The organism is Acetobacter sp. ESL1128 (assembly GCF_058505085.1).
Genome location: NZ_CP196369.1, coordinates 2674869 through 2790211 on the forward strand (window position 1 = coordinate 2674869; position 115343 = coordinate 2790211).

A 115343-nucleotide genomic window follows, 5' to 3' on the forward strand; every position below is an offset into this window, starting at 1 on the left:
CTAAGCCAGAGCAGCGAAGCGACATGATATCAGCGAGACATCATGTTCATGGACGTGTTCGCCATGACAAAGACCGTGCCGACAATAAGGATGGACACGAAAGCAACGGTGAAAACAAACGCAATGTTGTTCCAACGTGCTTCAGAACCACCACCCATGTGCAGGAAGTAGTGCAGGTGCACCAGAACCTGAACAAGTGCCAGAACAGAAAGCACCGCCAGCGTGCCGGTTGGCGCAAGGCTGTGGCTCATGACCACACCAAACGACAGAACCGTCAGGATAACAGCAAGAACAAAGCCGATAAGGTACGAAGATACGCTACCGTGGCTCTCGCCCGAGGAGGATGTGTTCGGATTGCTCATCAGATCATGCTCGCCAGATAGACATAGGTGAAAACACAGATCCAGACGATATCCAGGAAGTGCCAGAACAGGCTCAGGCAGGTGAGCTTGTTCATCATGCGTTCCGGAATTTCAGTTGTCCCCATCAGCTGAACCATCAGGGTAACAATCCAGATCAGACCACACGTCACGTGCAGACCGTGGGTGGAAACCAGCGTGAAGAACGCAGACAGGAATGCACTGCGATCGGGGCCGGCACCATCCGCGATCATGTGCGCGAATTCACGCACTTCCAGACCAACGAACCCAAGACCCAGCAGGAATGTGACGCCAAGCCACATGATAACCGAGCTGATCTGGGTCTTATGGGCGGCAATCATGCCAAACCCATAAGTAATGGAAGAGAGAAGCAGGAGGGCTGTTTCCAGCCCAAGCCCACCAAACTCGAACAGTTCGTGCGGGGTTGGCCCACCGTTGAACTGGTTACGCAGGACTGCAAACGTGGCAAACAGGGAGCCAAAGATAATGCAGTCCGTCATCAGATAGACCCAGAACCCGAACACCACCGTATTTTCGTGGTGATGTTCGTCGTGGCCTGCGGTCGGAACAGTTGTGTTCTGTGCCATTATTCTGCTGCCTGTGCCATCAGTTTACGGGTGTGCTCGTTTTCGATCCGGGCAACCTCTTCGGCAGGGATATAGTAGTCAATATCCTTGTTAGCGCTGCGTGCAATGATCGTAGCGATCACACCCACAAGGCCAATGGCTGCCAGCCACCAGATGTACCACACGGCGGCGAAACCGAAGATCAGGGCAAAAGCACCAGCCGAAATACCAGCTGCCGTGTTTTTCGGCATATGGATTGCTTCGTACTGACCGCCAGCCTGACGGGTATCAATGCCGTTTTCCTTGTCGTGCATATAAGCGTCAAGCGAGCTGACATGCGGGACAATGGCGTAGTTATACACCGGCGGAGGAGAGGAAGTGGACCATTCCAGCGTACGGCCGTTCCAGGGATCGCCCGTGAAGTCACGGTTTTCAGGCTTGTTGCAGTCGCGGATGGAGACAAAAATCTGCATCAGCTGGCAAACAACACCGAACAGGATGAGCACTGCGCCAACTTCAGCGATCAGCATCCAGGGATGCCAGGCCGGGTTGTCATAGTGGTTCATACGGCGGGTCATGCCTTCGAAGCCGAGAACATACAGCGGCATAAAGGCAAAGAAGAAGCCAACGAGCCAGAACCAGAAGGCGCGGATGCCCCAAGCTTCGTTCATTTTGAAGCCAAGAACCTTCGGAGCCCAGAAGTTCATGCCGCAGACGTAACCGAAGTACACACCACCGATAATCACGTTATGGAAGTGAGCAATCAGGAACAGACTGTTGTGCAGCACAAAGTCGGAACCGGGGATGGCCATCATAACACCGGTCATACCACCGATGGTGAACACCACCATGAAGCCAACAGCCCAATACATGCAAGCATGGTACTGGATGCGACCTTTATACATGGTGAACAGCCAGTTGAAGAGCTTAACACCGGTCGGGATGGAGATGATCATGGTTGCGATGCCGAAGAAGGCATTCACGTCCGGACCAGCGCCCATGGTGAAGAAGTGATGCACCCACACAAGGAAGGACAGCACCATGATGGAGCAGGTTGCATAGACCATGGTCTTGTAACCGAAGAGCGGCTTGCCGGAGAAGGCAGGCACAACTTCGGAGAACACACCAAAGGCAGGCAGAACAAGAATGTAAACTTCCGGATGGCCCCAAGCCCAGATCAGGTTCAGGTACAGCATCTGGTTGCCGCCACCATCATTGGTGAAGAAGTGCATACCGAAGTAACGGTCCAGACCCAGCAGGGCGACAGCAACCGTCAGCACGGGGAAGGTTGCCATGATCAGGATGGAAGAGCAGAAAGCCGTCCACGTGAACACGGGCATCTTCAGCCAGGTCATGCCTGGAGCGCGCATCTTAACAATGGTGACAAAGAAGTTCACACCGGTCAGCAGCGTGCCAACACCAGAGATCTGGATTGCCCAGATATAGTAGTCAACACCCACGCCAGGGCTGAACTGCATTTCGGACAGCGGGGGATAAGCCAGCCAGCCGCACTGCGAGAACTCACCAATGAACAGGGATATGTTCACCAGCATGAACGCAACAGCCGTCATCCAGAAGCTCAGGTTGTTCAGGAACGGGTAAGCCACGTCACGTGCGCCAATCTGCAGCGGCACAATGAAGTTGAACAGACCGGTCATGAACGCCATGGCCAGGAAGAAGATCATGATCGTCCCGTGAGCGGAGAAGATCTGGTCATAGTGATGCGGGGGCAGATAACCGGGGTTACCCGCATAAGCCAGCGCAAGCTGGGTACGCATCATGATGGCGTCCGCAAAACCGCGGGCCAGAGCAACCAGCGCCAGTACAATGTACATGACAGCCAGACGCTTGTGATCGACAGAGGTAAACCACTCTTTCCAGAGGTAGCCCCACTTGCCGTAATAGGTAATCAGTCCCAGTACCGCGACACCGACAATGAGAACGCCGATGAACGTACCTACTAGGATCGGCACATCCAACGGGATGGCCGAAAGCGATAGTCTCCCTAGCATAGATCCTATTCCTTCATATTCATGTCGGACATCGCGGACTGCTGCACCTGAATCATTTTGCCAGTGCTTTTGTCCATGACCATGCCGTTGTTGTATTTGGCAACGATCGTGTTGAACATGCCGGGTTCAACATGCGCGAAATATTCGACGGGGTTCGCTTCGCTCGGTGCAGCCAGTTTAGGATAGGTCTGGCTATCCAGCTGTTCGGAAGATGCACGCACCTTTTCGACCCAAGCATTGAACTCGTCATTGCTCATGGCCAGGGCATGGAAGTGCATGTCCGAGAAACCACGCCCACTGTAGTTGGCGGATTCACCCATGTAATCGCCCGGCTCGCTTGCCAGCAGATGAAGCTGGGTCTGCATGCCTGCCATTGCATAAATCATGGAACCAAGACGCGGGATGAAGAACGAGTTCATCACGGAATCAGAGGTGATGTCGAAATCAACAGGCGTATTGACCGGCATAGCCAGCTGATTAACTGTTGCAATTCCCTGTTCGGGGTAAATGAACAGCCATTTCCAATCCTGCGCCACAACCTGAACATGCAGCGGCTTGGTATTGGCTTCTGCCTCAAGCGGCTTGTAGGGGTCCAGAGAATGACAGGTCTGGTAGGTGATCACTGCCAGAAACAGAATAATCAGAGACGGAACGCCCCAGATCACCACTTCAATCTTGTTGGAATGGCTCCATTTCGGCAGATATTCGGCACTCGTGTTGGACTGGCGATACTGCCAGGCAAACCAGAGTGTCAGAATAATGGTCGGAACCACTACGATCAGCATTGCGATCACAGAGGTGGTAATAAGAGTTTTAACCCCCTCTCCCACCGGGCCTTTCGGGTCCAGAACGTCTAGTTCGCACCCGGCAAGCAGCAACGCTGACGATAGGCCGCCCAATCGCGCCGTTCTCGCCAGTAACTTGTTTTTCATCGCACGCCTCTTGGTTCTGACATCAACTTAGCCTCACAAAGACTTTTGCCCTGCTGCCACAGAAGCCTGACAACAGCAAGAAAAACCGCGTCCCGGCATGGGGAGCCCTTTCTGTTCCGCACCAGCAACACATTCTGGCCATCCAAGATGAATACCCCGAATATGTTGCTTACGGCGCAGCCCCCCATGCACGGCGGAAACGCATTGCGCCTACTTTATTCCTTACGCGGGGATTCTCAAACGTCAGAAAAGTTCCATCTGCCTTTCGTCACAATCAGTTAGCCGCTGTGAGCATGGCTTTTGCCTACTTTTGAGGCGGCTGGATGACCCAAACAGCATATCACGGAATGTTTCATAATATTTCAAAAAATTCAATAATGGCAAAATTTAGTCTGAAATTTCATATTGTTAGAGAGCACACAAAATCTCACATCCCTGTTACAACTTAAAGAATTGAAATCAGGACCATTTTTGCACCCATTCTTGATTTTCATGCCATCATTCGGACCAAGCATAACTGCCCATACAAAAAAACCCGGCCATAACTGGCCGGGCTTTCCTCTGGCAGGACCAGAAGTGCTGCTCTGGAGCTCTCAGTCGCTGGAATTGCGGACACCCATGAACTGCAGCAGGAACTGAAAGAGGTTGATGAAGTTCAGGTACAGGCTCAGCGCATCATAAACACTGCGCTTGGCGGTCATTTCCGGGCCTTCGTATGCGGCAAACTGCGGGTAGGTAACCCGAATCCGCTGGGCATCAAACGCGCTGAACGCCGTGAAAACGAGCACACCCGCAATGCTGTAGAGGTAATACACAGTCGGGCTTTTGAGGAAGAGGTTGACCAGAGCGGCAATGACCAGCCCGAACAGCCCCATCATCAGGAACGACCCGAACTGCATAAGGTTAGCCTTGGTCACGTAACCCCAGAGGGAGGTCGCGCCAAACATGCACGCCGTTACCAGAAACACGCGGACAATGGAGGTCCCGGTATAGATAACGAACACACTGGCCAGACTGGCCCCCATAGCCGTACAGAACGCCCAGAACAGCGCCTGCGCCCCCTGAAGAGACAGCCGGTTGATCCCGAACGACATGACCAGCACAAACGCCAGCGGGGAGAGCATGGCCAGATCACCCAGCAGAGTAGGGCGCGGCAATGGACCCGCAGCAGTCAGGTAGATCTGAAAAAACAGGTCGCTCAGACCGGTATTGGCAATGACGTACGCCACAATCCCGGTCAGCAGAAGGCCAGATGCCATCCAGTTATAAACACGCAGCATATAGCTACGCAGACCAGCGTCCAGACTGGCCTGATCGTTCCAGCCTGACGCTGATGCGGGGGAACGGTAGTCGTTACTAAACGACATGGTTTTCTACACTCCTTACCCAGACAAGCTGGCTTTGCTTTATACTTGTGGCTGCCCTGCCTTTCCGTCAAGGGTATCACACGTCATATAATATAAGGCCGGCCGACAATCTGTTCGGGTCACGGCCTGCTTCCTCCCGCACCCTGTCACAAGGCCCGGATATGCACCTTATTGCCGGTCTTCCGCTCCCGGTGGAGATGCGCCTTTTCCTCCATGGTTTTCAGGACTTCTTTCCCTCACGGGAATGGAAGGCCATGCCACTGCTTTACCTGCCCCTTGTGTCCTTCGGGCGCATGCAACCGCAGGTCTGGGAGGAACTGGACCAGACCCTGTACACGCTCCACCTGCCTGCCCCGGCAACGCTCCGGCATACGGGTTTTGACGTGAGTCTGAAACGGAACCGAATCATGCTGGAGGCCACAGTAGAAGCCTCTGTTATAGATCACCTTTCCGTGAAAATCAGGAACCAGGCGCGGCTGGCTGGCGTCTCCTCGACACACTCCCTCCTCCCCTCGGGCGTTGCCCTGGCAGACATTACCGATGTGGACCCGAATGTGTGCAATTTATGGCTTGCAACCCACCGCCATCTCTTTGCCCAGACAGAAGAAGTTTGCGAATTCACCGTGTTCAAGACTGGAAAAAACCGTGAAAACCCTTTTTGGGAGGTGATGGCGGAATACCAGTTTGCTGATGGCTTCCCACACACCTCCAATTTGTTATAACATGATCTTTCCGCAGTTCCGTTCCCGCTCCTGCATGCGCCGGAACCGACCTTTTGCACCCCTGATCTCTACAAGGAACGAATACGTGGGGATGCAGCTATTCTCTTGGCGTGATTGACATACAGCGCCCGCCTTGGCTGATGTGTGAGAAACCGGATTTCCGGCTCTATTTTTCCTCATCTTGATACACAGTCGAGGACATGAACGCATGACCCGCCCCGCCTCCGCCAAGAGACGTTCGCTGCTAGGAATTCTCGCGGCTGGAACAATCTGTGCCGCTGCCCTACCTTACGCAGCAGCCCCTGCCCGCGCCGATAGTCAGGGTGACACGGGACAAGCCATCATCCATGCCGATGAGCACCCCGAAAACTGGCTGTCCTATGGACGCACCTACTCTGAACAGCGCTACAGCCCGCTGGATCAGATCAACCGCTCCAACGTTGGTAACCTGAAGCTGGCCTGGTACTACAATCTGGACAGCAACCGCGGTCAGGAAGGCACGCCTCTGATTGTGGACGGCATTATGTATGCCACGACCAACTGGTCCAAAATGAAAGCCCTTGATGCGGCAACCGGCAAGCTGCTGTGGGAATACGACCCCAAGGTGCCCGGCAACATTGCCGACAAGGGCTGCTGTGACACGGTTAACCGTGGCGCTGGCTACTGGAACGGCAAGGTCTATTTTGGCACGTTCGATGGCCGCCTGATCGCGCTGGATGCCAAAACCGGCAAAAAAGCCTGGGAAATCAACACCATTCCTGCCGATGCCTCTCTGGGCAAGCAGCGCTCCTATACGGTTGACGGCGCTGTGCGCATTGCCAAGGGCCTTGTCCTTATCGGCAACGGTGGCGCAGAATTTGGTGCCCGCGGCTTTGTCTCCGCTTTTGATGCGGAAACCGGCAAGCTGAAATGGCGCTTCTACACGGTTCCGAACAACAAGAACGAACCCGACCACGCTGCGTCGGATAATGTTCTGATGACCAAAGCCTACCGGACATGGGGCCCCAACGGGGCATGGGTCCGTCAGGGCGGTGGTGGCACTGTGTGGGACTCCATTGTGTATGACCCCGTGTCCGATCTGGTCTATCTGGCTGTCGGTAACGGTTCCCCCTGGAACTACAAATACCGCTCCGAAGGCGTTGGCAACAACCTGTTCCTTGGCAGCATTGTCGCCGTCAAGCCAGAAACGGGTGAATATGTCTGGCACTTCCAGGCCACCACCATGGACCAGTGGGACTACACCTCTGTCCAGCAGGTCATGACCCTTGATGTGCCGATCAATGGTGAAATGCGCCACGTTGTGGTGCAGGCTCCCAAAAACGGCTTCTTCTACATGCTCGATGCCAAGACGGGTGAATTCCTGGCTGGCAAGAACTACGTGTACGAAAACTGGGCCAGTGGTCTGGACCCGCTGACGGGCCGCCCGATCTACAAGCCTGAAGGCCTGTGGACCCTGAACGGCAACTTCTGGTACGGTATTCCCGGCCCGCTGGGTGCCCATAACTTCATGGCCATGGCGTACAGCCCCAAGACCCACCTGGTCTATCTGCCTGCACACCAGATTCCATTTGGTTACCAGAACCAGGCTGGCGGCTTCAAACCCCACCCCGATGCCTGGAACCTTGGCCTGGACATGACCAAAACCGGTCTGCCTGACTCGGCCGATGCCCGCTCCGCTTACCTGAAGGACCTCAAGGGCGAGCTGCTGGCATGGGATCCCGTGAAAATGGAAACCGTGTGGAAGATCGACCACAAAGGCCCATGGAACGGTGGTGTTCTGGCAACGGGCGGTGATCTGCTGTTCCAGGGCCTGGCCAACGGTGAATTCCACGCCTACGACGCAACCAACGGTGCCGACCTTTACAAGTTTGACGCACAGAGCGGCATTATTGCTCCGCCCGTGACCTACAGCGTAAACGGCAAGCAGTATGTTGCAGTTGAAGTGGGCTGGGGTGGCATCTACCCGATCTCCATGGGTGCCATGGGCCGTACATCGGGCTGGACCGTCAACCACTCCTACGTGGCCGTGTTCTCGCTCGATGGCAAAGCCCAGCTGCCTGCCATGAACGAACTGGGCTTCCTGCCCGTCAAGCCGCCTGCGGAATATGACACCAAGGAAGCTGCCAAGGGCTACTTCCAGTACCAGACCTACTGCCAGACCTGCCACGGCGACAACGGCGAAGGTTCGGGCGTGCTCCCTGACCTGCGTTGGTCCGGTGCCATCCGCCATGACGATGCGTTCTACAACGTTGTGGGCCGTGGTGCGCTGACCGCTTACGGCATGGACCGTTTTGACACGAGCATGAAGCCTGAAGAAATCGAATCCATTCGTCAGTACCTCATCAAGAGGGCGAACGAGACCTATCAGCGCGAAGTGGATGCCCGAAAGAACGCTCAGGGAGTTCCTCAGACCCCTGTCGTGGGCATTACGCCCCAATAAAGCGGCAGTCATAACGTCATTCGGTACACAAGCGATACAGTGGTAAAAATGATGATGAACAGACTAAAAGCCGCTCTTGGAGCGGTCACTGTCGGGCTTCTGGCAGGAACCTCCCTGGCACACGCGCAGGGAGCGGATGAAGACCTGATCAAAAAGGGCGAATATGTCGCCCGTCTTGGTGACTGTGTGGCTTGCCACACAGCACTGAATGGTCAGAAATTTGCAGGTGGGCTGGCAATCAAAACCCCCATCGGCATGATCTACTCGACCAACATCACGCCAGACCCCACCTACGGGATTGGCACCTACACGTTGCAGGAGTTCGATGAAGCCGTGCGCCATGGCATCCGCAAGGATGGCAGCACGCTTTATCCGGCCATGCCTTACCCGGCCTTCTCCCGCATGACGCAGGACGATGTGAAGTCGCTCTACGCCTACTTCATGCACGGCGTGCAGCCTGTTGCCCAGAAGAACCGTGAGGCAGGCATTAGCTGGCCTCTGTCCATGCGCTGGCCGCTGGCCATCTGGCGCTCCATGTTTGCCCCCACACCCAAGGACTTTACGCCTGCTCCGGGCACGGATGCAGACATCGCCCGTGGTGAATACCTGGTAACGGGTGCCGGGCATTGCGGCATGTGCCATACGCCGCGTGGCTTTGCCATGCAGGAAAAGGCTCTGGATGCCTCCGGTGGTCCGGACTTCCTTGGCGGTGGCGCTCCGATCGACAACTGGATTGCGCCTACACTGCGCAACGACCCGGTTGTGGGTCTGGGCCGCTGGTCTGAAGAGGACATCTTCCAGTTCCTCAAATCCGGCCGTACCGACCACTCCGCAGTCTTTGGCGGCATGGCCGACGTGGTTGGCTGGAGCACCCAGTACTTCACGGACTCCGACCTGCACGCCATTGCAAAATACCTGAAGGCCCTGCCTCCGGTTCCGCCGTCACGGGGGGATTACACGTACGATCCGTCCACGGCTCAGGCTCTGGATTCTGGCAACACGGCCAACAACCCGGGTGCACGGGTTTATGTTGAGCAGTGCGCAGCCTGCCATCGTAACGATGGTGGTGGTGTAGCCCGGATGTTCCCGCCGCTGGCTGGCAACCCGGTTGTTGTTGGGGATGACCCGACCTCCATTGCCCATATTGTTATGGCTGGTGGTGTTCTGCCGCCCACCAACTGGGCACCTTCCGCCGTTGCCATGCCGGACTACAAGAGCGTTCTGTCCGACCAGCAGATGGCTGATGTGGTCAACTTTGTCCGCTCCGCCTGGGGCAACAAGGCTCCGGCTAACGTGACGGCTGCTGATGTTCAGAAACTCCGTCTGGACCACGCTCCGATCCCGACCACCGGCTGGGCTGACCCCACGTCCGCTACGGCAACCTGGGGCCTGTTCATGCCGCAGCCCTACGGCGCTGGCTGGACCTTTGCTCCGCAAACCCATAACGGGGTGGACGCAGAACAGTAAGGTCTAACCAACCTTATCTCTGCCCCTCACCAGATGGGCTGGATTACAAAAAACACCGCAGTGGCAACGCTGCGGTGTTTTTTTATGGCGTGAAGCCAACATTACCAAACTGCCCGTAAGCCACCTGCCACAACATACGGCAGAACGGCTTGCCTCTTTCTCCTATGCCCTTGCAGGTCTGCCGTCAGATGTACGGAGTACAGCACCAGCCCCAAGCAGGATTGCTACAGCCACACTGGCACTGGCACTGTTCAGACCTATCTCGTGGTTCTGCCCAGCATTTATACAAACAACCATAAAGCAACAGACTTCCGTTCTACCCCTTATGGCATCGCCTATATCCAGCAGAACTACACACACCTCTGTTTACCAGACATCCAAACGGGCGGGTTAAAGCCAGCACAAACACGCTGGAGCAAAGGAAAAGAGAATGGGAGAAGGAGGTTCAAGACCATCCTGCATCAGATACATGCTGTACTGTACAGCATGTATCTGGATAAGGAATCTCGTCACCCACCCTGCATGAGGCGCGACAATGCCATAAAGATCTGAAATATAAAAACACAGGGATGATCACCTTATATGAAGATCATTACCCCAGCCCGAAGGATCCAGACATCCTCCTTCGCGCAACTATTCTTATGGCTTCCCCACATCAGGAAGACCATAGATACTCCACGCATGGAGTGAATAAAAAAATATTCCTAAAAACCATTATTTTATCAAAGGGTTTTTCCGCCCACTCCAGGAGTGTTACACACCTGGAGTGGGCCAGAAAAAACTCCAAGTATTCTTTTAACCAGCTTTATCCTGCTTGAAATGCGACGGGAAAACCAGAGGGTCCTGATGCAGGACATGCTTGCCAATTACGCGGCGGGCCAACACTTCCGGGTCATGGGAAGACAGGGTTCTGACATCCCGCCAGTACTGGTCAAAATCTGCTTCCCGTGCGGTTGAACGTCCCCCCAGCAACTCAAAAACACGCGGTGTAATATGCAAAGCCGTGCGTGCAGCAAAAGTGCGGAGCGAGAGCGTTTCCAGCGCAATAGCGCCATAATCTTCTTCCGTCAGGGAGGAGCGCCGGTCCCATTGTTCCTGCACAAAAGCAATGGTTCTCTCAAAATACGCCTGAGCCGCCTGAACCTGCACCCAGTATTCAGCAAATTCAGCCTGAATGAACGGGTCATCCGCCGAAATACTGACACCCCCAAAGCTGCCCTGCCTGCGCCCCTGCAGCACCCACTTGCGCGCATGCTCCAAAGCCCCCAGCGTGCGGCCGATGAACACAGCCGTATAAAAAATGGCACCAAAGCTGGCCCACAAGGGCAAGGGGCCGGTCTGGGCCGGGCTGTGGCCCCAATGCAGGACATCTTCTGGCAAAATCCGCACATTATGGAAGGTAATGGTGCCTGAATCCGTGCCGCGCAAACCAATCGGGTCCCAGTCATTATGGAACTCCAGCCCCTCACGCGCTGTGGGAATTACAGCGTAAATGTAGTGATCTCGGTCGGGGTGAATGGCCAGCACTGTTGTAATTTCTGCCAGTGGCGCACCCGTGTTCCACTTTTTGGTCCCGGTAATTGTAAATCCGCCATCCGGGTGGTGTTCGGCCACAAACTCCTTGTTCACATACTGTGTGACATTACCCCAGAAAAACCGGTTATTCGCGGCATGGCGCACAACATCATCATTCGCACCGGTGTAGTCCGTTAGCAGCGGCACAAGGGAGTTATAGTAATTAAACCCAAGCAGCGCTGCGGTGGAGCCATCCACCTTGGCAATTTCCAGCACACTTTGCGCAGCATCGCGGAGCGAACCTCCACCGCCCCCAAGATTTTTGGGGTATAGCAGGCTGACAAGCCCGCTTTCGCGCAGGCGGCGGATCTGCTCAACGGGCCTTGCGCCATCCAGATCACGCTGAACAGCACCTTCGGCAAATTCATGCGCAAGTTTTTGCGCAGCATCGACCCAGTCCTGTGGGTAAGGCGCCACTGCCTGCGGGCGCGTGGCACGCACAAGATCATTACGAGGAGCAGGAAAGCTTGTGTTTTTTTCGATGAAAGTCATGAGATCAATCTTTCTTTGAGTCGTTTTTGGCGTGAACTGCCAGCCAGATCCAGAAGATGGATGATGCTGCATAAAAAGCCGGTCCAATAAGAATGGCCTGTGCCAGACCCGCATGATCGGAAATCAGACCCAGAAGCCATGGGGCAAAAAGCCCTGATGCTCCACCAGCAACCATCGCGCCAAACGAACCGGAAATAGTGCGCAAAGCCGGAGGCACAGTTTCAACCAGCAGCGTGGTCAGGCTCCCTGCCGTGGCACCAAAAGATGCAATGGCCAGCAGGGAAAAAACCTCGCAGACGCGTAGGGAAGATGCCGTAAAACCAATGGTGAACAAAACCGAAGCCAAGAGCGCGCTTACAGCAAGAGATGCGGCAATGGCCCCCGTGCGCCCGGCCAGATAACGCCCCGTCAACCACCCACCCACCGGCCCCGCCGGAAGGGTGAGCATAAGGGCTGAGAACGCAAAGCCCGTGGCATGCAGGTTATCCAGACCATGCACCCGGTGCAAAAACGCGGGAAGCCACATCTGCGCGGTAATTGTGCCGGAAAAAAACAGGCTTAGAGCGATCAGATGTGTGGTGTAGGGAACAATACGAAAAACAGAAAACTGTTGTTTCCAGCTGACCTTGTTCTCCACCGCGGGTACATGACCATCAGACTGGCCCGGAACCGGCTCAGGCACAAACAGTAACAGAAAACCCAGAACAAGACCCGGCAGACCGGTGAGAAAAAATGCCTGATGCCAGTTGGAGTGGGCTGCAATCCACCCCCCAACACCAAAAGCCAGCGCAGACCCGAGCTTGTTACGCAACATGAAAAGAGAAAAAACGAAGTTCCGCTCTTTCCTGTTATAAAGGTCGGCCAGCCAGCCCGGCACAATGCCCTGATAGGCCGCCATGCCAAAACTGGTAAGTGTGCGCCACAAAACCAGTGTTGCCAGACCAGTAGAAAGCGCACTACCCGCCGATGCCAGACTCCACAGCACAATAGACCCGACCAGCACGGAACGGCGACTGAACCGTGCTGCCAGCACTGCAAAAAGTGGTGCACCCAGAATACCCGCCAGTGTGGAGGCGGAGGATACACTCCCAAAAGCAGCATCCGAAAGATGGAGATCCGCCTTGATTGGTGTCAGCAATCCGGAAAGAACCATATTATCCATGGCGCAAACCGTACCCGTTGCCAGCAGCAGCACCAGCGCTGGATGGCGTGACAATGCCGTGCCGGTCACAGCGGGCTGATTTGTCACGTGCGGGGTAACTGAAGAGAGTGTGGTTGCAGTGGAAGACATGGCTGTATCCTCATACCGGTTGAGGGTGCGTCTGTTCGAAAACTGCAGCATTTTGGGGGGCTCGCAGCGCAAGGGCCGTGGCATCTGCCAGAATTGAGCGGTCAATCCAGCTTTCCAGATCAAAATCTTTTTTGATCAGCCCCTGACGCAGCAAAAAGGTTTTTTGTGCATCCAGCGTCGCGACATAATCATCATTCAGGTCCAGCCGGATACCCTGTGCGATGTTCTCATACACTGCGGCAAGGTTTTCTGGTGCCTGCCCCAGATCGGTCGCCAGAGCCCGCAGGGCATCCAGCGGCTGGGTTGCCGCCCGCTCTGCCGTGCGCACAAGCGTTGCCACAATGCGCACCAGCAGGTCTCGCTGCTCTTCAATCAACGCCGTGCTGACCACCAGACCACGCAGCACGGAAGGATGCACGCGCGAGATAAGGTCCGGGGCAAGCCGGGTGTCGTACACCACATTCAGGCGTGGGTAGAGGCCACCATCGGGGGGGATGGATGCGGCCACCGCATCCACAATACCCTCCTCCAATGCTGCCAGAGCTGACTGAAAACCCGCGAGCAGAAAGCTCTGCCGCTCCCCGCGTGGTGGAAAAGTGCGTGGAATACGCACCAGTTCCACATCATCAAGACCCAGCCCGACAGTGGCCAGAGTGGTCTGATAAATCTTGAGCTGTTGTGCAATCATCAGGTCAAACGGGCTATCGGGGTTGTAAAACACCGCAAGCCGCTTGCCTTTAAGGGCCGCGGGCTGTGCAAGCCCGGAAGAATGGAGGCTCAACACCGGGTAGCGACCATCCAGAAAAGCAAGACCCACAACCTTGCAGTCCACGCCATGGCTTTTTTTCCATATGGCTGGTGCATGCCCGGCATTACGAAGCCAGAACCGATCTTTGTGATCGTATTCCGTTTTGGGTGAAAACCCTACGGACTGAAAAACAATGTCAACATCGTGCTCTTCTGCAAACTCAGCCCGCAGCGTGCCCCAAGCTTCTGCCAGTGCGCTAATGGTCGGCACAGACGGGCAACGGGTGTAATGAATAACCGGACGGGTCATGGCTTTTTACTCCTGTGGGGCAACCTGCACGCCATGGCGTGCCAAAAGCTGCTGTGCATTCCAAAAAAGAACTGATTTCTGTCCATCGGGGTCGGTTGCCGTTGCCGCGCGCACACGCTCAAGCGTAGGCCTAATATCGGGCACCGGGGCATAGTCCGAGCCAAAGACAACGCGTTCAGACCCCAGAACCCGCACGGCTGCAGCAACAGCAGCCGTTCCACTGCCTGCTGCCCCCGTATCCAGCCATATCTGCTTAAAGTGCTCACGCAGCGGGCCAGCCTGCACGCGGGGGGAGACTACGGCCTGTTCGGCCGCCAGCGCCCCCAGTGCCGTACCGCCCAGCATGGCTATCTGGATTGTCACATCGGGGAATGGGGCCAGAAAATCCGTAAACGCCAGCGTTGCAACGGCAGATGCAAAGCAGAACCCGTTGTCTATGACCCAGCGCAGGGCTTCGTTGTCATCATGTAGAATATCGGGGGGCTGGCCATGAACCTTGGGGCTGGCAAACCCCGTATGCAGGTAAATATGGCTGCGATGTGCCTGAGCCACTTCGAATATTCCCCGAAAAGCCTCTGCCGAGCGACGGGAGAAAAACCCGTTAACAGGTAATACACCCCCGATCAGGCCCAGTTTTTCATGCCCGCGTTCCAGCTCTTTGGCAGACCAGGCCAGATTATCCGTGCTGAGCGCCGCCACGGCGCTAAAGCGGTCCGGGTGCTGGGCCACAAGAGCGGCGGTATCGTTATTCCACTGCGTCCACAGGTCCTGCGTATCCGCAAAGGGGAGTGCGGCATCTACCCCCAGTGTTGTTGGCCAGGATAAAAGCTGGTGCGCAATCCCTACATGATCCAGATGAGTCAGTCGGGTTTGCAAATCGTACCATTGCGCACCAAGGGGGAATGCTCCCCCCTTGCCTACCCCCGCCCCCGTGCGCCAGATGGCAAGTTCATCTCCCTGACGGCCAATACGCGGTGCCTCCGCACGGCGCCCAAGAATATCCAGTGTGGAAGGTGCAAACCAGTGGGAGTGCAGGTCGATTACAGTCTTATGGATTGTCATGACGCGCTCTCCTCAGAAAAAGTCCACGCGGGCCGAAAGCAGGAACATGCGGGGATTGCTGTACTGGTAAGTAAATGTCTGGCTTGTTGCGGAATACGGCAGCACCTGCACCAGATAACGGTTACCGGTAATATTGTTGACAATCCCGCTGATTTCCCACCGGCTGTTCCCCGGACGGAAGGAGGCATGAACATCCCCCAGCCAGACAGATGATTGCTGAAGGGCAGATGCTTTTTCGTTGGAAACGAGGTAATAATAATGCCCGGTATAGTTCCAGTGCGTGCCAACGCTGCCGTTGCCAATACCGGTACGGAAGTTCCAGTCCACCGAAATATTGGCTGTCTGGTGCGGCGCACGGGCGAACTCGTTACCCTTCAGGCTGGTTGCACCGGTGGGGGCGGTAAAGTCCGTAAACTTTGTTCTGAGAACACCCACATTCCCAGATATTGTCAGGTCATCAATCGGGCGGGCCTGAAAGGAGAACTCCCCCCCCAAAGTGCGCCCGGATGCGGCATTGGTAAGAGAAATAATGGTTGATTTTGTTGCGGCATCCGTTGCGGTCCAGGAGGTCTGGATATTGTCGTATTTTGAGTAAAAACCATCGGCACTCAGGGTCAGGCGGTGGTTAAACCAGCTTCCTTTGTAACCGGCTTCGTAGGATGTCAGGGTTTCGGGGTTAACCGGCCGTGCTGTCTGCAACGGCGTGCCCCCCCTGTTAACCGGGTTGGGAGTAATCTGGGTATTGAACACGCCTGAACGATAACCATCGGCAATACGCACGTAGAGCATCTGATTTTTTCCAATCAGGAACTGTGGCTCCACATCAAAGCTGACATTCGACCAGCTTTTGCCTCCATGGTAACTATCAATCCCCGTTATGGGTGAAAGAACGTTCTGGGCATTCCACCAGTTTGTCGCATTCCCCGCGAACGAAACCGGAGACCTTGCCTGAACACTGTCCAGATCAAGGCGCAGGTGGTCGTGCGTCCACCTTACCCCACCAGCAACCTGAAACCACGGCACAACATGGATGGTTGTATTACCAAAAATAGCAAAACTATCTGTGGTTTGCCGGTATTGTGTGGATGTAAAGGCAGGCTGGCCAATAATGGCGGGCGTTGTAGGCGCACCGGGGGGGAGCGTTGCAGTCGCGTAGTGGTCGTTCAGGGTTTCATGAAAATAATAAGCGCCTGCAATCCACGCGATCCGCTGGTGTGGGTCTGATGCAAGACGAAACTCCTGACTGACCTGCACAGGGTGCAGTTTGTCATAAGACCTGCTGTATTCAAGGGGCGTGTAATCTCCATCCCCAGTCTGGCGGCGCTGTGCGTTTTCAAACGCGGTAATGGAGGTAAAGGTCAGCCCATGCCCCGGATGCCACGTTGTGTGCAGGGATACCCCCTCCGACACAAGAGCCTGACGCCCGTTGACGTTGGAATTGGTCCAGTCCCTGCTTGATGTTTTAAGCGGTGAATATACCGACGTGCCCGAAGCGCTATAATAAGGCACGTTGGAACTCTGCATGTCACGCACATGCGTATTCAGCAGAAACTCCAGATCATCCGATGGCCGCCAGAGCGTTTGAAAGCGGGCGGCAAAGTCACCAAAATTACCGACATCCTTGCCTGTGCTGGCATTTTTTGCCCAGCCATCCGAATTTTCCTGCCGAACAGACAGGCGGGTGGTCAACGTATTGGCGGTAATGGGGGTGTTGATAACAAACTCACCCCGTTTTTGACCATAATCGCCAAAATCGACCTGTGCGTGACCCTCTTTTTTAAATTCGGGACGGCGGGAGGTAAACTGTATGGCCCCTGCCGTTGCATTCTTGCCCCACAGGGTGCCCTGCGGACCGTTAAGAATAGCAACCTGCGCCTGATCAAACAGCGGGAAGCCCTGAAAGCTCAGGCTGTTCAGATACACATCATCCGCATAAACCGCCACCGCACCAATGGCGTTATTGGCCACATTCCCGTTGCCAACACCACGGATGTAATACCGGGGGCGCAAGCGACCATCAAAATTATACCCCAGCACGTTAGGGGCAAAAGCGGCCACATCGGCTGCACTATCCAGATGCTGCCGGGCAATGGTGGTTGCACTGATTGCCGTAACGGTGGCCGCAACCTTTTGAATATCCTGCGTGCGCCGGTTGGCTGTGACCATAACGGTCTCCAGCCCGCCTGATGCCGCAGGAGAAGCCACCTTGCCCACTTTGCTGGCCTTGCCGCCCTTGGCAGGAGCAGGGGCGGTTTTGGCACCTGAAGGTTTGCCCTGTGTTTCGGCTTTGGCGGAAGATGTGGCGGACGCCACAAGACCCGATGCAAGGATCAGGGATGGCAAAGCGGCGCAAGCAAGCCGGTTCCGCCTGGACAGGCAGGCCATAGCCCGCCCCGAAAGGGAGAGGAAGGACCGGGGAGCCGAGAGTGAGGAAGGGTAAATCATGTTCCACGCCGCGTTGTTTTTAACCATTTACTATTTTGATTAGTATTAATTCGTTGCATTTTACGACAGTGACGGCTTTTATAATTTTTATGGGTACGGTTTAAACGATATTAAATAGTGCAATATGTGCATGAAAGTAGGCCCGCATGTTTGTGCCCCAGCTTGACCGCAATGCCCGCGAAGGGCTGCAAAAACAGATTATGCGGCAGATTATTGCCGCTATTGCCTCTGGCATGCTGCGCCCCAACACCCCTCTGCCGGGCATAAGGGAGGCATCCGTACGCTGGGGCGTATCGCGCAATACGGTCGTGCTTGTTTTTGAACATCTGGAAACGGAAGGGTATTTGCAGACGCGCCCCTCACGCGGGACATTCATCCACCCCACACCACCATGCAGCACCAGCTCCGTTGCGCAGTTGGGGAACGAACGCGGTGCCGCGGCCGCATCCCTTGGGGAGCCATCATGGCCCGGTCAGGCTTTTATTGGAGACCCGGCACAGGAACGCCAAACACCCGATGGAGTCTTTAACCTCGGTTTTGGCAGCAACATGCCGCTTTATCGTTTTCCCGCATGGCAAAAAACCATCGAACGCCTGCTGCTGCGCGATAACTGGAAACGGGGGGGCGAGTTCCAACCCAATGCCGGGCTCCCCTTCCTGCGTTCAACACTGGCCCGGTGGCTGCATTTACGCCACGGCGTCACCATTGACCCGCAGCAGATCATTATTGTTACGGGGCTACAGCAAGCGCATTCCATTATTGCACATGCCCTGCTTAAAACCGGCGACCATGTGATTCTTGAAGACCCATGCTACCCGGGAAAACGCCAGTTATACGAAAAACTGGGCATGCACGTGATTAACGGCGCAATTGACCGCAAGGGGATCAAGCTGGCTGATCTGGCCCCCGAGCAGGCACGCCTTTTATGCGTTAATCCGGGGTGCCACATCCCGACCAATGTCACGCTTTCGCTGCCCCGTCGCAAACATATTGCAGCACTGGCCATGCAGGACCGCTGCCTTGTGTTTGAAGAAGCGATGTATGACCTGCTCTCGTTTGAAAAAAAACCGATCCCCTCCCTTCTCTCCCTTACAGGGGGGCGCAACCTGCTCCATGCGGGCCTGTTTGCTCCCTGCCTTGGTGGCGGGCTGATGCTTGGGTATCTGGTCGTCCCCTGGTCCTTCCTGCCAGCCGTGCTGGAGGCCAAGCTGCTTACGGGGAACGGTCTGCCCTGGCTGGAGCAGGAAGCTCTGGCCCGCATGCTGGACTCGGGCGAGCTGGACAATGCCCTGCGCCGTACACGGGTGGTTATGATGCGCCGCAGAGAGGTTTTTATGGCCGCATTGGAACGGTTTTTTGGCCGTATGGAATTCTGCGGCACAGAGCATGCCCCCCGCCTGAGCTGGTTCCTGCCCGGTGGGTTCGGCAAGGTGCAGCCTTTCCTGACCGAGGCGGAAAAAGCAGGAATCCGCTTCCCCGGTAATTATGCCGCAGCCAGCAGCCGCTCCCACCCGGGCCTGCCGGACCTGCCTAACCTTGTGTCCCATGGTTATGGAGAAATATCGGAAGAAGACATTCCAGCCCTTTTTTCCAGACTTTCCAACCACACATAAAAAGCACCCACCCATTCCGGGACAAAGGGATACCCCACCCCGGAACCAGCAGGAGCCCAGATTCTGGCGCACACAGAAACGGACCACCAGTTACACGCACTGCTCCAGCAGGTCCGCGCCTGCTCGGCCTGTGCCCATGCCCTGCCACTTGGGCCACGCCCGGTACTCCATATCTCCCCCCGCGCACGGTTGCTGATTGCGGGGCAGGCTCCCGGCACCAAGGTCCATGAAACGGGGATCCCCTTTAACGATGCCTCGGGCGATCGCCTGCGGGCGTGGCTGGGCATGGACCGCAGCCTTTTTTACGATACGGAAAAAATCGCCATTGTACCCATGGGGCTATGCTACCCCGGCGTGCTGCCAAAAGGGGGAGACCGCCCCCCAAGGCCGGAATGTGCGCCTTTATGGCGCAAACGCATTCTGGAACATCTGCCCAATATCCGGCTGACCCTGCTGGTAGGCTCCTATGCGCAGAATTATGTGCTGGGCAAAGGCGGGGTGTTCGACCGGGTTATGCGGTTTGAAGAGTTTTTGCCTACCTACTTCCCCCTCCCCCATCCATCATGGCGCACAGGGGCGTGGGAACGGCGCACACCCGCATTCGGGGCAACCGTTCTTCCCGCCCTGCGCCGCGAGGTCGCCCGCGCATTGCAGGACTAAGCCCGGCTTTTTCAGGTAATCAGGAGCAGGCGGATGTCATTGACATTGGTCAGCGTTGGCCCGGTCATGAGCAGATCATCCACCGCCTTGAAAAAACTGTAGCTGTCATGGTTCCGCAGGAATGGCTCAGGCATGCAGCCCGCCTGCGCTGCACGGGCCAGTGTATCGGGGGCAAAAATGGCACCGGCGGCATCTTCCGTGCCGTCTATGCCATCACTATCGCCTGCCAGCCCCCAGATACCACTCTCCCCACCCAGAAAATGCGCGCAGGAGAGCAGGAACTCCGTATTCCGCCCGCCTTTACCAGCCCCTTCCCCCGCACGGATGGTCACGGTTGTTTCCCCCCCGCTTAACAACACCGCAGGCGAGGGAACGGGCAGACCATGCGCATGCACGGAACGCGCCATGCCACCCAGCAGAATACCGGCAACCTGACTTTCCCCCTCCAGTGCATCACCCAGCATAAGCGGTGTCACGCCCTGCTGCCGCGCAACATCTGCTGCGGCCATAAGCGCCATAAGCGGGGTGGCAATCAGCACCACACGGTTGCGCGGGTCCGCTACGGGTTTATGGTCCTGCTGGTTTGCCACAGCCTGCTCCAGCACCCCCCGCACAGTGGGGGAAAGGTCCAGCCCATACCGTTCCACAATCTGCAGCGCATCCGCTGCCGTGCCTGATGGCGGCACGGTTGGCCCGCTGGCAATCACCGATGGATCATCCCCCGGCACGTCACTGATCACCAGTGTCAGCACCTGTGCAGGACTGGCAGCCTGCGCCAGCCGCCCCCCTTTGATGGCGGACAGGTAGCGCCGCACGGTGTTCATTTCCGTAATGGTCGCGCCAGAATGCAGCAGTTGCCGCCCGACAAGGCGCTTATCTTCCAGCGTCAGCCCCGGCGCGGGCAACGCCAGAAGGGACGACCCCCCGCCTGATACAAGGGCAATCACCAGATCATCCGGCCCAAGCCCCGTTACGGCATGCATAATGGCGCGGGCGGCTGCCTCGCTCCGGGCATCGGGGACAGGGTGGGAGGCTTCCAGAATACGCACATGCCGGGTCGGGGCGGCATGCCCGTCACGCGTGACCACCACACCCTCAAGCGGCACATCGGGCCAAGCAGCTTCCAGGGCTGCGGCCATTGCCGCCGAGGCCTTGCCAGCCCCCACCACAATGCAGCGCCCTTTGGGTTTGGGGGGCAGGTGTTTGGCCAGCACCACAAACGGGTCTGCGCTGGCTACGGCGGCATCAAACATGGAGCGCAACAGGGTTCTGGCCCGCGCGTTATCCCATGCAACTCCTGCATCTGGCATGATGTTTCTCCCTTATGACCGACTCTGCCGTAACTGGCCTACCTTGCGTTCAGGTAAACGCCTTGTCCAGATAAGGGGAGGATGCGTCAAAGAACGCCTGATTTTCTTTAAGTTCCGTTGCAATCACATGCAGGCTGGCAAGCACACGCAGCATTTCCTCGCGCACGGACAGGTTGGTTTCGGCCTGCTCCATGCGCGAGAGGTATTCCACCGCCAAAGCGGCCGCCCGTGCTGTGCGGCCATACTGCCCACCATACCGGCCAGAAAACTGCTGCATGCGGTTCATCATGGCCTGTGTGGCGTGCCGGGCATCAGCTGGCAGAATATTGCGCCCCAGAATAACGCGCAGACGCAAAAGGTTAAGCTCTATGGTCATGCCCGAGAGCACACCGCTTACATACCGGTCACGCACGTAGGTGTTGCCATCATCTGTTGTCATGGATGCCAGCCGGACAAAGCCATCCACCCCGCGGCCGATCACTTCGGTCATGGGGGGGGCGGCACGGTGCTGGGCCAGCCTGCGCAGGCGGCGCAGAATACTCACGCGCAGGTCCCACCGCAGGCCATCCGGGTCAAACGGCAGGAAGAGCCGGTACATCCACATGGAAAAAACCATGGCCAGAAACAGCGGCAGCGCGGTGTTGAAAAACAGGATTTCGTCCATCCGGCCCTGATTCATCGGGCCGATAAGAATGGGCAGGAACAGGTTATACGCAACTGCCGCCAGTATGAGCGGGGGCCACGCAAAGGCCAGCCCCCCCACCAGCATGGGCACGGCCAGACACAGGGCCAGTGTTTCGTATATTGTTGGCTGGGCTATGACCCACAGATCAAGCAGCCCGCTCATGCCCACAACAAAAATCGTGCCGTGCAAAAACGCCTGCGTGGCCAGTGCAGGCTGCTCCAGCGTGGAGAACAGGGCACAGACAATGGAGACAAACATCATGAATGTCAGCCCATCGGTCCAGCCCGTTGTAATCCAGATCAGCCCCGAAGCAAAAATAGTGACTGATGCCCGCAGGCTGTTGGTAAAGGCCATGCGCCAGTCCCGGTAACTGCGCATGGGGTACCTGAAGTGGTCATGCGGCGTCGGGTTGCGGCTCATCTCGAACTGTTCAATGGCCTGTTGCAACTCATCCAGAATGGCACCCAGCTTGTGGAGCAACTGCCCCTCACGCGAGAGGCTACTCTCCTGTGCCACATCAATAGGCGGGTTGGTGGCCGCTATCATCTCCTGCTCAAGGCAGGTCGCCGCAAGCTGGGTGCAGGTGGCGCGCAGGGCGGTCAGATCCCGCAGGACCGGGGCCACAGGCGACTCATCCGTCAGGCGCTGGGGAATGGTCTTTAAAAACCCGGCCACCTGCTGTGCAACCTGCAAATACTCCTTACCCTGACTTTCAGGCATGGAGAGCAGGGCACCAAGGTCCAACCCACGGGACATAAGCACGGCTATGGCGGCAAGGGCGGCACGGGCATGGTCGCCCTCGTGCTGGTGCTCGCCCATTTCCACTTCCGCAAACTCGACCTGATCGCTCAGGCCAACAATGGTGGTGAACACGTCGGGGGAATTGGCAACCGCGCGGCGGTCCCCCCCAAGCAGGCGCACAAGTGCTGGCACGGCACCATCAAGTGCCTGCACAAAATTGGTGGCAAGCCTGTTTCTGGCCCGCAGGCCAAGCCGGTACTGGAACAGGGAGGATATGGTGGTTTCCACCACAATGCCCAGCGTAATATACGTGGCGCGCGCCATGGCGATATGGAAAATCTGGTCCGGGGCGGCAGCCCCATCAAGCGCGATAATGGCGTAGGTAAAACCCGAGGCCCGCATGCCATGAATACGGTAATTGGTCATGCTGGCAGGGCCGGGCAGCAGGGTGCCCACAAAGCAGAACCCGCCAATACCCACCGCAAGCCAGAAAATATAGAGCAGCGGGGACTGCGGCATGCTCCCGACAAGGATAAGCGCACACAATGTGCCCACCACCATGCCAAACATATGCCACCGCGCCTTGGCAATGGACTTGCCGCGCGTGCCCTGTGCCACCATCCACACGGTCAGGGCGGCCCATTGCGGGCTCCCCAACTCCCACCACAGGGCAATGCCAAGGGCTATAAGGGACGATATGGTGGTCCGGAGTGCATACCCGAAAGACAGCAGGTTAGGGGCAAACAGCCAGCGCAGCCTGCTCAGGTCACGCGGGGGGCCTCCCCCCTCGAGCGCCTGCCGGACAATGGTTTTGAAGGCCTGACAGAACTGGCCAAATGAAAACGCCGCAGCCTTCATGCCGCGTTCTGCCGGTCAGGACTGATCAGAGAGACTGCCATCTGCTTCTTCTTACCCCAAAGAAGCCCAAAAGCGTATTCACACCTCGTATGCCCTGTCCTGCACCCAGCGTTACGCACAGGACATGGCATACAAAAAAACGTCGTCCGCTTTTAGTCTTCGTAGGACAGCAGGCTTGTTACAGTCGTGTCCAGCTTGTCGCGGCCGCCAAGGCCTGTCAGTTCAACCAGCACGGATGCGCCAACAACCTCGGCCCCGGCTTTACGCAGCAGGTCGATGGAGGCAGCGAGCGTGCCACCGGTTGCCAGCAGGTCATCCATGACCACAACGCGCTGACCGGGCTTGACGGCATCAGCCTGAATTTCAAGCGTGTCGGAGCCATATTCCAGCTCATAGGTGTGCGAGATTGTCTTGCCCGGCAGTTTGCCGCTTTTACGCAGCATGAGCATGCCGCAGCCCATGCGATCGGCAATCGGGGCGGCGGTCAGGAACCCGCGGGATTCCACTGCGGCCAGCAGGTCGGGCTGCAAGGGAGCGATCTGGCGCGTCAGGCGGCCCATGGCAATCTGCCATGCATCGGGGTTCCGCATCAGGGTTGAAATATCGTAGAATAAAATACCCGGCTTGGGAAAATCGGGAATGTGACGGATGTAATCCTTAAGGTCGATATCCTGACGTCCCGTCATGGTATTTGACAATCCTTCATCCATGCGCCCAGCGTTGTGGAAGCGCGTTTTCCATCCTGCCTTATTCCCATAGGTCAAGCACCGCCGGCGAACAGTTCTGAGGCAACCGGCCCCGCTCTATCCCGCACGGGAGCGTTCCGCAAGGAAATATCCGGCTGGTCAGACCCCCGCGCGCGCACCCAGTGCCGCGGTTACGGCTTCCATCAGCCCATCGCGGCGGAAAGGTTTGGCCAGCAGGCGCACATTGGGCACGCTCCCCTCCGGCGGGGGGGAATCGGCTGTCAGGTCGCCCGACATATACACCACGGCCAGAGCAGGGTAGCGCTCCACCAGCACGCGCGAGAGGGTAACCCCGTCAAGCGGGCCGGGGAGCTGAATATCGGTCACCAGCAGGTCAAGCGTACCTTCCACCCCGGCGGCTGTATCAAACGCCTGTTCGCCATCCCCCGCCTCCAGCACCTTGTGGCCTGCCATGCTCAGAATGGTCACGACAATATCGCGTATGGCGGCATCATCCTCCACCACAAGCACCTGCAGGCTGCGTGCCTGCGCCTGCGGGGCCGGGCTGGCGGGTCTGGCCAAAGCGGGCACGGCCTCGGCTGACGTGGCCTCCGCCCCGGCGCTGGCCGTTATGGCGCGTGGCAGCCACAGCGAAACCTCGGTCCCGCTGCCACGCCCCGTTGCCACCACAACCCGGCCATTCACCTGCTGGGAAAAAGCCAGAACCATGGCCATGCCAAGGCCGGTACCCGCTCCCTCGCGCTTGGTGGTAAAGAACGGTTCGAACAGGCGGTCCATGACCTCCCGCGTCATGCCAAAACCGCTATCCACCACATCCAGCCGGACCCAGTCCCCTGCAGGCAGGGGGGAGGCATCAGAAACAACACGGATACTGCGCCCTTCCTCCACCGGCAGGCCCATCAGGTCAGCATTGACCGAGAACGTGACATTCCGCGCCGTAATGCGCAGCCGCCCGCCAGAAGGCATGGCATCCCGCGCATTGATGGCCAGATTAAGCACGGCACTTTCCAACTGCGCGGGGTCTGCGCGGACAGGCCACACATCGGCCACAACACCGCACTCCACCACAATGCGCGGGCCGATGACACGCCCAAGCAACCCACCCAGAAAGGAGAACAGGTCCGATAGCCGCAACGAATCCGGTGCCCCACGCTGCCTACGCATGAAGGAGAGGAGCTGCCCGGTCAGCGCTTCGGAACGATGCCCGGCATGTGTGGCCGCGGACAGGTATTCCTGCCGCTGCTCCACCTGATCCGGCTGATCATATTCCGCCGCGAGTTCCAGATTACCCAGAATAACCGTGAGCAGGTTTTTAAAGTCGTGGGCAATGCCTGCGGTCAACTGACCAAGGGCACGCAGCTTCTGTGCCTCGCCCAGAGCGCGCTCACTGCGCAGGCGCATGGTAATATCTGCCGCAGTCAGCACAAACCCGCGCCGCTCGGCTGCACCATCGGGGGCAAAGAACAGCGTGCGGCACAGTTCCAGATCCGCGCCATTGCCGCCCTTGCATTCCACCACAACCGGCGGTGCCAGCTCCCCTTTGGACAGGCTGCTCTCAATATGTTCAAACGGTTCCAGCAGGGGCACGCCATCCACAACCAGCATGCCGCTCAGGGCATTGTAGGACAGGCCCGTGCGCAAAAAATCCTTGCCCAGACCAAGCACCGTGGCCAGTTGCTCGTTCCAGTGCCATAGCCGCCCATCCGCACCAAACACCGCAACACCAAGGCTCAGACTGTCCAGCGTGGCGCGCAGCCGCAACGCCAGATCACGCGAGGATGCCTCGGCCCGTGCGGCAGCAAGGGAAGAACGGTCCAGCACCCAGCCTGCCGAGATCATGCTCAGCACACCAGTCAGAATACCCAGAACAGCCAGCCTGCGCTGCCAGCTTGTATTGCGCAGCATATTGGCAACCCGGTCCGCCTGATCAAGCGTACTGGCGCGGCTGAGCACAGACAGGTTCTGGTCCAGTGTGGCCAGCAGGGCAGCCCCGCCCTGCGGCATGGCCTCGGCCGATCGGGGCCATGCGCTAATGGTCTGGAGCTGTTTTTCCACCACCCCCAGCACTTCCTTGCGCCCGCTTCCTTCACGCAGCTGCACGGAGCGGAAGCCGTCAAACCCTGCACGGGCATCGGAAAGCTGGGTAATGGCCTGTAGGTAACATTCGCCATCAGCCGGGTTATGTTCGGCCTCAAAGGCATAATGGCAGATACGGGCATTGCTGGTGGCGTGGTGCACGCCGCGCAAATAACTACCTGCGGCCGTGCTCTGGCGGTCCAGGTTGCCATGGCGGGCCATGTCGTTCCCGAGTTCTATGCCAATGCCACCAAAGGTCACAATCAGCACACCAGCCCCGATAAGAGCCAGAATATGAGCCCGTCTTGCTGGATGCCGTAGCATGTCAGGCATGCCCCCCATTATTTGTGTCCTGCCATCCCCGTGGGCATGACAGCTTGATCTTAACCGGGCAAGGCATGGCTGCCCATGCAGGATCAGGCAACATCATGCAAAGCGGGGCGGAATGTATGCATACACAGCATCATAAGCGCACCAAAGCCCATACAGCCAGCCATTGGTAACGAAGATGTGGCGGCAAACTGACCCACCAGCACCCCGGCCAGTGCGCCAAGCACGTACTGCAACGTGCCTGCAAGGGCGGATGCCGCCCCCGCCTGAGCCGGATGGTCGGCCAGAGCCATCATCATCGCATTGGGGAAAATAATACCCGTTGGTGCAAGGGCTATGACCATGGTCCCAATAACCAGCCACACCTCATACGGCCTGTACGCCACTGGCGCGTACCAACAACCCCACACGCTAACGCCCACCATCAGCACCGTACCCAGAACCGACAGGGCCACAGCACCATGCAAAAGACGGGCCGGGTCCACCCGCCCGACCAGCAGGCCATTCACCTGTGATGCCCCGATCATGAACACGGACATGACCCCGAACAGCATGGAAAAATGCAATGGCGAAAAGTGGAAAAGCTGCACAAAAACAAACGGTGCTGCGGTCAGGTAACTGAAGGTCATAAACGTCGAGAACGCCGTGATCAGGGCGTAAATGCTGTAGCCCCTATCCCCCAGCAGGCCCACGTAGCGGGTCAGCAGGGTCATGGGGGAAAGGCTCTGGCGCTTCTGGTAAGGCAGTGTTTCAGGCAGAACCCACAGCACAAGCCCCACACAGACCAACCCGTACACCGCCGAAGCCCAGAAAATAATCCGCCACGACACAAACTCCACCACCAGACCACCCAGCATGGGCGCCAGAATAGGCACCACCCCCATGACCATGATCAGGCGGGACATCATGCGTGCCCCCGCCGCCCGGTCGGACACCACATCACGCACACATGCGGTGGGCACAACCAGACTGGCCGACGCCCCAATAGACGCCACAAACCGGGCAGCGGAAAACAGCGTAATATCCGGTGCAAATGCACAAACGGCAGACGCCACCGCATACAGCACGTTCCCCACCAGCAGGGGCATGCGCCGGCCATACCGGTCTGCCAGCGGCCCTACGCTCAACTGCCCTATGGCAAGCCCCACAAACCAGATGGCCAGCGTAAACTGCACATTGCCCGCACTGGTATGAAAACTCTGCTCCATGGCCGGGAAGGCGGGCAGATAAATATCGGTAGAAATAGGCCCAACAGCGGTCAGGAACCCAAGCAGAAGGGACAGCCAGCCCGGCACACCCTGTGCAAAAGCCGGCCCCGGCGTACCCTGCGCCGTGGGGGATGAGGAAGAAGACGTCATACCCGGCCCTCCGGGTGTGCCGAATGAGATAAGTGCCGCAAAAAATTCATCCCATAATGGAAAAACTATTGAGGAACAGGGCCGTGTTCATAACAGGCAGATGCTGGTGGCCTGCCTGCACACAACGCTCCGGGCCTAGCCCTGCGCACTGGCCCGGGCAATACGGGCGTGCCGCCACAGCCACCAGCCCAGCACGGCAGAAAAGGCAAACAGACCGGCCCCCGCACCATACTGCCAGGCCGCCCCCACCTGCACACCAGCCCCAAGCAGCACCGCAACGGCGTTCTGGGGCAGCGCACCCAGCAGGGTTGCCGCAAAGAATGGCCATACAGCCATACCGGACACACCTCCGAGCAGGTTGAGCAGCAGGGCCGACCCAACAGGCAGCAGGCGCAATGTCAGAATACTCAGGAAGGGCTTATGGGTTAAAAACGCGTCCAGCTTTTCAAACCGTGGTCCAAGGCGAGCCTGCGCCCATGAACGACCACCCCAGCGGGCCCATAAAAAACCGGCCACACACCCTAATGTAGAAGCTATGGTGATCATGGCAAGCCCTTCGGCCACACCATAGGTCAGCCCTGCGGCAAAGCCGGCAACCTGCCGGGGCAGCCCAAAAGCACACCAGACCGTTGCCCCCGCCACAAACACCAGCCGGCCGCCCACGCCCGCGCGCAGCATATCCGTACTGCCCAGCACCTGCTCCAGGGCAGGCACATGCCGCAACCCGATTGCCCCCACCACCAGAATAAGCAGCATTAGCAAAGGTTTGAACACGACCCTGGCGGGCTGCTCCGGTGCAGGAGTGGCTGGTTCCATCCCTTGGGCGCTAGCATCTTCTTGCCGCGGCCCGCAAGCTGGCTGTAAACCCTAGCCATAAAGTTTAACCCAAGCGCAAAAGAGTGCCATGCCCACCACGCCCCAGCGCCAGCAAGACATGACGCCTGCCCACCGCCGCCTGATTTCGGGCTGGCTGTTCCTTCTGTGTTTCATGTTGCTGGGCATGATCGCCATTGGCGGCGTGACCCGCCTGACCGGCTCTGGCCTGTCCATTATGGACTGGCAGCCCGTGAGCGGCATGATCCCGCCCCTGTCCCACGCAGAGTGGGAACGGCTGTTTGCACTGTACCAGACCATTCCCCAGTACCACCTCCAGCATGAAGGGTTCGGTCTGGAAGGATTCCAGAAAATATTCTGGGCCGAATGGATCCACCGCTTCTGGGGGCGCCTTATGGGGCTGGTGCTGCTGGCACCACTGGTCTGGTTTGTTATCCGGGGCATGATCACCCGCCGCCTTGCCGTGCGCCTGTTCGTGTTTTTCATTCTCGGAGCGCTTCAGGGCGCCATTGGCTGGTTTATGGTGGCCTCGGGCTTCCGGGCCAACAGCACGGCGGTTGAGCCGGTACGACTCGTGCTGCATCTGAGTGCCGCTCTACTGCTGTATGGGGCCATTCTGTGGACTGCGTTTTCCATCCGCTGGCCCCAGCCTGAACCCACGCCCTTTACGCCCGGTGTCAAACTCACCCGGCGTCTGGCGTGCCTGAGCATCGGGCTGCTGTGCATCACCATTATTGCGGGCGGCTTTACGGCGGGCACCCATGCGGGCTTTTTGTTCAACACCTTCCCGCTCATGGACGGGCACCTTGTTCCGGCTGACTACGCCCAGCTTTCCCCCCTGTGGATGAACTGGATCGTCAACAAGGCCGCCATCCAGTTTGACCACCGCCTGCTGGCCACCCTGACCGCGCTGAGCATTGGCGCAGTGCTGCTGGCCGGGCTGCGGCGGGGTGCGGGGCTTGGCCCACAGGCGCAAAACGGCATTATTCTGCTCGGCTGGGCCGTGCTGGTGCAGTATGCGCTGGGGGTTACCACCCTGCTGCTGGTTGTGCCGGTATGGGCCGGGGCCGTACACCAGACCTTTGCCGCCGTGCTGCTGGGGGTCATGCTGTATGTGCTGCACACCCTGCGCCGTGGCAGGCCGCAGGGCTGAAGCAGAGCCCAATGATTTCCCACGCCGGTCATTTTCCTGTTGCGCTGACAAAACAGGACGGTATTCTACCGGGCATGATCTCCGACCGGTTCATGTCCGATTCCCTCAAGACCCGCGTAACAGCGGCTCAGGGCGGCGTGGCTTTTCGTCTGGACCTTCTCCTTCGACTTATCAGCCCCTGAGCGATCCGGGTGGCCATGTGCTGCCGCGCCCAGGGGATTTTGCAAGTGAGAGCGCCTGTGTGCAGCACAGGCAAACATAAGGCGTGACAAGCCTTTGGCAGCGCCAGACCAAAGTCAATTCAGGAATATTTTTCATGTCTGCTGATCAGTCCAGCTTCAATCACCCATCCTTTGGCCGCATGACGGCTGAGCGTGTCATTATTTTTGACACCACCTTGCGTGACGGCGAACAGTCCCCCGGTTTTTCCATGAACCTGGCCGAAAAGCTGCGCATGGCCGAAGCTCTGGCAACATTGGGTGTGGATGTGATCGAGGCGGGTTTTCCCGTTGCCTCCAAGGGTGACTTTGAATCCGTGAACGAAATTGCCCGCCACACCAAGGGGGCCGTTATCTGCGCGCTCGCACGCAGTGGGGGAGCAAAGGATATTGCTGCGGCAGGCGAGGCACTGGCACCGGCAGAGCGCAAGCGTATCCACAACTTTATTTCCACCTCCCCGCTGCACATGAAGTACAAGCTGCGCATGGAGCCGGAAACCGTTCTGGACCTGATTACCACCGGCAACACCGCCGCACGTAACCTGACAGATGACGTGGAATGGTCCGCCGAGGATGGCTCCCGCACCGACCCGGATTTTCTGTGCCGCTGTGTGGAAGCCGCGATCAAGGCCGGGGCCACCACCATCAACGTGCCCGATACGGTCGGATACGCGACCCCCGAAGACATGGAAAAAATCTTTTCCATGCTGCGCGAACGTGTGCCGGGTGCGGATCAGGTCATTTTTTCTGCCCATAACCATAACGACCTGGGCTTGGGCGTTGCCAATACGCTGGCCTCCCTGCGCGGTGGCGCACGGCAGGTGGAATGCACCATTAACGGCATTGGGGAACGCGCAGGGAACGCCGCACTGGAAGAAATTGTGATGGCGCTGCGCACACGCCACGACCAGTACCCCTACACCACCAACATCCAGACCACCGACCTGCTCAAGGTCTCCCGCATGCTGGCCACCATTACCAGCTTTGACGTGCAGCCCAACAAGGCCATTGTGGGCCGCAACGCCTTTGCGCATGAAAGTGGCATTCATCAGGACGGGGTGCTGAAAAACGCCGCGACCTATGAAATCATGACCCCCGAAAGCGTGGGCTGGAGCCGCTCTTCTCTGGTTATGGGCAAGCATTCGGGCCGTGCCGCCTTCCGCGACAAGCTCAAGGCGCTGGGCTATGCGGACATGGATGATACCCGCCTGAACGAAGCGTTCTCCCGCTTCAAGGATCTGGCTGACCGCAAGAAGGTCGTTTACGACGATGACATTGTCGCACTGGTTGATGATGAAGCCCGTGACCACGACCATATCCGCTTTGCAGCCCTGAGCCTGACATCCACCTCGGGCAAACCTTCCGAAGTGGACCTGACCATTCAGGTCGATGGCAAGGACGTGCAGACCAATGCCACGGGCAACGGGCCGGTGGACGCCGCCTTTAACGCGCTGCGTCTGGCCTTCCCGCATGAGGCCCGTCTGGCGCTGTTCAGCGTTGGTGCGGTAACGGAAGGCACGGATGCACAGGCCCGCACCACAGTCCGGCTGGAAGAAGACGGCAAGCTGGTTGATGGCCAGGGCGCGGATGCAGATACCGTTGTGTCCGCCGTGCGCGCCTACGTGCACGCCCTGAACAAGCTGCTGGTCAAACGTGCGCGCACCGCGCCCGAAGCCCTGACCGCCTGAGCAGCGCCCATTGGGGGCCTGCGCCCCCATATAACGAGGCAGATACCCCGCCGCATAAGAAAATTATGCGGAAGTTTATGAACTGAGGGCTTGTCTGCCTCGCTATGCCCCGTTAATCCGTGCAAATATATTGACCAAAGCGACCGTTGGGGTCCCTTTTGTTTGCCTGCCCCTTCCGCACAGTCGCGTAGTGCCGCCTCAACCAGGAGTCCTGGATGTTCTCTCGTCTGCTCGGTCTTATGTCTGCGGACATGGCCATTGATCTCGGTACTGCCAATACCCTTGTGTATGTCAAAGGGCGTGGCATTGTACTGAACGAACCCTCGGTCGTGGCGATTGCAGACATACGTGGCAAAAAGCAGCTTCTGGCTGTGGGGGAAGAAGCCAAGCAGATGGTCGGGCGCACGCCGGGCAACATTGCCGCCATCCGCCCCATGCGCGACGGGGTGATTGCCGACTTTGATGTTGCGGAAGAAATGATCAAACATTTCATTCGCAAGGTGCATAACCGCCGGGCCTTTGCCAGCCCGCAGATTATTGTATGCGTGCCCTCCGGCTCCACAGCCGTTGAGCGCCGCGCCATTCAGGAAAGTGCCGAAAGCGCCGGCGCACGCCGGGTCTTCCTGATTGAGGAACCCATGGCCGCCGCCATTGGTGCGGGCCTGCCCGTAACCGAGCCTTCTGGCAGCATGATTGTGGATATTGGCGGTGGCACTACGGAAGTGGCCGTTATATCCCTTGGCGGCATTGTCTATGCCCGCTCGGTCCGCGTTGGCGGGGATAAAATGGATGAAGCCATTATCTCCTACATCCGCCGGGCCTATAACCTGCTGATCGGTGAAAGCTCGGCAGAGCGGATTAAAATCAACCTTGGTGCGGCCCTCCCCCCCGATGACCCGGACGACAGCGGCCCTTGGCTGGACGTAAAGGGCCGGGACCTGATCAACGGTGTCCCGCGCGAGGTTCAGGTCTCTCAGGCCCAGATTGCCGAAAGCCTGATGGAGCCGATCAGCCAGATTGTGGATGCGGTCAAGACCGCGCTGGAAAACACCCCGCCCGAACTGGCGGCAGATATTGTGGACAAGGGCATTGTCCTGACCGGTGGCGGCGCATTGCTGTACCGCATGGCCGATGTGCTGCGTCTGGCAACCGGGCTGCCGGTCACCGTGGCAGAAGACGCCCTTTCCTGCGTGGCGCTGGGTACGGGCCGTGCACTGGAAGAAATGAAGCGTCTGCGCAATGTGCTGACCACCATGTACTAACGCCCCGGTTCAGCCACCCCGGCCACTTTGCGGTGCGTGGCTGAATCTGGTTCTTTATGCCGTCAGATATAAGGGCATCCGGTTTTCCATGGTCCCGGTTTCCATTCAGGTAAGGCAGGCATTGAGCAAACTGGTTCTGCCAGTTCTGCTGCTCATGTCTGTCGGGATCATTATTGCCGGGCAGGCCGACCGCCCTTTGGCAGACAAGGCACGCATGCGTGTGGCCGACGTGCTGGCCCCCCTGTGGAGCCTGCTCTCACGCACCCAGACCGACAGCGAACGCTTTGTGCACGGGATACAGGAAGCCCGTAATCTGGCGGAAGAAAACCACCGCCTGAGCGCTGAAAACACCAACCTGCGGCGCTGGTACGAAGTTGCCGTCTCCCTCGCACGGGAGAATGATACCCTCAAAACCGAACTGCACTGGGTGCCCGAACCCACACCCGCATTTGTAACCGGCCGGGTAGTGGCCGACAGCGGAGGGATTTACGCCCGCGCCGTACTGCTGGTGGCAGGGACAACCAGTGGCGTACAGGTTGGCAACATAGCACTGGCCTCCAGCGGACTGGCCGGGCGGGTTACAGAAGTTGGCGCGCATGCCGCACGCATCCTGCTGATTACCGACATTGCCAGCCGCCTGCCGGTGGAGCTGGAATCCAGCCATGCCGCAGCCATTATGGTGGGAGACAACTCCCCCCTGCCCCGCCTGCTCTATTATTCGCAGGATACCCGCCCCATAGAGGGTGAGCGGGTTGTAACCTCCGATCAGGCTGGGGCTTTTCCCTCTGGCATTCCCATTGGCAGCGTGCATTACCTGCACCCCGGCCAGCCCGTGGTGCAGCCTTTTGCCCGGCTGGACAGGCTGACCATGCTGCGCGTGTTTGACTTCGGGCAATCCGAGATAGAACCGCCCGAAGCCCCCGGCCATGTGCCACTAACCCGCCCGCACCGCGCCCTTACGCTGCCATTTAAAACCCTGCTTGGTCCGGGGCAGGAGGGATAACGGCATGTCTGACCCCCACCAGCCCCGCTGGGAACATGATACCGAAACCCAGCTGACATCCCGCCAGCGACTCGACCGTACGGCGCGGCATCTTCTGCCGTCCGTTTTTACGGCGCTGGTCATTATTTTTTTCTCGGCCCCCCTGACTGTTCCCGGAGCGGCTGAGTTGCTCCCGGCCATTGTTATCAACACGATTTTTTTCTGGTCCGTGTGGCGGCCCTCCGGCATGCCCTCGCTGGCCGTGTTCCTGCTTGGGCTTTTTATGGACCTTGTGGGGTTTACACCGCTGGGGGTGAGCGCCTTTATTCTATTACTGGTGCATGGCATTGGCAGTTATGCCCGTTTTGGTCTCATGCGGATGAATTTTTTAGTGGTGTGGTGCCTGTTTGGACTGGTAGGAGCGGCTGCAGCGGCATTGCAGTGGGCGCTGGCCTGCCTGTTCCGGCTCCATCTGCTTGATCCCGCACCCGCCTTTTTTGAAGCCTTGCTCTGCATAGGGGTCTATCCGTTGCTTTCCGCCACTTTCTCGTGGTTCCTGCATATTCTGGACGAGAAGGACACGCCATGACCGCATGGGAGGTGCTCCCATGTGGCTAAAGCGGCGTAAACGCGAGAACCGCCGCTTGATGCCGATCCGGGATCAGAAGGACCCGGCACGCGGCGTATTTACCCGCCGCGCCCTGCTGTGTATGGCGGTACAGGCCGGGGCCATGGGCGAGCTGGCGCGCCGCCTGTACCATATCCAGATCAATGATGGTGACCACTATGCCCGCATGGCGGCCAACAACCGCGTAAGCAAGCGCCTGCTGGCCCCACCGCGCGGACGCATTGTGGACCGCTACGGCATTGCCCTTGCCAACAACAAGGAAAACTGGCGCGCACTCCTGATGCCGGAGGAAACAACTGACGTTGCCGGCACCATAGAGCGCTTTTCCACCCTGATCCCGCTTGATGAGCGTGACCGCAACCGCATTGCGCGCGAGATGCGCCACCAGCGCCGGTTTGTGCCCGTGATGCTGCGGGACTTCCTCTCCTGGGATGAAATGGCGCGGATCGAGCTCAACGCGCCCTCTCTGCCGGGTGTGCTGATAGATGTGGGCACACGCCGCGTGTACCCCGAAGGGGAACTGCTGGCCCATATTATCGGCTATGTTGCCCCCCCTAACGAGAACGACGTGGCACATTCCACCCTGCTGGCCCTACCGGGCATGCGGGTTGGCCGCGCGGGCATAGAACAGAATCAGGACGAGAAACTGCGCGGCACCGCAGGTTCGGTGGAAATGGAGGTTAACGCCATTGGCCGCGTAATTTCCGAGCTGAACCGCGAAGAAGGCGTGCCGGGGGAAGAAATTTCCCTGACCATAGACCGCGGACTGCAACAAAGGGTACTCAACCACATAGGGGACCAGACCGCCTCCGCCGTGGTGCTGGACTGCCATAATGGCGAGGTGTTGGCCATGGTCAGCACGCCCTCGTTCGATCCATCCCTGTTTGATAGCGGTGTCAGCCACGCGCAGTGGATTGAATGGACCAACAACCAGCACACTCCACTTATTAACAAGGCTGTGGCGGGCGTTTACCCACCGGGTTCCACCTTCAAACCCGCTGTAGCCATGGCCGCACTGGAATCGGGGCTGATCTCCCCCACCGATCGGGTTTTCTGCCCCGGTCATCTGGACGTAGGGGGCACGCGCTTCCACTGCTGGTCACGCTGGGGGCATGGGTCGGTTGACCTGCATCTGGCGCTCAAATACTCCTGCGACGTCTATTTTTACGAAATTGCCCGCCGGATTGGCATGGACCGTATTGCCGAAACCGCACACCGCATGGGCCTTGGCGTACCGCTGGATATTGAACTCCCCCATACCCGCACGGGCCTCATCCCCACCCCCGCATGGCGTCAGGCCCACCACCACCACTGGAATGGGGGGGATACCATTGTCAGCGGGATCGGGCAGGGGTTCATACAGGTTACTCCCCTGCAACTGGCCACCTACACCGCCCGCATGGCCACCGGCCGGGCCGTGCAGCCCCACCTGATGCGCGCCATTAATGGCGAGATCAGCCCGATGGCCAGCCCCGAGCACTGGCCCAGCCTGAACATGCCCGAAAAATATCTGGAAGCCCTGCGGGCAGGCATGTTTGCCGTGGTAAACGAGCCCCACGGCACGGCCCCCAAGGCCCAGCTTGACCTGCCGGGTATTACCATGGCGGGTAAAACGGGTTCGGCCCAGGTGCGCCACGTCTCCCGCGCATTGCGTGAGAGCGGGCATTTCAACTCCGCCAACCTGCCGTGGGAATACCGGCCCCACGCGCTGTTCATCTGCTTTGCCCCGTATGATGCACCCCGCTACGCCGTATCGGTCGTGATTGAGCACGGCAACGCAGGGGCAGACGCCGCCGCACCACTGGCGCGCAACATCATGCGCGACACGCTCCTGCGTGACCCTTCCAACCACACCACACCCCCGCCAGAAAGCGTGGCCGCTGTGGATGACAGCTTTGAATAACCCCATCCGATTCCACAAACGCCTGTTGCGGGCCGAGCCCAGCTTCCGCCTGATGGCCAAGCTGTGGCGGATAAGCTGGCTTTATGTTCTGCTGATCTGTGCACTGGCCGGTGTTGGCTACGTTACCCTCTACTCTGCCGCAGGCGGTGTGCCTTACCCGTTTGCAGCCCCGCAGGCCGCACGTTTTGCCGTGGGCCTTGTGCTGATGGTGACCATTGCCATGCTGCCCCCCCGCCTGCTCATGCGGGCATCATGGGGGATGTATGCGCTCTCGCTCGTGCTGCTGGCGGCGGTCCTGCACATGGGCCATGTTGGCAAAGGGGCCGAACGCTGGCTCATGATCGGGGGGCTTCAGGTTCAGCCGTCCGAATTTGCCAAGATCGCCCTTGTGGCGGTGCTGGCCACATGGTTTTCGCGCATGGATTATGCCCGCATGGGCAACCCGCTCTGGCTTATTCCGCCTGCCTTTATGGTGCTGGTACCAGTTGGGCTGGTGCTCAAGGAACCCAATCTGGGCACGGCGGTCATTATCGGGGGTATTGGCGCATCCCTGTTTTTTACGGCTGGCATGCGGCTCTGGCAGATTATTCTGCTTGTTCTGCCACTGCCCTCCCTTGTGCAGTTTGCCTATGGGCACCTGCATGATTACCAGAAGGCGCGCATTACCACCTTCCTCCACCCCGAAAATGACCCGCTTGGAGCAGGCTACAACATTATCCAGTCCAAGATTGCCCTTGGGTCAGGGGGCATGTGGGGGCAGGGTTACCTGCACGGCTCGCAGGGGCAACTGAACTTTCTGCCCGAAAAGCAGACAGACTTCATTTTCACCATGATTGCCGAAGAATGGGGCTTTATCGGTGCGGCCACCGTCATTGCCCTGCTGGTGCTGCTGATTATGGGCGGCATGATCATGGCCATACGCTGCCGCAACCGTTTTGGCCGGCTGATTGCGCTTGGCATCAGCATGAACTTTTTCTTTTACTGTCTGGTCAACCTCTCCATGGTCATGGGGGCAATTCCGGTTGGGGGGGTGCCTCTGCCGCTGGTTTCCTACGGTGGATCGGCCATGCTGAATGTTATGCTGGGGTTTGGGCTTCTGCTTTCAACATGGGTCCATCGGGACACACGGCTGGACGAAAGCAACGGCCGCACAGCCTGACACCCGCAATAAAGCTTGTGTTTTTGGTTTGATCTGCTCTTGACTTGGTAGGGTTGCACTTTTAGCTTGCACGTTAAAGGTAACACTTAGTACTGTTTTTTCACCTTCATTTGTCCACTCTGTTTTCTCCACAAAGCGGCCTGCGGCTCAAGCTCCCATCAGGGCAGGAAATGGCTTATTTCCCGGCTCCTGCACTGCCTGACCAAGCCTGAAATGTGCGGAAAACCTTTCAACACACAGGGCCACACCAAAGTGACAACACACACTTTTTCTCTTCGTCCGGTCCTGCTCTGCACGGTTGCCCTGCTTGCGCTGGAAGGCTGTAAACGCCAGCAGAGCGCACCGCAGGTGCCACCGCAGGCGGTGGGCGTTGTAACCATGCAACCCCAGCCCGTAAGTGTGCATACCAGCCTGCCCGGCCGTACGGATGCGTTTGAAATTGCCCAGGTCCGCCCTCAGGTCACGGGCGTTGTGCTCAAACGCCTGTTTATTGAAGGCTCGGACGTTGTCGCTGGCCAGCAGCTCTACCAGATTGACCCCGCCCGCTACAAAGCCGTGTACGACACCGCCCGTGGCCAGCTGGCTCAGGCCATGGCGCTGGATGGCACAGCCAAGGCCAAGGTCCGCCGCTACAAGAAGCTGGTACGTGAGCACGCCGTAAGCCAGCAGGATTATGATGACGCCGTAGCCGCCGAAAAACAGGCGCAGGGCCAGATACAGAGCGCTCAGGGGCAGGTGGAAAGTGCTCAGGTCAACCTTGGTTACACCAAGATGTATGCCCCGATCTCCGGGCGGATCGGCCGCACACTGATTACGGTGGGCGCGCTTGTTACTGCCGAGCAGACCTCCAACACAGCCATTATCACCCGGCTGGACCCCATTTATGTGGACGTTAACCTGCCCGCCATTACCCTTTTGCGCCTCAAGCGTGAACTGGCGGAAGGCCGTATCAAACGTCAGGCCAATGGCGAGGTCCCCGTGGTTCTGACACTCGAAGACGGCTCACCCTACGAGTTCAAGGGCCACATGGCGCTGGCCGAAGTGAACGTGGATACAACAACCTCCACCGTTATCGTGCGTGCGATCATGCCCAACCCGCAAAAGCTGCTGCTGCCGGGCATGTATGTCCACGCCCAGCTTGACGAGGGGATTGACCCCAACGCCCTGCTGGTCCCCCAGGAAGCCGTCAGCCGCAACACCCACGGCGACCCACAGGTATGGATTGTGCAGCCCGACAACACCGTGGCCCTGCGCCAGATCCAGATCGGCATGGCCATAGGCACCAACTGGCTGGTGACAGACGGGCTCAAGGCCGGTGAGCGCGTGGTGGTCAGCGGCACGCAAAAAATAACCCCCGGAGCCAAGGTCTCGGTGCAGGAAAGCAAGCCCAAGACCGACACCGCACCCGGTGCTGCGGCACAGCCTGCACAAAAAGGGCAGTAAATCCATGTCGCTTTCGCGGTTCTTTATCAACCGACCCATTTTTGCGTGGGTGATCAGCCTGATCATCATGCTGTTTGGCGGCCTGTCCATCCTGCGGCTGCCTGTTGCCCAGTACCCCAGCATTGCCCCGCCCCAGATCGCCATTACCGTAACCTACCCCGGCGCCTCCGCCGATACGGTGAACGATACGGTCGTGCGCCCCATCCTCCAGCAGATGTTCGGGCTGGATCATCTGGAATACATCTCTGCCCAGTCCTACGCTTCGGGGCAGATGGAAATTGACCTCACCTTTGAGCAGGGCACCAACCCCGACATTGCTCAGGTGCAGGTGCAGAACAAGCTCCAGCTTGCCCAGCCCAAACTGCCACAGGAAGTGACCGCCCAGGGGCTGAGCATTACCAAGGCCGTCAAGAACTTCATGCTGGTGCTGGCCTTTATTTCCACCAACAATTCCATGACCGGCTCGGACATTGCCGATTATGTGGCCTCCAACATTTCTGACCCGCTCAGCCGCGTAACCGGCGTTGGTGACCACACGCTCTTCGGGTCCGAATATGCCATGCGCATCTGGCTGGACCCCAACAAGCTGTTCAACTACGGCCTGACCGTGCGGGATGTTGAAACCGCTATCCAGACCCAGAACATTCAGGTTTCATCGGGTGAGCTCGGTGGCCTGCCTGCCCGCAAGGACATCCGTCTGGATGCCACGATCATTGGCCCGACCCGCCTGACATCGGCTGGCGAGTTTGAGAAAATCCTGCTCCGGGTCCAGCCCGATGGCTCGCAGGTCCGCATCAAGGATGTGGCGCGGGTGGAACTGGGTCCGCAGACCTACAACACATCCTCTTACTACAACAATCACCCGGCATCGGGCATGGCGCTCAAGCTCGCCCCCGGCGCCAACCAGATTTCGACCGAAGCGGCAGTCCGCGCCAAGATTGACGAACTGGAAAAGTTCTTCCCGCCGGGCCTGAAAACCGTTTACCCGCTGGATACGGAACCCTTCATCACCCTCTCCATCGAGGAAGTGATCATCACCCTGCTTGAAGCCATCGGACTGGTCTTTCTGGTCATGCTGGTGTTTTTGCAGAACTTCCGCGCAACGCTTATCCCCACCATTGCCGTGCCGGTTGTGCTGCTGGGCACTTTTGGCCTGCTCAACATCTTTGGTTTTTCCATCAACACGCTCACCATGTTGGCCATGGTGCTGGCCGTAGGCCTGCTGGTGGATGACGCCATTGTGGTGGTGGAAAACGTGGAACGCGTGATGTCGGAGAAAAAACTCTCCCCCATCGAAGCGGCCCGCGTTTCCATGGACGAAATTTCAGGCGCGCTGATCGGCATTGTGCTGGTGCTGACCGCCGTGTTCTTGCCCATGGCGGCCTTTTCCGGCTCGGTCGGGGTTATTTACCGGCAGTTTTCCATTACCATTGTCTCTGCCATGTGGTTATCCGTGCTGGTGGCCATGGTGCTTACGCCCGCTTTGTGCGCCACCATGCTCAAACCCGGCACGCATGTTAAAACAACCGGCCCTGCCGGCTGGTTCAACCGCAACTTTGAGCGCCTGACCAATGGTTACCTCAAGGGGGTGCGCAAGCTTATTTCCTCCACCGCGCTGTCCATTACCTGCTTCCTGCTGATCAGCGCGCTGGCGGGCTATCTGTTTACCCGCCTGCCCAGCGGCTTTTTGCCGGACGAGGATCAGGGGCTTATTTTCGGGCAGGTTACACTGCCCCCCAATACACCCATGGAGCAGACCACACAGCTCAACCGCGAGATTACGGATTATATCCTGAAGTCGGAGAGCGGGCTTGTGGAATCCGTTTACGCCATCAGCGGGTTTAACTTTGCCGGGCAGGGCCAGAACTCGGGTGCATTCTTTATCCGCCTGACAGACTGGAAAAACCGTCCCCTTGCAAGCCAGACATCAGCCGCCATCGCAAAGCGGATCATGATGCATTACTGGTTTGACCCGCGCGCCCAGATCTTTGCCATCAACCCGCCTGCCGTGCTCGAACTGGGCAACGCCACAGGGTTTGACCTTGAACTGGAAGACCGTGGGCACCTTGGCCACCAAAAGCTACTGGCGGCGCGTAACATGGTGCTCGGCCTTGCCAGCAAGGACCACCGCCTGCTTGCGGTGCGCCCCAACGGTATGGAAGACGCATCACAGTATCATCTGGACATTGACCGCGAAAAGGCCAACGCGCTGGGCATTACGATTGATGACATCAACACAACAATCGAAGGGGCGCTGGGGTCGATCTACGTTAACCAGTTCACCCGCAATGACCGCGTAAAACAGGTTTATATTCAAGGCGACATGGATTCTCGCATGCTGCCGCAGGACCTGAACAAATGGTACATCCGCACCAACACCAACACGCTGGCCCCGCTGGATACCTTTATTCGCGGATACTGGCTGACCGGCCCGCAAAAGGTTGAGGATTACAACGGCTTTAACGCCTTTGAAATTCTGGGCCAGCCCGCAGCCGGTTACAGTTCGGGTGATTCCCTTGATGCTATCAAGGATATTCTGAAAAAACTGCCGGAAGGCATAGGCTACGAATGGACCGGCCTCTCGTTTGAGGAAATTTCCTCCGGCTCCTCCACCGGCCCGCTCTATGCACTCGCCAGTCTGGTTATTCTGTTGTGCCTTGCCGCACTTTACGAAAGCTGGGCCATTCCGTTTGCGGTCATGCTGGTTATTCCTCTGGGTATTCTTGGCTCCATTGCCGCCACCTTGTGGCGGGACATGAACAACGACGTGTATTTTCAGGTCGGGCTGCTGACCACCGTTGGTCTGGCTGTTAAAAACGCCATTCTTATTGTGGAGTTTGCCAAAGCGGCCTTTGAGCGTGGGGAATCTCTGGAGGACGCGGTTATTACCGCATCGCGCGAACGCCTGCGCCCCATTCTCATGACCTCAATCGCCTTTGTTGTGGGTGTGTTCCCACTTGCCCTTGCTGCCGGGGCTGGCTCCGCATCCCGCGAGGCCATTGGTACCGCAGTGGTTGGGGGCATGGCCACTGCAACACTTCTGGCCGTTTACTTTGTGCCGGTCTTTTTTGTTCTGGTGTTGCGTGTGTTTAAGGTCAAACGCATCAGCGAACGTAAACAGGCCACCACCCCCGTCCAGACCGCAACAGGGAACGAATAAGATATGGCTCCTCAGTCCTTTTTCCGTCGCTCCCTGCGGCTCCGTGCGGTTGTCATGGCCGTTGCAACAACACAGGCACTCTCCGCGTGTACCATGATCCCCAAATACACGCGGCCCACGCCTCCGCTGGCCACAACATGGCCAGACTATGCCCAGACCGGGGATAAGCTGTTACCCAAAGTGGCAGCCGATATTGGCTGGCGCGAGTTCTTTGTAGACCCGCGCCTGCAAGCCCTGATCACCATTGCCCTGCGTGAAAACCGGGACCTGCGCACATCTGCCTCCAATATCGCCACGGCACAGGGCGAATATGACGTGCAGCATGCGGGCCTGTTCCCCACCATTTCCGCCACGGGCGGGCCTATGTATCAGGCACCATCCGATGCGGCAGGGCTTAGCTTTGCACCAGGGCTGGATACCGACAAAACAGGCGGCGGCATGGCCCGCAACCCGTTCCGCTACTATTCCGGCGGGATTGGTTTTTCCTCCTACGAGATTGACCTGTTCGGGCGTATCCGCTCCCTGACCAAGGAAGCCGCCGAACGTGCCCTGTCCCAGCAGGAAAACATGCGCGGCATGGCTATCAGCGTCGTCTCGCAGGTGGCCATGGCCTATATTACATGGCTGGGCGACCGGGACACGCAAGCACTGGCGGCAAGCACGCTGGCCAGCCAGCAGAACAGCCTGAAGCTGACACAGGACAAATACGCCCACGGTGAAGAAAACCTGCTGACCGTGCGGCAGTTGGAAACACAGGTACAGCAAAGTGCGACCCTGCTCACCGATGCACGCCGCAAAGTGGAACAGGACGAAAACCTGATAACCCTGCTGATTGGCGCGCCCATCCCGCAAAACCTGCCAGCCCCCCTGCCTTTGGGCAAACAGTCCATTCTGGCGGACCTGCCCGCTGGCCTGCCATCGGACCTGCTGACCCGCAGACCCGATATTACAGCGGCAGAACATGACCTTCTGGCCTCTCAGGCCAGCATTGGGGCAGCACGCGCCGCGTTCTTCCCCCGTCTGACGCTCACAGCAACGGATGGTGTTTCCAGCTTGCAGTTCCACAAGCTGTTTACGGCGGCAGCCACCACATGGGGCCTGAACCCCAGCCTCCAGATTCCACTTTGGACATGGGGCATGAACAGCGGCAACCTCAAGGTGGCCAAGGCAACCCGTAACGGCAAAATTGCCGCTTACGAAAAAACGGTGCAAAGCGCATTCCGCGAAGTGGCCGATGCCCTTGCCGCCCGCAAAGCCTACCTGGACGAAAAAAAGCAGATGGATAGTCTGGTTTCGGCCTCGGGCGATGCCTACCGTCTGGCAAAACTGCGTTATGAAACCGGGACAGATTCCTACCTGACCACACTGGATTCACAGCGCTACTACCTACAGGCCCAACAGTCCCAGATTACGGTTGCGGTTGCAAAATACCAGAACCTTGTCACCATTTACCGCGCAATGGGCGGCGGCTGGCAGGCAACCTCCACTCCCCCCAGCACAGCACAACAGCCTGCTGCGCAGTCTGGCACCCCAAAAGCAGGGTAAGCCAGACCAGACCAGACCAGACCCGATCCAATAAAAAAGGCCGCTCAAGAGCGGCCTTTTTTACAAACTCTACCTTGCCCGCATTTAGTGCTTGGCAGGTGCCTGCCCCAGCCGGAGCACCCAGAGCTGGGCAATGTCATAGGCACCATTATCCCCGGCAACGCTCTTGAGGGTCTGTATGGCTTCAGCCTTGTTGCCTGCCTGCATCTGGGCAAGGCCAAGGTGCAAGCGGGCAATATTGGGGTCTGTTACCCCTTTGGTTATGGCCTGCTGCATCAGTGCCAGCCCTTTGGCGGCCTGCCCGAACGTGACGTAATTATACCCCACATTCAGCAGTTCATTGCCCGATGTCTGGGCAAGGGCGGCTTTTTCATCCGCTTCGATGGATTCCTTTTTGGCAGCAACAGTTTTTTCCACCATTGCCTTCAGGCGTGCCTGCCGGGGCGCTTCTGCACCTTGGCCCAGAACACCCTGCTGGTATCCCTGATTCATCAGGTCCAACGCAAGCTGGGGCATATGGCCCTGCATGGCAATTTCGGTCATTTCCATAAAATCACGTGCGGTGGAAATATCCCCTACCGCCAGACGAATACGGTACACATCCAGCTGCAGGGAGGCCGGGATTTTTGTATTCACGACCAGTTCGTGCAGCAGCAGCGCCCAGTATTCCTTTTTGGGGTAATAGGTTGCCAGCAGAACGTAGGCGTGTGTCGCTGTCGTGGAATCCTTAAGCGCCGTGGCACTTGCTGCAAGCATCTGCAACTGCGATTCCACGGGCTTCTGCCCGGCCTTGACCGTTCTGGACACAATTGGCGTTAGAACACTAAGTGTATTGGCATAGTCTTTTTGCAGATAATAAGACTGTGCCAGCAATGTTTCCATTGCCGGGTTGGGGCCCGCTTCCTTGAGGTAACGCTGGATAGCCGCAGCAGCCCTGGGGTAATCCTTGGCGTTATACGCCATGCTCCCTTCGGACATCAGCATCTGGTTTTTCAGGTTACGCGGTGTACGGGGGGAGGCGATCAATTTTTCATACGCGGCGGTTGCCTGAGCCACATTACCCGCCTGCGAAGCCACAGCAGCCCGCATTTGCGCAATAGTGTAGTCCTCATATGCGCTTTTACCCGCGACCGCATCTGCCTCGTTCACAGCATCCATGGCCTTGGCGTAGTTATGCGCAGCAAGAGCGCTCTGGGCCTGCTGCAATGCCACGCCAACGGGCTGGCTTAGTGTATCCGCCGCCTGCACGGCCGGAATGGCAAAAGAGACAACAGCCGCGGAACACAAAAGGCTCCGCACAAAACGCATGGTCATGATCTTCTTCACTCCCTTACTGATCGACGAACTGTTCCTGCCCGACGATGCCCATCTGGGTGACCCCGAGCCTCTGGGCATCGGCCATGACATGGACGACAGTCTTGTAATCAGCCAGCCGGTTGGGCTGGATGTGGAACTCGGGCTTGGGCTGGGCGGAGGCAATCTCGCGCAGGTGGGCCTGCAGTTCCTCCTCGCTGTTAACCGGCTGTCCGTTCCAGGTAATCGTATTATCAAAATCCACCACAAGGGTCACAACCGGAACCTCCTCCGTCGAAGGCGGCGGGTTGCCCTGCGGCAGATCAATCGCAACAGATTGGGTCTGCAACGGGATGGTGATGATCAGCATGATCAGCAGAACCAGCATCACGTCAATCAATGGCGTGGTGTTGATGTCGACAATGCCTTCGTCTTCCGTTGTGCTATCCGACCCGACATTCATGCCCATGATCAGTTACTCTCTTCACTCCTGCCCCCACGCGTGCCGCGCGGGGGACGGGGGCCGCAGCCCGCCGTTGTCAGTTGGTCTTCGGCTTCTCGGTAATGAAGTCGATATGATAGATGCCAGCCTGCTGGCATGCCGCCACCATCCTGCCGACCGTCTCATACCGCGCCTTCATGTCCCCACGGATCTGGATCTGCGGTTGCGGTTTGACCACCGCCACCTTTTCCAGATGCTCCAGCAGGTCAGCCTGGTCCTTCAGCGGGGTTTCATCCCAGAAGGCCTTGCCATCCGCCGTAACCGCCAGCACCACGTTGCTCATCTTGGTCTGGGTGGGCTGGTTCATGTCGCGCGGCAGGTTGACCTTGACCGTATGGGTGGCCACCGGAATGGTGATCAGGAAGATGATCAGCAGAACCAGCATCACATCCACCAGAGGGGTCGTGTTGATGGCGGAGACGACTTCGTCGTCCCCTCCTCCGTTGCCAACCTGCATTCCCATGGTTCAGCCCACCCGGTTGGAGGTTGTGACCGTGGTCGGGGAGTTATCGGCGTTGACCCGCACGCTCTCCGCAGCTGCACCGTGGCGCACGCCACCGATCAGGATGGACTGCAGGTCATCGGCAAAGTCGCGCACCTGGTCCATGGCCCCCTTGTTGCGGCGCACCAGCAGGTTGTAACCCAGCACCGCAGGCACAGCCGTTGCCAGACCAATGGCGGTCATGATCAGGGATTCACCCACAGGACCGGCAACCTTGTCGATGGATGCCTGACCGGCAATGCCAATGGCGGTGAGTGCATGGTAAATACCCCAGACCGTGCCGAACAGCCCGATGAACGGGGATGTGGACCCCACGGTGCCCAGGAAGGCCAGCCCCTTCTGCAGGCTGTTCTGGATGTTGTTGACCGCACGCTGGATGGACATGGAGGTCCAGCTATGCAGGTCAATGGCTTCCTGCATCGTGCCTTCATGGTGTTCGGCTGCCGTAATGCCGGTATCGGCAATGTAGCGGAACGGGGAGGAGGTGGAGAGTGCGGAAGCCCCTTCCTGAATGCTGTGCTTGGTCCAGAAGTTTTTGGTGGCATCCTTGCCAGCGGCAAACAGACGCCCCTGTTCGATGAACTTGGTGATCATGATGAACCATGTGCCAAGCGACATGACGAGCATGATCAGCAGCACGCCACGGGCAATAATATCACCGTTCGACCACAGGGCGGACAGGCCGTAGGGGTTGGCGTCATCCTTGGCGTCCGGCGCAGGAGCTTCTGCTGCTGCAGCGGCGGCCGGGGTCGGGGCTGTTGTGCCATCGGTGGGTGTGGGGGTTGTTGCGGCATCCGGGGCGGCGGGTGTGGCCGGGCCGGGGGCAGGGGCAGCAGCGCCATCTGCCGGAGCTGTGGCTGCCGGGGCCGCAGGAGCGGTAGCCGCCGGGGCTGCCGGTGCGGGGGCTGCGGCATCCTGCGCAAAGGCGGCAATGGGGGCTGCCGTGCTCATCAGCAGCGCAAGAGCCGGAGCGGCAAGACCTGACACAAAAGAACGGGGCAGTCTGCTCATTTTACTCAAGATCCTCATCCAAAGGCCCGGTCCTGTTCCCCTGCCGGAGCGGACCGGGCGGGTCCGTGTTGCTGTGTTATCCAGAAGTCCGGCACAAGGCCGAACCGTTAGTCTGTGTCAGTCATCCAGCCGGAAGCGGATGACATATGTCTTGTTCACTTCCCGCACGGGCACACCATTGCGGCTTGCAGGCCGGTAGCGGGCCTTGCTCACGTAATCCAGCGCGGACTGGGCAAATGCCTGACCGCCGGTTACGGACTGCACACGGCAGTTGCTGGTCATGCCCGTGATTTCCACATCACACACAATGGTTACGCGGCCTTCAATGTTGTCTTCCTCCATTTCTGGCGGATAGACGGGGCGCACATTGTTCAGCGGCGATGTTCCGGCCGTTGTATCGGGCGAATCATTGGGCGGTGTGTCCGCGGGCGGGGCCTTTGCGGTCTGGGTTGGCGGAGCCACAGGCTGCTTGGGCGGTGTGCGGGCCACGTGCTTCATGGGTGGCTTGGGGGGCGGCGGCACCTCGATCTTTGGCGGCGGAATGAACGGCGGCGGAGGCACCGTCATAACCGGCGGGGGTGGTGGAGGCGGCGGAGGCGGCGGCGGAGGGGGTGGCGGCGGCAGAACGCGCGTCTGAATGGGCGGTCTGGCCGGCGGGGGCGGGCTGTCACCATTCCCCATCCCGTAGATCAGTCCCCATATGCCCAGCACATGCATGATCAGCACAAGCAGGAACGCAATCACACCAACAGCAGCACTTGCCCGAAAGGCATACTTTGCCGAACCTGGCTGCTGCTCAGGGTTACTCATTCTGGCCCTCCCTCTTCAAGCCGCCAAACAAAACATCTCTGTTTCGCTTTCAGCCACGAAAAACACTCAGGAATTTTAATCTGGCCATATGGCTCAGAACCGGCACGCCTGCTGACATACCTTTATCCATTGGGTTGATTGGGCAATCTGGCACGGCAGATGTCAAGCAGGTTATATGAGAAAAGTTTGCATATGAACTTTATGAAGTTAAGTACTTTATAAACACAAAAAAAGGCGGGTCCCTGCAAGGAGCCCGCCTTTTTTACCATCCCGCGTAACGGGCCGGACCAAACAGCCCCGGCCTACTGCGCGCTGGCACTTGCCTCCGAGCGGGTTGCCCCTACGCGCATGGCCAGTGCTGCCGCCATAAATGCGTCCAGTTCCCCATCCAGAACGGCATCGGGGTTGCCGGTTTCAACACTTGTGCGCAGGTCCTTGACCATCTGGTAAGGGGCCAGAACATACGAACGTATCTGGTGCCCCCAGCCAATATCGGTCTTGGCGGCTTCCGCTTCAGCCGCTGCCGCCTCACGCCGTTGCAGTTCGGCTTCGTACATCCGTGCACGCAGCATCTGCATGGCCGTAGCGCGGTTCCTGTGCTGGGAGCGGTCTGTCTGGCACGCGACCACAATCCCGGTAGGGATATGGGTGATACGGATAGCGGAATCCGTCTTGTTCACGTGCTGACCACCCGCGCCGGAAGCACGGAAAGTGTCCACCTTCAGGTCCGCGTCATTGATTTCAATTTCAATTGAATCATCAATAACCGGATAAACCCAGACCGATGCAAAGGACGTCTGGCGGCGGGCTGCTGCATCAAAAGGAGAAATGCGCACAAGCCGGTGTACACCTGCTTCGGTCTTCAGCCAGCCATAGGCATTGGGGCCGGAAACCAGAATGGTTGCGGATTTAAGCCCGGCCTGTTCGCCCTCCGAGCTTTCAATCAGCGTGACCTTGTAATCATGCGCTTCTGCCCAGCGGGTGTACATGCGCAGCATCATTTCGGCCCAGTCCTGCGCCTCCGTACCACCGGCCCCTGCGTTGACTTCCAGATAGCAGTCATTGCTATCCGCCTCGCCAGAAAGCAGGCTTTCAATCTCACGCCGTTTGGCTTCTTCCGCCAAGGCGCGCAGGCTGGCCAGCCCCTCGGCCACCAGATCGGCATCCCCTTCGGCTTCGGCCATTTCAATCAGTTCGGAGGTGTCGTTCACGTTGGTTTCCAACGCCTGCACACCCTCGATCTGGTTGGCCAGAAGCGTACGCTCGCGCATCATTTTCTGCGCGGCTTCGGGGTTATTCCACAGGTCGGGGTCTTCGGCCTGGTTGTTCAGTTCCGCAAGGCGGGCTTCAGCGACATCCCAGTTAAAGATGCCTCCTCAGCAGTGCGACCGACTGCTTGATCTGTTCGTTAAGGGCTTCTGTCTCGGCGGACATCGGGCCTGTTCTCCATCTGCTTTGGGGGAATTATCGTCCCATTCCGTTCTCTGCGGCCTTCAATAAAGGCCACCCATGCCAATGTCACCCCCAGAAGGTGCGGGAGGGGGTGCGCTGTTGCCTTCGGCCGGGCTGGCCGCAGCCGCACCAGACGGGCCGGAACCATTGACGCTGGCCGCCATATCGCTTTCCGAATCCGGCATGTTCTCGGCCCCTGTATCGGCGGCACTCAGCTCCTGGGCATCCACGTTGCTCAGCAGGTTGGCACTCACACCGGGGAGCTGACCGTCCTTGAACGCATCTATCGCAACACCACGGCCCGTATCGTAGCTGACCAGTGTCACGCCATCGGGGGCAGCAAAGTCGAGCTTGGGCTGGTCCTTGAGGGCCGTCTTCATCACCTTGTTCCACAACGGGCCGGCAATGGCGCCCCCCGTCTCGTTCCGTCCAAGGGACTGAGGTGTATCAAATCCGACCCACACGACTGTCACCAGCTCAGGCGTGTAACCTGCGAACCAGGCATCGTTAAAGTTTTGGCTGGTGCCGGTTTTGCCTGCGATGGGCGTATCTATGCCCTCACCCGCACGCACACCCGTACCGCGCCGGATAACGTCCTGCAGCATGGTCGTGATCTGGAAGGCACTCTGCTCGGATGCCGCCACGGGCCTGTCATCACGCAAAGCGGGGAGGTCCTGCGGTGTAAGCACCACAACCGACGGCTGGGGGGAAGGCTGGCCAGAGCCCGCACCACCGGCATTTGCCTGCGGTGCATCCGGGTGTATGGCGTCCCCCCCATTGGCTGCGCCAGCCCCCCCGGCAGGCAGGGAAGACGCCGCAACCAGAGACAACCCGCTTGCAGGCCGCCAGATGACATGCCCATCACGGTCCTGCACATCATCAATCAGGGTCGGGGTAATCCTGCGCCCTCCGGCGGCAAGGGCGGCGTAGGCTCCGGCCTCCTTGAGCACCGTGGTTTCCACAGCACCCAGCGCTGCAGGCAGCACGTGGGGCATGCTATCCACCAACCCGAGCTTGATGGCCGTATCCGCAACCGTGTTCATGCCCAGATGGGCGGCAAGGCGAATGGTCACAAGGTTGCGCGATTCACGCAGCGCATCATGCAGGGACGTGGGGCCCCAGAAGTCTTTTTCGTAGTTATTGGGGTGCCATGTGCCGTAGGACACGGGGGAGTCATCAAACTCCTGAGAGGGCGATATACCCTGCTCCATGGCCTGTAGATAGACAAATGGCTTGAAGGAGGAGCCCGGCTGGCGCAACGCCTGTGTGGCCCGGTCAAACTGTGAAGCCTGAAAAGACCACCCCCCCACCAGGGCAAGAACACGCCCCGTGCGGGCGTTCATGGTGACAATAGCGCCTTCCACAACCGGTATCTGCATTAGCGCAACACCGGACTGCCCGCTCTGGGGTTCGACCATCACAATGTCACCCGTGCGGAGGGGGCGGGCACGGCGGACCCATGCCATATCCTTGGGCTGGATCTGCCCTGTATGGGGTTCACCCCCCTGCGCAACATTGCGGCGGACCACGCTGCCTTCCAGCCAGCCGACCTGCCCCTTGTTGCCATCCAGCACAATGGCCAGACGCCACTGGTCCAGCATGCCGGCCGGAGCACTGACCGTGCGCAGGGCGCGCACCCACTCGTCCTGCGTGAGCGGCACAGGGGTATTCAGGTGCGTAACAGGGCCGTGCCAGCCACGGTGCTGGCGGTCATACGCCATAAGCCCCTGCTGCAAAATGGTCTGGGCCGCACGCTGGAGGGGCAGGTCCAGACTGGTATGCACATCCAGCCCCCCCTGCATGGTGACATCCTGACCATATTTTTCCAGCAGTTCACGCCGGACTTCCTCGGCAAACCATTCGGAGCCGGGAGCAGGGCCGGGGCGGGAATAGCTGATGCTGACAAGCGGCTCCGCCTCGGCCATACGGGCCTCGGCCTGCGTAATGGCGCCAATATCGGCCATGCGCTCCAGCACCCAGTTGCGGCGGCCCCGCGCTGCATCGGGGAAGCGGGCAGGGTTGTAATTGGTGGGCGACTTGGGCAGCGCCGCCAGAAACGCGACCTCCGCGTTATCCAGTTGGTCCAGAGGTTTGTTAAAATACGTCTGGGCAGCAGCACCAATGCCATAGGCACCGTTACCCAGATAAATTTCGTTCAGGTAAATCTCGAGGATTTTTTCCTTGGGCAGAACCTGCTCGATGCGCATGGCCAGGAATGCTTCCTTGGCCTTACGCTTGAACGAGACAGCATTGCTCCCCAGCAGCATGACGCGGGCAACCTGCTGCGTAATGGTGGACGCACCAATGGGCCTGCGCCCGCGCCCACGTGTCAGGTCGGTCAGGCCCGCGCGGATAATCGCGGCGGGGTCCACACCCTTATGGGTCCAGAACTTCTGGTCTTCCGCCGCGATAAACGCACTTTTCACCCGGTCGGGAATGGCGTTGGAGGGCACAAACACCCGCCGCTCGTCCGCCAGTTCGGCGACAAGCTGGTCATCCGATGCGTACAGGCGGCTCATGACCGGCGGCTGATAGGAGCGCAGGCCATCCACTGTTGGCAGGTCGGCCACAATACTCTGGTATTGCGACCACACCACCACGGCCCCGCCAGCACTGCCCACCAGCAACACGGCCGCAGCCGTGCCCAGCAGCATACGCCATTGGCGAAAGCGCGGCCTGCCTAACAAAAAGGACCGTGTTGTATCCCGGTCATGGGGGGGGGAAGAATCCGGATCACCAGAAGGTGGAGTGCGTATCATACCGGTCCTTTATCATTCCCATATTCTGTCGTCTCCTCGCCATTGCCATTCTCTTTACAATCGTGGCGGAATTCCGACCTGTGCTCCAAACCCTGACAGACCCGGCTTTTACGCCTGACCCAGCAGTTCGCCCAATATGCGCGCTGTATAGTCCACCACGGGCACAACACGCCCGTAATTTATGCGCGTCGGGCCAATAACGCCTATGGCCCCGACAATCCTGTTGGCCTCGTTTCTGGCCGGAGCCATGACAACGGACATGCCGGTGGTACCAAACAGACCACTTTCCGCGCCAATAAAGATGCGCACCCCTTCCGAACTTTCAACCAGTTCCAGCAGACGCAGCATTGTCTCCTGCGCTTCCAGCCGGTCAAACAGGGTCTGGATGGCAACAAGGCGCTCCTGCCCGTCCACATCAGCCAGCAGGCGGGACTGGCCACGCACGATCAGCGTGCCGCCACTTTCCCCCCGCTCGGTGTTCCAGATCGCCAGACCACTCTCCACCACCTCGGCGGTCAGGCTGTTCAGCACCGTGCGGTTTTCGCTCATTTCCGCCCCTACGCGGTGGCGCAGGTCGGGCAGGGATGCCCCCATGGCGCGCGCGTTCAGGTAATTGGCAGCCTCCACCAGCGCAGAGGGAGGAGTCCCGGCCGGGATTTCGATCACCCGGTTTTCCACATGTCCATCCGCCCCCACCAGCACCACAAGGGCACGGTTACCACCCAGCGCCACGAACTCTATGTGCTTGATCCCGCCCTCACCCTTGGGGGCCACCACCAGCCCCGCCGCATCGGACATGCCTGCGAGCAGGGAGGATGCTTCGGTCAACGTATCCTGCAAGGAGCGTCCACGCGCTTCCAGCGAATGACCGATGACCTTCTGCTCATCTTCGGAGAGCGCACCAAACTGGAGCAGCCCATCCACAAACAGGCGCAGCCCTTTTTCCGTTGGCAGGCGGCCTGCCGATGTATGCGGGGAAAACAGCAGACCCGCCTCGGTCAGGGAGACCATGACATTGCGGATTGTTGCGGGGGAAAGCGGCTGCCCCAACCGGCGTGAAAGAGTGCGCGACCCCACGGGTTCGCCACTGGCCATGTATTCTTCCACAATCTCGCGCAGGATGTTGGCGGAGCGTCCATCCAGTTCGGGAGGTAGCATTGCTTGGGCGGGCAACAGGCCACGCTTCATGGCTCTCAGGCTCCTTTGGGCGGTCTGATAAGCGATTATAACGGCTTATTGCCGGTTTTACTCCTGCCAAAAGCATTTTATGTGCAGGCGCAACCCTTTGTTATTGTTTTGCAGGAGCAGCAGCATGCGTCCATCAGGCCGACAGGCCGGGCAGATGCGCCCGATTATTATAGAAACCGGCTTTTCCCGCCATGCGGAAGGCTCTGCCCTTATCCGCATTGGTGGCACAGAGGTCCTGTGCACCGCCAGTGTGGAAAACCGTGTTCCCCCCTTCCTGCGTGGCAAGGGCAGCGGGTGGGTTACGGCGGAATACGGCATGCTGCCCCGCGCCACCCACGCCCGCGGCAACCGTGAGGCCGCACGGGGCAAGCAGTCCGGCCGCACGCAGGAAATCCAGCGCCTGATCGGCCGCTCCCTGCGCGCGGTTACGGACCTTAAGGCCCTTGGTGAACTCTGCATTACACTGGATTGCGATGTGCTGAACGCCGATGGCGGCACGCGCTGTGCCTCCATTACCGGCGCGTGGGTGGCCCTCCGTCTGGCCCTTGGCAAACTGGTTGCCAACCGCGTGCTGCAACGCATGCCACTAACCGGGCAGGTCGCTGCCGTATCCTGCGGGCTGACCAGTGCCGGCGCCGTGCTGGACCTTGACTATACGGAAGACAGCGCCGCACTGGCCGACACCAACTTTGTGCTCAGCGCTGATAACCGTATTGTGGAAATTCAGGCCTCGGCCGAACATGCCCCCTTTAGCGAGGATGCCTTTAACTCCCTGTTCGCCCTTGCCCGCAAAGGTGCAGGCGAACTGTTTGAAGCCCAGTTGACTGCCGTCAACACAGCAGAGCAGCCCTGAACATGACCAACCCCACCCTTAAATCCGGCGACAGGCTGGTACTTGCCACGCATAACGCAGGCAAGCTGGCCGAATTTTCCGCCCTTATGGCGGAGTTTGGCATTACCGTACTCTCCGCCGGGGAATTAAACCTGCCCGAACCGGAGGAAACCGCCACAACCTTTGCAGGCAATGCCGCCATCAAGGCGCTGGCAGCGGCCCGTGCCGCCAACCTGCCAGCACTGGCCGATGATTCGGGCCTGTGCGTGAGTGCTCTGGGGGGTGCGCCGGGTATTTACTCCGCCCGCTGGGCTGGCCCGGACAAGGACTTTAACGCCGCCATGGCCCGGATTGAGGAAGGCATCGGGCAGGACGAACGCAATGCGTGGTTTATCTGCGTGCTCTGCCTTGCCTTCCCCGATGGGCGCACATTCAGCTTTGAAGGGCGGATTGACGGGCAGATTGTCTGGCCTCCACGTGGTGCCAACGGCCACGGATATGACCCGATTTTTGAACCCGAAAACCAGACCCGCAGCTTTGCGGAAATGACGGATGAGCAGAAAAACGCCATCAGCCACCGTGCCCGCGCGTTTGCGGCCTTCCGCAAGGCCTGTCTGGACTAAAGCATAGCCCATAAAAAAATAGCGCCCTTGTGGGGCGCTATTTTTTTGCATGGCAAATGATTTTGCCAAACCGGGATGGCGCAAACCACCCCGGTTTTTTTATGCTCAGTCTTCGGTGTTACGGCGACGGATCGCTGCACCCAGAATATCACCGAGCGATGCACCGCTATCTGCGGAGCCGTATTCGTTGATAGCCTGCTTGTCTTCTTCCACTTCGCGGCCCTTGATGGTCAGGGCAACTTTGCGGGATGCACGGTCAACGGACACAACCTTGGCGTCCACACGTTCGCCAACGGCGAAGCGTTCGGGGCGCTGTTCGGCTTTGTCACGAGCCAGTTCTGCACGACGGATGAAGCCGCTCAGAACGTCGTCAACCTTCACTTCAATGCCGTTGGTCTGCACAGCGGTCACGATGCAGGTAACGATCGTGCCCTTCTGGATGCTGGCCAGCGCATCGGCTGCCGGATCTTCCTGAAGCTGCTTGATGCCCAGAGAGATACGTTCTTTTTCCACGTCCACGTCCAGAACCTTGGCTTTTACAACCTGGCCCTTTTCGTAGTTCTTCATGGCTTCTTCGCCAGCTTCGTCCCAGGACAGGTCGGACATGTGAACCATGCCGTCGATGTCTGCGGACAGGCCGATGAACAGGCCGAATTCCGTAATGTTGCGGATTTCGCCTTCCACGGTGGAGCCAACCTTGTGTTCTTCGGCGAACTGTTCCCAAGGATTGCGCTGAACCTGCTTCAGACCCAGAGAGATGCGGCGCTTGGAGCTATCCACATCCAGAACCATCACGTCCACTTCCTGAGAGGTCGCAACGATTTTGCCGGGGTGGACGTTCTTTTTCGTCCAGGACATTTCGGAAACGTGCACCAGACCTTCAACACCGGGTTCCAGCTCAACGAATGCGCCGTAATCGGTAATGTTGGTCACGCGGCCCGTAAAGCGAGCGCCCGGCGGGTACTTAAGTGCCACATTTTCCCACGGATCAGCTTCAAGCTGCTTCATGCCAAGGGAGATGCGCTGCGTTTCGGGGTTGAAGCGGATCACCTGCACGCGTACCGGCTGGCCGATCTGCAGTGCTTCGGAGGGGTGGTTGATGCGCTTCCATGCGATGTCGGTCACATGCAGCAGGCCGTCAACGCCGCCCAGATCAACGAACGCACCGTAATCGGTGATGTTCTTGACCACGCCATCAAGGATCATGCCTTCGGTCAGGCCCTGGATCAGTTCGCTGCGCTGTTCAGCACGCGTTTCTTCCAGAACGGCACGACGGGAGACAACGATGTTGCCACGTGCACGGTCCATCTTCAGAATCTGGAACGGCTGGGGCACACCCATCAGCGGGCCGACGTCACGCACGGGGCGGATGTCCACCTGGCTGCCGGGAAGGAACGCCATGGCGCCGCCCAGATCAACCGTAAAGCCACCTTTAACGCGGCCATAGATGGTGCCGTTAACGCGCTGGTTGGCTTCGAAAGCTTTTTCGAGGCTGGTCCAGGCTTCTTCACGGCGTGCTTTTTCGCGGGAGAGAACGATGCTGCCGTCGCGATCTTCGTAACGCTCGACGTACAGTTCGATCACATCGCCCGGCTGCACTTCAGGCTTGACGCCCGGAGGTGCGAATTCACGCAGGGAAACGCGGCCTTCGCTCTTCAGGCCGACGTCAACAATGGCGTAGTCGTCGGTCAGACGAACAACGCGACCGCGAACAACGGACCCGTCAAAGCCGGAATCGCGGCCAAGGGTCTCATCAAGAAGGGCGGCAAAATCTTCGCCACGGAAGTGATCCGTGGTCTGGGTGGTGGCTGAAGCCATGTGGTACCGTAAATCCTGAGCCCGCCAGCAACATGCGTGCAGGCTGTTCCTGCGCACCGCAAACTGCGGCACGACTTGCCCGACGGAACGGATGGGTAGCAATACCCCCCGCTTTTTGGGTCAGGCCAGACTGTTATCCAGAAAAACCCGCCATCGGGGCGGATTTCTGTTTGCACAGAGAACACCTGACCCCGGTTTGTCAACTTAAAGCGCCATCCATCACGCAAATGGGGGGCAAAAAATGCGTAACCACGGCTTGCGCCCCCTGTACGGGGGCCTGCATTCAGCCCCGTGCAGCCACGAGTCGTTCCCGCGCAAACCGCAAGGCTTCGGCCAGAACGGCCTGTGCATCCAGCGTGTCCGTCTCAATCACGTATGCGTCATCCGCAACCCGCATGGGGGCGGAATCCCGGCTTGCATCAGCTTCATCACGCGCGCGCAGGGCGTCTTCCATGGCCTGAAGCTGCGCTTGCGCATCGGGGGCGGCCGGGTCCCCTCCGCTTTGCAAAAAGCGCCTGAGCGTGCGGGTGGCGGGGGATGCGGTAATGAACAGTTTGACATCCGCATCGGGGAAAATGGCCGTGCCAATATCCCGCCCGTCCAGCACGGCCCCCTGCCGGGCGGCAAACCGGCGCTGGGTTTCCACCAGAGCGGCACGTACCGCAGGCTGGGCCGCCACCTTGCTGGCTGCCAGAGCCGCATCTGGCAGGCGCAGGTCCTTGCGCTGCATGTCCTCTGGCGTCAGGGCCTGGGCAAACCGTTCGGCGGGTTGTGCGGGGTCCTGCCCGGCATCAAGGGCCAGCCGCCCGACTGCACGGTAGAGCAACCCAGTATCCAGATACGGCAGGCCCAGTGCTTCGGCCAGTTTGCGGGCCAGAGTGCCCTTGCCGGCAGCCGCGGGACCATCCACGGCAATAACGGGTCCGCCGCGCGTCATAGTGCAAACCCCGCGCCAAGGCTGTTCATGAGCTGCAAATAGCCGGGGAAGCTGGTGTCTATGAACGCGGTATCATCTATTTCCACCGGGTTCTGGGCCACCAGCCCCAGCACGGATGCGCTCATGGCCAGACGGTGGTCCATATGGGTCTGCACCATGCCACCGCCGGGAATGGCGTTGCCGGTGCCGTACACAACCAGATCATCCCCCTCCACTGCGGTTTTAACGCCATTGTTTTCCAGCAGCGCCACGGTTGCGGCCAGACGGTCGCTCTCCTTCACGCGCAGTTCTTCCACCCCGCAAAAGCGCGATACGCCAGAAGCATGCGCCGCCGCCACAGCCAGAATGGGGTATTCATCAATCATGGACGGAGCACGGTCGGCAGGTACGGTCACGCCTTTGAGGCTGGATGCACGCACATGCAAATCCCCCACCAGCTCGCCCCCTTCGGTGCGGATATTGGTGACCTCAAGCTGTGCGCCCATTTCCTGCAAGGTAATGAACAGGCCGGTGCGCAGGGGGTTCAGCCCCACGGTGGAAATTGTAATATCTGCCCCCGGCACCAGCAGTGCCGCAACAATAGGGAAGGCGGCGGAGGACGGGTCCCCCGGCACCACCACATCACGCGCAACAAGGTCCGGGCGGCCCTGCAGCAGAATAACCCGGCCACCCTGTGGGGTTTCCTCCACCTTAACGTGTGCGCCAAAGTGGCGGAGCATGTTTTCGGTATGGTCACGGGTGGCTACGGGTTCTTCCACCCGTGTCTGCCCCTGTGCGTTCAGCCCGGCCAGCAGCACGGCGGATTTGACCTGCGCAGAGGCCACGGGCAGGCGGTAATCCAGCGGCTTGGGGTCCGCCAGACCATGAATGGCCATGGGCAGACGTCCGCCCTCACGCGCCATAAAGGTGGCCCCGGTACCTGCCAGCGGGTCCATGACGCGCTTCATGGGCCTACGGCGCAGGCTGGCGTCCCCCGTCATGACCGACACCATGCCGTGGCTGGCCAGAATACCGGACAAAAGACGGGCCGCCGTACCGGAATTGCCCATATCCAGCACATCCTCAGGCTCACGCAGCTTGCCAATGCCCAGACCACTCACGCGCCAGTCCCCCGGTGCGTGCTGCGCTACCTGTGCGCCCAACGCGCGCATGGCCGCCGCAGTGCGCAGAACGTCCTCCCCTTCCAAAAGCCCGGTAATATGAGTTTCCCCCCGTGCGAGGGAGGCAAACATAAGGGCACGATGGCTGATGGATTTATCACCCGGCACACGGATGGAACCGGAAAGAGGGGCCTGCGCGCGCGTAACCCGCAGCGGACGGACGGAGGGGGAGGATGCGTGTGTCATGCTCTTTTCATTCCGGCGGGACGGCCTGCAAGTCAATCCGGGCAGGGGCAGAAAAAGAGGGGTGGGGATGCAGAAAATACCACCTTTTGCAAACTCCGGGTTTGACACGACCCGAAACACAGTGGCATTGGGCATCGCCTTAACAGTCTGGTTCGAGTCCTGTCCCAGCACTCCGGTGCTGTTCGGGGTTCGTTCGTGTTCCGGGGCGTTGGCCCCAATATCTGCTCAGGATTGACAGGTAGCAAGATGTCCCAGCCCGATCTCGGCACCAAACGCGTCTGCGTGTCCTGTGGTGCCCGTTTTTATGACCTGAACCGCGCACCCGCCATTTGCCCCAAATGCGGAACGGAACAGCCTGCTCTGGTGCCGCGCCTGCGCCGCAACTCTGACAGCCTGTCCCCCGTTCCAGCGAGTGCTGCCCCCATCAAGAAGGCCGATGAAGATATCGATATCGACACCGATGACGATACGGACGACGATGATGTGATGGAAGACACCGCTGATCTGGATGATGATGACGACGACATCAGCTCAGACATCGATGTCAACACGGATTCGGAAGACCACGAATCCTGACCCCTCAGGGGGTTCTGAACATCTGTGTTTCAGACCAAAAAAAGCCCGCTGGCATACAGCGGGCTTTTTTTATGCCGCCAGCCCCGGCTGGCAGGCCGGGGCCAGAAATCAGCTTGCAGGGCGGCGCTCTATTTCCACGCCCACACCTTCTATTTCTGCAAACACATCCAGTTTTTCTATGCGCACACGCACAACACGCACGCGGTCATCGCTCAGCACGCCGGAGGCTATGCGTTCGGCCAGTGTTTCCACCAGCCGCACATGCCCTTCACGCACAATACGGTGCACAAGCTGGACCACCCGCTCGTACGAGACCGTACGGCTCAGGTCATCCGGCCCGACCTCCAGATCCGTGCGGTCATCCACCCCATAATGGACCGACACCCGAATACGCTGGGTTACACCCTGCTCATGCGGGAACACGCCAATATGGGCATCGAGCACCATGTTCTTCAAAAACAGGCAACGCAGCGGCGGCTGGTCGGCCCACGGAGCAAAAACGGCCATTCTTTTATTCTTCCACGGCATGTCCGGCCAACAGGGCCGGGGACCATTGCAGGTGTTGCCCACTGTTCAGGGTCAGCATCTGCCCGGTCACAAAGGGCTGGGCCAAAAGGGCAAGGGTTGCCCGCGCAGCCTGATCAGGCAAAGCGTCCTGGGCGGGGGGCACAGACGCGCATTGCCGTGCTGGCTGTTCCTGCATCGGCCCGGAACCGGGCAGGGCAGGACCGGGAGCAGAACCCAAGGCGTTAACCCTGATCCCTTTGGGAGCAAGGGCCTGCGCCATGGTCTGTGTGAGTGTCCACAGCGCAGTTTTGGATACGGTATGGCTGACAAAGTGCGGCGATAGCGGCCACACATGCTCATCCAGCATATTCAGCACCATGCCCTGTGCCCCTTGGGGCAACCCTTTGGCAAAGGCCTGAATCAGCACAAAGGGCGCACGCAGGTTGGGCTTCATGTGCAGCATCCAGCTTTCCAGCGAGGCACTGTCCCATTCATCCTGCTCACAGGTGGAGGTATTGTTGACCAGCACCCCCAAAGGGCCGCCAAGAGCCTGCGCGGCCTGCCCATACAGGGCCTGCACCTGCTCCTCCCGCATGAAGTCGGCCTGTAGCACACAGCCGGTGCGGCCTAGCGCGCGCACGGCATGCAATATGCCCTCCGCCCCGGCCCTGTTGGTGCGGTCATGGATGGCCACATCAAACCCGGCCTGCGCAAGACCAAGCACAATGGCCTGACCAAACCGCTCGCTACCCCCGGTTACCAGAGCGCGGCGTGGTATGGCCGGGCTGATCGGCTGCATGTCCACGGGTATGATTCTTCCCTTAATGGTTGGCGCCACTCTGTCAGGCAGGGCGACGAGCACCCAGAGCGGCGGCCAGAGTGCCATCGTCCAGCACATCCAGAGCGCCCCCCATGGGCACGCCCTGCGCCACACGGCTGATGGTCAGCCCCTCATATGCTTCCAGCTGATCCATCAGCCAGTGCATGGTGGTGGCTCCTTCCACCGTGGCGCCCAGAGCCAGAATAACCTCGCGTACGGTGCCTTCATGCAGGCGGGTCATCAGGGCAGATACGTTAAGGTCTTCCGGCCCAACCCCAGCCAGAGGGGACAGGGTACCCCCCAAAACCTGATAAACACCCCTATGGACCCCCGCACGTTCAAGCGCCCACAGGTCCCCCACTGTTTCCACCACACACACCAGCCCCCTGTCACGCAGCGGGTCGGTGCAGATGTGGCACGGGTCCGATGTATCCAGATTTCCGCAGGAGGAGCAGGTGCGAATGGCCTCCCCCGCCCGTTCCATGGCGCGGGCCAGCGGGGCCAGCCGTGTATGGGGCTCGCGGAGCAGGTACAGCGCCACACGCCGGGCCGAGCGCGGGCCAAAACCCGGCAGGCGCCCCAACAGGCGAATAAGCTGCTCTATTTCCTGACCACCCATACCCGCCTGCTTTCCCCCGCGCTCAAGGTCGGTTGTATCTGCGGTTCAGAACGGCAGTTTCATGCCTGCGGGCAGGTTAAGCCCACCGGTGACCTTCTGCATTTCCTCGGCTGCTTTTTCGTCCAGCTTCTTGCGGGCATCCGCACAGGCCGCAACAATCAGGTCCTGCAACATTTCCATTTCGGTCGGGTCGGCCAGCTTGGGGTCGATTTTAATGGAGCGCATGTCCCCTTTGCCGCTCAGCACAACGCTGACCATGCCTGCACCGGCCGAACCATCAATGTTCATGGCTTCCAGTGTGCTCTGCATGGCTTCCATCTTGGACTGCATCTGCGTAGCCTGCTTCATCAGTGAGGCAAGGTTCTTCATGGTCATCCCCTTAGCTTGTCTGTCTGCCGCATGGTGCGGCTATGGCGCACCCCTGCGGCGCATCACCTGTTCCCTATCTGGCCCAGAACGTGCTGTTTTGCCAGCCCGGCCCGCTCACTTCAGTCCTGCGAGGCACCGGGGTCGTATGGTCGGTCGTCTTCATCCAGCGGCTGCGCATCCAGAGGAGCAAACAGCAGTTCGGGCGGCTCCTCCGGGGGGAGGCCGTAATCATCCAGCCCGTGGTCATTCACCTCACCCAGCTGCGCATCGGGAAAAGCGTTCAGAATAGCCCGGACCAGCGGGTGCGCCTCTGCCTCGCGCCGGCGGAACTGGATAACCTCCGCGCCCTGCGCGTCCAGCGTGGGCTCACCGTCCTCCTGCCCGGCTTCAATCTGCCAGCTTATGCCCGTTGCGCGGTCCAGCACGCGGCGGAGCTGCGGCACAATATCGCTCGGCACCCCGCGCTCAAACCGCAGAACAATCCGCCCGGGGGCAAAAGAAATCAGATGCGCGGCATGCCGTAACTGCCCGTGCAGAATTGCCTCGCGCTGCTCCCTGACCAACGCCACGGCCTCCCGCCATGTCCGCGGGACCGGCGGAGGGGCCGGCTCAACCGGGGCCACGGGCTGCACAACAGGGGCTGCTGCCTGTACGGGCGCGGCCACGGCCATACCGCCGGAGCTGACCATACGCAGGCGCGGCGGCTCATGCCCACCTGCTGCATCACCCTGTGGAGCCACAAAAGCGCCGGTCCCGTTCGGGCCAGCACTCCCCACAGGTGCACCAGCCAGCCCGGACGGGCCACTGGCCTGTGGCGCGGAAAGGGGGGCAGATGCTCCGCCACGCCCGGTATCGTCCTGCGTAGCACTCAGGCGTTTGACCAGGTCCTCGGGCGAGGGCAGATCGGCCACGTAACACAGGCGGATCAGCACCATATCTGCTGCAGCGCGGCGGTCTGGTGCACTCTCCACCTCCCGCACGCCCTTGACCAGCATCTGCCATGCCCGCATGAGCACGGGCACGGTAAAGGCGCTGGCCATATGTGTGCCCCGCACCCGCTCGGCCTCTGGCATATCTGCCGAGTCCCCCAGACCGGGCACAGCCCGCAGGCGGGAGACAATATGCACGAGCTCCAGCATATCCCCCAGCACAAGGCCGGGGTCAGCCCCACGGGCATAGGCTGCATCCAGCAGGGCAAGGGCCTTGTCGGGCTTGCCGGTCAGCACCGCGTCGAGCAGGTCGAAAACCACCTCGCGGTCCGCCAGCCCCAGCATGTCGCTCACAATGCCTGCGCCAATAACCCCGCCTTCATCCGTCACACCACTGCCCTGGGCAATGGCCTGATCCAGCAGGGAGAGGCCATCCCGCACCGAGCCGTCTGCCGCGCGGGCGATCAGGGCCAGTGCATCGTCGGAGAGGGCAACGTGTTCCTTTTGTGCAATCCGGGCGAACAGGCCGGCCAGTTCGGCCTGTGGCACGCGCCGCAGGTCAAACCGCTGGCAGCGCGACAGAACCGTGACCGGCACCTTGCGCAGTTCGGTCGTGGCAAAAATGAACGTCACCTGCGCAGGCGGCTCTTCCAGCGTTTTGAGCAGGGCGTTAAAGGCATTGCGCGAGAGCATATGCACTTCGTCGATGATAAAGACCTTCATACGCCCCTGCATGGGGCGGAAGCGCGTGGCCTCTATAATCTCGCGCACATCATCCACCCCTGTGCGGGAGGCGGCGTCCATTTCCAGCACATCGGGGTGGCGGTCAGCCAGAATGGCCACGCAGTTGGGGCATACACCACATGGGTCAGCCGTGGGGCCGCCGTTGCCATCCGGCCCGGTGCAGTTAAGGGCACGGGCAATAATGCGTGCGGTCGTGGTTTTGCCCACCCCGCGCACCCCGGTCAGCATAAAGGCATGGGCCACACGCCCCAGCGCAAACGCATTGCGCAGGGTGCGGACCATGGCCTCCTGGCCGATCAGGTCATCAAATGTTGTGGGGCGGTATTTGCGGGCAAGCACCCTGTAGGGAGGGGCTGCGGCATCGGGCACTGGCGGGGGAGGCGCGGAGGGGGCGGGAGCCGGATCGGCATCACCAAACAGGCCGGGGCCTTCCGGTTCCGGACTGGGAAGCCCCTCATCGTGAGGGAACTGCTCGTCAGTCGTATCACTCATGCCATGCCCGCAGACTGTGTAAGGTCACGCCCTGCATGCGCGGTTTGACCGGCGCAGAATGGTCTGATCCACAAGGGCGGAAAATTAGGGTGGAAAGCCGAACAATGACCCGGACGAAACTCACCATGGCTGCTTCCTTCCGGACCTGACCGGTTTAGCAAGGTGTCCGTCCACCGCCGACTTTCCGAGGTCACACCTAGCACCAAATCCAAGTCCATGCCAAGCCTGCTGGCAGCTTTTCCGGGTTGTTTCTTTACCTATCCGACACAGACAGGCTAGAAAACAGGGTAATTGGTGCGCAGTGTCGCAGACTCAGGAGAATTGTGCTCGTGTCCGGTTTTCGTTTGTATCATGCCGCTATGGCATCCGTTCTTCTGGCCGGTGGCCTGTGCGCAGGCTCCCTTGCCATGGCCGATGATGAGACAGCCCCGCGCAACAACGTCAACAACGTCCAGTTGCAAAAGGAACTTGCGGTTCTGCACCTCAAGCCCGACGCGGCGGGGCCTGCCTGTATTGAATCGCTCAAGGAACTGCACAAAACGCAGGATCTTTTGCAAAAGGATGAAGAAAACACCCGCAACCAGGACCTGACGGTTGCCGAGGACGTGCTTGAATCCGACTTTGAAAATTCGATAGAGGCCTGCGCCGCCGATGTGGAAAAACTGTGCGAGACGCACAACCCCTCCACCGAGCTGCGTCAGGCCTGCGAAAAAATAGACAGCCTGCCGTCCAAGGATGCACAGGCAGCCGACTAGGCCCCATACCCCAAACCCTGAAAACCTTACAGCGGGCCATAGCCGGACATGCCACAGCCGCCCACCCAGCCCACAGCCGCCGCACGCATACCCTGCCCGGCTGGGCCTTATGGGTGGCGGCCACTGGTGCTTAGCGCGGCTCTGTTTTTCATCATCGGGTTTGTCACATGGCTGAATGGCCCGCTGATCTCTTTTGTGCGGGTCGCCTTTACCCTGAATGATCTGGCGGCATTTATGGTGCCGCTTGTTTTTTACTTTTCCTATTTTGTCTTTTCCATCCCCGCGAGCCTGAGTGTCACACGCACCGGTTTTAAAAACGGGCTGGTTTATGCCCTGCTGGTCATGGCGGGCGGCATGGGGCTGACTGGCCAGTGCCTGCATGCGCGCTCCTACCCCGGTGCGCTGGGGGGCTTTTTGGTACTGGGCATGGGGCTGGCCCTGCTGCAGGTGGCCATTAACCCATATGTCAGCTTTCTCGGCCCTGAAAACCGCAGTGCACAGCGCATTGCCATTATGGGTATCTGCAACAAACTGGGGGGTATTGTGGCCCCCGTTGCGCTGGCCACACTGGCCATGCGTCACATGGCCGACATATCCGCAACCCTACCCGCCCTGACCGACCCAGCTCAACGCCTGTCTGTACAACAGGATTTTCTGAACAGTGTTTACTGGCCCTATATGGGCATGGCGTTTTTTCTGGCCCTGACAGCCCTGTGGGTTTTGCGGTCCTCCCTACCGGAAATTCGTACAGATATTTGCAAAAACAGTTCTTCAAAAACAAGTTTTATAAAAATACTTCTCTCTTCCCTCAATGCCAGAACCCTGCTGGGTGCCGGGGCGATGTTTTTTTATGTAGGGGTAGAAGTACTTTCGGGTGATGCTGTGGGAACCTATGCACAGGGTTTTGGCATATCCCTTGACCAGACAAAGTTTTTTACATCCCTTACTCTTTTTTTCATGCTCTGCGGGTATGTGGCGGGGCTTGTCCTGTCCCCCCGCCTGATCACACAGGAACGCTATCTCCCCCTCTCCTGCCTGTGTGGGGGACTGCTCAGCGTGGGAGCATGGGTTACGCACGGCTACATGTCCGTTGCCTGTGTTACCCTTCTGGGTTTTGCAAACTCCATGATATTTCCATCCCTGTTTCCATTGGTTCTTAAAGGTTCCGGCCAACATACGGCGCAGGTTTCGGCTTTTCTGGTCATGGCATATTGCGGGGGTGGGGTTGTGCCCCAGCTTTTTGTTCTTTTAAAACCCGTCATGGGTTTTCAGGCAGCATTCACATGCCTTGCCCTTTTATCCTACGCTCTCATCACCCTGTACGCGCTCCACTTCATGAACAGGGATTTACGCAAAACCCCGCCTATGGTGAAGGAAATCTGAAGCATGACCGAACTCAGGGGGCATCTTGTTCTGCCCGAACGCATTGTTCCAGGCCATGTAACCTTTGCGGAGCAGATACAGGCCGTAACGCCAGATAACGCCGCTATTCCCGACCGTTATATTTTACCCGGCTTTATTGATGGCCATGTGCATGGCGGCAATGGGGCGGATACCATGGACGGCGTACAGGCCATTCACACACTTGCCCGTTTCCATGCCCGCCATGGCACCACCACCATACTGCCCACCACCATTACCAGCCCTTGGGCAGACGTGCTTGGCGCACTTGCCGCCATTGCCGAAGTTTGCGGTACCACCATGCCAGACGGCCCAAACATACATGGTGCACACTTGGAAGGCCCGTTTGTAAGCCCGCACAAGCTGGGTGCGCAGCCTCCCCACGCCTTGGCGCCAACCCCCGAACGCGTGGCAGAAGTTCTGGCGTTTGGCTGCGTGCGCGTTGTAACGCTCGCCCCTGAACTCCCCCATGCGCAGGAAGCCATGCAGCTTTTTGCGCAGGCTGGTGTGCGGGTCAGCCTTGGGCACACCCTTGCTGGGTATGAAGAAACCGAGCAGGCCATATGCCGCATCTGCTCCGCAGGGGGCGTAACAGGCGCCACCCACCTGTTTAACGCCATGGCTGGGATAGAAAGCCGCAAGCCCGGCCCCGCCACAGCCCTAATGTGCAGCGATGCCTACGCCGAACTGATTTTTGATACGCACCACGTCCACCCCGCCACCTTCCGGCTGGCCCAGCGCGTTATGCCCGAACGCCTGCTGTTTGTAACAGACGCCATGCGGGCCGCCGGGCTACCCGATGGTCCAAGCCTTTTGGGGGGGCAGCAGGTTATGGTGGAGCACGGCGCGGTCCGCCTGCCCGGCGGCAATCTGGCCGGGAGTGTGCTGACACTGGATACCGCATTGCGCAACGCGGTGCAGGCGGGCCTGCCATTGCATCAGGCCGCCGTGCTGCTCACACGCAACCCGGCCCGGTATCTGGGCCTGCATGACCGAGGCACCCTGCACGCAGGCAAACGCGCCGATTTTGTTGTGATGGATAAGGCACTCACCGTGCAGGAAGTCTGGGTGGCTGGCCAGCGCATTGCCTGAGCAGACCGCACACCCATCGGCCCCATAACAGGGCCACCACCCCGCGCCGTTTTGTTACGACTCGGGGAGGTGCAAAATCAGGTCCACACCTTTGCGGCTGCCCAGAACGGCGGCTTTTTCCTTAACCGTCAGGCGGCGTTCCGCATCCGGCAGGGAGGGCGCTTCCGCCAGCTTGACCAGACCGACAAGCTGATCAGCGTTAATAGGGTCCCCCACACGGCGCTCGGCTGGCAACATGGCAATATGCGCCTGACACAATGCGGGATCAGCCCGCAGGGCGCGCAGGGCGTCGTCGGGCAGGGTTGGGGTTTGGTCCTGCGCCTCCTCATGCTCAAGCTTTTGCAGGACATCGGGAGTCTGTGTTTCTTCGGGCACCAGCAAAAGCCCTGCCCGCCTGAACCCAAGCCCCACATTCCGGCTGCTGGTAAAGGCAACCAGAGGAATGGAAAACACCAGCCCAAGCAGAACCGGCGTCATCCAGAAAAACAGGGAGGGAGAAACAACCCATGCTCCAGCCCCCAGCACCAGCCCAAACAGGGTAAAGCGCGCGTACTGGCGCACCACTTCCATGAAGGGAATACCACCATCATCACGCCGCTGGGTATTCCAGCCGGAATCATGCCCACTCAGGATCGAGATAACGCCCGATGTCTGGATAAGCATGGCAATGGGAGCGATCAGGCCGCCGATCAGCGTTTCCACCAGCACGGACACAGCCGCACGGACCGGCCCACCACTGCCGCGCCGTGCCTCGGGGTCCAGCAGCAGGGCAATATAGGCCAGCAGCTTGGGGGCAAGCAGCACAACCATTGTGCCAATAAACACGTATTTGGCCTGCACCGGGTCCACATGGGGCCAATGCGGGTACAGGAGCTTGGTATCCCCAAAATATTCAGGACGCTGAAAATGCGCCTGAAGCGAAATTAAAATCCCGGTCAGCAGGAACACCAGCCACAGGGGGGAGGTCACATACGCACCAATGCCCACAACCATGTGCATGCGACTGACCCAGTGCAGCCCCTTGGTGGGCAGCACCTTGACGTGTTGCAGGTTACCCTGACACCAGCGCCGGTCACGGATGGCCACATCGGTCAGCGAGGGCGGGCTTTCCTCATACGATCCGTCCAGTGCGGGGATCATGTGAATGGCCCAGCCACCACGGCGCATCAACGCGGCTTCCACAAAGTCATGGCTAAGAATATGCCCGCCAAAAGGCGGCTTGCCGGGCACATGGGGCAACCCCGCCTGACTGGCAAAGGCGCGGGTGCGAATAATGGCGTTATGCCCCCAGTAATTGCCTTCCGAGCCATGCCACCAGGCAATGCCATACGCAATAATGGGGCCATACACACGCCCGGCAAACTGCTGCAAGCGGGCGAACAGGGTCGTGCCCCCCACAATAACCGGGAGTGTCTGGATCAGCCCCACACCGGGGTTGCGTTCCATGGCATCCGCCATACGCACCAGCGTTTGGCCGGACATGACGGAATCCGCATCCAGCGTAACCATGTGGTCGTATGCGGCCCCAAAGCGGCGCACCCATTCCCCCACATTGCCCGCCTTGCGCTCTACATTGTTGTGCCTGCGGCGGTAAAAAATACGCTCATGCCCGCCAACCTGCTCCCGCAGGGCCAGAAAAGCGGCTTCTTCCTTGACCCATACATCCGGGTTGGTCGTATCGGAGAGGATAAACAGGTCAAAACTGCCAAGCTGCCCCGTTTCCTCCAGACTGCTGTAAATGGCCCGGAGCCCGGCCATAACGCGGTGGGGAGGTTCGTTATAGGTGGGCAGCAGCAGGGCGGTTCTGCGGGTCAGCAGGGGCAGGGGGCCTGTGCGGCGGATACCAAGCCCAAGGCCGCCATGCGTTACCAGCGAGCAGAACCCGGCCACCGAAGAGGTGAACGCAAGGGCAATCCACATAAACAAGGCAATGAACAGCACCAGCATGATAACGCCGAGGGCAGACACACCCGCCTCGTCCATAACCATGTGCGTGCGCCATGCCCCATACGCCGTGAGTGCAAGCGCGGACCCGATAACCGATAGACGGCGCAGCACAATGCTGGAAGGCGATGTGGCAGGCGTGCGCCCGCGCCCTTCCATACTGGCGGGTTTTTGCAGGTTCTGGACCGGCATATCCAGCCGTGCTTCGGGGGGCAGGGCTTCAAAACGTCGTTCAGAGGCGCCCGTATTCATATCCGGCATAATCAGGGCGTCCACCGGTACAGCCACTGTTCGGAAATGGGGCCAGAATCCGTTTCCAGCACCGCACTCAGGTCAGCGACCTTGGCATCCCCTGGAATAAACTCAAACGTGGTGCGGATTCCGTTAATAGCCGGATTAGGCTCGACAACCACATTCTGGATTGTGCCCGCCGATGTTTTGGGCGTGACATGGAAATGCGTATCCTTTGGCAGATGCTCAAAGGGAGTGCCCATAAAGTCTATGGCAAAGAAACGGGCATCATTATTATCCACCACCGAACCCACGCGGGTCGCACCTATACGGGCCAGCGGTGTGGGGAAGGGCGCATCCCACCCCCAGTACATGCGGTAGGTAAAGTGGTATTCCTGCCCCGCGCGCAAGGGTTCCTTGGGCCGCCAGAAGGAGACGATGTTATCGTTCACTTCGTTGGGGGTGGGGATTTCCACCAGATCAACCCAGCCAGCACCCCAGTCCCCGATCGGTTCGATCCACAGGGAAGGGCGTTTTTCGTAATGCAGGGCAAGGTCTTCGTAATCATGGAAGGCGCGCCGGCGCTGCATCAGCCCGAACCCACGGGGGGACACATCCGAGAACGTGGAAAACTGGAGATCCAGCGGATTGCGCAGCGGGCGGTAAAGCTGCTGGTCCGCACCGGTCCACATTTGCAGGGCTTCGCTGTCATGCGCTGCGGGGCGCCAGTCATCGACGTGGTTATGGTCGTTAACATCAAAATAGAACATGCCGGTCAGGGGAGCGATACCGGACTGCTCGATCTTGGCGCGCGGGAACAGGGTTGTCTGCACGTCAAACACAGTGTTGTCGCCTGGGCGGATAGTAAAGCGGAAGGCCCCTGTTACCGTCGGGCTGTCCAGCAGGGCATGCACAACAATGGACTGTACGCCCGGCTGCGGCTTTTCCAGCCAGAATGCGCGGAACAGCGCGAATTCTTCCCCTTTTGGATCCCCCGTACCATTGGCGAATCCACGGGCGGAAAGCCCATAATCCTGCCCCTTGGCCACAGCCCGGAAGTAGGACGCCCCCAGAAATACGCAGAACTCCTCCATAACACCGGGGGTGTTAATGGCGGTACGCAGGCGGACACCGGCAAAACCCAGATCATCCGTAACCCGCAAGGCGGGGTCGGAATAAGTGAACAGGTCAGGGGAGTAGGGCACAGTGCCAGCCTGCCCGTCCCGGACCTCATAAATTTCTATGCGGGGGCGGTAGAGAAAACCGCGGGGGAAAAACTCCACGTCAAACGCAAGATTGTCCCCTGCCCACAAGGCGCGGTCGGGCCGGTAGGCAATGCCCCGGTACTGGTCAAACGTCAGATTATCCAACGCTTTGGGCAGGCTCTGCCCCGGCGGATGGTACTCCGCATTGGCCAGCCTGCGGGCAATCTGGATTACGGTGCTATCATCAAACTTGCCGGTGGCGCCACTCAGCCCCTCCGCCCGTGCCTTACGGGCGACTCCGCCAACGAGCGATGCCAAAGTCACGCCCGCCCCGGCCCGAATGACCCCGCGTCGCTGTACGTTTGATGACACTTTAATCTCCCGCTATGACCAATAACTCTCTGGCGCGATTGTACCTACGCCATGCATTTTGTCACTCAGATAAGGTTTTTTGGAGGCATTCGTCCGCAGGTGCCAGCAGGGCTTCCATCTGGCTGATACCAGAACGGGCCGCCTGTGCCGCGTCACGCTCGATCTGGCGATAAAGTGCCAGAACGGTTTTGCCTGTCTCGGTCAGGAATGCGCCACCACCCCCGCCAGGCCGGGTCATGACCAGCGGCTCCACAAAAAGCTGGTTCAGGTTATCCACCAAAAGCCACGTACGCCGGTAAGACATGCCCATGGCACGCCCTGCCGCAGAAATAGAGCCGGTTTCGGCCAACTGCTCCAGCAGGCGAACCTTGCCATGCCCCAGAGCGGCACGTCCATCGGCATCAACCCGCAATGTCAGTCTCAGTCGCCCTGTCATGATCTCTGCTTTTCAGTCATAAGTAGCTCCGTGCAACACCACGCATAAAGAGCGGAACCTTGGTATGAACACTTCGCGCGCAGATACCATCTGGCGTTTGATGACGCCAGATGATCTTGCCCACGTTACAGCACTGGCTGGCAGTGTGCACCCTGACTACCCCGAAGATACAGATATTTTTGCCGAACGCCTGCGCCTTGCCCCCACAGGCTGCCTGAGCCTGATGCTGGACGGAATGTTAGCGGGCTACCTGATCAGCCACCCGTGGCGGGGGCTGCTTTCCCCCCCATTGAACACCCTGCTCGGTGCCCTGCCCGCTCCGGCGGACCGCTGGTATATTCATGATGTGGCCATAGCCCCGGCCGGGCGCGGCAGGGGCTATGCACAAATGGCCATTGCCCGGGCCGAAGAGGCCGCGCGCGCAGCGGGCCTGAACACACTGACCCTGACATCCACCCGCCATGCCCTTCAGTTCTGGGCGCGACAGGGGTTTGTGCCAGATGTGATCAGTGCGGAAGAACAGGCCATTCTGGCATCATACGACCCACAGGCCTGCCTGCTCTCCCGCCGTATCGGGTAGTTAGTCTTCGCCCTCGGCATCATGCTCGGGGGCGACCATCATGGCTTCAGCCACAACGCCTGCGTGTTCACGCACCTTGCGCTCAATATCCGCCGCCATTTCCGGGTGATCGCGCAGGAACTGCTTGGCGTTCTCGCGCCCCTGACCAATACGCTGGCTGTCGTAGGAGAACCATGCGCCAGATTTTTCCACCACGCCGGCCTTCACGCCAAGGTCGATGAGTTCCCCCACCTTGCTGATGCCTTCACCGTACATGATGTCAAACTCGACCTGACGGAAGGGCGGAGCCATCTTGTTCTTGACGACCTTGACGCGCGTCTGGTTGCCCGTGACCTCGTCCTTGTCCTTGATCGAGCCGATGCGGCGGATATCCAGACGGACAGAGGAATAGAACTTGAGCGCATTCCCGCCCGTTGTGGTTTCGGGGTTGCCGAACATCACACCGATTTTAAGGCGGATCTGGTTCAAAAAGATCATCAGCGTATTGGAGCGTGCGACTGTGCCGGTCAGCTTACGCAGGGCCTGGCTCATCAGGCGGGCATGCAGGCCCACATGGCTGTCGCCCATATCGCCTTCAAGTTCGGCACGGGGCACAAGGGCAGCCACACTGTCCACCACCAGCACGTCAATCGCCCCTGACCGCACCAGAGTGTCAGCAATTTCGAGCGCCTGTTCACCCGCATCGGGCTGGCTGATCAGCAGGTTATCAACATCCACGCCCAGTTTTTTGGCGTAGCCAGGGTCCAGCGCGTGTTCGGCATCAATAAATGCGCAGGTGCCGCCCCGTTTTTGCGCCTCTGCAATGGCGTGCAGCGCCAGTGTGGTTTTACCCGAGCTTTCCGGCCCGTAAATTTCCACCACACGGCCACGGGGCAGACCACCAATGCCCAGAGCAATATCCAGCCCGAGCGAGCCGGTGGAGATGACATCCGACTGTTCCTTGGGCCGCTGGCCCAGCCGCATGACGGACCCTTTGCCAAAAGCCCGTTCAATCTGCCCAAGAGCGCCTTCCAGCGCCTTTGCCTTATCCATTCTCTACCATTCCCTCAGCTTATGAGCCGAACAACCAGACCGGGCCCCCGCGTGACCCCGAGCCTGAAACCTGTTGGTTCAGGTTTAAAACCCCTGCCACAAACATTTTTGCTCCGCAACGCGCCGCCACGAAGGCTCAGGCCCCGGCACAAACCCCGTTAAGAATTTGGACCCGTTTTGTTCCATTATAGAACAAAAGAAAAACATAGCAAGGGCGGCATGCTGCTCCAGCACGCCACCCCTGATTTTTATAACGCCAGACCTAGTGGGCGACAGGGGTGCTCCCCACCGCAAGGCCGGCTCCTCTGGGGTCCGTCCAGCCAAAGCACCGGCCTGCCCCACCAGAAAGCCCACCGGGGCAGGACACAAAGTTGGCCCGCCCGTTGCCATTGGTCACCTGCGGACGCACGCCTGCAACCGCTGCCTGCAAGGCAATGGCCGCCGTATCAGCCGCCACATTCTGCCCCGAGGCCGTAGCAGCCGCGCGGAAATCCGTGCCCTGATGCACAATACCCGCTGCCAGCAGGGGGAGCGGCCTTTGTGCAGGAGAAGCCCCCAGCACAATGCCGGTCGAACCTGCAATACGCCCTGTGCCGAACAGATTGTTCATGCTCAGTGCGCAGGCCACGGTCTGGCCCTGCCGGTCGGTCACAACAAAAGAGGTAGAGGCTGGCAGCGCAGGCAGCGCCCCGCCGGAGGAGAGGCTGCCAGAATTAAGCAGTGCCTGTGCATCGGCCACCATGGTCGCACTGCCCTTGCCGCTCTGGCGCGCCCGCCATGCCGCTACAACACGCTCCCCACCACGGCCACCGGCCATATAGGCCGCAGCCATGCCAACCCCGCCATCGGCTGGGGGAGGAAGAAAACTGATGTCCAGCCCACGGGCATGCACCGTAAGCGGGGGCTCGGCCACGGGAACATCCCCTCGCAGGTCGGCTGAGGACAGGCCACCACCCGCAGCCTGCGCCCCTTCAATAAAGGTCTGGGCCAGAGCGCCTGTGTACAGATCACCCACCCCGGCAATGCGCATGCGCTCAAGTGCTCCCGCCAGACGGGTCTGCACCAGTATGTCATCTGCTGCCAGCACATGCCCGCTGTCGTTACCAAAAACGGCACGCGCCTTGTCATCCGCCAAAAGGGAGGACTGAACAGCCGCCAGATCCGCTGCCAGCAGCCCCCCGACGGGCACCCCGCGGGAGGCCAGGTTCCGCGCAGGCACAATAAGGTCTGCAAAATCCACGCTGCCATAACGCATCTGCATCAGGAACAGCCCACGCGCGAGCAGGGGCACGGATGCAGGCCGGTCTGCCTGTGCGTTGGTCTGGGCAGCACCCTGAGGCACAAAAACAAACGCCTGTCCCGCAGGCTCACCCGGGCGCCATGCAAGGCAGGCCCCGCCCCCACCAAGGGAGGCGCGCGATGGCAGGGAAACCGAAAGCGCAAGCCCCAGTGCCGCAGCCGCGTCCGCCGCATTGCCACCCTTGGCCAGAATGTCCCGCGCGACCAGAGCCGCGCGCGGTTCATCCGCCGCCACAGCCCCGACAAACCCGCTGACAACCGGCTGGTTCACGTGGTCATCCGCCCCCCCACAGGCCGCCAGTGTGCTGGTCAGGGCAAGAGCAAGCGCTGCCGCGCGGGCACGACCGGGCAAGCCGGTGCGGGGCAGGACAGAACGGTGTTTGTTGAATCGGGCAGCCACGCCTAGCGCTCTCCACTTCTGGGCCCGTCCGGCGGGCAGACGTTTTTGTACTTTAATCTCATAGCTGGATTACCCTGCTTTGGGGCTATCAGCAACACAACTTGCGTGGCACCTTTGTTGCAGAACACTCTGTGTATTCCCTTGCCCCAAGCGGGCGGGCACCGTAGCGTCCTGTTTTACGGATAAGGACACCATGCAAAAACTGATCTCATCTTTCTATCGTCTGACAGCCTCAGGCGCTCTGGCAACCCTGCTTGCACTGGGCGGCCAGACAGCCGCACATGCTGCAACCGATGGCAGCTTTACCCCCGCCCAGCGGGCCGAGATTGTCTCGATCGTACGCAATGCGCTTAAAACCGACCCCACAATCCTGACCGATGCCGTGGCAGCCATGCAGAGCAAGGCATCAGAGCAGAAGGCGACATCCGCACTGGATGTTGTCCGCCACAACAAGGCGCAGTTTGGCAACAGCACAAGCGACATTGTTCTGGGCAACCCCCACGGCAAGCTGAGCATTGTCGAGTTTTATGACCCGCGCTGCCCTTACTGCCGCAAGGTGCTGCCAGACCTTGATGCACTGGTTGCCGCTGAACCGGACCTGAAGCTGGTGGAAAAGGTCATTCCCGTACTGGGGCCGAACAGTGTGCTGGATTCCCAGGCTATTGTGGCCGCCGGTTTGCAGAATGCCTACAAGCCGTTCCAGCAGGCTCTTATGGCCGACACCTCCGCCCCCGGCATGGAACGTATCCGCCATGCAGCGGCACTGGCCGGGCTGGATGCGGACCGGCTGGTAAAGGACATGAAAAGCCCCGCCGTAGCCACAGCACTGGCACAGAACGTAGCCCTTGCCCGCTCGATTGATCTGGATGGCACGCCTACCTTTATTATTGGCGAACAGCAGATTATTCCCGGCGCGGTCTCTCTGGACGACCTGAAGGCTGCGGTTGAAAAGCTGAAGCAGGCGCACTAACCGCCATAGGCACACCATCCGGGCATACCTGTGCCCGGATGGTGATACCACCTTTTTATGACACAGACTTTTTACCAAACTTTCATATTAATTTTATAGACTTCACTTTTTTAAAACCTGTTTGAAATGGACGGATTTGCAGTTCTCTCCCGCAATCCGTCAACACGGCGGCCAGCGGAGCGACACAAAACTGTCACTTTACCCTTCGCAAAAACTGGCACTACGCTCAAAAACCCTTTTATTTTAACCAAAAAATAGACAAATGACCCTGCCGCAAACATTCGACCAGCACAGCATGGGTTCCCTCGCGCAAGACGGATTCAGACTCAGCCCGACAGAATCCGGAAGTGCCGTCATGGAGATTTTTAAAAATCATCCAGACACCCATCATATTTGCATTATCAACGCCAGGAATATTCCCGTTGGCGTGGTGGAAAGGCAAAAGTTCCTTTCCCTTATGTCCAGTCCGTTTTCATACGCCCTGTATCACAAACGCCCTGTTACACTGCTGATGGATGATAGCCCACTTATGGTGGAGGCCAGAACGCCCATTCTGGATTTTACAAAAAAGATTCTGAACAACAAAATATCTGATATTAACAAATCTTTTATAATTACACATAACCAGTGCTACGTTGGCACAGCCACTCCGTTTGACCTTATGCGGATGTCCTACCTCCACAGCAATCGTATTTCAGATACACTCCAGACCAGAACCATAACGCTGCATGAAACACTGCATAAAATCCAGACCGCAACCCATTCGATCAGTGCGGAATCCCGCAGCCTGAGGGATGAGTCCGAAAACCTTTCGGAGCGGAACCGCACGCAAAACCAGCATTTGCAGGAATCTGACAAACGCATAAAATCAACCATAGAAAAAACCCAAGACCAGAATATAAAAATGGAAGAATCCAGAAATTATATTCAGCATGCATCCACCAGCATACGGGAATCGTGCGTAAAAATTAACGACACCATAGAAAAATTCAAAAAAATATCGGAAGCATCAGAAGATATTGGTAAAATTCTTAATATCATGAAAAGCATTTCTTCCCAGATCAATATTCTGGGGATCAATGCAACCATAGAAGCCTCCAAGGCCGGAAGCTATGGTGCTGGCTTTGGTGTAGTTGCGCAGGAAATCCGTAGCCTGTCACACATGACATCAGAATCCCTGCTCCGCACCAGAACACTTATCTCCTATTTGCAGGATTCCATACATACCTGCTCCGGCTCCATGTGCGACAACTCCCAGACACTGGCCGGCATTATTCACCACGTTGAAAAAATAAAGCGTTCCTTTAAAGAGTTTGAAGAAACAGCATTGGTACAAAAAGAAGAGATTAACCAACTACACCAGATCATGCAGAAACTTAATGTCTCCACCGCCCAGAATAACGAAACGGTGCACAATACCAACGCGATCTGCGACAATCTGTTCATCAATGTTTCAGAACTGGCGCAAATGACAAGTAACATGCACAGCCTGCCAGCACATTATAACCTGCAATAAAAAACCCTCCATTTTCATGGAGGGTTTTTAAAAAGACCAGAACAGGGCCGGTTCTGCCTCAGGCTACGTTTTCGACCTTTTGCGCAACCGGCTGGGGAATAACCCCTTCCCCGCGCAGCAGATGCGCAAGTGCGCGCACCATATCGTCCATCATCTCATCCGTATGGAAGGGTCCGGGCGTCAAGCGCAGGCGCTCGGTGCCTTCGGGCACGGTCGGGTAGTTGATCGGCGTTGCATAATGGCCAAACTCCACCAGAAGACGACGGCAGATCCGCTTGCAGCGCTCGGCATCCCCAATGGGAATAGGCACAATGTGGCTTGGCGTCATGGTAAAGGGCACACCGGCAGCCCGCAGGCGCTGGCGCATGGTATGCACACGCTCAAACAGGGACTCGCGCCGCCAGTTCTCTGCCCGCACCTTGCGCACGCTGGCCAGCGCCGCCCCCACCACGGATGGCGGCAGGGCTGTGGTGAAAATAAACCCCGATGCCGTTGAGCGCAGGAAGTCCACAATTTCGGCCGAAGCGGTAATGTAGCCCCCGTGCACGCCAAAACCCTTGGCCAGCGTGCCCTCAATAATGTCCACCTGATCGGCCACACCATCGCGCTGCGATACGCCACCCCCTTCCTGCCCGTACAGCCCTACGGCATGCACTTCGTCCAGATAGGTCAGGGCATTGTATTTTCTGGCCAGAGCACAGATCGCGCCAATGTCGGACATGTCTCCATCCATGGAGTACACGCTCTCAAACGCAATCAGCTTGGGGGCATCGGCCGGAGCTGCGGCCAGCTTGGCTTCAAGGTCCTGCAGGTCGTTATGTTCAAAAATAACGGTCTGGGAGCCACGCGCACCCTTGATGCCCGCAATCATGGAGGCATGGTTCAGGCGGTCGGAAAAACAGATCCAGCCGGGCATCGACGTCAGGATTGTCTGTAGGCTGGCCTGATTGGACACATAACCCGAAATAAAGAGCAGCCCGGCTTCCTTGCCATGCAGGGCGGCCAGTTCGGCTTCCAGCTGGTTATGCAGCGGGCTGGTGCCAGCAATATTGCGCGTGCCCCCCGCTCCTGCGCCATGCTCGCGAATGGCGGCAATGGCGGCATCCTGCACTTCGGGCACTACGCCCATGCCCAGATAATCGTTTGTGGACCAGACGATAACCTCACGCCCTTCGGGCATGTTGGCCACGTATTCCTCATACAGGGGAAAGCGTTCTGCCTGACGCGCAAGTGGCGTAAAGGTTCTGTAACGCCCCTGCTGCTTGATCCGCCCCAGCGCTTCCTCACAGTGTTCGTAAAATGGATGCCGGGCGTTCTTGATCGCTCCCACGCTTGTTTTCTCCTCGCTTCTCGTCAGAAACGGTCGGGGCATGGGCTTACCCATCGGCCGTCTGGCCTTTTGTCTTCGTACTTTTGCGTTTCGGTTCGGTAACCTATCGCACATACACCCGTATGGTGGGCTTCGTCACCGACGAATCCGGCATAGCGGACATTTCCACCTGTGCTTCGGGCGCGCCTGCGTCCACCAGTTCCTGCATAATGGCGTGTCCGTCATGCTGGACAAGCTCCTGCAAGGCGGTCTGTTCCGCCTCCTGCCCGGCCTGTGGTGGCACCAGACAGCTTACAACAAAGAGCACTTCCTTTTTACGCGCAAGAGCCTTGTGCGCAATCTGGTCCACCGGCGCCTTCCATTCCGCCTGTGGCGTGCCTGCCACCAGCTCAATCAAGGGCGGCACGGGTGGCGGACCGGGAGGGGGAGGGGGAATATACGGTTTGGGCTCAACGCTGGCGGAAGGGTCAAACGTTCTCTGGTCCAGCGGCTTGCACCCGACCATGCCCGCCAGCAGGCAGACCGAGAGCGCCGCCCCAACAGCGCGCCCCCCTTTTGCGGCATGAAAAACAGACAGCATGACCGGACCACTCTCCACTTGAAACAAGGCAGCGCACCAGACGCACGTATTTTACAAGGTATCCGCCCCTTCTTTCGCGCTCCCACGCGCCCGGCGCAAGCCCTTACGCCTGTAACCCGGCTGCAAAACACGTATTCGACCGCCAAACTGCCTCTTGCGGGTACCGTTTGCTCTCTGGTTAACTACCCAGCGGCACCGGGCGGGTTGCGCGGGGCACTTCTGTACTGCACTCCCTTGGGCAAAACACAGGGCTGATGGCCGGCACATCTTCCACAGACCACACCATACCACACGCCTCCCACACGCAGGACGCCCTTGTGCTGCGTATGGACAAGGCAGCCCGCGCGCTTCTGGCCTCCGCCACCACGGAAGAGGACACCCGGACCGAACTCCAGACCATGTGCCTGCCCATGACAGCGCTATGGTGCCGCATTCTCCGCTTTGACCCCGCAATGCCCACATGGCCGGACAGGGACCGCTGCGTAGTACCCTCTTCCGCCATGCTGCCCCTGCTGGCCGCCATGTTACGCCTGACTGCCCCGGCCGGCGCGCAGGAATTAAGCCCAACGCTGGAATATGGCCAGCACCCGGCCGTGGAAATTGCCACAGGCCCAGCGGGGCAGGGCATGGCTGCGGCGGCCGGTATGGCGCTGGCCGAACAGCATCTGGCCAAACGCTATGGCCGTTCCCTTGTAAACCACCGCACATGGGTGCTGGCACGTGACAGTGATCTGGCCACAGGTGTTGCGCTGGAAGCCGCACAACTGGCCAGCCGCTTTGGTCTGAACCGCATGGCCGTACTTGTCTGCCCCTCCCCCCTGACCGACCCGGCTGATTTTTCGGACTCACTGGCCCGGTTTGGGGCATCGGGGTGGAGCGTGCGCAAAGTGCGTGCCCATGACCTTGGTGGCATTATGGCGGCCCTGCAGGCCACGCTGCGGGCCAGAAAACCGACCCTTGTTGCCTGTATGCCCGAATGCTGCGCCACCCTGCCCGACCTGCCCGCGGAGGAGGAGCTAACCGGCCCATGGAGCCCCACCGCTCGGCGTGGTGGCTCCATCCGCCGCTCATGGCTGCGCAGGCTGGCCCAGCACCGCGCCCGTGCGGATTTTGAGCGCGAACAGTCCGGCAAGGCCCGCCAGACCATGCGGGAGGACTGGGGGCGGCTCTGGCGCCAGACCATGCGCGCAGCCCCCGATGGCTCATCCCAGCAGGCAGCCTTTGCCGGGCTGCGCTCACTGGCAATGCTCCGGCAGGATGTGGCCATTCTGGCCGCCACCTCCAGCACCAGAAGTTCGCGCCGGGCCAACCTGCCCATACCCTTCAGCAATACCGCCCAACCTTGTGGCATACAGGAGCATGGCATGGCGGGCATGCTCAACGGCATGGCCCGCCACGGGGGCATTCTGCCCTGCGGCGTAGCCGGGATGATGACCATTGACCGCATGCGCTCGGCCTTGCGCATGACGGCACTCATGCGCAGCAAGGTGCTTTACCTGCTAACCGATGACGGGCTGGCCCTGAGCGATAACGGCGGCGGCTGGCAACCTGTGGAACAGCTGGCCAGCCTGCGCGCCATGCCGCATCTGGCCGTTTTCCGCCCTGCCTGTGCCGATGAAACCTTTGCCTGCTGGCAGGCCGCCCTGAACTGGCCGCAAGGCCCGGCCCTGCTGATCCTGTGCCCACACCCCCCACCGCCACGCGCAGCCCGGCGGGCCGGGCATTACGGCGGCCCATCCCATGGCGGCTACCTTATAAGCTGCAGTGCGGGGGAGCGGCACGTCACGCTCATGGCATCCGGCCCCGAGGTTGCCATTGCCACGCAGGCAGGGCAGCATCTGGCCGAGCAGGGGCTGAACGTGGCTGTTGTTTCCATCCCCTGCTGGGAGGTTTTTGCACAGCAGCCAGCCGCCTACCGCACGGCCGTGCTGGGGCTGGAGGGTTTGCGCGTGGGAATAGAAGCCGCAAGCAGCTTTGGCTGGGAACGCTGGCTGGGAGCAGATGGAATTTTCGTTGGCATGGATGATTTTGGCATATCCGCCCCTGCCAACGCGGTGTATGAACGCTTTGGCATTACAGCTGGAGCGATCTGCGAGAAAGTGCTTGCGCGTTTTCTTGCATCTGGAGCGCAAAAGGACTCGTCCCCTACCGCCCCACCCCCGTCCCGGCTGGAAGCCCTGGACATGTCACTAACGATAACAAGATCATAAAAAGTACGGAGACACATCCCATGGCAGTCAAAATCGCCATCAATGGCTTTGGTCGTATCGGTCGCCTTGTGCTGCGCGGCATTATTGAAAGCGGACGCACCGACGTTGTGCCCGTAGCCATTAACGATCTGGGCAGCGTTGAAGATAACGCCCACCTCCTGAGCTATGACAGCGTGCACGGCCGCCTGCCTGCGGACGTTCGGGTGGAAAACGGCAAGCTGGTCATTTCCGCCAATGGCCGCACATGGGACCCGATTACCGTTTCCGCCGAGCGTGACCCCTCCAAGGTACCGTTTGCAGGCGTGGACGTGGCCATGGAATGTACCGGGCTGTTCACCACCAAGGAAAAAGCAGGCCTGCTGCTGGCTGCTGGCGCACGCAAGGTTATTGTTTCCGCCCCGGCAACGGATGTGGATGCAACCATCGTCTTCGGCGTGAATGAAGATGTGCTGACATCGGATATGACCGTCATCTCCAATGCCTCGTGCACCACCAACTGCCTGGCCCCCATTGCCAAGGTGATGGAAGACGCCTTTGGCATCGAACGTGGCTACATGGTGACCATCCACTCCTACACCGGCGACCAGCGCACGGTGGACACGCTGCACAAGGACCTGCGCCGCGCCCGTGCCGCAGGCATGAACATGATCCCCACCTCCACAGGGGCAGCCCGCGCCGTGGGTCTGGTTCTGCCGCAGCTCAAAGGCAAGCTGGATGGCACGGCCATCCGTGTGCCTACGGCCAATGTGTCCGTTGTCTCGCTCGACTTCGTGCCCAAAACGGCTCCCGGCAGCGTGGAAGAGGTCAACAACGCGATCAAGGCCGTTGTGGACTCCGGCAAAATGAAGAACGCACTGGCCTATAACGAAGCCCCTCTGGTCAGCTCCGACTTCAACCACGCCATTGCCTCCTCCACCTTTGATGCCACACAGACCGCTCTGGTCGATGGCGGCAAGCTGGTGCGCGTGTGCTCCTGGTATGACAACGAGTGGGGCTTCTCCAACCGTATGTCCGATACGGCAGCCCTGTTTGGATCGCTCTAATGGCTACCAATCTCCCCTTTGCCACGCTGGATACGCTGGACCCCAAGGGCAAGCGCATCCTGCTCCGCGTGGATCTGAACGTCCCCATGAAGGACGGACAGGTTACCGATCAGACCCGCATTGAGCGGGTCGTTCCCACCATTCGGGAACTGGCGGAAAAAGGCGGGCGGGTTATTCTGCTCAGCCATTTTGACCGGCCCAAGGGCCAGGTTGTACCGGCCATGTCGCTCAAACCCATTGCCACGGCACTGGCCACGGCACTGGGTCGCCCGGTCAGTTTTGCCCATGACTGCATTGGGCCTGAAACAGAAGCCGCAACCCGCACCATGAATGACGGGGACGTTCTGCTGCTGGAAAACACCCGCTTCCAGCCCGGTGAAGAACGTAATGACGCAGAACTTTCCGCAGCACTTGCCAATCTGGGCGATGTGTATGTGAACGATGCGTTCTCCGCCGCACACCGCGCCCATGCCTCCACGGCCGGGATTGCCACCCATCTGCCATCCTTTGGTGGCCGACTGATGGAAGCGGAGCTGCAGGCCCTGTACGCAGCACTGGAAAACCCCGAACGCCCCGTGGGGGCCATTGTGGGCGGGGCCAAGATTTCCACCAAGCTCCAACTGCTTGAAAACCTGCTGGACAAGGTGGACATGCTGGCTATTGGCGGCGCCATGGCCAACACGTTTCTGGCGGCTCAGGGCCTGAGCGTTGGCAAATCGCTCAAGGAAGAGGACATGCTGGACACGGCCCGCCTGATTATGGCGCAGGCCAAAGCCAAGAACTGCGACCTGATCCTGCCGGTTGACATGGTCATCTCCGAAGACTTCATGGCAGGTGCCCCCACCAGCACCGTGCCATCCAACGCCATTCCCGATGGCTGGATGGCGCTTGATGTGGGGCCGGAAACGGTCAAGCTGCTCAACAGCAAGCTGGCAGGGCTTAAAACGCTGGTCTGGAACGGCCCGCTGGGCGTGTTTGAACTGCCTCCGTTTGATGAAGGCACAAACGCGGTAGCGCAGGAAGCAGGCCGACTGACCAAGGCTGGCCAGCTAAAAACCGTTGCCGGGGGTGGGGATACCGTATCCGCCCTGCGCCATGCGGGTGTGCTGCATGACATGACCTATGTCTCGACCGCTGGTGGCGCTTTTCTGGAATGGCTTGAAGGCAAGATTCTGCCGGGCCTGACTGCAATCAGCACCACGCTGGAAAAAACCCTGCCGATCTAACGCGCAGGACCAGACCATATCAGGCGCTTGTGGCTTACTTTGTAACCTGCAAGCGCCTGATCTCATTTTAAAACCCACAGATAACCCTAATGCGGCGAAGCCTCGCCAGCATTGTCGTGCGTCTGGCCAAACAGCGGCATGTTTTTGGCCAGAGAAACCGAACCCTCGGCTGTAAAATGGTCCGCATCGAATAAAACCGGCACGTTGTTGTTGACCGTTGTCAGGCACACAGTGCCGGGGCAAAGAATATTGTAAACAGATACATATTCAATGCCTGTTCCCTTCAGCCGGGCGGCAAGCATCTGGTCCCGTTTTTTCCGGTCCCGCAGAATGTGATTGAAAACCAGATCCATATTGTTTTTTACCATCGCCCGCACAAGCAGCAACGGCAGAGGTTGGTCGTATTCCGGGCTTGGGCCAAGCACAATAACGCGGTCTGTATAATTCCTGAGCATCTGTGCTGTTTTAACAATGTTGTTAAAATCGTGTTCCAGCCAGTTTGCTGAAAGAATAATGCCATCCAGATGATGAGACGGCACAAAATCTTCAAAAATATAGCGCAGGAGTGCACCGCACTGGCCGCCATTTTTGCCCAGAACAGGCTCACAGCTTGGCGCTGTTGCCTGCAGGAAATGGATGTTGGGGTAACTCTGCTGCAACCCGTACCAGCGGTCTGCCGCATGGCTATCACCCAGAACCAGATAGTTCGGCTGACCTGCCTGTACATCCAGGCAATGTGCGGCCTTATATGCCTCAATATCTTCGGTCTTCCGGTCAATAAAGCATGTGCCAGTCCGCATTGTAGTCGGCTTGTATGCCATATAGGACATGATCTTCTGCTCAGCAGGGCTGTAATGCCATAGTGTTGCATTAAGCCTGCTGCTTGCAAAAGCCAGAAGCACCATGAGCACCATAAGCCCACCCATGACGCCTATTGTGCTTTTGGCGGATAAGCGGAATGGCCTTGTGCGGAACGGCTGCTCAATAAACCGCCATGACAGAACAGAGACCCCAAAAGCCGCCCCCAGCAGCAACGGAATTGTCCAGAAACTGGGCCTGTCATACATGGAAAAAAAGACCCATATCGGCCAGTGCCACAGGTATAACGAGTAGGAAACAAGGCCAATAAACCGCAACGGCCTGTAGGAAAGGGCCGAAGCAACAACCGTGCGCTGCTGGCTGCCAGAATACAGGACTAAAGCTGCCCCCAGACATGGCCCCAAAGCGCCCGGTCCGGGAAAGAGCGATTTGTTGTTAAGCGCGAACAGACTGGCCAGAATAAAAACAAGACCAACAGCCCCAGAACTTTCCAACACAGGCTTTGCCACCCGGCTTCTGGCCAGAACGGCTGGCTGCGTGGCAAGCATGACAATAGACCCCAGAAGAAACTCCCACGCCCTGTATTGCGGCAGGTAGAATGCTGCTGATTTATCGTGAAAAACCTCGACCAGACAGGCAGAAAAGCTTAATGCCAGAAAAAAGAAAATTATGAATTTTAAAGGTATTTTTAGAACTTTTTTTGAAAAATAGATCAAAAAAGGAATAACTATATAAAACTGCTCCTCAACAGAGAGTGACCACGTATGCAAAAGGGGGTTAGCCTGCAAAGAGGAATCAAAATAGCTGCTCTGGCTATAAAAAAAAATGTTCGATGCAAAAAGTATGGACCACAGGATTCCACGGCTTGTATTATAAACCTCCGGTGGCGTTTGCGTGAGTGTGGACACACCAAAGCAGACCACCAGAACTGAAAACAGCGCAGGCAATATTCTGCGAATTCTACGGTTATAGAAATCAAGAATATCAAACTGGCCCTGCTCCACCGCATCGTTGATGTGCCGGGTAATCAAAAAACCGGAAATAACAAAAAAAACATCAACCCCGGCAAATCCGCCGTTAAAGGGATGCTTAAGTCCATAATGGAAGAAAACAACAGGAAGAATTGCAAGCGCGCGCAAGCCGTCAATATCACTTCTGTAACGCATCATACGACGTTCATATTCCTCAGCCATGCGTAAAAAGGAGGGTTTTTATGCTCGCTTCCTGCACCCTCCTTCTCCTTACAACAAAAATCCGGTTTTATTCGGTGTCGGCATAACCCTGGTGCCCAGCGGCCCTAATCCGAGCCATCTGGCAGGGTAAGCGGAACAGATCGGGGGCGGCCATATGTTTGCATGAGCAACACGCCAGCCATAACCACCGCCCCACCCACCAGTGTTGTCAGGGCGGGCACTTCATGCGTCATGACATAAGCCAGAATCAGCGTTGTTGGCGCCAGCAGAAACAAAAAGCCGGAAGAACGCGCGACACCGACCGCACCCACAACATGCGCCCATGCCGCATACCCCAGAACAGCGGGGAAAACACCAAGCAGAATGACCAGAAACCACGGCCAGCTCCCTTGCCCCTGCAAGGCCGTAAGGCCTGCGGGCAACCAGGGGGCCAGCACAACAGCACCAATCAGCAATATCCATGCCGTGGATGCCAATGCGCCATAGCGTGCCACAAGCGGCCTTTGCAGCAGAAGGTACAGGGCCGAACAAAACGCAGCCGCCAGCACATCGGTCGCCCCCGAACCAAAGGTAAAACCGCCCGGCAGGCCACTGCCAATCAGCACAATCCCGCTAAAACTTATAACGGAACCAACCCACCCCCATAACGGCAGGGATTCCCCCAGAAACACCACAGCCACAAAGGCAGACATAAACGGCGCAAAATTAACCAAAAGGCTTGTTGCCCCGGCAGAAACACTCTGCTCGCCCGTATTGAACAAGATATTATACAGGGCAATACCCACAGCCCCGCACAGTAAAAAACGCGGGACATCACGCAGCTTGGGCCGCACCGGCCGCTGCACACACAACCACCCGGCCACAATAACGGCTGCTACAGCGTACCGTAATGCGGCAAGTGGTATGGGGGGCACGTAAACAAGCGCCATTCGCACAAGCGGATATGCGCTTGCCCAAGACAAAATAGCCGCACACACCGCCAGAAACGGCACCTTGCGCGTTGCGTATCCTCCATGTGTCATGCACGGCTCTTTTTTATTGATGCAGGGCTACTCCCTGCGCAAAACCTGATCGGTCAGGAACGCGGCAATCCGCCCTGCAACAAAATCCTGTTTAAGGGCGGCTTCATCATACTCGGTGTTCAGCCACTCCATGAACGGAATGCGCCCCTCCGCCTGTGCCTGATAACGCAGGAAAAACGCATCCAGAATTCCCGTGCGAGAACCACGGAAATGCCCGAACCGCCACGAAAGCTCGCGCAGGGCCTGTGCCGCACTCCCGCCTTCAAACATCACCACCAGAGCAGAGGCGAGCCCGGCTCGGTCTGCACCGGACTTGCAGTGCATCAGCATAGGGAATTGCAATGTGCTGTACATCTGTGCAAAGCGCAGAATACGGTCCTTGTGCGGAGCCCCCCTGCTCTCAAACGCCATATCCAGGTGGGTCAGGCCGATCTGTGCAGCCGCATTGCGGGAGAGGGCATCCGAGCCACACTGCCTGTGCCCGCGCAGGTTGACCAGCGTGCGCAGGCCCAGCCTGCTGACAGCCCGCCGCAAACGGGCAGGGGTGGGGTGGTTACACCGGTACACCTTGCCCGGAATAACCGCATGAAAATTGGTCCAGACCAGACGGAGGATAGCATGGTCAACAAACAGGCTATCCGTCCATGCTCTGGCACGGCCGGTCTGGGAAGAAAGATGGCCGTTAAACACAAAACCCCCTCATGTCTCATGCAGCAGCATGCTGGCTTTCCATGTTCCACCTCCGGCCCCACACGTCAATAATCCCCCACCACCCCGCGCATGCGCCCTGAACAGAAAAACCCCGGCAGGGGTTACTCCTGCCGGGGCTTCATTTATTCCTGCCAGACCAAACCAGGCAGGCCGAACCTGTAGGATCAGATCTTGCGTTCGATCTGCAATTCCTTGATCCGGCCAATGGCCTTGGCCGGGTTCAGCCCCTTGGGGCAGGTCTGGGTGCAGTTCATGATCGTACGGCAGGCGTAGAGCTTGAACGTATCTTCCAGTGAATCAAGGCGTTCACCGGTATGTTCGTCACGGCTGTCTGCAATCCAGCGATATGCGGCAAGCAGCACGGCCGGGCCAAGATACTTGTCGCCATTCCACCAGTAGGACGGGCAGGACGTGGTGCAGCAGAAGCACAGAATGCATTCCCACATACCGTCCAGCTTGCCGCGTTCCTCAATGCTCTGGCGGCGTTCACCATCCGGCGGAGGAGCGCTGTCTGCCTGCATCCAGGGCTGGATGGAGCGCAACTGCGCATAAGCCCCATCCAGGTTGGACACCAGATCCTTGACAATGGGCATATGGGGCAGCGGGTAAATCCGCACGTCGCCCTCAATGCTTTTGATCGGCTTAAGGCATGCCAGTGTGTTTTCACCATCAATGTTCATGGCGCAGGACCCACAGATCCCTTCGCGGCAGGAGCGCCGGAATGTCAGTGTGGGGTCCACTTCATTCTTGATGTGGATAATGGCATCAAGCACCATTGGCCCAAAGGTATCCAGATCAAGCTCGTAAGAGTCTATGACCGGGTTTTTACCGTCATCAGGGGACCAGCGGTACACCTTGAAGGTTTTGACATTTTTTGCGCCGGCCGGAGCGGGAAAGGTTTTGCCTTTCCCTACGGTGCTGTTACGCGGCAGTCTGAGTTCGACCATGTTCGCCTCCCTTTGCCCTGCGGATCAGTAAACGCGCTTTTTGGGTGGGAAAACCTCGACATCGTCGGTCAGGGTTTTCATATGTACCGGACGGTAGGTCAGCTTGACGCCGCCCTTGTCATCCAGCCACGAAACGGAATGTTTGAGCCATTCCTTGTCATCACGATCGGGGAAGTCATCGCGGGCATGCGCGCCACGGCTTTCGTGCCGGGCCAGACCACTTTCCAGCGTGGCTGTTGCATTGGCCAGCAGGTTTTCAAACTCCAGCGCTTCCATCAGGTCACTGTTCCAGATCAGTGAGCTGTCGGAAACGGAGATGTCACCCAGACCACTCCAGATATCACGGATCTTGTCCACGCCTTCCTGCAGGCTTTCCTGCGTACGGAACACGGCGGCATGGGCCTGCATATCCCGCTGGAGGCGGTCACGCATGGCGGAAACCTTGGTCCCGCCCTTGGCGTAACGCAGCTTGTCCAGACGATCGAGAGCAAACTCGCCAGCCCCGGCGGGGAGCGGGCGCACAAAGTCGCTCGGCTTGACGACCTCTGCCGCACGGCGGGCCGCCGCACGACCAAACACGATCAGGTCAAGCAGGGAGTTGGTGCCAAGGCGGTTTGCACCATGCACGGACACACACGCGGCTTCGCCCACAGCCATAAGGCCCGGCACCACCGCATCGGGGTTGTCCGCTGTGGGGCGCACCACTTCGCCGTGAATATTGGTGGGAATACCACCCATATTGTAATGCACGGTCGGCAGAACAGGCACGGGTTCCTTGGTTACGTCCACACCGGCAAAAATACGCGATGTTTCCAGAATACCCGGCAGGCGTTCATGCAGCAGGTCGGAACCCAGATGCTCCAGATGCATCATGATGTGGTCTTTTTTGGGACCACAGCCACGCCCTTCCTTGATCTCGATCGTCATGGCGCGGGACACCACATCGCGCGAGGCCAGATCCTTGGCGGTAGGAGCATAACGCTCCATAAAGCGCTCACCTTCGGAGTTGGTCAGGTAGCCACCTTCACCACGGCACCCTTCGGTCAGCAGGCAGCCTGCGGGGTAGATACCCGTGGGGTGGAACTGCACAAACTCCATATCCTGCGTCGGCAGGCCGGCACGCATGACCATGCCGTTACCATCACCCGTACAGGTATGGGCGGATGTGCAGGACTGGTAGGCACGGCCATAACCGCCCGTAGCCAGCACCACCATTTTGGCATTGAAGCGATGGATCGTGCCATCGTCCTGGCACCAGGCCATAACGCCACGGCAGGCGCCTTCATCATCCATAATCAGGTCGATGGCGAAGTATTCGACAAAGAACTCAACATTATGTTTAAGGCACTGCTGGTACAGCGTGTGCAGAATGGCATGGCCCGTGCGGTCGGCGGCAGCACATGCGCGGGGCACCGGTGCCTTGCCAAAGTCGCTCATATGGCCGCCAAAGGGGCGCTGGTAGATCTTGCCTTCTTCCGTGCGGGAGAAGGGAACACCAAAATGTTCCAGTTCCTGCACAGCGGGCACGGCCTCACGCACCATGAACTCGATGGCGTCCTGGTCGCCCAGCCAGTCAGACCCCTTTACGGTGTCATACATATGCCAGCGCCAGTTATCCTCGGCCATGTTGCCAAGGGAGGCACCAATACCACCCTGTGCGGCCACCGTGTGGCTGCGGGTGGGGAAAACCTTGGTAATGCACGCAGTACTCAGGCCCGCGGCCCCCATACCCAGCGTTGCACGCAGGCCCGAACCACCTGCACCCACGACCACAACATCGTATGCGTGATCAACAATCCGGTAAGCTCCCCGAGAAGGAGAGGAATTGGCATTCATCGTGACGGCGCTCCCATATGCGTTCGGCCTGTCAGTCGTTCAGGTTCATGCCGCCGCGTATCCGACCTGTTCCGTCGGCGGCACAAGGCTCTTTATCTATGTGGGCAGGTGCCCGGCTTACTTGCCGGAACCGCTCCGCACCACCAGCTTGATCACGGCAAATACGCCAAGCAGCCCCATAAGGGACGTGCCAATCTTGACCAGCAGGCGGGTAGGCAGATGCGCCTTGCCGTGCACGTAGTCATCCACAATAACCTGCAGGCCAACCTGCGCATGGTAGAAGGTGGTAATGATCAGTGCTGCCAGCATGGTGGCGTTAACGGGCTTGCCGCCCCACTTAACCACCTCGGCGTGGTCTGCCCCGCCAAGGCGGAACATCTGCACAACAAACCATGTGGAAAGCGGCAGCAGGCTGGCGGCGGAAACGCGCTCGGCCCACCAGTGGCTTACACCCGAATGCCCCGCACCCAGACCGCGCGCGCGGCCAAGCTGGGAGCGCATGACTTCAATATGTGGAACAGAAGCGTTCATGTCAGGATACCTTCCCGGCTTTGGCGCGTTTGCTTCTGCGGCAACCCGCCACAGCAAGCAGGGCGACGGCCAGCACGGTGCTTACACCGGCTGTAACACCCACCGCCACTGGGCCATCCTTGTTCAGCTCTTCCTTGTCGTAGCGGTATCCTGCATCCCAGATGAGATGCCGGATGCCACCGACCGTGTGGTAAACGACCGAAGCCAGCCACCCTACCAGCACAAGCTGGCCTAGCGGGTTGCCCGTTACCTTACGCGCCGTAGCATAGGCTTTTGGCCCCTTGGCCGCAGCGCCAAGCCAAAAAACGCCAAGCGCGGCACCGGCCGTGGCGACCACTCCCGTGATTCGATTTGAAATGGAAAGAACCATGGAAAGCCGGTAACGGTACACCTGCAAGTGCGGCGACATGGGCCGCTGGATCAGTGTGCCGTCACTTCGGCTCCCTACATAGAGGGCCTTACGGATATCCTGCATTGTCAGCCTCGTACCCCGTGTCTATCCCTGAGCGCTGGTTGCATCCAGCGTTTTGCATCGTTTTTGTCCTACGCCCCGTGCCTCGGCCCGGTCAATTCAACGGATCAACACGAGACCGAGAGGGGCAGGATTCTCACTCAGGCGTGTCTGGGCAGCAGATCAAGCGCGATCATGGTTTCCGCGATCTGAACCGCGTTCAAAGCCGCACCTTTCCGCAGATTATCGGACACGCACCAGAACGCCAGACCATGCGGCACGGTCGGGTCGACACGAAGGCGTGACACATAGGTTGCATCTTCCCCCACGCACTCGAGCGGGGTCACGTACCCGCCATCTTCGCGCTGGTCGAGCAGGACAACCCCTTCGGACTCCCGCAGGGCCGCACGGGCGCGCTCAAGGTCCACAGGCTCGGCAAACTCGGCAATAACGGCTTCGGAATGACCGACAAACACCGGAACACGCACGCAGGTTGCCAGCACTTCCACGTCCGGATCGAGAATTTTTTTGGTCTCGACTCGCATCTTCCATTCTTCCTTGGTCGCACCGTCATCCATAAAACGGTCGATCTGAGGAATGCAGTTGAAGGCGATCTGCTTCTGGAACTGCTCGATCTTGGGCGGGTCGTTCACAAAGCTGCCACGGGTCTGGGAGAACAGCTCGTCCATGCCATCCTTCCCCGCGCCGGATACGGCCTGATACGTGGAGACCACCACCCGCTTGAGGGTAAACAGGTCATGCAGGGGCTTGAGAGCCACCACCATCTGAATGGTCGAGCAGTTGGGGTTGGCAATAATGTTGCGCTTCATGTCCTTGAGCGCCAGCGGGTTAACCTCGGGCACCACCAGCGGCACATCCGGCTCCATGCGGAAGTGGGATGTGTTGTCAATCACAACGCAGCCAGCCTTGGCGGCAATGGGCGCATATTTGGCGGACACAGACCCACCGGGGGAGAACAGCCCGACATCCCAGCCCTTGAAATCAAAGGTTTCAAGGTTCTGGACTTTCAGAACGCGATCCCCGAACGAGACTTCACGCCCAGCAGAACGCGGGGAGGCCAGTGCGACAATCTCATCCACCGGGAATTCCCGTTCGGCCAGTGTCTTGAGGATTTCCCGCCCCACCGCACCTGTCGCGCCTACAACAGCAACCCGATAACCCATAATCCACCTTTGATTCAGAGCACGTTAGAAACCAGAAAAACGCACCCCCGCACGGGGGCCGTTCAATCGCGCGAACCCTAGACCATTCCGGCAGCAAATGGAATTGCTCGCCCCAAAGCTTTCCCACCCACCACTCCGGCAAATGGCGGGCAGGGCGGAATACGGCCCGCGCGGATGACAAGCCGCTCAGGACATTACGAGAAATGACACCTGAGACTTATTTATAAAGTGCAATAATGAAAAAAATATTTTTATATCCTGCGGGAAAGGTTTCTTTGACGCATATCAATGCAACCTTTTTCAGATATGGTTGTCATATCAAACAGAAGAAGTTGTGGAGGACGACCGTTTTTCTACCCTGCCATCCCGGTCCCTCCTCACCCCATACAGAATGCATTGGGAAAAGAACGTGACCGTTAAAATTGCCATCCTGAAGGAAACGCAGCCCGACGAACGCCGGGTTGCCATGATTCCCGCGGTAGCACAGCGCATAGCCAAGCTTGGGGCAAATCTTGTTCTGGAGCAGGGAGCGGGCAGTGCTGCAACCTACACGGACGATGCCTATACAAAGGCAGAAGTAACGCAGGAGCCCGATACCGGGAAACTGGTTGCCGATGCGGATATTGTGCTCTCCGTCCAGCCCCCATCGGTCGAGACCGTCAAACAGATGAAGCCCGGCGCCCTGCTGGTTTCCTTCATTTACGCCCAGACACAGCCTGATCTGGTCAAGGCGCTGCGCGATGGCAAGATCACCACGTTTGCCATGGAGCTTATTCCGCGCATCAGCCGTGCGCAGGCCATGGATGCGCTGTCCAGCCAGGCAGCTCTTGCAGGGTACTATGCGCCCCTGCTGGGCAGCGTGCATATGCAGAAAATCCTGCCCATGATGACCACCGCCGTTGGCTCGCTGCGTGCGGCTCGCGTGCTGGTCATGGGGCTGGGGGTTGCGGGCCTGCAGGCACTGGCCACCGCACACCGCCTTGGCGCTGTGTGCGAAGGCTACGACGTACGCCCCGAAACCAAGGAAGAAGCGGAATCCGTTGGCGCCAAGTTTGTGGATACGGGCATTGATGCACGCGGCGCAGGCGGTTACGCCCGTGAGCTGACAGCAGATGAAAAAGCCAAGGTCCGGGCGACCCTTTCGCAGCATATCGCACAGGCCGACCTGATCATTACCACAGCAGCCGTCCCCGGCCGCAAGGCCCCCCGCCTGATTGATGCCGAACAGCTTGCCGGCATGAAGGAAGGCTCCGTTGTGGTGGACATGGGCGCACCTAACGGTGGCAACTGTGAAGGCACCAAAGCGGGCGAAACCATCAAGGTTGGTCCCGTGGTCATGGTTGGGCCAACCAACCTGCCCTCCAGCCTGGCAGCACAGGCGAGCGAGCTCTACGCCAAGAACATTTACAACCTGCTCGAGCAGGTTCTGCATGATGGTGTGCTCAAGCCCGATTTTACAGACGAAGTCATAACCGGCACCACCCTGACCCATGATGGCAAGATTACCAATGTCGCCATCCAGAAGGTCATCGAAGGCACACCAGCGGAGAAAGCATGATGGATTCCGTAACATCCATGACCTTCATTATCGCCCTCTACATCTTCATGCTGGCCGCATTTACCGGCTACGTGGTGATTAGCCGGGTGCCCTCCATCCTGCATACGCCCCTTATGTCCGGCTCCAACTTCATTCACGGTATTGTGGTGGTTGGTGCGCTTGATGCGCTGTTCAATGCCACCACGCTCACCGGGCAGATCATCGGGTTTGTTGGCGTTTTTCTGGGCGCAGGGAACGTTATGGGCGGCTACGTCGTGACCGACCGCATGCTGGCCATGTTCCGCCCGAGCCAGAAGCAGACCACAGAGAAAAAAGGCCAGCAGTAACATGTTTATCGAATACATTGTTGGCCTGAGCGGACTGATTGCCGCAGGCCTGTTCATTTACGGGCTGAAGGCCATGTCCTCCCCCGTAACCGCCGTATCGGGCATTGTGACCGCAGGTTACGGTATGGTGTTTGTGGTTGGGGCCACATTCCTCAACCTGTTCAATGTCAGCCCCGATGCGCGCCCGCACCTGCTGGTCAATGTTGCGCTGGCTGTTGTGGCCCTGCTGCTGGGCTGCCTGTGGACCGGCTGGCGTGGCCGCACGGTGCAGATGACCGCCATGCCGCAGATGGTCGCCATCTTTAACGGCATGGGGGGTGGCTCTGCGGCATCCCTTGCTGCGGTCAGCCTTCTGTCCGACCATGCCACGTCCGGCCTGCACCTGAGCGTTACCATCGTGGGTGCGCTTATTGGCTGTATCTCCTTTACCGGCTCGATCATTGCATGGGCCAAGCTTGACGGGCGTATGAGGAAACCCGTGCGCTTTGGCGGACAGCGGATTTTCAACGCCGCCCTGTTCCTGATCTCGCTCGTCCTCGGTGCGCTGACAGTCATGCAGTATGGCACACCAGAAGGTGTGCTGCCCGGTATTCTGTTCTTTGGTGCGGCCCTGCTGTTTGGTGTCTGCATGACCCTGCCCATTGGTGGGGCAGACATGCCGGTTGTGATCTCGCTCTACAACGCCTTTACCGGTCTGGCCGTGGGCCTTGAAGGCTACGTGATGGGCAACCCCGCCCTGATGATTGCCGGCATGGTTGTTGGCTCGGCTGGCACGCTGCTGACCGCCCTGATGGCAAAAGCCATGAACCGCTCGCTCACCAACGTGCTGTTCAGCAACTTTGGGGATACGGCAAGCTCCGCCAAAGGCCCCGAAGGGGAAATGAAATCCGCCGACCCGTCGGATGCAGCCACCTCCATGCGCTATGCATCCAGCGTGATTATTGTGCCCGGCTATGGTCTGGCCGTGGCACAGGCACAGCAGAAGCTGTACGAGTTTGTTAAAATGCTTGTGGCTGATGGTGTGGATGTCAAATTTGCCATTCACCCCGTGGCAGGCCGCATGCCGGGGCACATGAACGTGCTGCTGGCCGAAGCTGGCGTTCCATACGACATGATTTACGATATGGACGATATTAACGACAGCTTTGCCACCACCGACGTTGCCCTGATTATTGGTGCGAACGACGTGGTCAACCCCGAAGCCCTGACCGACAAATCCTCCCCCATTTATGGCATGCCTATCCTGAACGCTTACAAATCGCGTCAGGTCTTTGTCATCAAACGTGGGTCCGGCACGGGGTATTCCGGGGTGCAGAACCCGCTCTTCTTCCAGAAGAACTGCACCATGGTCTTTGGGGATGCACAGGCCGTGCTCTCCAAAATGGTCGAAGCCGTCAAGGCGCTCGGCACCGCCTAACGGCAAACGGGAGGGAACCAGACGGTCCCTCCCGTTTTTTTTGTTTGCAACAAAAGGCGTAGATTATGTCAGGCAAGATGAAAGCCGCTGTTGTCCATGAATTTGGCAAGCCGCTCACGCTTGAGGAACTGGACATTCCCTCCATCAACTCCAACCAGATCCTGGTCAAGATGATCGCCTGCGGCGTCTGCCATACGGACCTGCACGCAGCCAGCGGGGACTGGCCCAAAAAGCCGACCCTGCCCTTTATTCCCGGGCATGAGGGCGTGGGCACGGTTGTGGAAGTTGGCAGCAATGTTGACTGGATTAAAAAGGGGGACATCGTTGGTGTGCCCTTCCTGTATTCCGCCTGTGGTCATTGTGAGCATTGTTATGCAGGCTGGGAAACCCTTTGCCAGAAACAGGAAGAAACCGGCTACTCCGTTAATGGCTGCTTTGCGGAATACGTTGTGGCGGACCCGGGCTATGTGGCTCATATTCCCCCCGGCGTGGACCCCATTAAAATTGCGCCGGTCCTGTGCGCAGGGCTGACTGTTTATAAAGGTCTGAAAATGACCGACACGCGCGCAGGTGACTGGGTTGCGGTGTCCGGTGCTGGCGGGCTGGGGCAAATGGCCATCCAGTACGGTGTGGCCATGGGCCTGAACATGATCGCGGTTGATATTGACGACGCCAAACTTGAAACCGCACGGAAACTTGGCGCCGCACACACCGTTAACGCCAAGACAACCGACCCGGCAGCCTTTATCCAGAAGGAAGTCGGGGGCGCTCATGGGGGATTGATCACGGCTGTTTCCACCAAGGCGTTCTCTCAGGCCATGGGGTATGTGCGCGCTGGTGGCACACTGGTCCTGAACGGGCTGCCGCCGGGGGACTTCCCCATTTCCATTTTTGATATGGTCATGAACGCCATTACCGTCCGCGGTTCCATTGTGGGTACCCGGCTGGACATGATCGAAGCTCTCTCCTTCTTTGCTGAAGGAAAAGTGACCTCGGTTACCAAGACTGATCGGCTTGAAAACATCAATCAGATATTTGATGATCTCGAGCATGGTCGTGTTGAAGGGCGTGTTGTTCTGGATTTCAGAAACTAACCCCCTTCAATATTGACGAACCAGAAGGATTTTTTCCATGGCTTACGCAACGACAAACCCTTTTACCGAAGAACAGGTCAAGGTTTTTCCCAGCCCGACCGATGCTCAGGTCGATGCCGCACTGGACAAGGGCCATGCGGCCTTCAAAAAATGGAAAAACACAACTTTTGCTGAACGTGCACGCGTTTTGCAAAAAGCGGCTGATCTGCTGCGCGCCAATGTGGACGAATACTCCAAGCTGCTGACGCTGGAAATGGGCAAGCTCTACGCCGAAGCAAAGGCAGAAACCGAGCTTTCTGCTGCAATTTTTGAATATTATGCCGTTAATGCCGAGCGCCTTCTGGCACCCGAAGTGCTCCCCCTTGCCTCCGTCAAGGAAGGTCGCGCCAAGATCGTGTTCGAAGCGCAGGGCATTCTGCTGGCTATCGAACCTTGGAACTTCCCCTACTATCAGGTCGCCCGCATTATTGCGCCGCAGCTTTCTGCTGGTAACGTGGTTATTCTCAAGCACGCATCCAACGTGCCGCAGTGTGCCGCCGCCATGGAAAAACTGATGCACGACGCAGGTCTGCTTGAAGGTGGGTTCCAGAACCTCTACCCAACGCGTGACCAGCTTGCCAAGATTATTGCCGATATCCGCGTGCGTGGTGTGGCCCTGACCGGCTCCGAAGGTGCTGGCGCCAAGGTTGCTTCCGAAGCGGGGCTTGCACTTAAAAAATGCACCATGGAACTCGGCGGGTCCGATGCCCTGATCGTGCTGAACGATGCTGATATTGAAAAAGCCGCCAAGTGGGCCGTTTATGGCCGCCACTGGAACGGTGGGCAGGTTTGCGTTAACGCCAAGCGCATGATTGTGGAAGACGGCGTTTACGACAAATTTGTTGAGCTGTACCGCAAAGGTATTTCCGAACTGCGTATGGGCGACCCGATGGACCCCGCCACCACGCTGCCGCCCCTGTCCTCTCGCGGGGCGGTAGATGGGCTGAAGCAGCAGGTTGCCGATGCCGTGGCACAGGGTGCCAAAGCGGAAGAAATCCCGCTGGAAATGCCCAACAAAGGCTGCTTCTTCCGCCCGGTTATCCTGAGTCATCTGGAAGAAGGCAACCCGGCCCGCCACACGGAATTCTTTGGCCCGGTGACCATGCTGTTCCGTGCGAAAGATGCTGACCACGCCATTGAAATTGCCAATGACTCCCCCTACGGGCTTGGTGGTTCCATCTTTACCAAAAACGAAGAGCGTGGTGCAGAACTGGCCCGCCGGATTGATACCGGCATGGTCTACATCAACCACCCGACCATGGTTAAGGCCGATCTGCCGTTTGGTGGCGTCAAGCGCTCGGGCTTTGGCCGCGAATTGCTGGGTCTGGGCCTGAAAGAGTTCGTCAATGCCAAGCTGATTGATATTGTGGACATTGACGCACCGTTCTGATGCTTTCTGAACAGCGTTAACCAGAAAGGGCGGAAGGATCACTCCTTCCGCCCTTTCTTTATCTGTGTGTCAGACTAAAGGTTTTCAAACACCCCGAGTAGATCATGCTTTTTTCGTGTGGCCTATATTTTCCGCACAAATCCCGCATAAAAAAAGACCGTGTGCCAGGCACACGGTCTTTTCATAATACTGGTCAGGGTTGCCCTCTTCAGGCAGAATTATGCAGGCACAACCAGTGCAAACGCCCAGTCCAGCCAAGGCAGCAAGGCCGCAATATCGGCTGTTTCCACCGTAGCACCGCCCCATATGCGCAGGCCCACGGGCGCATCCCGGTAGCTGGCAAGGTCAAAGCCAATGCCTTCCTTATCCAGCACAGCCAGCATTGTTTTGACTGTTGCCATCTGCCGGTCCCGCTCCAGAGCCAGAAACCATGGTGCGACAATCCGTAGGCAAATGGCGGTAGAGGAACGCTCTTCCTCCTTTTCTGCCAGAAAGGAGACCCAGTCCGTGGTTTTAACCCACGCAGCAACCGCCGCCAGATTGGCCTGAGACCGGGCCTTGAGCCCTTCCAGCCCTCCGACGGATTCTGCCCATTGCAGGCTGTCCAGCGCGTCTTCCACACACAGCATGGAAGGGGTGTTGATGGTATCGCCCTTAAAAATACCTTCGATCAGCGCATCCTTGGCGGTCATGCGGAAAATCTTGGGGAGCGGGCGGGGGGCCTTAAAGGTTTGCAGCCGTTCCACAGCGCGCGGCGAAAGCGCGATCATGCCATGTGCGGCCTCGCCCCCAAGAGCTTTCTGCCAGGACCATGTTACCACATCCAGCCGGTCCCATGGCAGATCCATGGCAAAGGCGGCGGAGGTGGCATCGCAGATCACCAGCCCTTCATGCTCGGCGGGAATGGCATTAGCCGATGGCAGGCGCACGCCCGAGGTGGTGCCATTCCATGCCAGCACCACGTCATGCGCCCAGTTAACTTCGTTCAGGTCTGGCAACTGGCCGTAATCGGCCTTGAGCACGCGGGTATTGTCCAGCTTGAGCTGGGTTACAATATCCTGCGCCCACAGGGCGGAAAAACTCTCAAACGCCAGCACGTCCACCGGGCGTTCGCCCAGCAGGGACCACAGGGCCATTTCCACCGCACCCGTGTCGGACGCAGGCACAATGCCTACGCGCCAGCCTTCGGGCACACCCAGAATTTTGCGGGAGCGTACAATAACCTCGTTCAGCCGCGCACGCCCTTCTGGCGAACGGTGGGAGCGGCCAACCAGCGCCTTATCCAGCGCGGCAAGGCTCCACCCCGGGCGCTTGGCGCACGGTCCGGATGAAAAACAGGGATTGAGCGGGCGAATGGCCGGACGGGACGAAGCGGAAGGGGAAAGGGCGTTCATAACCTTGGCCGAGAAGAGGGAGGGACAAGTCTGGTGCGAGAGAGGGGACTCGAACCCCTAAGCCCGTAAGGGCGGTCGATTTTGAGTCGACTACGTCTACCAGTTCCGTCACTCTCGCGAACTGCTTTTTCCCCTACCAGCAAATTGCCGCCCGGAAAAGGGTTTGTTGGCGGCATTTGTCGCACAAAGCGCTTCACCCCAGCCTAACGGCAGACCCGCTGGGTGCCGTCTGCAGCAATGTAGGTGCCGGTCTGTGTATTGTAGCACGCATTGCGCACGCAACTGCCCCCTACGGCAAGTGGCTGGGGGTAGTTTTGCACCGCCATGGCTATGGCCTCCCGCGCGGCTGCCCCGCACAGCGGCGTATTGGTGGGGGCGGAGGGGTCATTCACCAACTGGCTTTCGTTTGCGGGGGGCGGTGTTGGTGCGCTCAGCCCCGGTGCAAAGCTCTGCGGGGGAATACGGGTGGGCTGGCTGGCGCACCCGGCCAGCAGCCCAAGCACAAGGACAGACCCCAAAGCCGGAATACGAACAGGAATGAACATGCGCTCTTCAGTCTTTCAGCACGCGGTGGCTTGTTGCCCACACAGTTGCAGGGAGGCCAGCATAACCCGGTTACCCGCCTGAACCCAACATCAGGCTTACAGGTCCAGCAGGCCCTGCGCCGGTTGGCCACCAATAATGGCACGGCAGGAGCCATCGCCAAAAGTCAGGTCAACCTGCTGCCCGCTCCTTAGCCCTGCGGCTTTTGTCACGGGGTGGCCATCTGCTGTGACCAGCGCATAACCACGTGCCAGCACGGCTTGGGGAGATACTGCCTCCAGTTGCCCGGCGGCCCCTGCCAGCGCAATCCGCCGCTCACGCAAAAGCGCCATCAGGGGGGCGGGGGACACGCGGCAGCGGCCCAGCCGCACTTCCTGCCGTTGCAGGGTGTGCTGCATGCCCCCCACAAACGCGCCACCCAGTACGGCAAGCCGTGTTCTGCGGCCGGACAGAAGTGTTTCCACCGCAGGCATGTGCCGCTCCACCGCCACAAGGTCCGCCTTACGGCGGCGGACAAGGGCGGGCAGGGCCACGTCCAGCCTGCGGGCACGGTCATCCAGTTGCATGCGCGCGGTCTGCACCAGACCGGGCAGGTCCGGTAGCGCGGCGGCTGCCCTGTCCAGCCGCAGGCGGGCGGTTTGCATCTGCCGGGCCAGTGCGCCTGTGGCACGGGCGGCGCGGTGTTCAATTTCAGCCAGCAGTTCGCTCCGCACAGGTACGGCCATTTCTGCCGCCGCTGTGGGGGTGGGCGCTCTGCGGTCGGATGCAAAGTCGATCAGGGTTGTATCGGTCTCATGCCCTACGGCCGAGATCAGGGGGATGGAACAGGCTGCGGCTGCCCTCACCACGCCTTCATCGTTAAAGGCCATCAGGTCTTCGAGCGAGCCGCCACCGCGTGCGACTATCAGCACATCGGGCCGAGGCACGGCCCCTGTGCCATCCAGCGCGGAAAAACCGTTAATGGCAGCCACAATCTGGGCGGCAGCCCCCTCACCCTGCACGGGCACGGGCCACACCACCACAGGCCGGGGGAAGCGCCGCCGGAGCGTTGTGCAAATATCATGCAACACAGCCCCCTGCGGGGATGTAACAAGCCCGATCACGCGTGGCAGAAGGGGAATGGGCCGTTTGCGGGCGGGGTCAAACAGCCCCTCTTCCCCCAGCCTTATCCGCAGGCGCTCAATACGGGCGAGCAATGCGCCCTCGCCCGCATATTCCATGCGTTCCACAATAAGCTGGTAGCTTGAGCGCTCGCCGTAGGCGGAGACCTTGCCGGTTGCAATAATTTCCAGCCCGTTTTCAGGCACCAGCCCAAGGCGGCTGACACTGCCACGCCAGACCACGCCGGAAATCTTGCCCTGCTCATCCTTGAGCGAAAAATAGATGTGCCCGGAGGGGTAGCGTTTGAATTCCGTAATTTCGCCTCGCACGCGCACGCGGCTGAACGACCCCTCCAGCGTACGCCGGATTGCGCCGGAAATTTCCGAAACCGTATATTCAGGGACATTGCCGCCAGATGGGGAGGCGGCTCCAAACTCTTCGTGCATCCGCACAACCTATGCTACAGACGCTCGCCCTGAAAGAGCAGACATGAACAGCAGGAGAAAAGAATTGCGCGTACTTCTGGTAGGCTCAGGCGGCCGCGAACATGCCATGGCCGAAACACTGGCCAAATCCCCAGCACTTTCCGCGCTGTTCATTGCCCCCGGCAACCCCGGCACGGCCCGTTGCGGAACCAACGTGCCCATTGGCGCGCATGATGTGGCAGCCCTTGTAACCTTTGCCCGCGAGCAGAAGATTGATCTGGTAGTGCCCGGCCCCGAAGCGCCACTGGTCGCAGGGCTGGCCGATGCCTGCGCACTGGCGGGCCTGCCGTGTGCCGGCCCCACGCAGGCCGCCGCCCAGCTTGAAGGCAGCAAGAGCTTTACCAAGGAAGTCTGCGATGCGGCGGGTATTCCCACCGCGGCATGGGAACGCTTTACGGATGCGCCCTCCGCCATTGCCTATGTGCGCCGCAAAGGAGCGCCCATCGTGGTCAAGGCCGACGGGCTGGCTGCGGGCAAGGGCGTTGTTGTTGCCACAACCGTAGCCGAAGCCGAAGCCGCCATTACGGACATGATGACAGGTGGCGCACTGGGCGATGCCGGGCGCAGCGTGGTGATCGAAGATTGCCTTGTAGGGGAGGAGGTCTCTCTCTTTGCCTTCTGTGCGGGGGAAACCGCCTGCCTGATTGGTGCGGCACAGGACCACAAACGCATTGGAGATGGGGATACAGGCCCCAATACCGGAGGCATGGGTGCCGTATCCCCCCCAAAAGGCTTTGGCCGGGCAGAGCAGGAAGCCGCACTGGACCTGCTGGTGCGCCCCATGCTGCGCGAAATGGTACGCCGGGGCACGCCATTCCGGGGCGTCATTTTTGCCGGGCTGATGCTGACCGAAAACGGGCCATCGCTGATTGAATACAATGTGCGCTTTGGTGACCCCGAGGCCGAAGCCCTGCTCCCACGCCTGACATCGGACCTGCTGCCAGCCTTGCAGGCACTGGCCGAGGACCGGCTGGACGTGGCCCCCATTACATTTTCCAACCAGGCATCGGTCTGCGTGATCATGGCGGCACGGGGTTACCCCGGCAGCCCGGAAAAAGGGGCCGTGATCCATGGGGTGGACACAGCCAATGCTCTGGAAGGGGTGCGGGTTTTTCAGGCAGGCACCACACAGAACATGGCCGGAGAACTGGTGGTTTCAGGCGGGCGTGTGCTGGCTGTCTGCGCTCTGGCGGACACGGTGCAAGAAGCCCAGAAGCGCGCTTATGCCGGTGTTAAGGCCATTACGTGGGATGGTGCGGTATGGCGGACGGATATTGGCAACCGCGCCCTGTAAGCAACCGGGTAAAAACGGGGTCAATCTGGCCCCGTAAACCAGCATACCCCATGCCGCACGGCACCCTCGGCGGCATGGGCCTTACCCGCCACACTCCAGAACATGCCCAAGCACAAGGGCATCGGACCCATCAGGGTAATAGGCCCGGCGCAGGCCTTTTTGTTCAAACCCGGCCTGTGCATACAGCTTTTGTGCCGCAGGGTTCCCGACCGAAACTTCCAGAAAAACCATTTCGGCCTTTTGCGCTCTGGCGTGGGCAAGGCTCCATGCCACCAACTGCGCGGCCAGCCCCTGCCGCCTGTATGCAGGCAGCACGCACAGGGTCAGAATTTCTGCCTCCCCCGCCACGCAACGCAGCATAACAAACCCTGCGGGCTGCTCCCCCACCAGCACCAACCCGGCGCAAACACCGGCTGAGCCGAGCAGGCTGAGCATGGCGGCTGTGTCCCACTGCTCCTGCGGGGTAAAACACTGCGTATGCAGGCAGGCCAGCACAGCCGCGTGCCCCACCCCCACAGACTGCATTTGCGGCAGACCCATTAGACCGGAGCAGCCCGCAACCCATTGGCTGGCAGTTTGGCCTCCGGCGGGTCCACATAAACCGGCAGTGCGCCACGCGGTGGCAAGTCCCCACGCATCCGGCGCAGGGCCGTAGCCGCAACCTGCTCTACATCAGGGTGGGTAATCGGGCATAGGATCGCGGAGGGGAAAGCCAGATCAGCGCGGGATTCACCTGCAACCAGCCACCGCCCTTGCGAGGCGGACCAGTCTGCTATGGTTACGGCCCGCGCACCCTGCCTGTCTTCCACAAAAACGCGGCCACGCCGGGCGGCGGTCACCACCAGCCAGCCAGCCATGGGGTCTGGCTGAGCGGCAAGGGCGGCATCCAGTTCCGGGGCCAGAGCCTCTGCCCGCGTGACCCCCACAACCGGGCACCCCACGCCTACGGCATACCCTGCCGCCGCCGCACAGGACGCCCGCAGGCCGGTAAAAGACCCCGGCCCCACCACAACCGCAACCAGATCCGGCGCACTCCCCTGTGCGCGTGACCAGCCAGCCTGCTGCAAAACCTGTGCTGCCAGCAGGCTAAGCCCTTCCGCCGCCTGCTTGCCGGCCTCCTGCCTGAAGGCAAGCACCTGCAACACGCCATCTGTATTGGTAACACAGGCCGCCGTGCCACAGGCATGGTCGCCTGCAGGGCTCCCATCGAGCACCAGAATACGCTGCACCACTACTCTACAATCCGGCAGGCCTGATCGAACTCAAGCCGGGGGGCCCGCTCGGGCTGGCCAGCAAAGTCCCCATACCCCAGACAGAGCAGGAAGTTGGCGCGCCAGCCCCATTCGGCCAGAAAAGCGTCTTCCACCACGGACTGGTCAAACCCTGAAACCGGCAGAACATCCAGCCCAAGGGCGCGGGCCGCCATGATCATATACCCGCCCTGCAAGGTGCCATTACGAAAAGCGGTTTCCTCAGACAGGCCGACATCAGCGGCAAACCAGGAGCGCAGTTCTTCCCCCGGGCTCAGCTTGGGGAGCTGTTCAAAAAACAGCGGGTCATGGGCAAGCACAGCAATAACCGGTGCCCCCATAACCCGGTTGACGTTCCCTGCGGACAGGGCAGGGCGCAGTTTTTCGCGCCCACTGGAGCCTGTAATAAAAACAATGCGGGCAGGGCAGCAATTGCCCGAGGTCGGCCCCATGCGCACCAGATCATAGATCTGGCGCAACAAAGCCTCCTCCACAGGGCGGGTCGTCCAGCGCAGGGGGGTTCGCGCCTTTGTAAACAGCAGTTCTAACCCACTTGCGTCCAACATGTTCTGTCCTGCCTCCTGCTGCGCCAGCTTGCTCCGGCGCGTGACTTCCCTCTTTTAAGGCAAGCATCCCGCGCCGAAAAGAGCCACCGTTGCAGGAGCTGCTCAGTCCACCTGTTCGACCGAGACAACCTCTGGCACGTAATGCTTGAGCATGTTTTCCACCCCATGCTTGAGCGTTGCGCGGGAGGAGGGGCAGCCGGAGCACGCACCCTGCATGGTCAGGCGCACAACCCCGTTGCGATACCCGCGAAAAACAATATCCCCACCATCGCCCGCAACGGCAGGGCGTACGCGCGTATCCAGCAGTTCCTTGATCTGGACAACAATCTCCGCATCTTCTGGAGCAATGTCGTCTTCAAGAACAGCAACGCCTTCGGCAACAACCGGCAGGCCCGCCACAAAATGATCCATCAGGGTGGACAGCACCAGTGGGCGCAGTTCCTCCCAGTCCGCGCTGTCGGACTTGGTGACGGAGACAAAGTCATTCCCCAAAAACACGCGGGCAACACCGGGCAGGGCAAACAGCGCATCGGCCAGAACCGAGCGGCCAACCACGGCGTCGGCATCAATAAAGTCTATGGTGCCCGCATCCCCTACCACGGCCTGACCGGGCAGGAACTTGAGCGTTGCGGGGTTGGGGGTGCCTTCGGTTTCGATAAACATGGCGGAAATGTCCGATCTGTAGGGTAAACCTGTATGATTACCTTTCAGTTGGCACCAGAATGAGGACAGAACAAGTTCTGTATGAAAATTTTAGTGCCACCAGCCCCCGGAACAGGGCCAGAAAGGGCTGTTTTGGGCCGTTTCCGCCCGACATCCGCACAAGGCAGCCATGCCGTGCACGACATTCAGCCCTTGCCCTTTACCCCCTTACCCGGCCCGGAGCTGAACAAGACGTGCCCTTAACGCGGGGTCGTGTGCATAAATATAAAGCCCCCTGACCGCGCGCGTCATCAACACATTGATCGCATTGAGCATGATCCGCTCCATGGTCTGCCCGGGCTGGGCAATACCATTGCGCCCGGCAAAAGCTGCGCCATCCTCATACCGGGTCGGGTCAAGTATCAGGGTATCAGCCGCGCTATCGTACCTTACGGATGGGCCAAGCAGCAGACCAACGTAATTCAGGTCGAACCCCTGAACGGTGTAAACGGAGCCGACTTCATCTATTGTATCAACACGTTCGGCCCATGGCAGGCGGGCTTCGGGTTTGGCAATATCCCATTTAAGCCGAAAACGCCCTTCGGTTACAAAATGCTCCTGACCATCCAGCCGGTAGGGGTAGTCATACGTTGCCACCATGCGGGAGAGGCCGAACTCGGTATTTTTCTGGCGCACCAGATCGTACATATCCTGTGCATCCTCAAAAACCCTGAGGTCAAAAGACGGATCATGGGGAACCGGCAGAATGGTCTTTTTGCAGAATGCGTCTATCCATGCACATGTCTGTGCACCAGCGTGCATACGGAACTGGTTTTTAAGCCGACAGGTCTGCACCTGCTTTTGGACCAGAACTGTTTCCAGCATATTCCTTGTCCAATGGCTTTTGAACTTGAGAACCTGCTTGTCATCAAAAACCAGCACAACAACCCTTGCACATTTCAGAATCTCTTCAAGATGATTGTCCTGTGCAAACCTGTTGTATTTATCGGATTTTGTTAAAAGAAGGTGCGCCTCGTCCACCAGAACCACATCCGCCATCTGCCCGGTTTTGTGCATGGTGTTGATGAAAGTTGTCGGGCGCTCATAGTCTTTCTTTTTCACATAAAGCGAATGTTCCGATATATTCCTGTAAAGTTTCATCATCTCTGGATGATTGACCAAAAGATAATTTTTTGTCCCCATTAACGGGTTTACAGCTGATTTTTGTCGGGACAGTTTTTGTATTTCGTTAAAAATTTTATTGATAACAATACTTTTTCCTGTTCCTGCATCGCCTTCAATAACAAAAACAGCATTCCCCTGCCCAACGTGGTCCTGACAGAACCTGACAACCTGCTGGCACAACTGCTCCTGCTCTACGGAAAGAGAACGATCGGGTGAAAGTTTTTGCAAAGCCTGATTGTTCTGCCTATCCACCACGTTTACCCCCATAAAACAAAAAAGCCTTTCCTCCATTATGAGGAAAGGCTTTTGATCCGTCCAGAAAACCCGTTGGTTCTTAGCGCAGGATACCCGTGTGACCAATGGAGTAACGGCCCGGCTGCGGCCATACGGTAAGGCCATGTGGCTCCTGCCCAACCGGAATACTGATCATGGTACCATCATCGGTGTTAATCCGGTAAACGACATCATCAAAGCGGCCAGACAGCCACAGGGCTTTACCATCCGCGCTGACATTGCCCATATCCGGGCTACCACCACCGGGAATAAGCCATGTTGCCACAACCTTGTTTGTAGCAAAATCAATAACCGAAACCCCGCCCCCCTTGCTGTGGGGGTGGCCATGAATCAGGTGGGAACCACGATTGGCAACATACATTTTTGTGCCATCACGGCTGGGGTACAACCCATGCGCACCCAGCCCCGTGCGGATAAAGCCTGTCTCGCGGAATGTATCCCCATCCACCAGAAACACGCCATCGGCCATCATGTCGGCAACATAAAAGGTTTTGCCATCGGGGGAGACCAGAACATCCTGCGGCATGCCACCACTGGACAGTTTGAGGTAACCCAGAACCTTTTTCTCAACCATATCCACCTTGACCAGATGGCCACCAAATTCGCAGGTGAAAATGGCGTAGCGCCCATCTATGGAAAAATCAGCGTGGTTGACGCCCTTGCACTCGGGCACATCAATGGACTGCTGCAACTGCATGCTATGCGGGTCGCGGAAGTCCAGACGTTTGCGGGCTTCGGCCACCACAATGGCGGATTTGCCATCGGGCGTAAAATACATGTTGTAGGGGTCATCCACCGCAATGGACGGGCCGGGGCGGGCCGTGCGCGGGTCAATGGGGGTCAGGCTGCCATGCACGGTGCCTTCCGCATTATTGGTCACCCACAGGGTGCGCAGGTCCCATGACGGCACAACATGCTGGGGGCTTTTACCCACAGGAAAATGGTCCACCACCTTGTTGGTGGTCGGGTCGATGACAGACACATCATTCGAGCGCAGGTTGGGCACGTAAACCCGCTCGGGGTCCTGCGCCACTTCCGGCGCAATGTGGCCTACCCCGGTCTCGCTATACAGGTTGGCAGGGTTGGGGACTGGGGGCATGCCAGGAATGGTCTGCACCAGAGGAGCCGCCGTGCGGCTCCCGCTCTCGGACGGAGTGCCAACATCCTGCGCCCAACCGGGCGCACTGCCAGCATTTATGCCAACAATGGCAACCGCCGCAACCAGATACTGTTTAAAACCCATAACCCAGACCCTTCTGTGCCTGTTATCACTTTAACTCCTGATACGGCTCCGCATTTATCATGCGGCGTAAATAACGTCTATTCGGGTGTGGTTAAAATCTTTCATTTATTATTATAGAAAAATTATTTTATATATTTATTTGCTGCGCGCATCATCAATGGCTTTAACGGCCGCGTCCACCTGCATGGACAAGCCGGGCTGCCCCAGTGTGGACGTGGCCCGCCGTGGGTCTCCACCATAAATCCCCTGCGCCGCAGACGGGTTGGGTGCGTGCCGCAAGGCCTCCTCCCGGACCATGGATGGATCAACCGCGAGCATGAGCGATGTATCGCTTACATCCGCATGCTGGCCCACATCCAGCCTGTAGCCATTCTGCCGGAGCCATTCGCTATACTGGTGGGGGATCACATTGTAATAATCCCGCACATACAGCACCCGCGCACCCGTGGCCTGCCACCGCACATTCAGCTGTGCGGCCAGTTTTTCCATATCTTTCTGGTAGCCACCGTGATCACCGATCAGAACAACCAGCTTAAACCCCTGCACCCGAAAACTTTCGGCAATGGAAGCCAGCATTCTGTCAAACACATCGGGCGGTAACGTAATGGTGCCGGGGAAGCGCATATGGGATGTACGCGGAGCCGTACCCCCTTCTGGCACATAAGCCACCACAGGAGCCACCAGTGTTCTGCCCGACTGACGGGCTATTTTTTCAGCCTGAAACTGCACACGGCTGTTGTGTTTGCCAACAGCTATGTACGGTCCACTCTGCTCCGTACCCCCCACAGGCACAATAATGGTTGTAAAACCACAGGATATATCCTGTGCAATTTCGGTCCATGTCAGTTTTTCAAACAGAACACTTCTGGCAAGGTTCAGGCACTGGGCCTGCGCTGGCAAGGGTGATACAGCCATCGCCCCTAAAAACAGACCGCATAACCATGCTTTTTTCATTATGACTGCACCAGAAGAGGGGCAAGAAACTGACCCGTATAGCTTTTTTTGCATGCAGCAATGGTTTCGGGCGTGCCTTCGGCAACAATGGTGCCACCACCATCGCCCCCTTCCGGCCCTACATCTATAAGCCAGTCCGCAGTCTTGATAACTTCCAGATTATGCTCGATCACGATAACCGTGTTCCCCTGATCGACCAGTGCATGCAAAACTTCCAGAAGTTTTCTAACATCCTCTGTATGTAACCCGGTTGTGGGTTCATCCAGAATATAGACGGTTCTGCCCGTAGCCCTGCGCGCCAGTTCCTTGGAAAGTTTGATGCGCTGTGCTTCCCCCCCTGATAGGGTCGTTGCCTGCTGGCCAAGTGCCACGTAGCCCAGACCAACCTTTTGCAAAATGGCCAGTCGGTCGCGAATCCGGTTCTGGGCGGAAAAGAGCGGGTAGGCTTCATCCACACTCATGGCCAGCACATCCGCTATGGTTTTACCCCTGAAGCGAATATCCAGTGTTTCGCGATTATAGCGCGCACCTTTACAGGCATCGCAGGTAACAAACACATCGGGGAGGAAGTGCATTTCTATTTTAAGCACGCCATCACCCTGGCAGGCCTCGCACCGTCCTCCTTTGACATTAAAGGAAAAACGCCCCGCCTTGTACCCTCGGGCCTTGCTTTCTGGCAGTTCGGCAAACCAGTCCCGAATAGGGGTGAACAGGTCGGTATAGGTTGCGGGGTTGGAGCGGGGGGTGCGGCCAATGGGGGACTGGTCAATATCAATAATTTTGTCCAGCAGTTCCATGCCCTTGATTTTTTTATACGGCTCGGGCGAGGTGGCAGCCCCCATAAGCTGGCGCGAGAGCGCCTTGTAAAGCGTATCAATCACCAGGGTTGATTTACCGCTCCCCGAAACACCGGTTACACATGTAAACGTACCAAGCGGAAAATGCGCGGTGACATCTTTAAGGTTATGCCCAGTTGCCCCTTCCACCGTAAGCATCCGTTTTTTGTTCACGGGCCTGCGCTGTTGCGGCACCTCAATTCTTTTGCGACCAGACAGGTAAGCGCCTGTCAGGCTATCGGGGTTTTTGGCAACCTGCTCCGGCGTACCCTGTGCAACAACCTGACCGCCATTAACCCCGGCTGCGGGTCCCATATCTACCAGCCAGTCAGCACTTCTTATGGCGTCCTCATCATGTTCGACAACAATGAGTGTATTCCCAAGGTTTTTTAACCGGTCGAGAGTACCCAGCAGGCGTGCGTTATCGCGCTGATGCAGCCCGATGGACGGCTCATCCAACACATAAAGCACCCCCGTAAGCCCCGATCCAATCTGGCTTGCCAGACGGATACGCTGGCTCTCCCCCCCAGAAAGGGTGGCTGACCCGCGTGAGAGGGTCAGGTAATCCAGCCCCACATCATCAAGGAATTTCAGACGTTCCAGAATCTCACGCAGGATACGCCGGGCAATTTCTGCCCGCTGAGGGGTAAGGGTTGGCAAAACAGTGTCAAACCAGCCCAGCGCATGACCAATGGACAGGTCGCAGGCCTGCGCAATGGTTTTGTCCGCCACGCGAACAGACAGGGCCTCCGGCCGCAGGCGTGCACCATGGCAGACATGGCAGGCTTTTTCTGACTGATAACGGGAAAGTTCTTCCTTAACCCACGCACTCTCCGTATTGGCCAGTCTTTTTTGCAGGCTTGTCAGAACCCCTTCAAACGGTCGTTCGACAACATAGCTTTTTTTACCGTCCTGATAGGTAAAGCTTATATCGTCTTCCACACCGTACAGAATACCATTCTGGGCCTGCTCAGGCAGGTCGCGCCATGGGGTATCCATGCTGACGCCAAAATGCTGTGCCAGACTTTGCAGTGTCTGCTCCAGAAGAGGAGATTTTGCATCTTTCCACGGTGCAATAGCACCTTTTTTAAGGGAGAGTGCAATATCGGGCACAACCAGAACCGGGTTGAAGTATGTTTCTACCCCCAGACCATCACAAGCCGGGCAGGCACCCTGCGGCGCATTGAAGGAGAACAGGCGCGGTTCTATCTCTTCCAGAGTAAACCCGCTGACAGGGCAGGAAAAATGCGATGAAAAAACCAGTTTTTCCGGTTCGCGTTCTTCATCCTTGAGCACTTCCTCGGCATAGACAATGCCATCACTCAGGGTCAGCGCGGTTTCCAGACTATCCGCCAGACGGGTTTGCACGCCGGGTTTTACCACCACGCGGTCCACAACCACTTCCACCGTGTGGCGGAGTTTGCGGTTCATGCTCGGGGCTTCTGCAATTTCGTACAACGTGCCATCCACCCGCACACGGGTAAAACCCTTGCGCTGGAGTTCAGCCAGTTCCTTACGGTATTCGCCCTTGCGGTCCCGAATAACGGGGGACAGCAGCATAAGCCGCGTGCCCTCAGGCATGGCCAGAATACGGTCCACCATCTGGGTTACGGTCTGTGCCTCAATAGGCAGGCCGGTGGCCGGGGAATACGGCACACCTGCCCGCGCCCAGAGCAGACGCATATAGTCATATATTTCCGTGACCGTCCCCACGGTAGAGCGCGGATTTTTGGATGTTGTTTTCTGCTCGATGGAAATCGCGGGGGACAGGCCCTCTATGGAGTCCACATCGGGTTTGCCCATAAGCTCCAGGAACTGGCGCGCATAGGCGGACAGGCTCTCCACGTACCGGCGCTGGCCCTCCGCGTAAATGGTATCGAACGCCAAAGAAGATTTGCCCGACCCCGAAAGCCCGGTCACGACGGTCAGCCGGTCACGGGGAATATCAATATCAACATTCTTCAGGTTATGGACACGCGCCCCACGCACCCGAATGCTGTGCTGACCTCGAAGACCTGATTTTGTCATGAAGAGCTCTTTACCGTCGTTCCTGTTTTGTCCTCTATTATGGCGCTTTAATCCGTCCCTATGCAATCCATGAAACACACCAGAGGGAGCCGCCATGCAAAATGCCCTGACCGGCCATTCTGACCATTGCGCTTGCGGACATGATTGACCATTTACAGACACAAGTGATGTACTGTGGTCAAAAGCATGACAGGTACCATTTTGCCTGCGTGACAGAAATTTGAGGAACAAAACCAGATGGAGCATCTGATCGGTCAGCCAGCCCCGAGCTCGGATAACAGTTTAGGTGGCTCGGGTGCTGCTGCTGTCATTACCGACGGTACACAGGCCAGCTTTATGCACGACGTTATGGACGCCAGCCGGAACGTGCCCGTTCTGGTGGACTTCTGGGCGGAATGGTGTGGCCCGTGCAAGCAGTTGACCCCCATTTTGGAAAAAGTTGTTACCGCTGCCAAAGGCAAGGTCCGGCTGGTTAAAATTGATATTGAAGCCAACCGCGCCCTTGCAGGCCAGCTTGCCCAGGCTGGTTTGCCGCTCCAGTCCATCCCGCTTGTGGCAGCCTTCTGGAAAGGGCAGATTCTGGACGTGTTCCAGGGTGCCCTGCCTGAAAGCGAAGTAAAAAAGTTTGTAGAAAACCTGCTCAAAGCCAGCGGGGGCGGCACTCTGCCCGCAACCGAGCAGTTACACGAAGCCGATGTGGCCATGGAAACAGGCCAGCATGCCGAAGCCGCAGCCATGTATTCCGCTGTTATTGGCGAAGAGCCTGAAAACGCCAAAGCCTGGGGCGGGCTGATCCGCGCCATGCTGGCCCTTGATGATGAAGAGGCCGCAGCCGCAGCTCTGGCCGATGTGCCTGCAAAAATTACGGATGCACCGGAAGTTGCCGGGGCCCGTGCAGCCCTTGAGCTGAAAAAGGAAGGCCGTCAGGCAGCCGAAGCCATGGAAGGTATTCGGGCACGGCTGGACGCCAACCCTGAAGACTACGAAGCCCGCTGTGAACTGGCCACGGCCCTGAACGCCGCAGGCAAGCGGGAGGATGCCGCAAACGAACTGCTCCACATCATCAGGGCCGACCGGAGCTGGAAGGATGGCGCAGCCCGTCAGCAGCTCCTGCGCTTTTTTGAAGCATGGGGGAACGATGACCCAGCCACGGTTCTGTCCCGCCGCCGCCTGTCCTCCCTCCTGTTCTCCTGACCAGCACCTTGCCCCGCACAACACCCCTGTTTGTAGATGATGATGTTCCCCGCCGTATTCCACGGCTGGGGGACATGACACTGGCGGATATTCCGCCAGAAGTGGGGCTTTTCCCGCTTAGTGGCGTGCTGCTCCTGCCCCGGGGCAAGCTGCCGCTCAATGTGTTTGAACCCCGCTACATTGCACTGGTGGAAGATGCTCTGGCATCACACAGGCTGATCGGCCTGATCCAGCCCCGCTGGCAGGAAGATGAGGACGAAGGGAACGAAGCACCGCCCCTTTATACCACTGGCTGCCTTGGTCGCCTGACATCCATGACCGAACGGGCCGATGGCACCTATGCCATGACCCTGACCGGCCTGCTCCGCTTCCGCCTGCTGCGTGAAACTGGGCTGCGCCGTGGGTACCGGGTGGCGCGTATTGACGTATCCTCCTTTGCAGGAGACCTGAACGAAATTCCGTCCGAACCGTTTGACCGGCCCCAGCTTTTGAGCTCGCTGAAGAGTTATTTTCAAAAAAAAGGGCTGAATGCCCGCTGGTCCCTGATAGAACAGATGGACGACAGCCTGCTTCTGGTGACTTTACCCATGATCTGTCCTTTCCCTCCGGCGGAAAAACAGGCATTGCTGGATGCAGAAAATCTGACAGACCGTGTGCGGGTTCTGCAAACGCTGCTAGACCTGTCCGGTCCGGAACAGGAAGGCCCTCCTTCCTGACAATATATGTGGGAACCGTTTTATGTCCGATACAGCACCGCTTGATCCGCGCCTTCTGTCCATTCTGGTCTGCCCCGTGACCAAAGGCCCACTGGTTTTTAACGCGCAGACCAATGAACTGATCAGCGAAAAAGCCGGACTGGCCTTTCCTATCCTTGATGGCATTCCCGTTATGCTGCCCGATGAAGCCCGCCGTATTGAAGGCTGACTGACGTTTTTTTCCCTTTGCCTCGGATTTGCCCATGCTTCTGGGAAAAAAAAACAGTGCTTGTTTTAGGAGGCTGCTCCTGCTCGCGCCATTGCTGGCAGGCTGCCACCATCTGATCGAGGGGGATGATATTGATCTCCCCCCCGAACGCCCCGGCCGTTTTTTACCCGAGGCCGCACCGGCAGAAGCACGGGCCGCACAAAGAGATGTCGAACGGCAGGAAAAGCTGGATGCAGCCCAGCGGGCCGCAGGCATAAAAAAACCGGATACGCCCCCCAAACCCGAAGACCACTACGAAGTTCTGCCTCCCATGTATGATGGAGGTGGCTCTGCTGGCCCAATGCTTACGGAAGATGGCCATACCATTACGCCTCAGGCGCAGGCTGTTTACGGCAGGCCGGACAACGGGCAGGTGCAAAAATCCAAATAACGCGGGGCGTTAATGCTCTGCATCATACAGGTGGGATGTTCTGCGCCGCAGAAGATCCCCTATGACCATACCCATGACGCCGGTCATCATGCCTATGGCGGTTGGTATGGCGCCCCCTCCGGGCAACAGGCCAACCAGCACACTGCTCAGCGAGCCAAAGCTGTACTGCATGGTCCCCAGCAGGGCAGACGCACTCCCCGCATGATGCCCATGGCGGGAAAAGGACATGACCGTGCCATTGGGGCCAATAAACCCCAAAGCTCCGGTTAGTCCCACAATAAAGACACAGGTCAGCCATGGGTGACCAACCCCGACCACACCCGCCAAGGCCAGAGCCACAAAGGCGCACCCCAGCACAAAAGCCCACAGAATAGCCCCATCCAACAGGGCAGGCATGGATACACGATGTATCAAACGCCCGTTGATCTGGGTGCCCAGAATAAAAGCTGCCGCATTGGCACCAAAGAAAAGCCCGAACGCCCCGGGCGAAAAATGCAACCTCTGCTCAAACAGAACAGGGGCACTCCCCAGATAGGCGAACATGACAAAAGTGGAAAACGTTGTGATCAGGGCATTGGAAAAAAAGACAG

The 115343-nt window shown here is 58.8% G+C and carries 97 protein-coding genes, 1 tRNA gene and 1 other RNA gene (1 of these 99 only partly in view); 38 read left to right on the forward strand and 61 right to left on the reverse strand.

What is annotated here, in order from left to right; genetic code table 11:
• Positions 1-29: 29 nt before the first annotated feature.
• From cyoD to ACSYTG_RS12500, 5 genes are all read right to left on the reverse strand, one after another.
• Positions 30-362: a cytochrome o ubiquinol oxidase subunit IV gene (gene cyoD, locus ACSYTG_RS12480; RefSeq protein WP_086645069.1), complete on the reverse strand. Its 333-nt coding sequence runs from the start codon at positions 360-362 to the stop codon at positions 30-32.
• Positions 362-967, reverse strand: a complete 606-nt coding sequence (gene cyoC / locus ACSYTG_RS12485; protein WP_086645068.1) for a cytochrome o ubiquinol oxidase subunit III — start codon at positions 965-967, stop codon at positions 362-364. Before cyoC ends, cyoD begins: the two co-directional genes overlap by 1 nt.
• Positions 967-2958 (reverse strand): cytochrome o ubiquinol oxidase subunit I, encoded by a 1992-nt coding sequence (cyoB, locus tag ACSYTG_RS12490; protein WP_086645067.1) that lies wholly within the window; start codon positions 2956-2958, stop codon positions 967-969. The genes cyoC and cyoB overlap by 1 nt, the downstream gene beginning before the upstream one ends.
• A gap of 5 nt (positions 2959-2963) precedes the next feature.
• Positions 2964-3890 carry a ubiquinol oxidase subunit II gene (cyoA, locus tag ACSYTG_RS12495; RefSeq protein WP_086645066.1) on the reverse strand — a complete coding sequence of 309 codons (927 nt, stop codon included), beginning with the start codon at positions 3888-3890 and terminating at the stop codon, positions 2964-2966.
• A 593-nt stretch (positions 3891-4483) separates the two neighbouring features.
• The gene (locus ACSYTG_RS12500; RefSeq protein WP_086645065.1) at positions 4484-5257 is read right to left on the reverse strand and encodes a Bax inhibitor-1/YccA family protein; all 774 of its coding nucleotides are present in this window, start codon (positions 5255-5257) and stop codon (positions 4484-4486) included.
• A 254-nt stretch (positions 5258-5511) separates the two neighbouring features.
• On the opposite strand from ACSYTG_RS12500, the gene ACSYTG_RS12505 reads away from it, so the two are divergent.
• The 3 genes from ACSYTG_RS12505 (at position 5512) to ACSYTG_RS12515 (ending at position 9886) form a co-directional block, all read left to right on the forward strand.
• On the forward strand, positions 5512-5979 hold the full coding sequence (locus ACSYTG_RS12505) for a hypothetical protein (protein ID WP_143221935.1): 468 nt from the start codon (positions 5512-5514) through the stop codon (positions 5977-5979).
• Between the two features lie 208 nt (positions 5980-6187).
• A complete protein-coding gene (locus ACSYTG_RS12510) occupies positions 6188-8419 on the forward strand; it encodes a PQQ-dependent dehydrogenase, methanol/ethanol family (protein WP_086645063.1) in 2232 nt (743 codons plus the stop codon).
• A 48-nt stretch (positions 8420-8467) separates the two neighbouring features.
• A complete protein-coding gene (locus ACSYTG_RS12515) occupies positions 8468-9886 on the forward strand; it encodes a c-type cytochrome (RefSeq protein ID WP_095350261.1) in 1419 nt (472 codons plus the stop codon).
• A gap of 795 nt (positions 9887-10681) precedes the next feature.
• Here the strand turns inward: ACSYTG_RS12515 and ACSYTG_RS12520 are convergent.
• From ACSYTG_RS12520 to ACSYTG_RS12540, 5 genes are read right to left on the reverse strand one after another with little or no spacing between them, the layout of a single operon-like run.
• Complete coding sequence (locus ACSYTG_RS12520; RefSeq protein WP_489783392.1) at positions 10682-11953, reverse strand: acyl-CoA dehydrogenase family protein; 1272 nt, start codon at positions 11951-11953, stop codon at positions 10682-10684.
• A gap of 4 nt (positions 11954-11957) precedes the next feature.
• Positions 11958-13244, reverse strand: coding sequence for an MFS transporter (locus ACSYTG_RS12525; RefSeq protein WP_489783393.1), 1287 nt, complete (start codon positions 13242-13244; stop codon positions 11958-11960).
• Between the two features lie 10 nt (positions 13245-13254).
• Positions 13255-14301 (reverse strand): aliphatic sulfonate ABC transporter substrate-binding protein, encoded by a 1047-nt coding sequence (locus ACSYTG_RS12530; RefSeq protein ID WP_489783394.1) that lies wholly within the window; start codon positions 14299-14301, stop codon positions 13255-13257.
• Between the two features lie 6 nt (positions 14302-14307).
• Entirely contained in the window at positions 14308-15363 is a 1056-nt protein-coding gene (locus ACSYTG_RS12535; protein ID WP_489783395.1) for an amidohydrolase family protein, read from the reverse strand.
• Between the two features lie 12 nt (positions 15364-15375).
• Positions 15376-17835, reverse strand: coding sequence for a TonB-dependent receptor (locus ACSYTG_RS12540; RefSeq protein ID WP_086646960.1), 2460 nt, complete (start codon positions 17833-17835; stop codon positions 15376-15378).
• Between the two features lie 119 nt (positions 17836-17954).
• Here ACSYTG_RS12540 and ACSYTG_RS12545 point away from each other — a divergent pair, with 119 nt between their 5' ends.
• Both ACSYTG_RS12545 and ACSYTG_RS12550 read left to right on the forward strand, forming a co-directional pair.
• A complete protein-coding gene (locus ACSYTG_RS12545; protein WP_095350069.1) occupies positions 17955-19421 on the forward strand; it encodes an aminotransferase-like domain-containing protein in 1467 nt (488 codons plus the stop codon).
• 63 nt (positions 19422-19484) lie between these two features.
• A complete protein-coding gene (locus ACSYTG_RS12550; protein ID WP_489783515.1) occupies positions 19485-20081 on the forward strand; it encodes a uracil-DNA glycosylase family protein in 597 nt (198 codons plus the stop codon).
• 11 nt (positions 20082-20092) lie between these two features.
• On the opposite strand, the gene ACSYTG_RS12555 is transcribed toward ACSYTG_RS12550, so the two are convergent.
• From ACSYTG_RS12555 to ACSYTG_RS12580, 6 genes are all read right to left on the reverse strand, one after another.
• On the reverse strand, positions 20093-21391 hold the full coding sequence (locus tag ACSYTG_RS12555) for a glycerate kinase type-2 family protein (protein ID WP_489783396.1): 1299 nt from the start codon (positions 21389-21391) through the stop codon (positions 20093-20095).
• 49 nt (positions 21392-21440) lie between these two features.
• Positions 21441-23675, reverse strand: a complete 2235-nt coding sequence (locus tag ACSYTG_RS12560) for an FUSC family protein (RefSeq protein WP_086646964.1) — start codon at positions 23673-23675, stop codon at positions 21441-21443.
• Between the two features lie 152 nt (positions 23676-23827).
• The gene (locus tag ACSYTG_RS12565) at positions 23828-24361 is read right to left on the reverse strand and encodes an adenine phosphoribosyltransferase (protein WP_086646965.1); all 534 of its coding nucleotides are present in this window, start codon (positions 24359-24361) and stop codon (positions 23828-23830) included.
• A 159-nt stretch (positions 24362-24520) separates the two neighbouring features.
• Positions 24521-26782 (reverse strand): ATP-binding protein, encoded by a 2262-nt coding sequence (locus ACSYTG_RS12570; protein ID WP_415420889.1) that lies wholly within the window; start codon positions 26780-26782, stop codon positions 24521-24523.
• A gap of 92 nt (positions 26783-26874) precedes the next feature.
• Positions 26875-28146: a multidrug effflux MFS transporter gene (locus ACSYTG_RS12575; RefSeq protein WP_086646966.1), complete on the reverse strand. Its 1272-nt coding sequence runs from the start codon at positions 28144-28146 to the stop codon at positions 26875-26877.
• Between the two features lie 135 nt (positions 28147-28281).
• The gene (locus ACSYTG_RS12580) at positions 28282-28902 is read right to left on the reverse strand and encodes a TVP38/TMEM64 family protein (RefSeq protein WP_233129176.1); all 621 of its coding nucleotides are present in this window, start codon (positions 28900-28902) and stop codon (positions 28282-28284) included.
• 178 nt (positions 28903-29080) lie between these two features.
• Here ACSYTG_RS12580 and ACSYTG_RS12585 point away from each other — a divergent pair, with 178 nt between their 5' ends.
• From ACSYTG_RS12585 to ACSYTG_RS12635, 11 genes are all read left to right on the forward strand, one after another.
• A complete protein-coding gene (locus ACSYTG_RS12585) occupies positions 29081-30133 on the forward strand; it encodes a COX15/CtaA family protein (RefSeq protein WP_194301368.1) in 1053 nt (350 codons plus the stop codon).
• Positions 30134-30144: 11 nt separating this feature from the next.
• Positions 30145-30315 (forward strand): hypothetical protein, encoded by a 171-nt coding sequence (locus tag ACSYTG_RS12590; RefSeq protein WP_158093057.1) that lies wholly within the window; start codon positions 30145-30147, stop codon positions 30313-30315.
• A 134-nt stretch (positions 30316-30449) separates the two neighbouring features.
• On the forward strand, positions 30450-32039 hold the full coding sequence (locus ACSYTG_RS12595) for a 2-isopropylmalate synthase (RefSeq protein WP_086646968.1): 1590 nt from the start codon (positions 30450-30452) through the stop codon (positions 32037-32039).
• A gap of 215 nt (positions 32040-32254) precedes the next feature.
• Positions 32255-33301: a rod shape-determining protein gene (locus ACSYTG_RS12600; protein ID WP_086646969.1), complete on the forward strand. Its 1047-nt coding sequence runs from the start codon at positions 32255-32257 to the stop codon at positions 33299-33301.
• 88 nt (positions 33302-33389) lie between these two features.
• The gene (mreC, locus tag ACSYTG_RS12605) at positions 33390-34304 is read left to right on the forward strand and encodes a rod shape-determining protein MreC (protein ID WP_489783397.1); all 915 of its coding nucleotides are present in this window, start codon (positions 33390-33392) and stop codon (positions 34302-34304) included.
• A 4-nt stretch (positions 34305-34308) separates the two neighbouring features.
• The gene (locus ACSYTG_RS12610) at positions 34309-34872 is read left to right on the forward strand and encodes a rod shape-determining protein MreD (protein WP_086646971.1); all 564 of its coding nucleotides are present in this window, start codon (positions 34309-34311) and stop codon (positions 34870-34872) included.
• Positions 34873-34891: 19 nt separating this feature from the next.
• Complete coding sequence (gene mrdA / locus ACSYTG_RS12615) at positions 34892-36814, forward strand: penicillin-binding protein 2 (RefSeq protein WP_489783517.1); 1923 nt, start codon at positions 34892-34894, stop codon at positions 36812-36814.
• 4 nt (positions 36815-36818) lie between these two features.
• Positions 36819-37973: a rod shape-determining protein RodA gene (gene rodA / locus ACSYTG_RS12620; RefSeq protein ID WP_086646976.1), complete on the forward strand. Its 1155-nt coding sequence runs from the start codon at positions 36819-36821 to the stop codon at positions 37971-37973.
• A gap of 252 nt (positions 37974-38225) precedes the next feature.
• Positions 38226-39416 (forward strand): efflux RND transporter periplasmic adaptor subunit, encoded by a 1191-nt coding sequence (locus ACSYTG_RS12625; RefSeq protein ID WP_233129175.1) that lies wholly within the window; start codon positions 38226-38228, stop codon positions 39414-39416.
• A gap of 4 nt (positions 39417-39420) precedes the next feature.
• Positions 39421-42576 (forward strand): efflux RND transporter permease subunit, encoded by a 3156-nt coding sequence (locus ACSYTG_RS12630; protein ID WP_086646978.1) that lies wholly within the window; start codon positions 39421-39423, stop codon positions 42574-42576.
• 54 nt (positions 42577-42630) lie between these two features.
• Positions 42631-44121, forward strand: a complete 1491-nt coding sequence (locus ACSYTG_RS12635; protein ID WP_489783519.1) for an efflux transporter outer membrane subunit — start codon at positions 42631-42633, stop codon at positions 44119-44121.
• Positions 44122-44205: 84 nt separating this feature from the next.
• Here the strand turns inward: ACSYTG_RS12635 and ACSYTG_RS12640 are convergent, their stop codons facing one another.
• From ACSYTG_RS12640 to hrcA, 8 genes are all read right to left on the reverse strand, one after another.
• Positions 44206-45435: a tetratricopeptide repeat protein gene (locus ACSYTG_RS12640; protein WP_415437177.1), complete on the reverse strand. Its 1230-nt coding sequence runs from the start codon at positions 45433-45435 to the stop codon at positions 44206-44208.
• Positions 45436-45451: 16 nt separating this feature from the next.
• Entirely contained in the window at positions 45452-45883 is a 432-nt protein-coding gene (locus ACSYTG_RS12645) for an ExbD/TolR family protein (RefSeq protein WP_489783398.1), read from the reverse strand.
• Positions 45884-45953: 70 nt separating this feature from the next.
• The gene (locus tag ACSYTG_RS12650) at positions 45954-46379 is read right to left on the reverse strand and encodes an ExbD/TolR family protein (RefSeq protein ID WP_086646980.1); all 426 of its coding nucleotides are present in this window, start codon (positions 46377-46379) and stop codon (positions 45954-45956) included.
• A 3-nt stretch (positions 46380-46382) separates the two neighbouring features.
• Positions 46383-47429 (reverse strand): MotA/TolQ/ExbB proton channel family protein, encoded by a 1047-nt coding sequence (locus tag ACSYTG_RS12655; protein WP_489783399.1) that lies wholly within the window; start codon positions 47427-47429, stop codon positions 46383-46385.
• A gap of 117 nt (positions 47430-47546) precedes the next feature.
• A complete protein-coding gene (locus tag ACSYTG_RS12660; RefSeq protein ID WP_095349517.1) occupies positions 47547-48239 on the reverse strand; it encodes an energy transducer TonB in 693 nt (230 codons plus the stop codon).
• A gap of 302 nt (positions 48240-48541) precedes the next feature.
• Positions 48542-49673 (reverse strand): peptide chain release factor 2 gene (prfB, locus tag ACSYTG_RS12665; protein ID WP_098123136.1). Its coding sequence is split into 2 segments (ribosomal slippage): positions 48542-49603 and positions 49605-49673, totalling 1131 coding nucleotides; the frame shifts between segments, so codons are not numbered across the junction.
• Between the two features lie 59 nt (positions 49674-49732).
• Entirely contained in the window at positions 49733-52450 is a 2718-nt protein-coding gene (locus ACSYTG_RS12670; protein ID WP_489783400.1) for a penicillin-binding protein 1A, read from the reverse strand.
• Positions 52451-52558: 108 nt separating this feature from the next.
• Positions 52559-53638, reverse strand: coding sequence for a heat-inducible transcriptional repressor HrcA (hrcA, locus tag ACSYTG_RS12675; RefSeq protein WP_086646884.1), 1080 nt, complete (start codon positions 53636-53638; stop codon positions 52559-52561).
• A 124-nt stretch (positions 53639-53762) separates the two neighbouring features.
• Between hrcA and rph the strand changes: the two genes are divergently transcribed.
• Together rph and rdgB are read left to right on the forward strand one after the other, a co-directional pair.
• Complete coding sequence (gene rph / locus ACSYTG_RS12680; protein ID WP_086646885.1) at positions 53763-54491, forward strand: ribonuclease PH; 729 nt, start codon at positions 53763-53765, stop codon at positions 54489-54491.
• Positions 54492-54493: 2 nt separating this feature from the next.
• On the forward strand, positions 54494-55093 hold the full coding sequence (gene rdgB, locus ACSYTG_RS12685; RefSeq protein ID WP_086646886.1) for an RdgB/HAM1 family non-canonical purine NTP pyrophosphatase: 600 nt from the start codon (positions 54494-54496) through the stop codon (positions 55091-55093).
• 105 nt (positions 55094-55198) lie between these two features.
• Here rdgB and rpsA read toward each other — a convergent pair whose 3' ends face one another.
• The 3 genes from rpsA to aroA all read right to left on the reverse strand — a co-directional run bounded on the left by rpsA (position 55199) and on the right by aroA (position 59194).
• A complete protein-coding gene (gene rpsA / locus ACSYTG_RS12690) occupies positions 55199-56911 on the reverse strand; it encodes a 30S ribosomal protein S1 (RefSeq protein WP_086646887.1) in 1713 nt (570 codons plus the stop codon).
• 283 nt (positions 56912-57194) lie between these two features.
• Complete coding sequence (gene cmk, locus ACSYTG_RS12695) at positions 57195-57848, reverse strand: (d)CMP kinase (RefSeq protein ID WP_489783401.1); 654 nt, start codon at positions 57846-57848, stop codon at positions 57195-57197.
• Positions 57845-59194, reverse strand: a complete 1350-nt coding sequence (gene aroA, locus ACSYTG_RS12700) for a 3-phosphoshikimate 1-carboxyvinyltransferase (protein WP_489783402.1) — start codon at positions 59192-59194, stop codon at positions 57845-57847. Before aroA ends, cmk begins: the two co-directional genes overlap by 4 nt.
• A 246-nt stretch (positions 59195-59440) precedes the next feature.
• On the opposite strand from aroA, the gene ACSYTG_RS12705 reads away from it, so the two are divergent.
• Positions 59441-59770, forward strand: a complete 330-nt coding sequence (locus ACSYTG_RS12705) for a TIGR02300 family protein (RefSeq protein ID WP_086646889.1) — start codon at positions 59441-59443, stop codon at positions 59768-59770.
• 108 nt (positions 59771-59878) lie between these two features.
• On the opposite strand, the gene folB is transcribed toward ACSYTG_RS12705, so the two are convergent.
• The 6 genes from folB to ffs all read right to left on the reverse strand — a co-directional run bounded on the left by folB (position 59879) and on the right by ffs (position 64436).
• Entirely contained in the window at positions 59879-60277 is a 399-nt protein-coding gene (folB, locus tag ACSYTG_RS12710) for a dihydroneopterin aldolase (RefSeq protein ID WP_086646890.1), read from the reverse strand.
• 4 nt (positions 60278-60281) lie between these two features.
• Positions 60282-61088 carry an SDR family oxidoreductase gene (locus ACSYTG_RS12715; protein WP_489783521.1) on the reverse strand — a complete coding sequence of 269 codons (807 nt, stop codon included), beginning with the start codon at positions 61086-61088 and terminating at the stop codon, positions 60282-60284.
• Positions 61089-61119: 31 nt separating this feature from the next.
• Positions 61120-61716, reverse strand: a complete 597-nt coding sequence (gene recR, locus ACSYTG_RS12720; RefSeq protein WP_086646891.1) for a recombination mediator RecR — start codon at positions 61714-61716, stop codon at positions 61120-61122.
• Between the two features lie 45 nt (positions 61717-61761).
• A complete protein-coding gene (locus tag ACSYTG_RS12725) occupies positions 61762-62085 on the reverse strand; it encodes a YbaB/EbfC family nucleoid-associated protein (RefSeq protein ID WP_086646945.1) in 324 nt (107 codons plus the stop codon).
• 119 nt (positions 62086-62204) lie between these two features.
• Positions 62205-64250: a DNA polymerase III subunit gamma/tau gene (locus ACSYTG_RS12730; RefSeq protein WP_489783403.1), complete on the reverse strand. Its 2046-nt coding sequence runs from the start codon at positions 64248-64250 to the stop codon at positions 62205-62207.
• A gap of 88 nt (positions 64251-64338) precedes the next feature.
• Positions 64339-64436: signal recognition particle sRNA small type (gene ffs / locus ACSYTG_RS12735), an RNA gene on the reverse strand.
• Between the two features lie 143 nt (positions 64437-64579).
• Between ffs and ACSYTG_RS12740 the strand changes: the two genes are divergently transcribed.
• The 3 genes from ACSYTG_RS12740 to ACSYTG_RS12750 are packed head-to-tail and all read left to right on the forward strand — an operon-like array spanning position 64580 to position 67498.
• Positions 64580-65005 (forward strand): hypothetical protein, encoded by a 426-nt coding sequence (locus ACSYTG_RS12740; protein ID WP_489783404.1) that lies wholly within the window; start codon positions 64580-64582, stop codon positions 65003-65005.
• Positions 65006-65053: 48 nt separating this feature from the next.
• Positions 65054-66388 (forward strand): glucose/galactose MFS transporter, encoded by a 1335-nt coding sequence (gluP, locus tag ACSYTG_RS12745; RefSeq protein ID WP_489783405.1) that lies wholly within the window; start codon positions 65054-65056, stop codon positions 66386-66388.
• 3 nt (positions 66389-66391) lie between these two features.
• On the forward strand, positions 66392-67498 hold the full coding sequence (locus ACSYTG_RS12750; protein ID WP_489783406.1) for an N-acetylglucosamine-6-phosphate deacetylase: 1107 nt from the start codon (positions 66392-66394) through the stop codon (positions 67496-67498).
• Positions 67499-67552: 54 nt separating this feature from the next.
• On the opposite strand, the gene mdoH is transcribed toward ACSYTG_RS12750, so the two are convergent.
• The 3 genes from mdoH to ACSYTG_RS12765 all read right to left on the reverse strand — a co-directional run bounded on the left by mdoH (position 67553) and on the right by ACSYTG_RS12765 (position 71686).
• The gene (mdoH, locus tag ACSYTG_RS12755; RefSeq protein WP_489783407.1) at positions 67553-69703 is read right to left on the reverse strand and encodes a glucans biosynthesis glucosyltransferase MdoH; all 2151 of its coding nucleotides are present in this window, start codon (positions 69701-69703) and stop codon (positions 67553-67555) included.
• 2 nt (positions 69704-69705) lie between these two features.
• Positions 69706-71250, reverse strand: coding sequence for an OpgD/OpgG family glucan biosynthesis protein (locus ACSYTG_RS12760; protein ID WP_086646896.1), 1545 nt, complete (start codon positions 71248-71250; stop codon positions 69706-69708).
• Positions 71251-71311: 61 nt separating this feature from the next.
• Positions 71312-71686: a winged helix-turn-helix domain-containing protein gene (locus tag ACSYTG_RS12765; RefSeq protein ID WP_489783408.1), complete on the reverse strand. Its 375-nt coding sequence runs from the start codon at positions 71684-71686 to the stop codon at positions 71312-71314.
• A 64-nt stretch (positions 71687-71750) separates the two neighbouring features.
• Here ACSYTG_RS12765 and ACSYTG_RS12770 point away from each other — a divergent pair, with 64 nt between their 5' ends.
• Complete coding sequence (locus ACSYTG_RS12770) at positions 71751-72266, forward strand: GNAT family N-acetyltransferase (RefSeq protein WP_415420592.1); 516 nt, start codon at positions 71751-71753, stop codon at positions 72264-72266.
• Here the strand turns inward: ACSYTG_RS12770 and recA are convergent, their stop codons facing one another.
• Entirely contained in the window at positions 72267-73298 is a 1032-nt protein-coding gene (recA, locus tag ACSYTG_RS12775; protein WP_095349508.1) for a recombinase RecA, read from the reverse strand. It lies immediately after the preceding gene.
• A 262-nt stretch (positions 73299-73560) separates the two neighbouring features.
• Complete coding sequence (locus ACSYTG_RS12780) at positions 73561-74997, reverse strand: gamma-glutamyltransferase (protein ID WP_086646900.1); 1437 nt, start codon at positions 74995-74997, stop codon at positions 73561-73563.
• Between the two features lie 193 nt (positions 74998-75190).
• On the opposite strand from ACSYTG_RS12780, the gene ACSYTG_RS12785 reads away from it, so the two are divergent.
• Together ACSYTG_RS12785 and ACSYTG_RS12790 are read left to right on the forward strand one after the other, a co-directional pair.
• Positions 75191-75967, forward strand: coding sequence for a DsbA family protein (locus ACSYTG_RS12785; protein ID WP_086646901.1), 777 nt, complete (start codon positions 75191-75193; stop codon positions 75965-75967).
• 457 nt (positions 75968-76424) lie between these two features.
• Positions 76425-77483 carry a methyl-accepting chemotaxis protein gene (locus tag ACSYTG_RS12790; RefSeq protein WP_158093051.1) on the forward strand — a complete coding sequence of 353 codons (1059 nt, stop codon included), beginning with the start codon at positions 76425-76427 and terminating at the stop codon, positions 77481-77483.
• A 58-nt stretch (positions 77484-77541) separates the two neighbouring features.
• Here ACSYTG_RS12790 and hemA read toward each other — a convergent pair whose 3' ends face one another.
• A complete protein-coding gene (hemA, locus tag ACSYTG_RS12795) occupies positions 77542-78855 on the reverse strand; it encodes a 5-aminolevulinate synthase (protein ID WP_489783409.1) in 1314 nt (437 codons plus the stop codon).
• A gap of 61 nt (positions 78856-78916) precedes the next feature.
• On the reverse strand, positions 78917-79393 hold the full coding sequence (locus ACSYTG_RS12800) for a hypothetical protein (RefSeq protein WP_086646903.1): 477 nt from the start codon (positions 79391-79393) through the stop codon (positions 78917-78919).
• A gap of 254 nt (positions 79394-79647) precedes the next feature.
• On the opposite strand from ACSYTG_RS12800, the gene ACSYTG_RS12805 reads away from it, so the two are divergent.
• From ACSYTG_RS12805 to ACSYTG_RS12815, 3 genes are read left to right on the forward strand one after another with little or no spacing between them, the layout of a single operon-like run.
• Complete coding sequence (locus ACSYTG_RS12805) at positions 79648-81603, forward strand: transketolase-like TK C-terminal-containing protein (RefSeq protein WP_489783410.1); 1956 nt, start codon at positions 79648-79650, stop codon at positions 81601-81603.
• A 20-nt stretch (positions 81604-81623) separates the two neighbouring features.
• The gene (gene gap, locus ACSYTG_RS12810) at positions 81624-82646 is read left to right on the forward strand and encodes a type I glyceraldehyde-3-phosphate dehydrogenase (RefSeq protein ID WP_086646905.1); all 1023 of its coding nucleotides are present in this window, start codon (positions 81624-81626) and stop codon (positions 82644-82646) included.
• On the forward strand, positions 82646-83872 hold the full coding sequence (locus tag ACSYTG_RS12815; protein ID WP_086646906.1) for a phosphoglycerate kinase: 1227 nt from the start codon (positions 82646-82648) through the stop codon (positions 83870-83872). Before gap ends, ACSYTG_RS12815 begins: the two co-directional genes overlap by 1 nt.
• 86 nt (positions 83873-83958) lie before the next feature.
• On the opposite strand, the gene ACSYTG_RS12820 is transcribed toward ACSYTG_RS12815, so the two are convergent.
• From ACSYTG_RS12820 to ACSYTG_RS12855, 8 genes are all read right to left on the reverse strand, one after another.
• Positions 83959-85884: an acyltransferase family protein gene (locus ACSYTG_RS12820; protein ID WP_489783411.1), complete on the reverse strand. Its 1926-nt coding sequence runs from the start codon at positions 85882-85884 to the stop codon at positions 83959-83961.
• Between the two features lie 104 nt (positions 85885-85988).
• Entirely contained in the window at positions 85989-86906 is a 918-nt protein-coding gene (locus ACSYTG_RS12825) for a DMT family transporter (protein ID WP_489783413.1), read from the reverse strand.
• 27 nt (positions 86907-86933) lie between these two features.
• The gene (locus tag ACSYTG_RS12830) at positions 86934-87596 is read right to left on the reverse strand and encodes a tyrosine-protein phosphatase (protein ID WP_086646909.1); all 663 of its coding nucleotides are present in this window, start codon (positions 87594-87596) and stop codon (positions 86934-86936) included.
• A gap of 185 nt (positions 87597-87781) precedes the next feature.
• The gene (locus ACSYTG_RS12835) at positions 87782-88564 is read right to left on the reverse strand and encodes a succinate dehydrogenase iron-sulfur subunit (RefSeq protein ID WP_086646910.1); all 783 of its coding nucleotides are present in this window, start codon (positions 88562-88564) and stop codon (positions 87782-87784) included.
• 24 nt (positions 88565-88588) lie between these two features.
• Positions 88589-90400 (reverse strand): succinate dehydrogenase flavoprotein subunit, encoded by a 1812-nt coding sequence (gene sdhA / locus ACSYTG_RS12840; protein ID WP_086646911.1) that lies wholly within the window; start codon positions 90398-90400, stop codon positions 88589-88591.
• Positions 90401-90517: 117 nt separating this feature from the next.
• Complete coding sequence (sdhD, locus tag ACSYTG_RS12845; RefSeq protein WP_086646912.1) at positions 90518-90931, reverse strand: succinate dehydrogenase, hydrophobic membrane anchor protein; 414 nt, start codon at positions 90929-90931, stop codon at positions 90518-90520.
• Position 90932: 1 nt separating this feature from the next.
• Positions 90933-91406 carry a succinate dehydrogenase, cytochrome b556 subunit gene (sdhC, locus tag ACSYTG_RS12850; RefSeq protein WP_086646913.1) on the reverse strand — a complete coding sequence of 158 codons (474 nt, stop codon included), beginning with the start codon at positions 91404-91406 and terminating at the stop codon, positions 90933-90935.
• Positions 91407-91543: 137 nt separating this feature from the next.
• On the reverse strand, positions 91544-92566 hold the full coding sequence (locus ACSYTG_RS12855) for an aspartate-semialdehyde dehydrogenase (RefSeq protein WP_086646914.1): 1023 nt from the start codon (positions 92564-92566) through the stop codon (positions 91544-91546).
• Between the two features lie 409 nt (positions 92567-92975).
• On the opposite strand from ACSYTG_RS12855, the gene ACSYTG_RS12860 reads away from it, so the two are divergent.
• From ACSYTG_RS12860 to ACSYTG_RS12880, 5 genes are all read left to right on the forward strand, one after another.
• On the forward strand, positions 92976-94124 hold the full coding sequence (locus ACSYTG_RS12860; protein WP_489783414.1) for an NAD(P) transhydrogenase subunit alpha: 1149 nt from the start codon (positions 92976-92978) through the stop codon (positions 94122-94124).
• The gene (locus ACSYTG_RS12865; protein WP_086646949.1) at positions 94124-94450 is read left to right on the forward strand and encodes an NAD(P) transhydrogenase subunit alpha part 2; all 327 of its coding nucleotides are present in this window, start codon (positions 94124-94126) and stop codon (positions 94448-94450) included. The genes ACSYTG_RS12860 and ACSYTG_RS12865 overlap by 1 nt, the downstream gene beginning before the upstream one ends.
• Position 94451: 1 nt before the next feature.
• Positions 94452-95867, forward strand: a complete 1416-nt coding sequence (locus ACSYTG_RS12870) for an NAD(P)(+) transhydrogenase (Re/Si-specific) subunit beta (protein ID WP_086646915.1) — start codon at positions 94452-94454, stop codon at positions 95865-95867.
• Between the two features lie 65 nt (positions 95868-95932).
• A complete protein-coding gene (gene adhP / locus ACSYTG_RS12875; RefSeq protein ID WP_086646916.1) occupies positions 95933-96961 on the forward strand; it encodes an alcohol dehydrogenase AdhP in 1029 nt (342 codons plus the stop codon).
• A gap of 37 nt (positions 96962-96998) precedes the next feature.
• A complete protein-coding gene (locus ACSYTG_RS12880) occupies positions 96999-98390 on the forward strand; it encodes an NAD-dependent succinate-semialdehyde dehydrogenase (protein ID WP_086646917.1) in 1392 nt (463 codons plus the stop codon).
• A 218-nt stretch (positions 98391-98608) separates the two neighbouring features.
• Here the strand turns inward: ACSYTG_RS12880 and ACSYTG_RS12885 are convergent, their stop codons facing one another.
• From ACSYTG_RS12885 to xseA, 4 genes are all read right to left on the reverse strand, one after another.
• The gene (locus ACSYTG_RS12885; protein ID WP_086646918.1) at positions 98609-99784 is read right to left on the reverse strand and encodes a phosphoserine transaminase; all 1176 of its coding nucleotides are present in this window, start codon (positions 99782-99784) and stop codon (positions 98609-98611) included.
• A 31-nt stretch (positions 99785-99815) separates the two neighbouring features.
• A tRNA-Leu gene (locus ACSYTG_RS12890) sits at positions 99816-99902 on the reverse strand.
• 85 nt (positions 99903-99987) lie between these two features.
• Entirely contained in the window at positions 99988-100329 is a 342-nt protein-coding gene (locus ACSYTG_RS12895) for a hypothetical protein (protein ID WP_086646919.1), read from the reverse strand.
• A 96-nt stretch (positions 100330-100425) separates the two neighbouring features.
• Positions 100426-101874 (reverse strand): exodeoxyribonuclease VII large subunit, encoded by a 1449-nt coding sequence (xseA, locus tag ACSYTG_RS12900; RefSeq protein ID WP_086646920.1) that lies wholly within the window; start codon positions 101872-101874, stop codon positions 100426-100428.
• Positions 101875-101917: 43 nt separating this feature from the next.
• On the opposite strand from xseA, the gene purD reads away from it, so the two are divergent.
• Positions 101918-103207, forward strand: a complete 1290-nt coding sequence (gene purD, locus ACSYTG_RS12905; RefSeq protein ID WP_194301340.1) for a phosphoribosylamine--glycine ligase — start codon at positions 101918-101920, stop codon at positions 103205-103207.
• 81 nt (positions 103208-103288) lie between these two features.
• Here the strand turns inward: purD and ACSYTG_RS12910 are convergent, their stop codons facing one another.
• From ACSYTG_RS12910 to uvrA, 8 genes are all read right to left on the reverse strand, one after another.
• Entirely contained in the window at positions 103289-103747 is a 459-nt protein-coding gene (locus ACSYTG_RS12910) for a GNAT family N-acetyltransferase (RefSeq protein ID WP_489783415.1), read from the reverse strand.
• Positions 103747-104439 (reverse strand): tRNA (adenosine(37)-N6)-threonylcarbamoyltransferase complex dimerization subunit type 1 TsaB, encoded by a 693-nt coding sequence (gene tsaB, locus ACSYTG_RS12915; protein WP_489783417.1) that lies wholly within the window; start codon positions 104437-104439, stop codon positions 103747-103749. Before tsaB ends, ACSYTG_RS12910 begins: the two co-directional genes overlap by 1 nt.
• Positions 104439-105023, reverse strand: a complete 585-nt coding sequence (locus ACSYTG_RS12920; RefSeq protein ID WP_253529164.1) for a malonic semialdehyde reductase — start codon at positions 105021-105023, stop codon at positions 104439-104441. Before ACSYTG_RS12920 ends, tsaB begins: the two co-directional genes overlap by 1 nt.
• Positions 105024-105125: 102 nt before the next feature.
• Positions 105126-105686 carry a NifU family protein gene (locus tag ACSYTG_RS12925; protein WP_086646923.1) on the reverse strand — a complete coding sequence of 187 codons (561 nt, stop codon included), beginning with the start codon at positions 105684-105686 and terminating at the stop codon, positions 105126-105128.
• A gap of 207 nt (positions 105687-105893) precedes the next feature.
• Positions 105894-107117 (reverse strand): DUF2075 domain-containing protein, encoded by a 1224-nt coding sequence (locus ACSYTG_RS12930; RefSeq protein ID WP_489783419.1) that lies wholly within the window; start codon positions 107115-107117, stop codon positions 105894-105896.
• A 67-nt stretch (positions 107118-107184) separates the two neighbouring features.
• The gene (locus ACSYTG_RS12935) at positions 107185-108387 is read right to left on the reverse strand and encodes a YncE family protein (protein ID WP_489783421.1); all 1203 of its coding nucleotides are present in this window, start codon (positions 108385-108387) and stop codon (positions 107185-107187) included.
• A gap of 135 nt (positions 108388-108522) precedes the next feature.
• A complete protein-coding gene (locus tag ACSYTG_RS12940) occupies positions 108523-109341 on the reverse strand; it encodes a creatininase family protein (RefSeq protein WP_489783423.1) in 819 nt (272 codons plus the stop codon).
• Positions 109341-112205 carry an excinuclease ABC subunit UvrA gene (gene uvrA / locus ACSYTG_RS12945; protein ID WP_354858515.1) on the reverse strand — a complete coding sequence of 955 codons (2865 nt, stop codon included), beginning with the start codon at positions 112203-112205 and terminating at the stop codon, positions 109341-109343. The genes ACSYTG_RS12940 and uvrA overlap by 1 nt, the downstream gene beginning before the upstream one ends.
• 237 nt (positions 112206-112442) lie before the next feature.
• On the opposite strand from uvrA, the gene ACSYTG_RS12950 reads away from it, so the two are divergent.
• The 4 genes from ACSYTG_RS12950 to ACSYTG_RS12965 all read left to right on the forward strand — a co-directional run bounded on the left by ACSYTG_RS12950 (position 112443) and on the right by ACSYTG_RS12965 (position 114753).
• On the forward strand, positions 112443-113399 hold the full coding sequence (locus tag ACSYTG_RS12950) for a tetratricopeptide repeat protein (protein ID WP_489783426.1): 957 nt from the start codon (positions 112443-112445) through the stop codon (positions 113397-113399).
• A gap of 74 nt (positions 113400-113473) precedes the next feature.
• Entirely contained in the window at positions 113474-114115 is a 642-nt protein-coding gene (locus ACSYTG_RS12955) for an LON peptidase substrate-binding domain-containing protein (protein ID WP_086646953.1), read from the forward strand.
• Positions 114116-114137: 22 nt separating this feature from the next.
• Positions 114138-114323 (forward strand): Trm112 family protein, encoded by a 186-nt coding sequence (locus tag ACSYTG_RS12960; protein ID WP_059024588.1) that lies wholly within the window; start codon positions 114138-114140, stop codon positions 114321-114323.
• Positions 114324-114357: 34 nt separating this feature from the next.
• Complete coding sequence (locus tag ACSYTG_RS12965; RefSeq protein WP_086646928.1) at positions 114358-114753, forward strand: hypothetical protein; 396 nt, start codon at positions 114358-114360, stop codon at positions 114751-114753.
• A gap of 9 nt (positions 114754-114762) precedes the next feature.
• Here the strand turns inward: ACSYTG_RS12965 and ACSYTG_RS12970 are convergent, their stop codons facing one another.
• Positions 114763-115343 carry the final stretch of a multidrug effflux MFS transporter gene (locus tag ACSYTG_RS12970; RefSeq protein WP_489783429.1) on the reverse strand. Its footprint extends 652 nt past the window's final position, so the window shows 581 of its 1233 coding nt (coding positions 653-1233); the start codon falls outside the window, past its right edge; the stop codon is at positions 114763-114765.

Bases quoted from the DNA above. Each gene is read 5' to 3' on its own strand.
- cyoD (WP_086645069.1), bottom strand. From the start codon at position 362: ATGAGCAATCCGAACACATCCTCCTCGGGCGAGAGCCACGGTAGCGTA.
- cyoC (WP_086645068.1), bottom strand. From the start codon at position 967: ATGGCACAGAACACAACTGTTCCGACCGCAGGCCACGACGAACATCAC.
- cyoB (WP_086645067.1), bottom strand. From the start codon at position 2,958: ATGCTAGGGAGACTATCGCTTTCGGCCATCCCGTTGGATGTGCCGATC.
- cyoA (WP_086645066.1), bottom strand. From the start codon at position 3,890: ATGAAAAACAAGTTACTGGCGAGAACGGCGCGATTGGGCGGCCTATCG.
- ACSYTG_RS12500 (WP_086645065.1), bottom strand. From the start codon at position 5,257: ATGTCGTTTAGTAACGACTACCGTTCCCCCGCATCAGCGTCAGGCTGG.
- ACSYTG_RS12505 (WP_143221935.1), top strand. From the start codon at position 5,512: ATGCCACTGCTTTACCTGCCCCTTGTGTCCTTCGGGCGCATGCAACCG.
- ACSYTG_RS12510 (WP_086645063.1), top strand. From the start codon at position 6,188: ATGACCCGCCCCGCCTCCGCCAAGAGACGTTCGCTGCTAGGAATTCTC.
- ACSYTG_RS12515 (WP_095350261.1), top strand. From the start codon at position 8,468: ATGATGATGAACAGACTAAAAGCCGCTCTTGGAGCGGTCACTGTCGGG.
- ACSYTG_RS12520 (WP_489783392.1), bottom strand. From the start codon at position 11,953: ATGACTTTCATCGAAAAAAACACAAGCTTTCCTGCTCCTCGTAATGAT.
- ACSYTG_RS12525 (WP_489783393.1), bottom strand. From the start codon at position 13,244: ATGTCTTCCACTGCAACCACACTCTCTTCAGTTACCCCGCACGTGACA.
- ACSYTG_RS12530 (WP_489783394.1), bottom strand. From the start codon at position 14,301: ATGACCCGTCCGGTTATTCATTACACCCGTTGCCCGTCTGTGCCGACC.
- ACSYTG_RS12535 (WP_489783395.1), bottom strand. From the start codon at position 15,363: ATGACAATCCATAAGACTGTAATCGACCTGCACTCCCACTGGTTTGCA.
- ACSYTG_RS12540 (WP_086646960.1), bottom strand. From the start codon at position 17,835: ATGGTTAAAAACAACGCGGCGTGGAACATGATTTACCCTTCCTCACTC.
- ACSYTG_RS12545 (WP_095350069.1), top strand. From the start codon at position 17,955: ATGTTTGTGCCCCAGCTTGACCGCAATGCCCGCGAAGGGCTGCAAAAA.
- ACSYTG_RS12555 (WP_489783396.1), bottom strand. From the start codon at position 21,391: ATGCCAGATGCAGGAGTTGCATGGGATAACGCGCGGGCCAGAACCCTG.
- ACSYTG_RS12560 (WP_086646964.1), bottom strand. From the start codon at position 23,675: ATGAAGGCTGCGGCGTTTTCATTTGGCCAGTTCTGTCAGGCCTTCAAA.
- ACSYTG_RS12565 (WP_086646965.1), bottom strand. From the start codon at position 24,361: ATGACGGGACGTCAGGATATCGACCTTAAGGATTACATCCGTCACATT.
- ACSYTG_RS12570 (WP_415420889.1), bottom strand. From the start codon at position 26,782: ATGCTACGGCATCCAGCAAGACGGGCTCATATTCTGGCTCTTATCGGG.
- ACSYTG_RS12575 (WP_086646966.1), bottom strand. From the start codon at position 28,146: ATGACGTCTTCTTCCTCATCCCCCACGGCGCAGGGTACGCCGGGGCCG.
- ACSYTG_RS12580 (WP_233129176.1), bottom strand. From the start codon at position 28,902: ATGCTGCTTATTCTGGTGGTGGGGGCAATCGGGTTGCGGCATGTGCCT.
- ACSYTG_RS12585 (WP_194301368.1), top strand. From the start codon at position 29,081: ATGACGCCTGCCCACCGCCGCCTGATTTCGGGCTGGCTGTTCCTTCTG.
- ACSYTG_RS12590 (WP_158093057.1), top strand. From the start codon at position 30,145: ATGATTTCCCACGCCGGTCATTTTCCTGTTGCGCTGACAAAACAGGAC.
- ACSYTG_RS12595 (WP_086646968.1), top strand. From the start codon at position 30,450: ATGTCTGCTGATCAGTCCAGCTTCAATCACCCATCCTTTGGCCGCATG.
- ACSYTG_RS12600 (WP_086646969.1), top strand. From the start codon at position 32,255: ATGTTCTCTCGTCTGCTCGGTCTTATGTCTGCGGACATGGCCATTGAT.
- mreC (WP_489783397.1), top strand. From the start codon at position 33,390: ATGGTCCCGGTTTCCATTCAGGTAAGGCAGGCATTGAGCAAACTGGTT.
- ACSYTG_RS12610 (WP_086646971.1), top strand. From the start codon at position 34,309: ATGTCTGACCCCCACCAGCCCCGCTGGGAACATGATACCGAAACCCAG.
- mrdA (WP_489783517.1), top strand. From the start codon at position 34,892: ATGTGGCTAAAGCGGCGTAAACGCGAGAACCGCCGCTTGATGCCGATC.
- ACSYTG_RS12630 (WP_086646978.1), top strand. From the start codon at position 39,421: ATGTCGCTTTCGCGGTTCTTTATCAACCGACCCATTTTTGCGTGGGTG.
- ACSYTG_RS12635 (WP_489783519.1), top strand. From the start codon at position 42,631: ATGGCCGTTGCAACAACACAGGCACTCTCCGCGTGTACCATGATCCCC.
- ACSYTG_RS12640 (WP_415437177.1), bottom strand. From the start codon at position 45,435: ATGACCATGCGTTTTGTGCGGAGCCTTTTGTGTTCCGCGGCTGTTGTC.
- ACSYTG_RS12645 (WP_489783398.1), bottom strand. From the start codon at position 45,883: ATGGGCATGAATGTCGGGTCGGATAGCACAACGGAAGACGAAGGCATT.
- ACSYTG_RS12650 (WP_086646980.1), bottom strand. From the start codon at position 46,379: ATGGGAATGCAGGTTGGCAACGGAGGAGGGGACGACGAAGTCGTCTCC.
- ACSYTG_RS12655 (WP_489783399.1), bottom strand. From the start codon at position 47,429: ATGAGCAGACTGCCCCGTTCTTTTGTGTCAGGTCTTGCCGCTCCGGCT.
- ACSYTG_RS12660 (WP_095349517.1), bottom strand. From the start codon at position 48,239: ATGAGTAACCCTGAGCAGCAGCCAGGTTCGGCAAAGTATGCCTTTCGG.
- ACSYTG_RS12670 (WP_489783400.1), bottom strand. From the start codon at position 52,450: ATGATACGCACTCCACCTTCTGGTGATCCGGATTCTTCCCCCCCCCAT.
- hrcA (WP_086646884.1), bottom strand. From the start codon at position 53,638: ATGAAGCGTGGCCTGTTGCCCGCCCAAGCAATGCTACCTCCCGAACTG.
- rph (WP_086646885.1), top strand. From the start codon at position 53,763: ATGCGTCCATCAGGCCGACAGGCCGGGCAGATGCGCCCGATTATTATA.
- rdgB (WP_086646886.1), top strand. From the start codon at position 54,494: ATGACCAACCCCACCCTTAAATCCGGCGACAGGCTGGTACTTGCCACG.
- rpsA (WP_086646887.1), bottom strand. From the start codon at position 56,911: ATGGCTTCAGCCACCACCCAGACCACGGATCACTTCCGTGGCGAAGAT.
- cmk (WP_489783401.1), bottom strand. From the start codon at position 57,848: ATGACGCGCGGCGGACCCGTTATTGCCGTGGATGGTCCCGCGGCTGCC.
- aroA (WP_489783402.1), bottom strand. From the start codon at position 59,194: ATGACACACGCATCCTCCCCCTCCGTCCGTCCGCTGCGGGTTACGCGC.
- ACSYTG_RS12705 (WP_086646889.1), top strand. From the start codon at position 59,441: ATGTCCCAGCCCGATCTCGGCACCAAACGCGTCTGCGTGTCCTGTGGT.
- folB (WP_086646890.1), bottom strand. From the start codon at position 60,277: ATGGCCGTTTTTGCTCCGTGGGCCGACCAGCCGCCGCTGCGTTGCCTG.
- recR (WP_086646891.1), bottom strand. From the start codon at position 61,716: ATGGGTGGTCAGGAAATAGAGCAGCTTATTCGCCTGTTGGGGCGCCTG.
- ACSYTG_RS12725 (WP_086646945.1), bottom strand. From the start codon at position 62,085: ATGAAGAACCTTGCCTCACTGATGAAGCAGGCTACGCAGATGCAGTCC.
- ACSYTG_RS12730 (WP_489783403.1), bottom strand. From the start codon at position 64,250: ATGAGTGATACGACTGACGAGCAGTTCCCTCACGATGAGGGGCTTCCC.
- gluP (WP_489783405.1), top strand. From the start codon at position 65,054: ATGCCACAGCCGCCCACCCAGCCCACAGCCGCCGCACGCATACCCTGC.
- ACSYTG_RS12750 (WP_489783406.1), top strand. From the start codon at position 66,392: ATGACCGAACTCAGGGGGCATCTTGTTCTGCCCGAACGCATTGTTCCA.
- mdoH (WP_489783407.1), bottom strand. From the start codon at position 69,703: ATGCCGGATATGAATACGGGCGCCTCTGAACGACGTTTTGAAGCCCTG.
- ACSYTG_RS12765 (WP_489783408.1), bottom strand. From the start codon at position 71,686: ATGACAGGGCGACTGAGACTGACATTGCGGGTTGATGCCGATGGACGT.
- ACSYTG_RS12770 (WP_415420592.1), top strand. From the start codon at position 71,751: ATGAACACTTCGCGCGCAGATACCATCTGGCGTTTGATGACGCCAGAT.
- recA (WP_095349508.1), bottom strand. From the start codon at position 73,298: ATGGATAAGGCAAAGGCGCTGGAAGGCGCTCTTGGGCAGATTGAACGG.
- ACSYTG_RS12785 (WP_086646901.1), top strand. From the start codon at position 75,191: ATGCAAAAACTGATCTCATCTTTCTATCGTCTGACAGCCTCAGGCGCT.
- ACSYTG_RS12790 (WP_158093051.1), top strand. From the start codon at position 76,425: ATGTCCAGTCCGTTTTCATACGCCCTGTATCACAAACGCCCTGTTACA.
- hemA (WP_489783409.1), bottom strand. From the start codon at position 78,855: ATGCCCCGACCGTTTCTGACGAGAAGCGAGGAGAAAACAAGCGTGGGA.
- ACSYTG_RS12800 (WP_086646903.1), bottom strand. From the start codon at position 79,393: ATGCTGTCTGTTTTTCATGCCGCAAAAGGGGGGCGCGCTGTTGGGGCG.
- ACSYTG_RS12805 (WP_489783410.1), top strand. From the start codon at position 79,648: ATGGCCGGCACATCTTCCACAGACCACACCATACCACACGCCTCCCAC.
- gap (WP_086646905.1), top strand. From the start codon at position 81,624: ATGGCAGTCAAAATCGCCATCAATGGCTTTGGTCGTATCGGTCGCCTT.
- ACSYTG_RS12815 (WP_086646906.1), top strand. From the start codon at position 82,646: ATGGCTACCAATCTCCCCTTTGCCACGCTGGATACGCTGGACCCCAAG.
- ACSYTG_RS12820 (WP_489783411.1), bottom strand. From the start codon at position 85,884: ATGGCTGAGGAATATGAACGTCGTATGATGCGTTACAGAAGTGATATT.
- ACSYTG_RS12825 (WP_489783413.1), bottom strand. From the start codon at position 86,906: ATGACACATGGAGGATACGCAACGCGCAAGGTGCCGTTTCTGGCGGTG.
- ACSYTG_RS12835 (WP_086646910.1), bottom strand. From the start codon at position 88,564: ATGGTCGAACTCAGACTGCCGCGTAACAGCACCGTAGGGAAAGGCAAA.
- sdhA (WP_086646911.1), bottom strand. From the start codon at position 90,400: ATGAATGCCAATTCCTCTCCTTCTCGGGGAGCTTACCGGATTGTTGAT.
- sdhD (WP_086646912.1), bottom strand. From the start codon at position 90,931: ATGAACGCTTCTGTTCCACATATTGAAGTCATGCGCTCCCAGCTTGGC.
- sdhC (WP_086646913.1), bottom strand. From the start codon at position 91,406: ATGCAGGATATCCGTAAGGCCCTCTATGTAGGGAGCCGAAGTGACGGC.
- ACSYTG_RS12855 (WP_086646914.1), bottom strand. From the start codon at position 92,566: ATGGGTTATCGGGTTGCTGTTGTAGGCGCGACAGGTGCGGTGGGGCGG.
- ACSYTG_RS12865 (WP_086646949.1), top strand. From the start codon at position 94,124: ATGGATTCCGTAACATCCATGACCTTCATTATCGCCCTCTACATCTTC.
- ACSYTG_RS12870 (WP_086646915.1), top strand. From the start codon at position 94,452: ATGTTTATCGAATACATTGTTGGCCTGAGCGGACTGATTGCCGCAGGC.
- adhP (WP_086646916.1), top strand. From the start codon at position 95,933: ATGTCAGGCAAGATGAAAGCCGCTGTTGTCCATGAATTTGGCAAGCCG.
- ACSYTG_RS12880 (WP_086646917.1), top strand. From the start codon at position 96,999: ATGGCTTACGCAACGACAAACCCTTTTACCGAAGAACAGGTCAAGGTT.
- ACSYTG_RS12885 (WP_086646918.1), bottom strand. From the start codon at position 99,784: ATGAACGCCCTTTCCCCTTCCGCTTCGTCCCGTCCGGCCATTCGCCCG.
- ACSYTG_RS12895 (WP_086646919.1), bottom strand. From the start codon at position 100,329: ATGTTCATTCCTGTTCGTATTCCGGCTTTGGGGTCTGTCCTTGTGCTT.
- xseA (WP_086646920.1), bottom strand. From the start codon at position 101,874: ATGCACGAAGAGTTTGGAGCCGCCTCCCCATCTGGCGGCAATGTCCCT.
- purD (WP_194301340.1), top strand. From the start codon at position 101,918: ATGAACAGCAGGAGAAAAGAATTGCGCGTACTTCTGGTAGGCTCAGGC.
- ACSYTG_RS12910 (WP_489783415.1), bottom strand. From the start codon at position 103,747: ATGGGTCTGCCGCAAATGCAGTCTGTGGGGGTGGGGCACGCGGCTGTG.
- ACSYTG_RS12920 (WP_253529164.1), bottom strand. From the start codon at position 105,023: ATGTTGGACGCAAGTGGGTTAGAACTGCTGTTTACAAAGGCGCGAACC.
- ACSYTG_RS12925 (WP_086646923.1), bottom strand. From the start codon at position 105,686: ATGTTTATCGAAACCGAAGGCACCCCCAACCCCGCAACGCTCAAGTTC.
- ACSYTG_RS12930 (WP_489783419.1), bottom strand. From the start codon at position 107,117: ATGGGGGTAAACGTGGTGGATAGGCAGAACAATCAGGCTTTGCAAAAA.
- ACSYTG_RS12935 (WP_489783421.1), bottom strand. From the start codon at position 108,387: ATGGGTTTTAAACAGTATCTGGTTGCGGCGGTTGCCATTGTTGGCATA.
- ACSYTG_RS12940 (WP_489783423.1), bottom strand. From the start codon at position 109,341: ATGAAAAAAGCATGGTTATGCGGTCTGTTTTTAGGGGCGATGGCTGTA.
- uvrA (WP_354858515.1), bottom strand. From the start codon at position 112,205: ATGACAAAATCAGGTCTTCGAGGTCAGCACAGCATTCGGGTGCGTGGG.
- ACSYTG_RS12950 (WP_489783426.1), top strand. From the start codon at position 112,443: ATGGAGCATCTGATCGGTCAGCCAGCCCCGAGCTCGGATAACAGTTTA.
- ACSYTG_RS12955 (WP_086646953.1), top strand. From the start codon at position 113,474: ATGACACTGGCGGATATTCCGCCAGAAGTGGGGCTTTTCCCGCTTAGT.
- ACSYTG_RS12960 (WP_059024588.1), top strand. From the start codon at position 114,138: ATGTCCGATACAGCACCGCTTGATCCGCGCCTTCTGTCCATTCTGGTC.
- ACSYTG_RS12965 (WP_086646928.1), top strand. From the start codon at position 114,358: ATGCTTCTGGGAAAAAAAAACAGTGCTTGTTTTAGGAGGCTGCTCCTG.